At 74.0% G+C, this 115,041-nt stretch carries 103 protein-coding genes (1 of these 103 only partly in view); 72 read left to right on the top strand and 31 right to left on the bottom strand.

The genetic code is table 11. From position 1 onward, the window contains the following. A protein-coding gene (locus ATL31_RS04135) for a 3-hydroxyacyl-CoA dehydrogenase family protein (RefSeq protein ID WP_101394660.1) crosses the window boundary here: on the top strand, positions 1-285 show its final stretch. The gene continues 1,494 nt to the left of window position 1, outside the view; the window shows 285 of its 1,779 coding nt (coding positions 1,495-1,779); its start codon lies beyond the left edge, outside the window; its stop codon occupies positions 283-285. A 137-nt stretch (positions 286-422) separates the two neighbouring features. Here ATL31_RS04135 and ATL31_RS04130 read toward each other — a convergent pair whose 3' ends face one another. Continuing rightward, on the bottom strand, positions 423-1,346 hold the full coding sequence (locus tag ATL31_RS04130; protein ID WP_101394659.1) for a hypothetical protein: 924 nt from the start codon (positions 1,344-1,346) through the stop codon (positions 423-425). A gap of 209 nt (positions 1,347-1,555) precedes the next feature. On the opposite strand from ATL31_RS04130, the gene ATL31_RS04125 reads away from it, so the two are divergent. Both ATL31_RS04125 and ATL31_RS04120 read left to right on the top strand, forming a co-directional pair. Continuing rightward, positions 1,556-4,024: a GcvT family protein gene (locus ATL31_RS04125; protein ID WP_101394658.1), complete on the top strand. Its 2,469-nt coding sequence runs from the start codon at positions 1,556-1,558 to the stop codon at positions 4,022-4,024. A gap of 17 nt (positions 4,025-4,041) precedes the next feature. After that, a complete protein-coding gene (locus ATL31_RS04120; RefSeq protein ID WP_101394657.1) occupies positions 4,042-4,320 on the top strand; it encodes a hypothetical protein in 279 nt (92 codons plus the stop codon). A gap of 19 nt (positions 4,321-4,339) precedes the next feature. Here the strand turns inward: ATL31_RS04120 and ATL31_RS04115 are convergent, their stop codons facing one another. Further along, complete coding sequence (locus tag ATL31_RS04115) at positions 4,340-5,551, bottom strand: AI-2E family transporter (protein ID WP_101394656.1); 1,212 nt, start codon at positions 5,549-5,551, stop codon at positions 4,340-4,342. An 85-nt stretch (positions 5,552-5,636) separates the two neighbouring features. Continuing rightward, positions 5,637-6,977 carry a crotonyl-CoA carboxylase/reductase gene (gene ccrA / locus ATL31_RS04110; protein WP_101394655.1) on the bottom strand — a complete coding sequence of 447 codons (1,341 nt, stop codon included), beginning with the start codon at positions 6,975-6,977 and terminating at the stop codon, positions 5,637-5,639. A gap of 151 nt (positions 6,978-7,128) precedes the next feature. Between ccrA and ATL31_RS04105 the strand changes: the two genes are divergently transcribed. Genes ATL31_RS04105 through ATL31_RS04100 form a run of 3 tightly spaced genes read left to right on the top strand, consistent with a single transcriptional unit; the run spans position 7,129 to position 12,184 of the window. Then, positions 7,129-8,433, top strand: coding sequence for a glycoside hydrolase family 15 protein (locus ATL31_RS04105; protein ID WP_143598313.1), 1,305 nt, complete (start codon positions 7,129-7,131; stop codon positions 8,431-8,433). After that, positions 8,430-10,445, top strand: coding sequence for a hypothetical protein (locus ATL31_RS16390; RefSeq protein WP_158239782.1), 2,016 nt, complete (start codon positions 8,430-8,432; stop codon positions 10,443-10,445). The genes ATL31_RS04105 and ATL31_RS16390 overlap by 4 nt, the downstream gene beginning before the upstream one ends. Continuing rightward, positions 10,442-12,184, top strand: a complete 1,743-nt coding sequence (locus ATL31_RS04100) for an ArnT family glycosyltransferase (protein WP_158239781.1) — start codon at positions 10,442-10,444, stop codon at positions 12,182-12,184. Before ATL31_RS16390 ends, ATL31_RS04100 begins: the two co-directional genes overlap by 4 nt. Here the strand turns inward: ATL31_RS04100 and mce are convergent. Continuing rightward, positions 12,178-12,624, bottom strand: coding sequence for a methylmalonyl-CoA epimerase (gene mce / locus ATL31_RS04095; protein ID WP_101394652.1), 447 nt, complete (start codon positions 12,622-12,624; stop codon positions 12,178-12,180). The two genes, ATL31_RS04100 and mce, sit on opposite strands and share 7 nt — an antisense overlap. A 135-nt stretch (positions 12,625-12,759) precedes the next feature. Between mce and ATL31_RS04090 the strand changes: the two genes are divergently transcribed. Both ATL31_RS04090 and meaB read left to right on the top strand, forming a co-directional pair. After that, positions 12,760-13,959, top strand: coding sequence for an acetyl-CoA C-acetyltransferase (locus ATL31_RS04090; protein ID WP_101394651.1), 1,200 nt, complete (start codon positions 12,760-12,762; stop codon positions 13,957-13,959). A 4-nt stretch (positions 13,960-13,963) separates the two neighbouring features. Further along, positions 13,964-14,959, top strand: a complete 996-nt coding sequence (gene meaB / locus ATL31_RS04085) for a methylmalonyl Co-A mutase-associated GTPase MeaB (protein WP_101397235.1) — start codon at positions 13,964-13,966, stop codon at positions 14,957-14,959. Here meaB and ATL31_RS04080 read toward each other — a convergent pair. Next, entirely contained in the window at positions 14,943-17,459 is a 2,517-nt protein-coding gene (locus ATL31_RS04080) for a glycoside hydrolase family 65 protein (RefSeq protein ID WP_245861892.1), read from the bottom strand. The genes meaB and ATL31_RS04080 overlap by 17 nt on opposite strands. Before the next feature lie 11 nt (positions 17,460-17,470). After that, positions 17,471-18,226 carry an HAD family hydrolase gene (locus ATL31_RS04075; protein WP_245861888.1) on the bottom strand — a complete coding sequence of 252 codons (756 nt, stop codon included), beginning with the start codon at positions 18,224-18,226 and terminating at the stop codon, positions 17,471-17,473. Positions 18,227-18,298: 72 nt separating this feature from the next. Here ATL31_RS04075 and ATL31_RS04070 point away from each other — a divergent pair, with 72 nt between their 5' ends. From ATL31_RS04070 to ATL31_RS04040, 7 genes are all read left to right on the top strand, one after another. Beyond that, the gene (locus tag ATL31_RS04070; RefSeq protein ID WP_101397233.1) at positions 18,299-18,814 is read left to right on the top strand and encodes a MarR family winged helix-turn-helix transcriptional regulator; all 516 of its coding nucleotides are present in this window, start codon (positions 18,299-18,301) and stop codon (positions 18,812-18,814) included. 106 nt (positions 18,815-18,920) lie between these two features. Then, the gene (locus tag ATL31_RS04065) at positions 18,921-19,556 is read left to right on the top strand and encodes a hypothetical protein (RefSeq protein WP_143598311.1); all 636 of its coding nucleotides are present in this window, start codon (positions 18,921-18,923) and stop codon (positions 19,554-19,556) included. Further along, positions 19,553-20,575, top strand: coding sequence for a hypothetical protein (locus ATL31_RS04060; protein WP_101394647.1), 1,023 nt, complete (start codon positions 19,553-19,555; stop codon positions 20,573-20,575). The genes ATL31_RS04065 and ATL31_RS04060 overlap by 4 nt, the downstream gene beginning before the upstream one ends. Positions 20,576-20,630: 55 nt before the next feature. Next, the gene (locus ATL31_RS04055) at positions 20,631-21,617 is read left to right on the top strand and encodes a tetratricopeptide repeat protein (protein WP_245861885.1); all 987 of its coding nucleotides are present in this window, start codon (positions 20,631-20,633) and stop codon (positions 21,615-21,617) included. A 2-nt stretch (positions 21,618-21,619) separates the two neighbouring features. Then, positions 21,620-22,672 (top strand): alpha/beta hydrolase-fold protein, encoded by a 1,053-nt coding sequence (locus ATL31_RS04050; RefSeq protein WP_101394645.1) that lies wholly within the window; start codon positions 21,620-21,622, stop codon positions 22,670-22,672. Positions 22,673-22,693: 21 nt separating this feature from the next. Beyond that, positions 22,694-23,440, top strand: coding sequence for an esterase family protein (locus ATL31_RS04045; RefSeq protein WP_101394644.1), 747 nt, complete (start codon positions 22,694-22,696; stop codon positions 23,438-23,440). Positions 23,441-23,457: 17 nt separating this feature from the next. Continuing rightward, positions 23,458-24,723 (top strand): ATP-grasp domain-containing protein, encoded by a 1,266-nt coding sequence (locus ATL31_RS04040; RefSeq protein ID WP_101394643.1) that lies wholly within the window; start codon positions 23,458-23,460, stop codon positions 24,721-24,723. 48 nt (positions 24,724-24,771) lie between these two features. On the opposite strand, the gene ATL31_RS04035 is transcribed toward ATL31_RS04040, so the two are convergent. Continuing rightward, on the bottom strand, positions 24,772-25,743 hold the full coding sequence (locus ATL31_RS04035) for a Gfo/Idh/MocA family protein (protein ID WP_101394642.1): 972 nt from the start codon (positions 25,741-25,743) through the stop codon (positions 24,772-24,774). A 56-nt stretch (positions 25,744-25,799) separates the two neighbouring features. Beyond that, the gene (gene pgm, locus ATL31_RS04030) at positions 25,800-27,464 is read right to left on the bottom strand and encodes a phosphoglucomutase (alpha-D-glucose-1,6-bisphosphate-dependent) (RefSeq protein WP_101394641.1); all 1,665 of its coding nucleotides are present in this window, start codon (positions 27,462-27,464) and stop codon (positions 25,800-25,802) included. A 116-nt stretch (positions 27,465-27,580) separates the two neighbouring features. On the opposite strand from pgm, the gene sqr reads away from it, so the two are divergent. Genes sqr through ATL31_RS04015 form a run of 3 tightly spaced genes read left to right on the top strand, consistent with a single transcriptional unit; the run spans position 27,581 to position 29,728 of the window. Then, positions 27,581-28,819, top strand: a complete 1,239-nt coding sequence (sqr, locus tag ATL31_RS04025) for a type III sulfide quinone reductase, selenoprotein subtype (protein WP_101394640.1) — start codon at positions 27,581-27,583, stop codon at positions 28,817-28,819. Positions 28,820-28,875: 56 nt separating this feature from the next. Beyond that, positions 28,876-29,190, top strand: coding sequence for a TusE/DsrC/DsvC family sulfur relay protein (locus ATL31_RS04020; RefSeq protein ID WP_101394639.1), 315 nt, complete (start codon positions 28,876-28,878; stop codon positions 29,188-29,190). 1 nt (position 29,191) lies between these two features. Beyond that, positions 29,192-29,728, top strand: a complete 537-nt coding sequence (locus ATL31_RS04015) for a DsrE/DsrF/DrsH-like family protein (RefSeq protein ID WP_101394638.1) — start codon at positions 29,192-29,194, stop codon at positions 29,726-29,728. A gap of 76 nt (positions 29,729-29,804) precedes the next feature. Here the strand turns inward: ATL31_RS04015 and glgB are convergent, their stop codons facing one another. The 6 genes from glgB to ATL31_RS03985 form a co-directional block, all read right to left on the bottom strand. Beyond that, entirely contained in the window at positions 29,805-32,030 is a 2,226-nt protein-coding gene (glgB, locus tag ATL31_RS16785) for a 1,4-alpha-glucan branching protein GlgB (protein ID WP_101394637.1), read from the bottom strand. After that, the gene (locus ATL31_RS16780; protein WP_101394636.1) at positions 32,027-33,481 is read right to left on the bottom strand and encodes a maltokinase N-terminal cap-like domain-containing protein; all 1,455 of its coding nucleotides are present in this window, start codon (positions 33,479-33,481) and stop codon (positions 32,027-32,029) included. The genes glgB and ATL31_RS16780 overlap by 4 nt, the downstream gene beginning before the upstream one ends. Further along, positions 33,474-35,225, bottom strand: coding sequence for a maltose alpha-D-glucosyltransferase (gene treS / locus ATL31_RS04000; protein WP_245861882.1), 1,752 nt, complete (start codon positions 35,223-35,225; stop codon positions 33,474-33,476). The genes ATL31_RS16780 and treS overlap by 8 nt, the downstream gene beginning before the upstream one ends. Next, on the bottom strand, positions 35,222-37,249 hold the full coding sequence (locus ATL31_RS03995) for an alpha-1,4-glucan--maltose-1-phosphate maltosyltransferase (RefSeq protein ID WP_101394635.1): 2,028 nt from the start codon (positions 37,247-37,249) through the stop codon (positions 35,222-35,224). The genes treS and ATL31_RS03995 overlap by 4 nt, the downstream gene beginning before the upstream one ends. Positions 37,250-37,331: 82 nt before the next feature. Then, positions 37,332-39,875: a glycogen/starch/alpha-glucan phosphorylase gene (locus ATL31_RS03990; protein WP_101394634.1), complete on the bottom strand. Its 2,544-nt coding sequence runs from the start codon at positions 39,873-39,875 to the stop codon at positions 37,332-37,334. Between the two features lie 118 nt (positions 39,876-39,993). Then, a complete protein-coding gene (locus ATL31_RS03985) occupies positions 39,994-41,295 on the bottom strand; it encodes an alpha-hydroxy-acid oxidizing protein (RefSeq protein WP_101394633.1) in 1,302 nt (433 codons plus the stop codon). Between the two features lie 79 nt (positions 41,296-41,374). Between ATL31_RS03985 and ATL31_RS03980 the strand changes: the two genes are divergently transcribed. Then, positions 41,375-41,893 (top strand): hypothetical protein, encoded by a 519-nt coding sequence (locus tag ATL31_RS03980; RefSeq protein WP_101394632.1) that lies wholly within the window; start codon positions 41,375-41,377, stop codon positions 41,891-41,893. A gap of 73 nt (positions 41,894-41,966) precedes the next feature. On the opposite strand, the gene ATL31_RS03975 is transcribed toward ATL31_RS03980, so the two are convergent. Both ATL31_RS03975 and glgX read right to left on the bottom strand, forming a co-directional pair. After that, the gene (locus ATL31_RS03975) at positions 41,967-42,857 is read right to left on the bottom strand and encodes a phytanoyl-CoA dioxygenase family protein (protein WP_055816200.1); all 891 of its coding nucleotides are present in this window, start codon (positions 42,855-42,857) and stop codon (positions 41,967-41,969) included. A gap of 254 nt (positions 42,858-43,111) precedes the next feature. Continuing rightward, complete coding sequence (gene glgX / locus ATL31_RS03970; RefSeq protein ID WP_101394631.1) at positions 43,112-45,280, bottom strand: glycogen debranching protein GlgX; 2,169 nt, start codon at positions 45,278-45,280, stop codon at positions 43,112-43,114. A 35-nt stretch (positions 45,281-45,315) separates the two neighbouring features. On the opposite strand from glgX, the gene ATL31_RS03965 reads away from it, so the two are divergent. Both ATL31_RS03965 and ATL31_RS03960 read left to right on the top strand, forming a co-directional pair. After that, entirely contained in the window at positions 45,316-45,786 is a 471-nt protein-coding gene (locus ATL31_RS03965) for a T3SS (YopN, CesT) and YbjN peptide-binding chaperone 1 (protein WP_101394630.1), read from the top strand. Continuing rightward, positions 45,783-46,562 (top strand): enoyl-CoA hydratase/isomerase family protein, encoded by a 780-nt coding sequence (locus ATL31_RS03960; RefSeq protein WP_101394629.1) that lies wholly within the window; start codon positions 45,783-45,785, stop codon positions 46,560-46,562. The genes ATL31_RS03965 and ATL31_RS03960 overlap by 4 nt, the downstream gene beginning before the upstream one ends. 1 nt (position 46,563) lies before the next feature. Here ATL31_RS03960 and ATL31_RS03955 read toward each other — a convergent pair whose 3' ends face one another. Further along, positions 46,564-47,856: a DUF2254 domain-containing protein gene (locus ATL31_RS03955; protein ID WP_158239780.1), complete on the bottom strand. Its 1,293-nt coding sequence runs from the start codon at positions 47,854-47,856 to the stop codon at positions 46,564-46,566. A gap of 89 nt (positions 47,857-47,945) precedes the next feature. Here ATL31_RS03955 and ATL31_RS03950 point away from each other — a divergent pair, with 89 nt between their 5' ends. From ATL31_RS03950 to ATL31_RS03940, 3 genes are all read left to right on the top strand, one after another. Beyond that, complete coding sequence (locus ATL31_RS03950; protein WP_101394627.1) at positions 47,946-48,677, top strand: hypothetical protein; 732 nt, start codon at positions 47,946-47,948, stop codon at positions 48,675-48,677. 136 nt (positions 48,678-48,813) lie between these two features. Next, positions 48,814-49,605, top strand: a complete 792-nt coding sequence (locus tag ATL31_RS03945) for an electron transfer flavoprotein subunit beta/FixA family protein (protein WP_101394626.1) — start codon at positions 48,814-48,816, stop codon at positions 49,603-49,605. A 35-nt stretch (positions 49,606-49,640) separates the two neighbouring features. Then, entirely contained in the window at positions 49,641-50,597 is a 957-nt protein-coding gene (locus ATL31_RS03940) for an electron transfer flavoprotein subunit alpha/FixB family protein (protein ID WP_101394625.1), read from the top strand. A gap of 88 nt (positions 50,598-50,685) precedes the next feature. Here ATL31_RS03940 and ATL31_RS03935 read toward each other — a convergent pair whose 3' ends face one another. From ATL31_RS03935 to ATL31_RS03925, 3 genes are all read right to left on the bottom strand, one after another. After that, positions 50,686-52,062 (bottom strand): NADP-dependent succinic semialdehyde dehydrogenase, encoded by a 1,377-nt coding sequence (locus ATL31_RS03935; protein ID WP_101394624.1) that lies wholly within the window; start codon positions 52,060-52,062, stop codon positions 50,686-50,688. Positions 52,063-52,092: 30 nt separating this feature from the next. Further along, positions 52,093-53,007, bottom strand: coding sequence for a carbohydrate kinase family protein (locus ATL31_RS03930; RefSeq protein ID WP_101394623.1), 915 nt, complete (start codon positions 53,005-53,007; stop codon positions 52,093-52,095). Positions 53,008-53,071: 64 nt separating this feature from the next. Continuing rightward, entirely contained in the window at positions 53,072-53,875 is an 804-nt protein-coding gene (locus ATL31_RS03925) for a GntR family transcriptional regulator (RefSeq protein WP_101394622.1), read from the bottom strand. 143 nt (positions 53,876-54,018) lie between these two features. Here ATL31_RS03925 and ATL31_RS03920 point away from each other — a divergent pair, with 143 nt between their 5' ends. The 15 genes from ATL31_RS03920 (at position 54,019) to ATL31_RS03850 (ending at position 69,565) form a co-directional block, all read left to right on the top strand. Next, on the top strand, positions 54,019-55,005 hold the full coding sequence (locus ATL31_RS03920) for a sugar ABC transporter substrate-binding protein (RefSeq protein ID WP_101394621.1): 987 nt from the start codon (positions 54,019-54,021) through the stop codon (positions 55,003-55,005). Between the two features lie 39 nt (positions 55,006-55,044). After that, a complete protein-coding gene (locus ATL31_RS03915) occupies positions 55,045-56,619 on the top strand; it encodes a sugar ABC transporter ATP-binding protein (protein ID WP_101394620.1) in 1,575 nt (524 codons plus the stop codon). Then, positions 56,616-57,638 (top strand): ABC transporter permease, encoded by a 1,023-nt coding sequence (locus ATL31_RS03910; RefSeq protein WP_101394619.1) that lies wholly within the window; start codon positions 56,616-56,618, stop codon positions 57,636-57,638. Before ATL31_RS03915 ends, ATL31_RS03910 begins: the two co-directional genes overlap by 4 nt. Positions 57,639-57,665: 27 nt before the next feature. Then, positions 57,666-58,634: a cyclase family protein gene (locus ATL31_RS03905; RefSeq protein ID WP_101394618.1), complete on the top strand. Its 969-nt coding sequence runs from the start codon at positions 57,666-57,668 to the stop codon at positions 58,632-58,634. 16 nt (positions 58,635-58,650) lie between these two features. Further along, on the top strand, positions 58,651-59,493 hold the full coding sequence (locus ATL31_RS03900; RefSeq protein WP_101394617.1) for an aldolase: 843 nt from the start codon (positions 58,651-58,653) through the stop codon (positions 59,491-59,493). A 72-nt stretch (positions 59,494-59,565) separates the two neighbouring features. Then, positions 59,566-60,666, top strand: a complete 1,101-nt coding sequence (locus tag ATL31_RS03895; protein ID WP_101397229.1) for an SDR family oxidoreductase — start codon at positions 59,566-59,568, stop codon at positions 60,664-60,666. A 19-nt stretch (positions 60,667-60,685) separates the two neighbouring features. Further along, positions 60,686-61,708: an alcohol dehydrogenase catalytic domain-containing protein gene (locus ATL31_RS17045; protein WP_101394616.1), complete on the top strand. Its 1,023-nt coding sequence runs from the start codon at positions 60,686-60,688 to the stop codon at positions 61,706-61,708. Then, a complete protein-coding gene (locus ATL31_RS03885; protein ID WP_281256251.1) occupies positions 61,705-62,748 on the top strand; it encodes a tartrate dehydrogenase in 1,044 nt (347 codons plus the stop codon). Before ATL31_RS17045 ends, ATL31_RS03885 begins: the two co-directional genes overlap by 4 nt. A 114-nt stretch (positions 62,749-62,862) precedes the next feature. Continuing rightward, positions 62,863-64,047, top strand: coding sequence for a cysteine desulfurase family protein (locus ATL31_RS03880; RefSeq protein ID WP_101394614.1), 1,185 nt, complete (start codon positions 62,863-62,865; stop codon positions 64,045-64,047). After that, positions 64,047-65,129, top strand: a complete 1,083-nt coding sequence (gene mnmA, locus ATL31_RS03875; protein WP_101394613.1) for a tRNA 2-thiouridine(34) synthase MnmA — start codon at positions 64,047-64,049, stop codon at positions 65,127-65,129. Before ATL31_RS03880 ends, mnmA begins: the two co-directional genes overlap by 1 nt. Further along, on the top strand, positions 65,126-65,494 hold the full coding sequence (locus ATL31_RS03870; protein WP_425440321.1) for a TraR/DksA family transcriptional regulator: 369 nt from the start codon (positions 65,126-65,128) through the stop codon (positions 65,492-65,494). Before mnmA ends, ATL31_RS03870 begins: the two co-directional genes overlap by 4 nt. A gap of 111 nt (positions 65,495-65,605) precedes the next feature. Further along, complete coding sequence (locus ATL31_RS03865) at positions 65,606-66,580, top strand: pirin family protein (RefSeq protein WP_101394612.1); 975 nt, start codon at positions 65,606-65,608, stop codon at positions 66,578-66,580. Positions 66,581-66,690: 110 nt separating this feature from the next. Next, positions 66,691-67,596, top strand: a complete 906-nt coding sequence (locus ATL31_RS03860) for a DUF1272 domain-containing protein (protein ID WP_158239779.1) — start codon at positions 66,691-66,693, stop codon at positions 67,594-67,596. Next, positions 67,593-68,603: a uroporphyrinogen decarboxylase/cobalamine-independent methonine synthase family protein gene (locus ATL31_RS03855; protein WP_245861878.1), complete on the top strand. Its 1,011-nt coding sequence runs from the start codon at positions 67,593-67,595 to the stop codon at positions 68,601-68,603. The genes ATL31_RS03860 and ATL31_RS03855 overlap by 4 nt, the downstream gene beginning before the upstream one ends. Then, entirely contained in the window at positions 68,603-69,565 is a 963-nt protein-coding gene (locus ATL31_RS03850) for a DMT family transporter (RefSeq protein ID WP_245861875.1), read from the top strand. The genes ATL31_RS03855 and ATL31_RS03850 overlap by 1 nt, the downstream gene beginning before the upstream one ends. Here the strand turns inward: ATL31_RS03850 and ATL31_RS03845 are convergent. Next, positions 69,524-70,060 carry a hypothetical protein gene (locus tag ATL31_RS03845; RefSeq protein ID WP_101394610.1) on the bottom strand — a complete coding sequence of 179 codons (537 nt, stop codon included), beginning with the start codon at positions 70,058-70,060 and terminating at the stop codon, positions 69,524-69,526. The two genes, ATL31_RS03850 and ATL31_RS03845, sit on opposite strands and share 42 nt — an antisense overlap. Further along, positions 70,057-71,547, bottom strand: coding sequence for a long-chain-fatty-acid--CoA ligase (locus ATL31_RS03840; RefSeq protein ID WP_101394609.1), 1,491 nt, complete (start codon positions 71,545-71,547; stop codon positions 70,057-70,059). Before ATL31_RS03840 ends, ATL31_RS03845 begins: the two co-directional genes overlap by 4 nt. 149 nt (positions 71,548-71,696) lie before the next feature. Here ATL31_RS03840 and ATL31_RS03835 point away from each other — a divergent pair, with 149 nt between their 5' ends. Both ATL31_RS03835 and ligA read left to right on the top strand, forming a co-directional pair. Beyond that, complete coding sequence (locus ATL31_RS03835; protein ID WP_101394608.1) at positions 71,697-71,930, top strand: hypothetical protein; 234 nt, start codon at positions 71,697-71,699, stop codon at positions 71,928-71,930. A 55-nt stretch (positions 71,931-71,985) separates the two neighbouring features. Continuing rightward, positions 71,986-74,139 (top strand): NAD-dependent DNA ligase LigA, encoded by a 2,154-nt coding sequence (gene ligA, locus ATL31_RS03830; protein WP_245861873.1) that lies wholly within the window; start codon positions 71,986-71,988, stop codon positions 74,137-74,139. A 47-nt stretch (positions 74,140-74,186) separates the two neighbouring features. Here ligA and ATL31_RS03825 read toward each other — a convergent pair whose 3' ends face one another. Together ATL31_RS03825 and ATL31_RS03820 are read right to left on the bottom strand one after the other, a co-directional pair. Next, positions 74,187-75,191 carry an F-box protein gene (locus tag ATL31_RS03825; RefSeq protein ID WP_101394607.1) on the bottom strand — a complete coding sequence of 335 codons (1,005 nt, stop codon included), beginning with the start codon at positions 75,189-75,191 and terminating at the stop codon, positions 74,187-74,189. Continuing rightward, complete coding sequence (locus ATL31_RS03820) at positions 75,188-75,475, bottom strand: type VII secretion target (protein ID WP_158239778.1); 288 nt, start codon at positions 75,473-75,475, stop codon at positions 75,188-75,190. The genes ATL31_RS03825 and ATL31_RS03820 overlap by 4 nt, the downstream gene beginning before the upstream one ends. Positions 75,476-75,616: 141 nt before the next feature. Between ATL31_RS03820 and ATL31_RS03815 the strand changes: the two genes are divergently transcribed. Then, on the top strand, positions 75,617-75,967 hold the full coding sequence (locus ATL31_RS03815) for a hypothetical protein (RefSeq protein WP_101394605.1): 351 nt from the start codon (positions 75,617-75,619) through the stop codon (positions 75,965-75,967). A gap of 4 nt (positions 75,968-75,971) precedes the next feature. Here the strand turns inward: ATL31_RS03815 and ATL31_RS03810 are convergent, their stop codons facing one another. Together ATL31_RS03810 and ATL31_RS03805 are read right to left on the bottom strand one after the other, a co-directional pair. Further along, on the bottom strand, positions 75,972-76,427 hold the full coding sequence (locus tag ATL31_RS03810; RefSeq protein ID WP_101394604.1) for a YbaB/EbfC family nucleoid-associated protein: 456 nt from the start codon (positions 76,425-76,427) through the stop codon (positions 75,972-75,974). After that, entirely contained in the window at positions 76,424-76,843 is a 420-nt protein-coding gene (locus ATL31_RS03805; RefSeq protein WP_101394603.1) for a YbaB/EbfC family nucleoid-associated protein, read from the bottom strand. The genes ATL31_RS03810 and ATL31_RS03805 overlap by 4 nt, the downstream gene beginning before the upstream one ends. Positions 76,844-76,903: 60 nt before the next feature. Here ATL31_RS03805 and ATL31_RS03800 point away from each other — a divergent pair, with 60 nt between their 5' ends. Further along, positions 76,904-77,458, top strand: a complete 555-nt coding sequence (locus ATL31_RS03800) for a hypothetical protein (RefSeq protein ID WP_101394602.1) — start codon at positions 76,904-76,906, stop codon at positions 77,456-77,458. Positions 77,459-77,462: 4 nt separating this feature from the next. Here ATL31_RS03800 and ATL31_RS03795 read toward each other — a convergent pair whose 3' ends face one another. Next, the gene (locus tag ATL31_RS03795) at positions 77,463-78,134 is read right to left on the bottom strand and encodes a trimeric intracellular cation channel family protein (protein ID WP_101394601.1); all 672 of its coding nucleotides are present in this window, start codon (positions 78,132-78,134) and stop codon (positions 77,463-77,465) included. A gap of 89 nt (positions 78,135-78,223) precedes the next feature. Between ATL31_RS03795 and gatC the strand changes: the two genes are divergently transcribed. The 3 genes from gatC to gatB are packed head-to-tail and all read left to right on the top strand — an operon-like array spanning position 78,224 to position 81,612. Next, positions 78,224-78,520: an Asp-tRNA(Asn)/Glu-tRNA(Gln) amidotransferase subunit GatC gene (gene gatC / locus ATL31_RS03790; RefSeq protein WP_101394600.1), complete on the top strand. Its 297-nt coding sequence runs from the start codon at positions 78,224-78,226 to the stop codon at positions 78,518-78,520. A 54-nt stretch (positions 78,521-78,574) separates the two neighbouring features. Beyond that, positions 78,575-80,092: an Asp-tRNA(Asn)/Glu-tRNA(Gln) amidotransferase subunit GatA gene (gene gatA, locus ATL31_RS03785; RefSeq protein ID WP_101394599.1), complete on the top strand. Its 1,518-nt coding sequence runs from the start codon at positions 78,575-78,577 to the stop codon at positions 80,090-80,092. Continuing rightward, positions 80,089-81,612 carry an Asp-tRNA(Asn)/Glu-tRNA(Gln) amidotransferase subunit GatB gene (gene gatB, locus ATL31_RS03780; RefSeq protein WP_101394598.1) on the top strand — a complete coding sequence of 508 codons (1,524 nt, stop codon included), beginning with the start codon at positions 80,089-80,091 and terminating at the stop codon, positions 81,610-81,612. Before gatA ends, gatB begins: the two co-directional genes overlap by 4 nt. Positions 81,613-81,635: 23 nt before the next feature. On the opposite strand, the gene ATL31_RS03775 is transcribed toward gatB, so the two are convergent. Together ATL31_RS03775 and ATL31_RS03770 are read right to left on the bottom strand one after the other, a co-directional pair. Further along, positions 81,636-82,142 carry a histidine phosphatase family protein gene (locus ATL31_RS03775; protein ID WP_101394597.1) on the bottom strand — a complete coding sequence of 169 codons (507 nt, stop codon included), beginning with the start codon at positions 82,140-82,142 and terminating at the stop codon, positions 81,636-81,638. A gap of 1 nt (position 82,143) precedes the next feature. Then, a complete protein-coding gene (locus ATL31_RS03770; protein ID WP_101394596.1) occupies positions 82,144-82,743 on the bottom strand; it encodes a DUF937 domain-containing protein in 600 nt (199 codons plus the stop codon). Positions 82,744-82,870: 127 nt separating this feature from the next. On the opposite strand from ATL31_RS03770, the gene ATL31_RS03765 reads away from it, so the two are divergent. Both ATL31_RS03765 and ATL31_RS03760 read left to right on the top strand, forming a co-directional pair. Further along, the gene (locus ATL31_RS03765; protein WP_101394595.1) at positions 82,871-83,404 is read left to right on the top strand and encodes a SixA phosphatase family protein; all 534 of its coding nucleotides are present in this window, start codon (positions 82,871-82,873) and stop codon (positions 83,402-83,404) included. Continuing rightward, complete coding sequence (locus ATL31_RS03760) at positions 83,401-83,655, top strand: hypothetical protein (protein ID WP_101394594.1); 255 nt, start codon at positions 83,401-83,403, stop codon at positions 83,653-83,655. Before ATL31_RS03765 ends, ATL31_RS03760 begins: the two co-directional genes overlap by 4 nt. A gap of 80 nt (positions 83,656-83,735) precedes the next feature. Here the strand turns inward: ATL31_RS03760 and ATL31_RS03755 are convergent, their stop codons facing one another. Both ATL31_RS03755 and ATL31_RS03750 read right to left on the bottom strand, forming a co-directional pair. Beyond that, on the bottom strand, positions 83,736-84,746 hold the full coding sequence (locus tag ATL31_RS03755) for an SDR family NAD(P)-dependent oxidoreductase (RefSeq protein WP_245861871.1): 1,011 nt from the start codon (positions 84,744-84,746) through the stop codon (positions 83,736-83,738). Beyond that, positions 84,743-85,189, bottom strand: coding sequence for a MarR family winged helix-turn-helix transcriptional regulator (locus tag ATL31_RS03750; protein ID WP_245861870.1), 447 nt, complete (start codon positions 85,187-85,189; stop codon positions 84,743-84,745). Before ATL31_RS03750 ends, ATL31_RS03755 begins: the two co-directional genes overlap by 4 nt. Before the next feature lie 133 nt (positions 85,190-85,322). Between ATL31_RS03750 and ATL31_RS03745 the strand changes: the two genes are divergently transcribed. The 24 genes from ATL31_RS03745 (at position 85,323) to ATL31_RS03630 (ending at position 114,809) form a co-directional block, all read left to right on the top strand. Then, a complete protein-coding gene (locus ATL31_RS03745) occupies positions 85,323-87,356 on the top strand; it encodes an MMPL family transporter (RefSeq protein ID WP_101394593.1) in 2,034 nt (677 codons plus the stop codon). After that, entirely contained in the window at positions 87,353-87,829 is a 477-nt protein-coding gene (locus ATL31_RS03740; RefSeq protein ID WP_158239777.1) for a TspO/MBR family protein, read from the top strand. The genes ATL31_RS03745 and ATL31_RS03740 overlap by 4 nt, the downstream gene beginning before the upstream one ends. 74 nt (positions 87,830-87,903) lie before the next feature. After that, entirely contained in the window at positions 87,904-89,604 is a 1,701-nt protein-coding gene (ilvD, locus tag ATL31_RS03735; protein WP_211283960.1) for a dihydroxy-acid dehydratase, read from the top strand. Positions 89,605-89,608: 4 nt separating this feature from the next. Beyond that, positions 89,609-90,388, top strand: a complete 780-nt coding sequence (locus ATL31_RS03730) for an ABC transporter ATP-binding protein (RefSeq protein WP_245861868.1) — start codon at positions 89,609-89,611, stop codon at positions 90,386-90,388. Then, a complete protein-coding gene (locus ATL31_RS03725; protein ID WP_101394589.1) occupies positions 90,385-91,956 on the top strand; it encodes a hypothetical protein in 1,572 nt (523 codons plus the stop codon). Before ATL31_RS03730 ends, ATL31_RS03725 begins: the two co-directional genes overlap by 4 nt. Positions 91,957-92,074: 118 nt before the next feature. After that, complete coding sequence (locus tag ATL31_RS03720) at positions 92,075-92,800, top strand: RraA family protein (protein WP_101394588.1); 726 nt, start codon at positions 92,075-92,077, stop codon at positions 92,798-92,800. Next, complete coding sequence (locus ATL31_RS03715; RefSeq protein WP_211283959.1) at positions 92,797-93,930, top strand: branched-chain amino acid aminotransferase; 1,134 nt, start codon at positions 92,797-92,799, stop codon at positions 93,928-93,930. The genes ATL31_RS03720 and ATL31_RS03715 overlap by 4 nt, the downstream gene beginning before the upstream one ends. A gap of 243 nt (positions 93,931-94,173) precedes the next feature. Beyond that, positions 94,174-96,057 (top strand): acetolactate synthase large subunit, encoded by a 1,884-nt coding sequence (locus ATL31_RS03710; protein WP_101394587.1) that lies wholly within the window; start codon positions 94,174-94,176, stop codon positions 96,055-96,057. Between the two features lie 10 nt (positions 96,058-96,067). Then, complete coding sequence (gene ilvN, locus ATL31_RS03705) at positions 96,068-96,580, top strand: acetolactate synthase small subunit (protein ID WP_101394586.1); 513 nt, start codon at positions 96,068-96,070, stop codon at positions 96,578-96,580. Between the two features lie 112 nt (positions 96,581-96,692). Continuing rightward, positions 96,693-97,724: a ketol-acid reductoisomerase gene (gene ilvC, locus ATL31_RS03700; protein WP_101394585.1), complete on the top strand. Its 1,032-nt coding sequence runs from the start codon at positions 96,693-96,695 to the stop codon at positions 97,722-97,724. A 212-nt stretch (positions 97,725-97,936) separates the two neighbouring features. Next, the gene (gene serA / locus ATL31_RS03695; protein ID WP_101394584.1) at positions 97,937-99,523 is read left to right on the top strand and encodes a phosphoglycerate dehydrogenase; all 1,587 of its coding nucleotides are present in this window, start codon (positions 97,937-97,939) and stop codon (positions 99,521-99,523) included. 394 nt (positions 99,524-99,917) lie between these two features. Beyond that, the gene (locus ATL31_RS03690) at positions 99,918-100,013 is read left to right on the top strand and encodes a 3-isopropylmalate dehydrogenase (RefSeq protein WP_101394583.1); all 96 of its coding nucleotides are present in this window, start codon (positions 99,918-99,920) and stop codon (positions 100,011-100,013) included. A 79-nt stretch (positions 100,014-100,092) separates the two neighbouring features. Continuing rightward, positions 100,093-101,163, top strand: coding sequence for a 3-isopropylmalate dehydrogenase (locus ATL31_RS03685; RefSeq protein ID WP_101394582.1), 1,071 nt, complete (start codon positions 100,093-100,095; stop codon positions 101,161-101,163). A 185-nt stretch (positions 101,164-101,348) separates the two neighbouring features. After that, positions 101,349-102,443, top strand: coding sequence for a branched-chain amino acid aminotransferase (locus tag ATL31_RS03680; protein WP_101394581.1), 1,095 nt, complete (start codon positions 101,349-101,351; stop codon positions 102,441-102,443). 168 nt (positions 102,444-102,611) lie between these two features. Next, a complete protein-coding gene (locus ATL31_RS03675) occupies positions 102,612-103,106 on the top strand; it encodes a hypothetical protein (RefSeq protein ID WP_101394580.1) in 495 nt (164 codons plus the stop codon). A 184-nt stretch (positions 103,107-103,290) separates the two neighbouring features. Continuing rightward, positions 103,291-104,973, top strand: a complete 1,683-nt coding sequence (locus tag ATL31_RS03670) for an amino acid permease (RefSeq protein ID WP_101394579.1) — start codon at positions 103,291-103,293, stop codon at positions 104,971-104,973. 35 nt (positions 104,974-105,008) lie between these two features. Then, complete coding sequence (locus ATL31_RS03665) at positions 105,009-105,917, top strand: phosphotransferase (protein WP_483878486.1); 909 nt, start codon at positions 105,009-105,011, stop codon at positions 105,915-105,917. Beyond that, positions 105,914-108,406 carry a GcvT family protein gene (locus ATL31_RS03660; protein ID WP_101394578.1) on the top strand — a complete coding sequence of 831 codons (2,493 nt, stop codon included), beginning with the start codon at positions 105,914-105,916 and terminating at the stop codon, positions 108,404-108,406. Before ATL31_RS03665 ends, ATL31_RS03660 begins: the two co-directional genes overlap by 4 nt. A 79-nt stretch (positions 108,407-108,485) precedes the next feature. After that, complete coding sequence (locus ATL31_RS03655) at positions 108,486-109,211, top strand: FadR/GntR family transcriptional regulator (protein WP_101394577.1); 726 nt, start codon at positions 108,486-108,488, stop codon at positions 109,209-109,211. Between the two features lie 14 nt (positions 109,212-109,225). After that, entirely contained in the window at positions 109,226-110,611 is a 1,386-nt protein-coding gene (locus ATL31_RS03650; protein ID WP_101394576.1) for a glutamine synthetase family protein, read from the top strand. A gap of 10 nt (positions 110,612-110,621) precedes the next feature. Beyond that, on the top strand, positions 110,622-112,007 hold the full coding sequence (locus ATL31_RS03645) for an aldehyde dehydrogenase family protein (RefSeq protein WP_101394575.1): 1,386 nt from the start codon (positions 110,622-110,624) through the stop codon (positions 112,005-112,007). Positions 112,008-112,088: 81 nt separating this feature from the next. Next, positions 112,089-112,856 (top strand): 3-oxoacyl-ACP reductase, encoded by a 768-nt coding sequence (locus tag ATL31_RS03640; RefSeq protein ID WP_101394574.1) that lies wholly within the window; start codon positions 112,089-112,091, stop codon positions 112,854-112,856. Between the two features lie 20 nt (positions 112,857-112,876). Beyond that, positions 112,877-113,665: a gamma-glutamyl-gamma-aminobutyrate hydrolase family protein gene (locus ATL31_RS03635; RefSeq protein ID WP_101394573.1), complete on the top strand. Its 789-nt coding sequence runs from the start codon at positions 112,877-112,879 to the stop codon at positions 113,663-113,665. A 10-nt stretch (positions 113,666-113,675) separates the two neighbouring features. Next, positions 113,676-114,809 (top strand): MBL fold metallo-hydrolase, encoded by a 1,134-nt coding sequence (locus tag ATL31_RS03630; RefSeq protein ID WP_245861867.1) that lies wholly within the window; start codon positions 113,676-113,678, stop codon positions 114,807-114,809. Positions 114,810-115,041 lie beyond the last annotated feature (232 nt).

Genomic DNA, 115,041 nt, shown 5'->3' with positions numbered 1-115,041 from the left:
AACGCCCTGCTGTTCCCCTACCTCAACGACGCCGTGAAGATGCTCGAGGCGAACTACGCCACCGCCGACGACATCGACACCGCGATGAAGACCGGCTGCGGGCTGCCGATGGGGCCGTTCGAGCTGCTCGACGTCGTCGGGCTCGACGTCTCGCTGGCCATCGAGCGCGAGCTGTACCTCGAGTTCCGCGAGCGCGGCTACGCCCCGGCGCCGCTGCTGGAGCATCTCGTGACCGCGGGGTACCTCGGCCGCAAGAGCGGGCGGGGCTTCCGCACCTACGCCTGAGCGGCCCTCCTCGTCGAGAGGAGGTGACACGCAGAGGTCCGGGGCGATCCGGTGTGCGTGTCACCTCCCCTCGAGCGCGGCGTCGGGCCGGACGACGTCGCTCCCTCCGCCCACGGCCCCGCCGCGCGGACGGTCCGTCAGTGGAGGCGCAGCCGGGCCGGGTCGAGCGCGAGGGCGCGGGCGAACCGCCGCAGGGTGGAGACCCGGCGCGCCCCCGGCACGAGGTCCTGCGCGAACAGCTCCAGGACCGTCCAGCCCTCGTCGCCGAGGAGCCCGTTGCGGTAGGAGTCCTCGCTGCGGCGCCTGATACCGGCGTGCACGGACCCCTGGTACTCGCCGATGACCCGCTGGGCGCGCCACACCAGGTCGCCCTCCGCGAGCCAGCCGCCCCCGGCCGCGTGGACGTGGCCGTTGACCTCGGGCTCGGGGAAGCCGGCGTCGTGGAAGACCAGGCGGGCGCGGGTCTCGGCGGGGGATCGCACCCCGGGCCGCACCAGCCGCAGGGCGTCGGCCAGCGTCCGCGCGTGCCGGGGGCGCACGCGGGCGTCCAGCGCCTCGGCCAGGGGGGATGCGTGACCTTCGCCGCCGAGCCGGGTGGCGACCACGTCGCCGGCGACGACCAGATCGTCGCGACCGAGCCCCCGGGGCACGCACTCGCCGAGGTCGACCCAGGTGTCGGCGAGCGACGTGACGCGCAGCCCCTGGACGCTCGACACCGCTCGATGCTCGAGGCCGCGGTGGCCGATGCATCCACGGCGCTCGATGCGTGCCCGCCCGGTGGCCCGGATGACGTCGAGCTCCTCCTGCTCCTCGAGGGGCGCCGGCAGGGGGAGGCCCCACAGCCGGGCCGCGGTGAGGTGGGAGAACGCGACGTCGGGAGGGAGCGCGAGGGCGAAGGCGGCGGCCCGCTCGTGCACCGCCGTCAGGGGCGTCGTGCTGCGCACCGAGCGGGTCGCCCGCAGCAGCTGCGGCATCCGCCACTGGTGGTCGGCCAGCCCCAGGTCACGGGCGGCGTCCAGCGACAGCGGCCCGGAGGGCAGCGGAGGCAGGACCGGTGACATCCCGCGATCGTGGCCGGTTCCGGGCCGGCGGCCGCGCCGTCATCCACAGGGGCGCGGTGGGCCCCCGTCGAGAGGAGGTGACACGCCGACCGAGCGGGCCTCTCGACTGCGTGTCGCCCCCTCTCGACGAGGAGGGGCCGCGCGGCGGGGGTGGGGGCGTCGCGGCCGGGGGGCGAGCGGGGACGCCCGACGTCGGTATCGTCGCCCGGATGAGCACCCGCGCCGCCCTGCCCTCGCGCGCCCGCGTCGTCGTCATCGGCGGCGGGGTCATCGGCACCTCGATCGCCTACCACCTGGCGCACGCCGGCGAGACCGACGTCGTGCTGCTGGAGCGTGACCGGCTGACCTCGGGGACCACCTGGCACGCCGCCGGGCTGATGACCTGCTTCGGCTCGTTCAGCGAGACGAGCACCCGGCTGCGCCTCTACTCGCGCGACCTCTACGGCCGGCTCGAGGCCGAGACCGGGCAGGCCACCGGCTTCCGCGCGGTGGGCCTGGTCGAGGCCGCCGCCGACGCGGACCGGCTCGAGGAGTACCGGCGGGTCGCGACCTTCCAGCGCCGCCTCGGGCTCGAGGTCGACGAGGTGTCGCCGGCCGAGATGGCCGCGCTGTTCCCGCTGGCGCGCACCGACGACCTGGCCGGCGGCTTCCACGTGCCGGGGGACGGGCGGGTCAACCCGGTCGACCTGACGATGTCGCTCGCGAAGGGCGCCCGGGCGCTCGGGGTGCGGGTCGTCGAAGGGGTGCGGGTCGAGGGCGTCCGCACCCGGCCGCGCGGGCTGGTCGAGGAGGTCACCGGCGTCGACACCGACCGCGGGGCCATCGAGTGCGAGGTCGTGGTCAACGCGGCCGGGATGTGGGCCCGCGAGCTGGCCGGGCGCAACGGGGTCGTGGTGCCCAACCAGGCCGCCGAGCACTACTACCTGGTCACCGAGCCCGTCGACGGCATGAGCCCCGACGCCCCGGTCTTCGAGGACCCGGCCGCCTACGGCTACTACCGCGAGGAGGGCGGCGGGATGATGGTCGGGCTGTTCGAGCCCGAGGCCGCCGCCTGGAAGGTCGACGGCATCCCACCGGACTTCAGCTTCGGGACCATCGCGCCCGACACCGACCGCGTCGGGCCGTTCCTCGAGAAGGCCATGGCCCGCATCCCGGCGCTCGACGGGGTCGGCATCCGCACCTTCTTCTGCGGCCCGGAGTCCTTCACCCCCGACCTCGCCCCGGCCGTCGGGGAGGCGCCGGGGGTGCACGGGTACTTCGTGTGCGCCGGGCTGAACTCGGTCGGCATCCTCTCGGCCGGCGGCCTGGGGCGGATCGTGGCGCACTGGGTCGTCGCGGGTCGCCCGGACGTCGACGTGACCGGCATCGACGTCGCCCGCTTCCGCGACTGGCAGCTCCGGCCCGAGCACCGCCGCGCCCGCACCGCCGAGGTCCTCGGCACCGTGTACGCCGCGCACACCCCGGGGGTGCAGCTGGCCTCCTCGCGCGGCGTGCTGCGCTCGCCGGTGCACGACGCGACCGTGGCGGCCGGCGCGTACCTGCGCGACGTCTCGGGCTGGGACGCGCCCGCCTGGTACGCGGGCCCGGGGGAGCGGCCGAAGGCCGAGCCGACCTGGGGCCGGGCGCCCTGGGCGGCCCACTGGGAGGCCGAGCACCGGGCGGTGCGCGAGGCGGCCGGGCTGTTCGACATGTCGTTCATGACCAAGCTGGCCGTCCGCGGCCCCGACGCCCTGCGCGTGCTCGACCGGCTCTCGGCCGGCGACCTCGGCCGCGACGGGCGCATCACCTACACCCCGTGGCTCGGGGCCGACGGCGGCGTCGACGCCGACCTCACGGTGACCCGGCTCGCGGCCGACGACCTGCTGGTCGTGGCGTCGGACACGGCCCACGGGCGGGTCCTCGGGATGCTGCGCCGCGGGGTGGGCGAGGCGCGGGCGACCGTCACCGACGTCACCGAGGAGGTGGCGCTGCTGAGCCTCCAGGGCCCGGCGTCGCGCGCGGTCCTGAGGGACGTCGCACCGGACACCGACTGGTCGGGGGAGGCCTTCGCCTTCCGCGACGCCCGCCGGGTGCGGGTGGCCGGGGCGGAGGTGCTGGCCGTCCGCATCACCTACGTCGGCGAGCTGGGCTGGGAGCTGTACGTGCCGGCCGGCCAGGCGACAGCCGTCTGGGACGCCCTCCTGGCCGCCGGCGCCGAGCACGGCCTGCGCCCCGCCGGGCTGGCCGCCCTGGGCAGCCTGCGCCTCGAGAAGGGCTACCGCGACCACGGGCACGACCTCGACAACACCGACGACGTGCGCTCGGCCGGGCTCGGGTTCGCCGTCGCGCTCGACAAGCCGGGCGGCTTCGTCGGGCGCGAGGCCACCCTCGCGGCCCGCGAGCAGGGCGCCCCGACCCATCGGATCGTGTCGGTCGTCGTCCGCGACCCCGAGCCGATGCTGTGGCACGGCGAGGTGCTGCTGCGTGACGGCGTCCCCGTCGGCGACGTGCGCAGCGGCTCCTACGGCTGGACCCTCGGTGGGGCGGTGGGCCTGGCCGGGGTCGAGCACCCCGAGGGGGTCACCGCCGCCTGGCTGGCCGAGGGCGGGTGGGAGGTCGACGTCGCCGGGCGCCGGTACCCCGCCGCGGTGTCGCTGCGGCCGCCGTACGACCCCACCTCGGCGCGGGTCCGGGGCTGATCGGCGAGACTGGAGCGGTGCCCCGATCGAACCGCCGCCGCCGCGACCTCGAGGTGCGCCCCCTCGGGGCCTCGACCGCGGTGAGCACCGAGACGTGGCGGGGCCGGCCCTGGAACGTGCGCCGGCTCAGCGGGGCCACCTCGGGCCGCGAGTACGTCTGCCCGGGCTGCCACCAGGGCATCCCCACCGGGACCCCGCACGTGGTGGCGTGGCCGGCCGAGGGCGTGGGCGGTCTCGAGCAGCGCCGGCACTGGCACACCCGCTGCTGGGGCGCCCGCAACGCCGCGCGCCCCTGAGCGCGCCGGCGGCCGGGCCTCAGGCTGCGCGCTGGCGCGGGACCAGCACCTCGTCGTAGATCAGCAGCAGCCCGGCGGCGACCGGGATGGCCAGCAGCGCGCCGAGGATGCCCAGCAGCGCGCCGCCGGTCAGGGCCGCCACCACCGTGACGATGCCGGGCACCGAGACCGTGTGCTGCATGACCCGCGGGGCGATGAGGTAGTTCTCGACCTGCTGGTAGACGACGTAGTAGATGACCACGACCAGCGCCTTGTGCGGCTCGTCGAAGAACGCGACCAGCGTCACCAGCCCGGCCCCCAGGGTGGCGCCGACCATCGGGATGAGCCCCAGCACGCCGACCAGCACGGCCAGCGCCGCGGAGTAGGGCACGCCGACGATGAGCATCATGATCCAGGACATGGTGGCGTTGAGGGTGGCGATGGCGACCTGGCCGCCGGCGTAGGAGCCGACCCGGCGCATGATCTCCTCGGAGAGCGACTCGACGCGCGGGCGCCGGCTGACCGGCACCAGGGCGTAGGTGGCGTGCTTGACGCGCGGGAGGGAGACCAGCAGGTAGAGCGTGAGCACCAGCACGGTGAGGATCTGGAAGGTGCCCGAGAGCACCGCCCGGCCGGCGCCCAGCAGCCCCCCGACCAGGCCCTCGATGAAGCCCTGGTCGCCCAGCTTCTGGAGCAGCTCGGTCTGGAGGCGGCCGATGACGTTGTAGCGCGAGTCGAGCTCGTGGACCCAGCGGGCGTCGAGCAGGTCGACGACGTACTGGGGGGCCGCCTGGGCCAGCGACGAGCCCTGGGTGATGGCCGTCGGCAGGACCAGCCAGCCGATCGCGCCGATGACGACCACCAGGCCGCCGAAGACGGCCGCGACGGCCGCCGACCGGCGCACGCGGTGGCGCATCAGGCGCTCGACCACGGGGTCCAGCGCGAGGGCGAGGAAGAACGCGACGAGCAGGATGCTCAGCGTCGTGGCGAGCCGCCCGAGGGTGGTCCACAGCCCGAACGCGAGCATGGCCCCGGTGGCGCCGAAGAACCCGAGGTAGAAGGGGGAGTGCCGGTTCAGCGGCTGCCCGACCGCGCCGTAGCGCGACAACGGGTGCTCGGCCGGGGCGGCGCCCGGCTCGTCGCCCAGCGGCCCGCGGTCGAGGCGGTTGCTGCGCTCGAGCGCCTGGAGCTGGCGTCGGCGGAACTCGCCCCAGCGGGACACCGGGCCCCACACCGTGGTCAGTCGCACCATCCACCTCCGGCGCTCACCCTAGCCGGGGAGCGTCCCGCGTGAGCGCAGGTCAGGGACCCCGGCCGCCGCGTCGCGGACGCGTGCCTCAGGCGTCGCGGAAGCGGTTGATGGCGGGCTCGAACCGGGCGCGCTTCTCGGGGTCGGTGACGCCGAGCCCGGCCTCCGGGGCCAGGGTCAGGACGCCGACCTTGCCCTGGTGGGCGTTGCGGTGCACGTCGAGCGCGGCCTGCCCGACGTCCTCGAGCCGGTAGGTCTTGCTCAGGGTGGGGTGGACGATCCCGCGGTTCACGAGGTCGTTGGCCTCCCAGGCCTCGCGGTAGTTCGCGAAGTGCGAGCTGAGGATCTTCTTGAGGTTCATCCAGAGGTAGCGGTTGTCGTACTCGTGCAGGTACCCCGAGGTCGAGGCGCAGGTGATGATGGTGCCCCCCTTGCGCGCGACGTAGACGCTGGCACCGAAGGTCTCGCGGCCCGGGTGCTCGAAGACGATGTCGACGTCGTGCCCGCCCGTGAGCTCGCGGATGCGCTTGCCCAGGCGCTGCCACTCCTTGGGGTCCTGGGCGGTGTTCTCCTCGTTCCAGAACCGGTACCCCTCGGCGGAGCGGTCGATGATCAGCTCGGCGCCCATGGCCCGGCAGATCTCGGCCTTCTCGGGCGAGGACACGACGCAGATGGGGGTGGCCCCGCCGGCCAGCGCCATCTGGGTGGCGTAGGAGCCGAGGCCGCCGGACGCGCCCCAGACCAGCACGCGGTCGCCGAGCTTCATGTGGGCGCCGTTCTTGCTGATGAGCTGGCGGTAGGCGGTGGAGTTGACCAGCCCGGGGGAGGCGGCCTCCTCCCAGGTCAGGTGGGCCGGCTTGGGCATCAGCTGGTTGGCCTTGACGATCGCGAGCTCGGCCAGGCCGCCGAAGTTGGTCTCGAAGCCCCAGATGCGCTGCTGCGGGTCCATCATCGTGTCATCGTGGCCCTCGGCGTCCTCCAGCTCGACCGAGAGGCAGTGCGCGACGACCTCGGTGCCGGCCTTCCACTTCGTGACGCCGGGCCCGGTGCGCAGCACGACGCCGGCCAGGTCGGAGCCGACCACGTGGTAGGGCAGGTCGTGCCGCTTCGCGAACTCGGAGGTACGCCCGTAGCGCTCGAGGAACCCGAAGGTGGAGACGGGCTCGAAGATCGAGGTCCACACGGTGTTGTAGTTGATGGCGCTGGCCATGACCGCCACGAGGGCCTCGCCGGGCGCGAGCTCGGGGACCGGGACGTCCTCGACGTGCAGCGACCGGCGCGGGTCCTTCTCCTTGGTGGGCAGGCCCTCGAACATCCCCACCTCGTCCCGGTGCACGGTGGCCGCGCGGTAGGAGTCGGGGATGGCGAGCCCGGCGTAGGTCCGGGCGCTGCGGTCTCCGGAGAGGATGGCCTCGCGGATCTGGTCCATGGGGTCGTGCTCCTTCGGCGGACGGGGATGCGTCGCGGCGAACCTACTGGCCGGTTCGGTCGGGGGGCGGGCGCCTGAGACGCCGGTCACCGCGTGATCCGCCTCACGAGGGCCCCCGACGCCGCACGGACGGTCGGGATACCGTTCGCGGGTGAGTCGTGTCCGGGTGAGCCGCCGCGGCCTGGTCCTCGGTGGCGGCGCGGCCGCCCTGGTGGGCGGCACCGGCGGTGTGGTGGTCGACCGGCTCCGGCACGCCGAGATCCCGCTGTACAGCGAGACGGTGGCGTTCTCGGCCCCCGCCCAGCGCCGGCTGGTGCCGGCCGGGCGTCCCGACGAGGTCGTGCCCCGCACCCGGGTGCTGGAGGCCGGGCCGTGGCGCTCGCGGCTGGTCGAGGACGAGGAGGAGTGGCTGGCCGACTGCGCGCCGTGGGTCCGGCGGGTGGCCGACCGCGACGGGGTGCTGCACTCGGCCCTGCTCGACCTGCGCGCCCTGACCGACGGCCTCCCCGTGGCGGTCGCCGGATGGTCGCCGCGGTGGCGCTACGCCTGGCCGCGGGACGTCGCGTTCGTGGCCAGCGCCCTGGCCCGCCTGGGCCGGCCCGACGAGGCCGCCGCCCAGCTGGCGTTCCTGCAGGGTGTGCAGCGGGCCGACGGCTGGTTCGAGGCCCGCTACGACCTCACCTCGGGCGGCCCGCCGGACGACCGGCACCCCCAGCTCGACGGCGCGGCGTGGGTGCTCTGGGCCGCCGACCAGCTCGGGCGGTTCGCACCGGAGCGCGCGCACGAGCTGGTCGAGCCGCTGCGCCCGATGCTCGTGCGCGCCGCGCGCCTGCTGCTGGTCTCGCGCGACGCCACGACCGGCCTCCCGCCGCCGTCGAGCGACTACTGGGAGCTGGTCGAGGACACCCTGACCCTCGGGACCGCCGCCGCGGTGCTGGCGGGGCTGCGCAGCGGCACCGGGGCGCTCCGGCTGGCCGGCGAGATGGCCATGGCCGACCGCACCGAGGCCGCGGCCGCCGTCCTGGGGCGGCACGTGCACGACGTCTTCGCCCCGCGCGGCTACCCGCGGCTGCTCGGCGGCGACGCCCCCGACGCCGCGGTGACCTTCCTGGTCGCGCCGATCGGCGACCCCCAGCCCGACCTCGCCCTGCTGACGGCCGTCGACCGGGCCCAGACCGCGATGGCCCGCCCTGCCGGGGGCCTGGCTCCCGGCGCCTCGTGGAAGGAGGACGGCATCAGCTGGACCCCCGAGACCGCCCTCTTCGCCGCGGCGTGGGCGGCCACCGGCTACCCCGCCAAGGCCCAGGAGCTGCTGACCTGGCTGGGGCGCCACCGCACCGCCGCCGGCTCCTTCCCCGAGAAGGTCCTGCACGACGGCCGACCGGCCGCCGTGGCCCCCCTGGCGTGGACGGCGGCCTCGGTCGTCATCGCCCGGCACGAGCTGGCGCTGCGATGACCCTTCCCCGCCGGGCCGCCCTGGCCGTGGTCGCCGCCCTGCTGGCGCTGCTCGGCCTCACGGCCGTCGGCGCCACGGCGTCCGCCCCCGCCCGGCCCGCGTCCCCCGGGGCGGGGCCGGTGGTTCTGGTCGGGGCGGCCGGCCTGGCCTGGAGCGACATCGACGCGGCGACGACGCCCACGCTGCGCCGGCTGGCCGACGACGGCGCCGTCGCGTCGATGACGGTGCGCGCCGTCCGGTCGCGCGCGTGCGCGGTCGACGGCTGGCTCACCCTCTCGGCCGGCCGCCGCGCGGCCGACGTGGCCGAGCCGTGTCGCGCCGCCCCACCCGTCACGGACGGCGTGGTGCCGCGCTGGTCGGAGTACCTGGCCCGCGCCCGCGCCGACGGCTACGACGCCCGCCCGGGCACCCTGGCGCAGCGGCTCGAGGCCGCCGGGGCCTGCGTCGCGGCGACCGGCCCGGGCGCCGCCGTGGCCGCCGCCGACCCCTCGGGACACGTCCGGACGGTCGCGGCGGGGGCCGGCTCGCCGTGCCCGGTGCTCCTCGTCGACGGCGGCACCCTCCCGGTGGACCCGTCCGCACGGGCCGAGGCCCTGCGCGCTCTCGACAGCCTGGTGTCCGGCTACGCGTCCCGCCCCGGGACCCGGCTCGTGGTCGCCGGGATCGGTGACGGCGCCTCCCCGGTACGGCCGCGGGCCGTCATCGCGACCGGGCTGGGCGCCGGCGAGCTGACGTCGGCCTCCACCCGCCAGCCCGGGCTGGTCCAGCTGCAGGACCTCACCGCCTCGCTGCTCTCGTGGGCCGGGGCCGACGACAGCGGTCTCACCGGGCGCCCCGTCTCGCGGGTCGCGGGGTCGGGCGACGTCCCCGGAGCCGAGCGCGTGGCCGACCGCACGGGCTTCGAGTCCCGCGCCGCCACGCTGCGCTCCGTGAGCCCGCAGGTGACCGGCTGGCTCGCGGCGGCCTATGCCCTGTGGTGTGCCGTGGCGGCGCTGCTGGTGCTGCGCGGCCGCGCCGCCGAGCGCCTGCCGCCGTCGGTGCGGGTGCTCGGCGAGGCCCTGGCCACCGTGCCGCTCGCCACCTACGTCGCCAACCTCGTGCCCTGGTGGCACGCGGGGCGTCCGGTCCTGGCCTTCACCGCCGCGCTGGCGGTCGCGGCCGTGGCCGTCGCGGCCCTGGCCGTGGCGGTGGGGCGCCGGCGCCCCCTCGGGGCGCTGCTCGTGGTCGCCGTCCTGACGCTGCTCGTCCTGGTCGGCGACGTGCTCACGGGCTCGGGGCTGCAGCTGGCGTCGGTCTTCGGACAGAACCCGGTCGTCGGCGGACGCTTCTACGGCATCGGCAACACCAGCTACGCCCTGTACGGGACGGCCTCCGTCGCCGTCGTGGTCCTCGTCGCGACGGCCGGGCGGCTGCCCCGCCCGTGGGCACTCACGCTCGCGGGCGTCGTCGGGCTGCTGCTGACCGCCGTCGAGGGGCACCCCTCGTACGGCGCCGACTTCGGGGGCCCCCCGGGGCTGCTCCTGGCCGGGCTGGTCGTGCTGGCGCTCGCCGCGGGCGTGCGGTTCACCGCCGTGCGGGTCGGGGCGGCCCTCGCGGCGGTGGTGCTGGTGACAGCGGGCGTGGCGGTGCTCGACTGGCTGCGCCCGGCGGCGTCGCGCACCCACCTCGGCGAGTTCGTCCAGACCGTCCTGGACGGCGGCCTCGGCGACGTGCTGGGGCGCAAGCTCGCCCAGAACCTCACCAACCTGGGGTCCCCGCCCCTGCTGGCCGTGGCCCTGGGCACCCTGGTGCTGGCCGTGGCCCTGTGGCGGGCCCGCTGGCGGCCGACGCGGGCCGGCGCGCTGGTCCTGCGCGGATGCGCCGTCGTGGGGGTCGTGGGGTTCGCCATCAACGACTCGGGCCTGGTGGTCCCGGCCTTCGTCGCCCTGTCGCTGCTGCCCCTGGTGCTGGCCGACCGCAGCGCCGACCGCGTCCCCGACCGCATCCCCGACGTCGCCGAGCCTCCCGGATGACCGGGCGGCGCCGCGGGTGGGCCGCCCTGGGCGCGGTCGGCCTGCTGGCCCTCCTGGCGAGCACCTGGCACCTGTCGCGCAACGGGTGGGGCAACGTCTACTACGCCGGCATCGCCGCCACCGGCGGCCGGCACCTCGGCGCCGCGTTCTTCGGCAGCCTCGAGCCACGATCCGTCGTCTCCACCGACAAGCCGCCTCTGGGGCTCTGGCCGATGATGCTCTCGGTCCGGCTCCTCGGCGTCCGGTCGGTGGCCGTGCTCCTCCCGCAGGCCCTCGTCACGGCGGCCGCGGTCGTGCTGCTCGGGCACACCGTCCGGCGGGTGGCCGGCCTGCGGGCCGGGGTCGTCGCGGCCGTGCTGCTGGCCGTGAGCCCGGTGACCTTCGCCCTGTCGCGCTACGACGACCCCGACACCATGCTGCTCCTGGTGTCGGTGGTCGCCGCGTGGGCCGTGGCGGCGCTGGCCGACCATCCGCGCCGGCGTCTCCTGGTGCTCCTCGGCGGCGCGCTCGGGGCGGCCTTCCTCACCAAGTGGCTGGCGGGCCTCGTCCTGGCCCCGGCCGCCGGGGTCGCGCTCTGGCGACCGCTGGCCACCCAGCGCCTGCGGGCGGTCGTCACCGTGGCCGTGGCGGCCGTGGTGTCGGGGCTGTGGTGGGTCGCGGTCCTCGCCGTCCTGGGCCCGGGGCGGCGGCCGTTCGCCGACGACTCGCAGGGCAGCCTGGTCGAGCTCGTCCTCGGCTCCAACGGCTTCGCGCGGCTCGAGGGGCGCGGCGGAGGGAGCATCTCGGGCCACCCGGGCCTGCTGCGGCTGTTCACCCCGCCGTTCGCCGACCAGGTGACGTGGTTCCTGCCGGGGGCGCTGCTGGCGCTGGTGCTGCTCGCGCTCGACCGCGCCGTGCGCGGCGCCGAACGCGCGCTCGTGGTGCTGCTCGGCGGCTGGCTGGTGGTCGCCGCGATGCTGTTCAGCGCCATGGGCGGGGCGATGCACCCGTACTACACGAGCTACCTCGCCGCGCCGGCCGCCGGGCTGCTCGGCCTGGCCGCCGGGCGGGTGGGACGCGCGTGGGCGCCCTGGCGGGGCGCGGCCCTCGTGGCGGTCCTGGGCGCCACCGGCACCGCCGTCCTGGCCGCGACCGGCCGCGACCTCGCGTGGCTGGCGGCCGTGGCGGGGGTGGCCACCGTCGCCGCGGTGCTGGCGCTGCTGCTGCCCGAGGGCCGCAGGCCCCGGCTCCTGCCGCTGGCGGCCTTCGCCGCCGCCCTGGCCGTCCTCACCGGACCCGTGGTCACCGACGCGGTGACCACGCAGGTGGTCGTCAACGGCGCCGACCCGCGCGCCGGGTGGAGCCAGGCGGGCGCCACCTCCGTGCCGCCCCCGGCGCTGGTCGCGTGGCTGCGGGCGCGCCGCTCGGGCGACTGGGCGGCCGCCGTGCCCCAGGCGTCACCGGCGGCCCAGCTGCAGCTCGCGAGCGGCCTGCCGGTGCTGCCGCTCGGGGGCTTCACCGGGTCCAGCGACGCTCCCACCCAGGGGCAGCTGCGCTCGTTCGTCGCCTCGGGTCGGCTGCGCTACGTGGTGCTGCTCGGCCAGTACCGGCGGTACCCGCTCGGCACGCCACCCGCGCTGGCCGGCCATCCCGTGGCCGCGGCCGTCGACTGGGCCCGCCGCCGGGGCTGCCCGAGCGTCGTGGCCGGCGTGACCGTGCTCGACCTCGCCGACCGGACGTGCCGCGCCACCGCTCAGTGAGCGGCGTCCGCGGCCGGCTCGACCAGCTCGACCAGGACCCCGCGGGCGTCCTTGGGGTGGATGAAGTTCACCCGTGAGCCGCTGGTGCCGCGCCTGGCCTCCGGGTACAGCAGCCGCAGACCGCGCTCGCGAAGGGTCGCGCTGACCGCGTCGAGGTCGTCGACGCGGTAGGCCATCTGCTGGATGCCGGGGCCGCTGCGGTCGAGGAACTTCGCGATCGTCGACTCCGGCGACAGCGGTGCGAGCAGCTGGATGCACGAGCCCGACTCGCCGACCCCCATCATCGCCTCGCGCACGCCCTGCTCCTCGTTGGTCTCCTCGTGCAGCATCCGCATCCCGTAGGTGGCCGAGTAGAACGCCACCGCGTCGTCGAGGTCCGGGACCGCGATACCCACGTGGTCGATCGCGGTGAAGAGGTCGGTGGGGAGCGCGTCGGTCATACGCCCAGCGTAGGAGCCGCCGGGCGGCGGTGGCCCAGCCGGTGGTGAGCGTCACCGCCCGCGGGGGATGGCACCGTCGGGCCGGGTGGCTAGAGTCGGCAGGGTCCGCCCAGACCCGCCACGGAAGGCCCTCGCATGACCACCGACCCGACCGTCATCGTCGCCGGCGCCCGCACCCCCATGGGGCGGATGAGCGGCTCGCTCAAGGGCTTCAGCGGCTCCGACCTCGGCGGGTTCGCCATCAAGGGTGCTCTCGAGAAGGCGGGCGTGGCCCCGGCCGACGTCGACTACGTGATCATGGGCCAGGTGCTCACCGCCGGCGAGGGCCAGATCCCGGCGCGCCAGGCGGCCACCAAGGGCGGCATCCCGATGGACGTGCCCGCGCTGACCATCAACAAGGTCTGCCTCTCCGGGCTCGACGCCATCGCCCTGGCCGACCAGCTCATCCGCGCCGGCGAGTTCGAGGTCGTCGTCGCCGGCGGCCAGGAGTCGATGACCAACGCCCCGCACCTGCTCGAGAAGAGCCGCGACGGGTTCAAGTACGGCGACGTCACGCTCAAGGACCACATGGCCCAGGACGGACTCTGGGACGCGTTCACCGACCAGGCGATGGGCCTGCTCACCGAGGCGGCCAACACCGGCGGCGTGGCGTTCACCCGTGAGCAGCAGGACGCCTTCTCGGCGCGCAGCCACCAGCTCGCCGCGCGCGCCTGGAAGGACGGGTACTTCGACGACGAGGTCGTCACGGTCAGCATCCCGCAGCGCAAGGGCGAGCCCCTCGAGTTCCGCACCGACGAGGGCATCCGGCCCGACACCACCGCCGAGTCGCTCTCGGGGCTGCGGCCGGCGTTCCGCAAGGACGGCACCATCACGGCCGGCTCGGCCTCGCAGATCTCCGACGGCGCCTGCGCGGTCGTCGTCATGAAGAGGTCCCGGGCCGAGGCGCTCGGGCTCTCCTGGCTGGCCGAGATCGGCGCCCACGGCGTGGTGGCCGGCCCGGACTCCACCCTCCAGAGCCAGCCCGCCCGCGCCATCGCCAAGGCCTGTGCCCGCGACGGCATCTCGCCCACCGACCTCGACCTGGTCGAGATCAACGAGGCCTTCGCGGCCGTCGGGCTCGCCTCCACCCAGGAGCTCGGCATCGACCCTGAGAAGGTCAACGTCAACGGCGGTGCGATCGCCCTCGGCCACCCCATCGGGATGTCCGGGGCCCGCATCGCCCTGCACCTGGCCCTCGAGCTGCAGCGCCGCGGTGGCGGCGTCGGCGCGGCCGCCCTCTGCGGTGGCGGCGGCCAGGGCGACGCGCTCGTCCTGCGGGTCCCGGCCCGGGGCTGACCCGCTGGCCGGGCGGCGCGAGGTCGACGTCCCCTCCCTCGTCGCCGCGGCCCGGGAGGCGCACCCGCGCGCCGTCGCGCGGGCACTCTCGCTCGTCGAGGACGCCCACCCGGCCCTGCGCGAGGTGATGGCGGCCCTGGCGCCACACACCGGGCGCGCCCACGTCGTGGGGCTCACCGGGCCGCCGGGCGTGGGCAAGTCGACCACCACCAGCGCGGTCATCTCGGCGTACCGGCGCCAGGGGCTGACCGTGGCGGTGCTGGCGGTCGACCCCACCTCGCCGTTCTCGGGTGGGGCGCTGCTCGGCGACCGGGTCCGGATGGGCGAGCACGCGTCGGACCGTGGGGTGTTCATCCGCTCGATGGCCTCGCGCGGGCACCTCGGCGGGCTGTCGTGGGCCGCCCCCCACGCGGCGCGGGTGCTCGACGCCGCGGGGTTCGACGTCGTCCTGCTCGAGACCGTCGGGGTCGGCCAGAGCGAGGTCGAGGTGGCCGGCACCGCCGACACCACCGTCGTGCTCGTCGCCCCCGGCATGGGCGACGGCGTCCAGGCGGCCAAGGCGGGCATCCTCGAGGTCGCCGACGTGCTGGTCGTCAACCAGGCCGACCGCCCGGGTGCCGACCGCACCGTGCGCGACCTGCGCGGCGCCCTCGCCCTCGGTGCCCGGGCCGAGGGCGAGTGGCGCACCCCGGTCCTGCGCACCGTGGCCACGACCGGCGAGGGCGTCGACGCACTCGTCGCGGCGGTCGCCGCGCACCGTGACGCCCTGGGGCCGGCCGGCCTCCTCGCGCGCCGCCGGCACCGGGCCGCCCGTGAGGTCGAGGCCCTGGCCCTGGACGCCGTCCGCGCCCGGATCGGCGGCGTCGGGGCCGGTGACCGGCTCAACCGGCTCGCGGCCGCAGTGGCGGCCGGGGCGCTCGACCCGCACACCGCCGCCGAGCGGCTGGTCGCCGCGCTCGGTCCCGGCCCGCCCGGCGAGGGGCTCAGCGCGCGTCGGTGACCATGCCGTCGAACGGCTCGACGTCCTCGAAGGGGATCGGGTCGGGGACGCCGGCCGTGATGCGGCTGCCGTCCGCCCGGGTGCCGCCCAGCTGCGGGCGCCGACCCAGGAGGCCGCCGCGCCGCGCGCCGTGCCCGTCGAGCGCGACGACCACCGGGGTGCCGGGAGCGACCTCGTGCCGTTCGCCGCGGACCTCGACCGGCACCGGCGCCGCACCGTCCTCGACGGTGAACGCGACCTCGTGCTCGCTCAGCTGCACCCGCAGCCGCGAGCCCCGCCACGCGAGCCGGAAGGTCAGCGAGCCCCAGCCCTCGGGCAGCCGGGGGTCGAAGCGCAGCAGGCCGCCGTGGTCGCGCATCCCGCCGAAGCCGCCGACGAGGGTGGCCCACACCCCGCCGGCCGAGGCGATGTGCAGCCCGTCGACGGTGTTGTCGTGCAGGTCCGCGAGGTCGACGTAGAGCGCCCGGCAGAAGTACTCGTAAGCAGCCTCGTGGTAGCCGACCTCGGCCGCCACCACCGACTGGACGACGGCCGAGAGCGTGGAGTCGCCGGTGGTGATCGGGTCGTAGTACTCGAAGTCGGCGCGCTTCTGTTCGGCGGTGAACCGGTCGCCCTGCAGGTAGAGCGCCAGGACGACGTCGGCCTGCTTGAGCACCTGGAAGCGGTAGATGACGAGGGGGTGGTAGTGCAGCAGCAGCGGCCGGACGTCGGCCGGGGTGCGGCTGAGGTCCCACACCTCGCGGTCGAGGAAGAAGTCGTCCTGCGGGTGGATGCCCAGGCCCTCGTCGAAGGGGATGTGCATGCCGTCGGCGCAGGCCCGCCACTCGGCCAGCTCCTCGTCGCGCACCTGCAGACGACGGTTCAGCCGCTCCCACTCCCGCGGGTGCTCGGCCCGCACCCGCTCCACGGCCCGCACCGCCTGTTCGAGGTTGGCGCGCGCCATCACGTTGGTGAACAGGTTGTTGTTGACGACCGTCGTGTACTCGTCGGGCCCGGTGACGCCGTGGATGTGGAAGCTCGGGACGCCGTTGCTGCGCCAGAAGCCCAGCGCCGCGTACATCCGGGCGGTCTCGACCAGGATGGCCACCCCGTCGCGCACCAGGAAGCCGACGTCGTCGGTGGCCGCCACGTACTGCGCCAGGGCGTGGGCGACGTCGGCGTCGATGTGCACCTGCGCGGTGCCGGCCGCGTAGTAGGCCGAGGCCTCCTCGCCGTTGATCGTGCGCCACGGGAACAGAGCACCGGGCTGCGACATCTCGCGGGCGCGCTCGCGGGCCGCCGGCAGCATCCGGCTGCGGAAGGTCAGCAGGTTCCGGGCCAGCTCCGGGCGGGTGTAGGTGAGGAACGGGGCGACGTAGACCTCGCTGTCCCAGAAGTAGTGGCCCTCGTACCCCGAGCCGGTGACGCCCTTGGCGGCCACGCCGTGCTGGTCGGCCCGGCCCGCGGCCTGCGCCAGCGAGAAGAGGTTGTAGCGCACCGCCTGCTGGAGGGCCTCGGCCTGCGGGGCGCCGGTGCCGATCTCGATGTCGGCGCACTCCCAGAACCGGTCGAACCACTCGCGCTGCTGGGCGTGGTGGTCGTCGACGCCGTGGGTGCCGCAGCGGTCGAGGGTGCGTTCGCAGCGGTCGGCCAGCTCGCGCACGGGCAGGCTGCGGGAGGTGTGGTACGCCACGAGCTTCTCGACGCGCAGGGTGTGTCCCTCGCGGGCCTCGACCCGGAAGGTGGCCTTGGCCAGGTCGTCCTCGGCACGGGTGACGACCTCGTAGGAGTCGGTGCAGCGCACGGTGTGGTCGGCCATGACCGCGACGGTCATCCCCGAGCCACGGCAGCGGTGGCCGAGCATGAGCCGGTGCTCGGTGGCGCCGTGCAGCCGGGGGAGCAGCACCCGGCCCTCGAACGAGCCCGCCTTGCGCGGGTCGACCATCCCGCGAGCCGGAGCGTGGTACTCGTCCTCGCCGTCGAGCCGGTTCAGCAGCTGGCTGGAGACGACGACGGGGGCGTCGCCCGCGAGCATGGTGACCTCGAGGGTGAGCACCACGAGGTGCCGCTCGGTCATCGACACCATCCGGGTGGAGTCGACCCGCACCCGCTTGCCCGACGGCGTGCGCCACACCAGCGAGCGGCGCAGCACCCCGTCGCGCAGGTCGAGGCTGCGCTCGTACTCCTCCAGGTCGGCCATCCCGAGGACGAGGGGCTCGTCGTCGACGTACAGCTTCATCAGCTTGGCGTCGGGGACGGGGACCACGGTCTGACCGGTCCGGGCGAAGCCGTAGGCCGCCTCGGCGTGCCGGATGGGCCAGGTCTCGTGGAAGCCGTTGACGAAGGTGCCGTGCTCGTGGGCCTCGCGCCCCTCCTCGGGGTTGGCCCGCAGCCCGATGTAGCCGTTGGCCACCGCGAACAGCGTCTCGGTCAGCCCGAGGTCGGCGAGGTCGGGCGCGGTCTCGACCAGGCGCCAAGGGTCGGCGGGGAAACGGGTGCGGTCGAGGGGGTCGGCCCCCACCCGGCCCGTCCTCACGCGAGCTCCCGGAGGTCGGTCACGACCAGATGCGCGCCGGCCGAGCGCAGCGCGTCCTCGCCCGCGCCGCGGTCGACCCCGACGACGAGCCCGAAGCCGCCCGCGGCGCCCGCCCGCACCCCCGAGACGGCGTCCTCGACGACCACGGCGGCCCCAGGGGCGGCGCCACACGTGCGCGCGGCCTCGAGGAAGGTGTCGGGGGCGGGCTTGCCGGGCAACCCGAGCGCTCCGGCGACCCGGCCGTCGACCACGGTGACGAAGCGGTCGGCCAGCCCGGCGGCGGCCAGGACGGCGGGGGCGTTGGCCGAGGAGGAGACGACGGCCAGCGGGACGCCGAGGTCGCGCAGGTGGTCGAGCAGCGCGAGCGAGCCGGGGTACGGGCGCACGCCGTCGCGCTCGAGCACGGCGGTGAAGGCGTCGTTCTTGCGGTTGCCCAGGCCGCACACCGTCTCCGCCTCGGGGGCGTCACCGGGCTCGCCGCGGGGCAGGTCGATGCCGCGGGCGCCGAGCAGGTCGGCGACGCCGTCGTAGCGGGGCTTGCCGTCGACGTGGGCGTAGTAGTCGGCCTCGGTGTACGGCGCGGTGTCGGCGCCATCCGCCGCGGGGTGTCCCGGCGCGAGGCCCCGGAGGAAGGCGTTGAACATCTCGGACCACGCCGCCATGTGCACCTCGGCGGTGGGCGTCAGGACCCCGTCGAGGTCGAAGAGCACGGCGGCGTAGTCGCGCCAGGCCACTGTTCTCGAGCCGTTCACCGGCCCCACGCTAGGGACCGCGGGCCCGGACACACAATCGGTCCCGCTCCCGGGCGCGTTAGCGTGCTGACCGTGAGCGAGCCGGTACGCCTGCCCTTCGACCCCATCGAGCGGGCGCGCGAGCTGTGGGTCCAGCGGTGGGGCACGGACGCACACGCCACCTCGATGGCCACCGCCACCTCGGTGATGCGGGTGCAGCAGCTCCTCCTGGCCCGCTTCGACGCCATCGCCGGGCGGCACGGGCTGACCTTCGCCCGTTACGAGGCGCTGGTCCTGCTGGCGTTCAGCCGTGACCAGCGCCTGTCGATGTCGCGCATCGGCGAGCGGCTCATGGTGCATCCCACGAGCGCCACCAACATCGTGCAGCGCCTCGTGGCGCAGGGGTTCGTCGAGCGGGTCCCGAACCCCACCGACCGCCGGGGGGCGTTCGCGGTCATCACCGCGGCCGGGGTCGCGGCGATGGAGGCCGTGACCGTCGACCTCGAGGAGGCCGACTTCGGCCTGGGGATGCTCGACGCCGACCAGCACGACACGCTGTTCGCGGTGTTGCGCGAGGTACGGGTGGGGGCTCGCGACTTCACGCCCTGACGGGCGGGGATTTGTCGAGCCCGTCCGCCGTTTGTCATGGTGGAGGGCACGAGACGTGTCCGGCGGAGCCGCTCCGGACACGCTGAACCCGAAGGACCCCGACCCCATGGTCACGATCGTCACGCGCGCCGTCGGCGCGCTGCTCGCCCTGGCGGGCCTCGCCCTCACCGTCGTGGGGGTGTGGTTCGCGACCCACCTGGGGGGCTCCGGGACGGCGCAGTTCACCCTGCACCCGCCGGCGGGTCGCCCGGTGCTGGTCAGCCCGGAGGTGCTCAACCGGGTGGACGCCGACGTCACGGTCTCCGCCACCGCGGCGGGCTCGGGCCGGGTCCGGATGGCGCGGGCCAACCCCTCCGACGCCACGGCCGTCATCGGCGGCGCCCAGCACGTGGAGGTCACCGGGGTCGACGTCCGGGACTGGACGCTGCGCAGCGTCTCGCGGGGGACGGGGGAGGCCCGGGGGCTCGGCACCGCCGACCTGTGGCGCCAGCAGGTCGACGGCCCCGGCAGGGTGTCGCTGACCGTCCGGCAGGCGCAGGCCCCGGAGTCGCTCGTCGTGGCGGCCGAGGGCGGCCGGCTGAGCACCCTCACCCTCACCGTCACCGACAAGCGCTGGTTCGTGGAGGCCGTCGTGGCGGCGCTGGTCGGGCTCTTCCTGCTCGTCGCCGGGGTGGTCGCGCTCTGGCCCCGCCGCCGCAGCGCCGCTGCCCCCGTGACCGACCCCCAGGAGGTCAGCCGATGAGCCGCCCCACCCCGCGCCACACCGCCCGTCGCACCGTCGTCGCCGCCGTCGCCGGAGCCCTCGCGCTGGCCACCGCCGGCTGCGGTGCCACCGACGCCCTGGTGGGCCTGCACCCCGCCCCGGCCGAGGCGTCGGCCGCCGCCCCGCTGGACGCCGAGGGCGCCACCGGCATCGCCGCCCGCCTGCTCGCCGCCGAGCGGGCCGTCGCCGGGGTCCCCGGCGCGAAGGGCGACACCGCCCGGGCCGCCGTGCTCCGCGGCGACGCCCTGCTGCTGGCCAACGCCGTCGCCGCCCGCGGGCAGGCGGTCGCCACCACCGCCGAGCTCAGCAAGGCGCCCGAGCCCACCGTGCTGGCGCAGTCGCGGGGCCGGGGCTGGCCGCGCGCCATCCTGGCGACGACGCTCGACCCGACGACCTCGACCCAGGTCCTGCACGTGATGGTCTCGCTCACGCCCACCGACCCCTTCCGCATCGCGTCCTCGGTCGGCATGTTCGGGGGGGCCGAGCTGCCCGCGCTCGGCTCGGAGCAGGCCGGTGCGCCGTTCGTCGAGGCGTCCGACGGCACCGGGCTGGTGCTCTCGCCCGAGAAGGCGCTCGCCGCCTACGCGGCGGCACTGGCCCGGCCCGCCCCGAGCAAGCCCCCCGCCTCCGTCTCGGTCGACGACGCGTTCGGTGCGGCCCTGGCGGCCTCGGCGGCCCGGCAGAGCAAGGCCCTCGGCACGCTGGCCTCGCTGCGCCAGCGGCACGTCGCCATCCCCAAGGGCACCGTGGCCTTCCGGCTCGCCGACGGCGGGGTCGTCGCCTTCGGGCTGCTGCAGCGCACCGACACCATCGCGGTCCGGGCGGGGGCCAAGGAGCTGGTGCTGCCCCGGCGCTACGCCGAGCTCGTCGGCAAGACCAAGGTGACGACGTCGGTCAGCCTCAAGAGCCTCGAGCCGGTCGTGCTCATCGTCCCCACCGAGGGTGATGTCACGGCCATCGGCGCGAGCGAGATCCTCGTCAGCGGCACCGGCCGGTGACCGGGCCGCTGCACCCCGCCCCGAACACCGTGTCCCGATGGGGGAGAATCCGAGCATGACGCAGACGCCTGACCCCCTCGGCACCCGCGGTGCCGTCGACCTGTCGAAGGCGGCCGCCGCGGCCGCCGGTGCCCCGGGTGGCCGGTCCGCCGCCGGCGGGCCCGTCCCCGCCGGTGGCACCGGCTCCGGGGCGCCCGCCATCCCCGAGGGTCTCGTCGTCGAGGTGACCCCCGAGAACCTCCAGCAGGCGCTGACCCGCACCGTGCAGGTGGCCGGGCTCCTCGTCCTCTGGTCGTCGGGGCACCCGCAGACGCGCGACCTGGTCGACACCGTCGCCCGCGTGGCGGCGGCGCAGGACGGCCGGGTCGTCGTGCTGACCGCCGACCTCACCGGCCACCCCGAGCTGCTTCGGATCTTCTCCCCGGTGCTCCAGGAGGCGTTCGGCCAGGCCACCGTCCCGGCCACGTTCGGGCTGCTCCAGGGCCAGCCGGTGCCGCTCTTCCCGGGCCTCGCCGACGACACGCAGGTGGCCCAGGCCGTCGAGCAGCTGCTCCAGGCCGCGGTGCAGAACGGCATCACCGGCCGCGTCGACCTCGGCCCGGTCGCCGGTGCCCCCGACGACGACGCGGTGCCGCCACTGCACCAGGCCGCCTACGACGCCATCGAGCGCGGCGACCTGGCCGCCGCCACCGCCGCCTACGAGCAGGCACTGGCCGAGAACCCCAAGGACGAGGACGCCCGGCTCGGGCTCGCCCAGGTGCGGCTCATGGAGCGCACCACCGGCGTCGACCTCGCCGCCGCGCGGGCCGCCGCGGCCGCCGACCCCACCGACGTCGACGCCGCCCTCGTCGTGGCCGACCTCGACGTCCTGGGCGGCCACGTCGAGGACGCCTTCAGCCGGCTCGTCGACCTCGTGCGCACCACCACCGACGACGACCGTGACCGGGCGCGCACCCACCTCATCGAGCTCTTCTCGGTCGTCGGCAACGACGACGAGCGGGTCCGCCGGGGCCGCACCGCCCTCATGAGCGCCCTGTTCTGAGCGTGCCGCCGACCCTCGTCGAGCGCCGGATGCGCTTCCGGCTCGACCCGCACGACGCGGCCGTCACCGGCGTCTCGCTCGAGTGCGACGGCGCCGTACCCGGCCCCCGGGCCTTCGCGCGCGACGACACCGGCTGGCGGCTCGAGCTGGCCGACCCCGGGCTCGACCGCCTGGAGTACCGGTTCGTCGTCCACCGCGGCGACGCGGCCGACACCGTGCTCGACCCCGCCAACCCGTGCACGGTGCGCACCGCCTTCGGCGAGCGATCGGTGCTCGAGCGTCCCGGTTACGCGGAACCGGCGTGGCTCTCGGCCGCCCCGGCGCCCGGGCGCTACGACCCGTTCACGCTGGCGGGCGAGACCCGCCACGACGTGCCCGTCACGGTCTGGTCGCCCGACGGGCTGGGGGATGCCGACGACGCGCCGCTGCTGCTGGTGCACGACGGCCCCGAGTACGACGACCTGGCGCGCCTGACCCGCTACTGCGCGGCGTCGGTCGCGGCCGGGGTGCTGCCACCGCACCGGGTGGCGCTGGTGCATCCGGTGCTGCGCGACGCCTGGTACTCCGGGTCGCCGGCCTTCCTGCGCACCATGGCCGACGCCGGGCTCGACCGGCTGGGCGAGCGCTACGCGGTGGCCGGGCCGGTGGTGGTGATGGGGGCCAGCCTCGGTGGCCTCACCGCGCTGCTGCTGGGGCTCACGGCGGCGCCGCGCGTGGGCGGGGTCCTGGCGCAGTCGGGCTCGTTCTTCCAGCTGCGCCACGACGGCGCCGAGAGCGGCTTCCGGTACTTCGACCGCATCTCGCGCACGGTGCAGTCCATCCTCGACATGCGCCACACCGACCATCCCCTCGTGGTGGGGATGACCTGCGGGGCCCTCGAGGAGAACGTGGCCAACAACCGCGACATGGCGGCCGCCCTGCGCCGGGCCGGGCACGACGTGAGGTACCGCGAGGTGCGCGACCTGCACAACTACACCGCCTGGCGCGACGCCCTCGACCCGGCGCTCACCGACGTGCTGCGCAGCCTGTGGTGCGCCCCGGGCGCCGACGCCTGACCCGCCGCTAGGGTCGCTCGCATGGAGCGACGCAGCGTCCGGCTGGGTGTCCCCGGGCACGACGGGGACCTCGAGGTCGTCCGGCACGGGCACTGGGGCCGGCCGGTGCTGCTCTTCCCCTCCGAGGCCGGCAGCGCCCACGACGCCGAGGGCAACGGGATGCTCGAGGCCGTGCGACCGCTGGTCGAGGCGGGGCGGATGAGCCTGTTCTGCGTCGACTCCCTCGACGGCCGGTCGTGGTCCGACACCGCGCTGCCCACCGAGGAGCGGGCCCGGCGCGCCGAGGCCTACACGTCCTGGCTCGAGCAGGCCGTGCTGCCGTGGGTACAGGGGCAGAGCGGCGGGTCGACCGAGCTCGTGGCCGTGGGGCCGTCGCTGGGGGCCTACCACGCGGTGCGGCTGGCCCTGACCCGGGCCGATGTCGTGCCGCTGGCCATCGGCCTCTCCGGCACCTACGACCCGACCGCCTGGAACGGGTGGGGTGAGCTCGGTGACGCCACCTACTTCGCCAACCCCACCGCCTTCGTCGCGAACGCGCACGGTGAGCACCTCGAGTGGCTGCGCGCGCGGGTCTCGCTGCTGCTCGTGGTCGGACAGGGCCCCTTCGAGGTCTCGCCCACCCGTGCCCTGCCCGGCACCCGCGCCTTCGCCGGGGTCCTGGCGCGCCAGGGCATCCGCCACGAGCTCGACGTGTGGGGCCACGACAGCGCCCACGACTGGCCCTGGTGGCAGCGCCAGCTGGCCCACCACCTGCCCCGTTTCGTCTGACCGAAAGGACCGCTCCCGTGAGCAACCCCACCGACCACCTCGTCGGCCTCCTCCTCGGTGCCGAGGAGGACTGGCCCACGGCGTTCGAGGCGCTGGCCCGGCGGCTGGGGGTGCTGCGTGCCCCCGACGGCAGCGAGCACACCCTCACGACCGAGCGGATGACCATCGAGCCGTTCAACCTGCGCGACCGGGTCCGCCAGGAGCTGGTCATCGACCGGCTCGCGCACTGGTACTACCACCCGCGCGAGTGGCTGAAGAAGGCCGCGCTCATGGACGACGTGTACCTGCTGAACAGCCCGTTCACGTTCCAGTCGATGGAGAAGCACTCGGCCTACTGCGCCCTGATGCGGCTGGGCTTCTCCGTGCCCGACACGGTGCTGGTGCCGTACAAGAACCCCGTCGACAACGCCCGGTGGGCCTACACCTCGGCCAAGTACAACCGGGGCTTCGACCTCGAGGAGATCGCGGAGCGGCTGGGCTACCCCCTGTACATGAAGCCGTTCGACGGCGGCGGCTGGCGCGGGGTGTCGCAGGTCCGCGACCGCGAGGACCTGCACCACTCCTACGACGACTCCGGCGAGATGCTGATGCACCTGCAGGCGTCGGTGCCGGACTTCGAGCACTTCGCGCGCTCGCTCACCATCGGCCCCGAGACGATGGTCATGAAGTTCGAGCCGGACCGGCCGATGCACGAGCGCTACACGGTCGCCCACGGGTTCCTCTCGGACGCCGTCGGGGCCGAGGTGCTGACGACCAGCCAGACCGTGAACGCGTTCTTCCGGTGGGAGTTCAACTCCTGCGAGATGCTGGTCAAGGACGGGGTGGTGTACCCGATCGACTACGCCAACGCCTGCCCCGACGTCGCCGTCACCTCGCTGCACTACTACTTCCCGTGGGCGATGAGCGCGCTGCTGCGCTGGACCGTGTTCTGCGCCGTCACCGGCCGCACGGCGCGCACCCAGGTCGAGACCGACCCGTGGTTCGCGGTGGCCGACGACCCCGCGCTGGACCACCAGGGGCGGCTGGCGGCGTACCAGCGGCTGGCCGACGAGCACTTCGAGACCGAGCGCTACCGCGAGTTCTGCGCGAGCACCCTGCCGCACCTGGACGAGCTGGTCCTCGAGTGGATCACCGGCGACGACTTCCGGATGCTGCTGACCTCGACCATCCAGCAGACCTACCCGCCGCACGAGTGGGAGCGCTTCGAGGCCCACTTCGGCGGGCTGCTGGGGCTGTGGGTGTCCGACGAGCAGCGGCGCCTGGCCGCGGCGGCGGACGCCTGACCGGCATCCGGTGTCGCAGGCCCGCGCCCGCACGGTGCGGGCGCGGCCTCAGACCTCGCCCGCCCGCACCAGGTCGATCATCGCCTGGGTGCCCCGCGCGTCCTCGAGGGTCCACGGGAAGTCGGCCCCCGCGCGCAGCGTCGCCACGAGGCTCTCGAACTCGAGCACGTACTGGCGCACCGCCGGGAACCGCTCGATGCGCAGCGTGTCGCCCTGGGTCACGTGCACCTGCGCCTCGCCCGCGAGCCCGGCGTTGAACGGGGCGGTCACCCGGATCATCCCGTCCTCGCCCTGGAACGTGACCTCCTGCCGGGGGTACAGGCGGGTCGAGGTGAGCGCGCAGTAGCTGAACTCGCCGCTCGCACCCGCCATCGTCCCGGTGACCTGGGCCCACACGTCGACGCCGTTCTCCCTCCGGATCCGTGAGCTCAGCGCCACCGGCTCCGAGCGGGCCGCCCATCGCGCCGAGCCGTAGGTGTAGACGCCGATGTCGGGGATCGAGCCCCCGCCGGTCTCGGGGCGGTTGCGGATGTTCCCGGGGTCGCGCAGGTCGAAGCTGAACACCGAGTCCACGTGCCGGAGCGTGCCGATGGCGCCCTCGTCCAGCAGGGCGCGGACGCGCTGCCACTGGGGGTGGTGCACGATCATGTACGCCTCGGAGGCGAACAGCCCGGTCCGGTCACGGGCCTCGATCAGCGCGTCGATCTCGGGCGCCGCCATGGCGATCGGCTTCTCGGTGAGGACGTGCTTGCCGGCCTCCAGGGCCTTCAGGGTCCACTCGACGTGCAGGTGGTTCGGCAGCGGGACGTAGACCGCCTCGATCGCGGGGTCGGCCAGCATCGCGTCGTAGTCGAGGTGCACGACGAGGTCCGGTGCGAAGGCCGTGAACGGCTCCGCCTTGGCGGCGGACGAGGTCGCCAGCGCGGCCAGCCTGGCCCCCCTCGCCGCGTGGATCGCGGGGGCGGTCTGTTCCAGGGCGAAGGTCGAGGCGCCCAGCACCCCGATGTTCACGGGTTCCATCTGCCCTCCTGGTGGTGCGGGTGGTCGTGGTGGGGCGCTCGGCGACGAACGGGCCGTCAGCCGCCGAGGGCCGCGCCGACGACGTCCTTGGCCTCGGCCTGCACCTGCGCGAGGTGCTCGGGGCCGCGGAAGGACTCGGCGTAGATCTTGTAGACGTCCTCGGTGCCCGAGGGCCGGGCCGCGAACCAGGCCGACTCGGTGACCACCTTGAGCCCGCCGATGGCCGCGCCGTTGCCGGGGGCCTCGGTGAGCTTGGCGGTGATGGGCTCGCCGGCCAGCGACTCGGCGCTGACGTCGTCGGGGGAGAGCGCCGCGAGCTTGGCCTTCTCCTCGCGGGTGGCGGCGGCGTCGATGCGGGCGTAGGCCGGCTCGCCGTGGCGCTGCACCAGGCTGCGGTAGTGCTCGCTGGGGCTGGTGCCCGTGCGCGCCTGGATCTCGGAGGCCAGCAGGGCCAGCAGGATGCCGTCCTTGTCGGTGGTCCACACCGAGCCGTCCCGCCGCAGGAACGAGGCGCCGGCCGACTCCTCGCCGCCGAACGGACCCGAGCCGTCGAGCAGCCCCGGGACGAACCACTTGAACCCGACCGGCACCTCGACCAGCCGGCGCCCGAGGTCGGCCGCCACCCGGTCGATCATCGAGCTCGACACCAGCGTCTTGCCGACGAAGCCGTCGTCGCGCCACTGCGGCCGCGCCCCGCCGTAGAGGTACTGGATGGCCACGGCCAGGTAGTGGTTGGGGTTCATCAGCCCGGCGTCGGGGGTGACGATGCCGTGCCGGTCGCTGTCGGCGTCGTTGCCGGTGGCGATGTCGTACTCGTCGCGCCGCGCGATCAGCGACGCCATCGCCGACGGCGACGAGCAGTCCATCCGGATCCTGCCGTCCCAGTCCAGGGTCATGAACCGCCAGGTGGCGTCGACCAGGGGGTTGACGACGGTGAGGTCGAGGCGGTGCCGCTCGGCGATGGCGCCCCAGTAGTCGACGGCCGCGCCGCCGAGGGGGTCCGCCCCGATCCGCAGCCCGGCGTCCCGGACGGCGTCGAGGTCGAGCACGCTCGGCAGGTCGTCGACGTAGGTGCCCAGGAAGTCGTACGTGCCGACGGTGGCGCGCGCCCGCGTGAACGGCACCCGCCGGACCCCGTCGAGACCGGCCCGGATGTAGGCGTTGGCCCCGGCCGCGATGACCTTCGTGGCGTCGGAGTCGGCGGGCCCCCCGTGCGGCGGGTTGTACTTGAAGCCGCCGTCGGTGGGCGGGTTGTGCGACGGGGTGACGACGATGCCGTCGGCCAGCCCGATGCCCGGGCGCAGGTCGTCGACGCGCGAGACCTTGCCGCGGTTGGCGACGAGGATGGCGTGCGAGACCGCCGGCGTCGGGGTGTAGCGGTCGGCGGCGTCGACCAGCACGGTGACGTCGTTGGCCACCAGCACCTCGAGCGCCGAGGCCCACGCCGGCTCCGACAGCCCGTGGGTGTCGCGGCCGATGAACAGCGGCCCGTCGAAGCCCTGCTCGCGCCGGTAGTCACAGATGGCCTGGGTGGTCGCGAGGATGTGGGCTTCGTTGAAGGACGTCTTCAGGCTCGAGCCGCGGTGCCCCGAGGTGCCGAAGGCGACCTGCTGGTCGACGTCGTCGGGGTCCGGCTCGCGCACGTAGTACGCGGTGACCAGGGCCGCGACGTCGACGAGGTCGGAGGGCTGGGCGGGCTGGCCGGCGCGCGATGAGCTCATGGTCGCGATCCTCGCAGACCACCCCCGCGCCGGCACAGCATCGGTGTCCGCAGGATCACAGGGTGGAGGGGCTGTCGGCCCTGGTGGCGAACTACTACCAGGTGTAGTACTGAGGTATGGAAACCCCTCGCAACCTCGTGGTCCTCGGCGCCGGCACCGCCGGCACCATGGTCGTCAACAGCCTCCGCCGCCGCCTCCCGGCGCCGTGGCGCATCACCGTGGTCGAGCAGCACGACACGCACGACTACCAGCCGGGCTACCTCTTCCTCCCGTTCGGCGCGATCGCGCCGGAGCAGGTCCGGCGCCGCACCCGTGGGCTGGTGCACGACGGCATCGACCTCGTGCGGGCGGGTGTCGAGCGCGTCGACACCGCCGAGCACGAGGTGCATCTCGCCGACGGGCGCGTGCTGCCCTACGACCAGCTCGTCATCGCCACCGGCACCACCCCGCGACCCGACCAGACCCAGGGCACCCTCGGCCCGCAGTGGCACCGCGAGGTGGGCGAGTTCTACACCTACGAGGGCGCGCTCGCCCTGCGCGACCGGCTCGAGACGTTCACCGGGGGCCGGCTCGTCGTGCACATCACCGAGCTGCCGATCAAGTGCCCGGTGGCACCGCTGGAGTTCACCTTCCTGGCCGACGACTGGCTGCGCCGCCGCGGGCTGCGCGAGCGCACCGAGCTGGTGTTCGTCACGCCCCTGGACGGCGCCTTCACCAAGCCGGTCGCCAGCCGAGCCCTCGGTGGTCTGCTGGCCGAGAAGGGCATCACCGTCGAGGCCGACTTCATGGTCGAGCACATCGACCAGGAACGCCGCGTCCTGGTGTCCTACGACGAGCGTGAGGTCGCCTACGACCAGCTCGTCACCGTGCCGGTGAACATGGGGGCGGACTTCGTCGCGGTCTCCGGGCTCGGCGACGAGCTCAACTACGTGCCCGTCGACCGGCACACCTTCCTCGCGGACGGCCTCGACGACGTCTTCGCCTTGGGGGACGCCAGCAACATCCCGACGAGCAAGGCCGGCTCGGTGGCGCACTTCTCGGTCGAGGTCTTCACCGAGAACTTCCTCGAGCACATCGCCGGCCGGCCCATGACGCACGTCTTCGACGGCCACGCGAACTGCTTCGTGGAGTCCGGCCACGGCAAGGCGCTGCTCCTGGACTTCAACTACGACACCGAGCCGCTCACCGGCACCTTCCCCTTCCCCGTGGTCGGCCCGCTGACCCTGCTGGGGGAGTCGCGCGCCAACCACCTCGGCAAGCTCGCGTTCCGGCACCTGTACTGGAACGCCCTGCTCCCCGGGCGGCCTCTCGGGCTCCGACCGCAGATGTCGATGGCGGGCAAGCATCCCGCCTGAGCCGACCGGCCCATCCGCCGGCCACCCACCACCCACCCCGGAAAGGACGACCCACCATGACCACCACCACGATCGCCGGCCACCCGGTCGACGTGAACGACGAAGGGTTCCTCACCGACCCCCAGCAGTGGAGCGAGGACCTCGCCCCCGAGCTCGCCCGGCTCGCCGGCCTCAGCCTCACCGAGGACCACTGGCGGCTGATCCGCTTCCTGCGCGAGGACCACGCCGCCCGGGGCGAGACCCCGACCCTGCGCCGGGTCGCCACCGCGACCGGCACCCCCGTCAAGGAGCTCTTCGCGCTCTTCCCGGGCAAGCCCGCCAAGAAGATGGCCTACGTCTCCGGGCTGCCCAAGCCGAAAGGATGTGTCTGACATGACCGCCGTCGACACCGCACCGCTCGTCCCGTCGTTCGACGCGCCGGAGGGCAGCGGCCGGAAGCTGGCCATCATCTGCTCCAAGGGCAACCTCGACATGGCCTACCCGGGCCTGATCCTGGCCAACGCCGCCGTCGGGGAGGGCGTCGAGACCCACCTGTTCTTCACCTTCTGGGGCTTCGACATCATCACGAAGGCGACGATGGCCGACCTGAAGTTCAGCTTCGTCGGCAACACGGCCATGCACCCGCCCGGCCACAGCGGCCTCGGCGTGCACCACATGCTCGGGGCCCTGCCCGGGGCGACGACGGCCGCGACGATGCTGATGAAGAAGCAGCTGGCCGACCTCGACGTGCCCGAGGTGCCGGAGTTCCTCGACCTGCTCGTCGGCTCCGGGGCGCACCTGTGGGCCTGCCGGATGTCGGCCGACATGAACCACCTGACCGCGGACGACCTCCACGAGGGTGTCGAGGGCATCATCTCGGCGGGCGACTTCATCGAGCTCACCGAGGGAGCCCAGCTGCTCTTCATCTGAGGCAGCCGACGCGAACGTGTGTGAACACGCCGGGGAAACACCGGCGTGTTCACACACGTTCGGGGGCGAGCGGGGGTCAGATGCCGAGCTCGGGGGCCGGCTTCTCGGTGCCGGGCACCGGCGCCAGGTAGAGCGTCGAGAGCCGTGCCACGCGCACCGTCACCGAGTACGGCTGGTCGTTCCACGGCGAGGTCTCGGCCTCGAGGACGATGCCGGCCTGGCTGGGGCTGCTCGCCTCGTCGTAGCCACTGGTGTCGAGCACCACCTCCCAGCGCCCGGAGCGGGGCACGCCCACCCGCACCCACTCCTTGTCCTGGCCGCTGTAGTTGACCAGCGAGGCCACGACGTCGCCGGTGCCGTCGGCGTTCTCGAAGCGCAGGTACGACAGCAGGTTGCCGGTGTTGTCGTCGGCGTCGAGCCAGCGGAAGCCGGCCGGCTGCGCGTCGAGCGCCCACAGCGCCGGGTGCTCGCGGTAGAGGGTGTTGAGCTCCTTGACCAGCGCGTGCACGCGGTAGTGCGCGGCGTGGTCGAGCAGCCACCAGTCGAGCGAGCGGCCGTCGGCCCACTCGCCGGGCTGGGCGAACTCCGAGCCCATGAAGAGCAGCTGCTTGCCGGGGTGGCTCCACATGTAGGCCAGGAAGGCCCGCACGGTCGCGAGCTGGTCGGGCCGCTCGCCGGGGATCTTGGTGACCAGCGAGCCCTTGCCGTGGACGACCTCGTCGTGGCTGATCGGCAGCACGAAGCTCTCGCTGAAGGCGTACATCAGCGAGAAGGTCAGCAGGTTGTGGTGGTACTGGCGGTGCACCGGCTCCTCGTGGAGGTAGCGCAGGGTGTCGTTCATCCAGCCCATGTTCCACTTCAGCCCGAAGCCCAGGCCGCCGGCCGAGGTGGGCTTGGTGACACCCGGCCACGAGGTCGACTCCTCGGCGATGGTGACGATGCCGGGCACCCGCTTGTAGGCGGTGGCGTTGGCCTCCTGGAGCAGCCCGATCGCCTCGAGGTGCTCCGGGCCGCCGTGGACGTTGGGGATCCACTCGCCGTCGCGGCGCGAGTAGTCGAGGTAGAGCATCGAGGCCACGGCGTCGACCCGCAGGCCGTCGATGTGGAACTCCTCGAGCCAGTACACGGCGTTGGCCACGAGGAAGTTGCGCACCTCGAGCCGGCCGAAGTCGAACACGTGCGTGCCCCAGTCGGGCTGGTCACCGCGACGCGGGTCCGGGTGCTCGTAGAGCGGCAGCCCGTCGAAGCGCGCCAGCGCGAACTCGTCCCGCGGGAAGTGGCCGGGGACCCAGTCGAGGATGACGCCCACGCCCGCGCGGTGCAGGGCGTCGACGAGGTACTTGAAGTCGTCGGGGGTGCCGAAGCGTGCGGTCGGCGCGTAGTAGCCGGTGACCTGGTAGCCCCACGACGGGCCGTAGGGGTGCTCCATCACGGGCAGGAGCTCGACGTGGGTGAAGCCGAGGTCGGTGACGTAGTTGACCAGGTGCTCGGCCAGGTCGCGGTACGTCATGCCCTGGCGCCACGAGCCCAGGTGCACCTCGTAGACGCTCATCGGGCCGGTGTGCGGGTCGGCGGCGGCGCGGCGCTCCATCCACGCGTCGTCCCCCCACGTGTGGTGGCTGTCGTCGACGACGGAGCCCGTGCGTGGCGGGCACTCGGTGCGCCGCGCCATCGGGTCGGCCTTGGTGCGCACGCCGTCGTCGGCGCCCCGGATCTCGTACTTGTAGACCTCGCCCGCGCCCACGCCCGGCACGAAGAGCTCCCAGACCCCGCTGGCGCCGAGGAGGCGCATCGGGTGCATCCGCCCGTCCCAGCCGTTGAAGTCGCCGACCACGCGCACGGCCTTGGCCCGGGGGGCCCACACCGCGAACGAGGTGCCGCGCACGGTGCCCATCGGGCCGCCGTACTCGTGCACCCGCGCCCCCAGGACGGTCCACAGCTCCTCGTGGCGACCCTCGCCGACCAGGTGCAGGTCGACCTCGCCGAGGGTCGGCGCGAAGCGGTATGGGTCGTCCTGCTCGTGCTCGACGCCGTCGCCCCAGGCCACGAGCAGGCGGTAGTCCATGGTCGCGGTGGCGTCGGTGCGCACGCCGGTCCAGACGCCCTCGGCCTCGTGGTCGAGGGTGAGCTCCTCGCCGTCCTCGAACCGGACCCGCACGGCGCTCGCGAGCGGCTTCAGGACGCGGATGCGCAGGCCGCCCGGCTCGAGGTGCTGGCCGAGCAGGTCGTGCGGCTGCTGGTGGCGGCCCTGGACCAGCGCGGTGATCGCGCCGCCGACCTCGGGGCTGGGGGTGGGAGTCACGAACGGTCTCCTTGCGAGGTGGGGGAGGGGGCCTGGGCGGTGAGGCGACGGACGGCGCCCAGTGGGATGCCGACCCACGCGGGGCGGTTGCGCGCCTCGTAGACGACCTCGTACATCGCCTTGTCGATCTCGAAGGCGGCCAGCAGTGCCCCGAGGCGGCGGGGATCGGCACCGGCCTCGGCGGCGTAGCCGTCGAGGAAGGCCTGCTGGGTGGCGGTGACCCAGTCGCGGGCCGAGAGGCCGACGGCCTGCTCCCGGGTGCCACCCACGTAGTCGAAGCTGCGCAGCATCCCGGCGACGTCGCGGGCCCACTGGTCGGGCAGCGAGCGCTCGGCGAGCGGGCGCAGCGGCTCGCCCTCGAAGTCGAGCAGGACCCAGCCCCGCTCGGGCGAGTGCAGCACCTGGCCGAGGTGGTAGTCGCCGTGGATGCGCTGCAGGTCGGGCCACGGCGCGGCGGCCGCGGCCTCGAACACCGCCTCGACGGCCGGGCGGGCCGAGGCGAGGTCGGGCACCTCGACGACGGCGGCGTCGACCCGCCCGCGCATGGCGGCGAGGATGGCGTCGGCCTGCTCGGGCCGGGTGGGCGTGGTGCCGAGGGCGCCGGCCAGCACGCGGTGCACCTCGGCCGTCGCGGCGCCGAGGTCGCGGGCGGGGCCGGTGAAGTCGGTGCCGTCCTCGGCCGCGCGCAGCGCGACCCGCCACGCGTCCTCGACGCCGGGCAGGAACTCCTGCGCGAACGCGAGGTGGCCGGTGGCCTCGTGGTCACCCTCGGGGCCGGGGTGGGGCCAGGCGCCGGTGACGGCCCCGACCAGGGCCGGGACCCGGCGCGAGCCGGCGTCGACCAGCGCGCCCTGGAGGACGACGTCGGGGTTCTCGCCGGGCGAGAGCATCCGGAAGACCTTGACGATGAGGGGGACGTGGCGGCCCGCGTCGTCGCTGGTGTCGAGGATGACCGAGGTGTTGGACTGTTCACCGGTGAGCACGCGCGAGGAGCGCACCCGTACCGCCGAGCCCCAGCTCGGCTGTGGCGCCCCGGCGACCGAGCCCTCGGGCGCGTCGGTGGCCGAGGAGGACACCGCGCTCACCCGGCCCTGGACGAGCTCGAGCAGCTGGGCCGCGTAGACCGGGTCGTGCGGGGCGTCGTAGACCCAGCGCCGCCCGAGGACCGAGTGCTCGAGGACGCCCACGAGGGCGTGGTCGGCCGAGGCCAGCGGCTCGCCGCGGTACGTGAGCGGCACCTGGTAGACGACGGTCTCGTCGCCCGCCTCGTCGGCCACCAGCAACGTCTCGACGCCCACCTCGCCCGCCGGGTCGTCGAGCCGCCACGCGGCCAGCCGGCGCAGCACGGGGCGCCGGCCCTTGGCCGCGTACCAGCGCTGCCCGCCCATCCAGCCCTCGAGGAGCTCGAGCTTGGTCGGCGTGAGGGTGGCGCCGGTGTGGATCTCAGCCATGGGTGCCCCCGGCCGGCGGGTCGAGCGCGAGCCAGAAGAAGTCGCGCGACCCGAGGGTGACCGTGAGCTCGCCGGTGGGCCCGATGTCGGGGAAACCGGTGCCGCCGAACAGGTCCCGGGTCTGGTAGCCGGCGAAGTGCTCGGGCACCTGGATGGTGCTGGCCTGCGGCCGCGACGACAGGTTGTTGACGCAGAGCACGGCTCGGGCCGAGCGGTCCTCGACCTCGCGCTCACGGCGGTCGACGCGCACGAACGACAGGACCCGGTCGTGCGAGGACGCGCACACCTCGAAGTCCCCGAGCCCGAACACGGGGTGCTCGCGCCGGACGGCGAGCATCCCCCGCAGCCAGTGCAGGAAGGAGGAGCCCGAGGCCATCTGGGCCTCGACGTTGACGTGGCTGTAGTTGTGCACCAGCGACTGGATGACCGGCAGGTAGAGCTTGCCGGGGTCGGCGGTGGAGAACCCCGCGTTGCGGTCGGGGGTCCACTGCATCGGGGTGCGCACGGCGTCGCGGTCGTCGAGCCAGATGTTGTCGCCCATCCCGATCTCGTCGCCGTAGTAGAGGCAGGGCGACCCGGGCAGCGAGAGCAGCAGCGCGTGGATGAGCTCGATCTCGGGGCGGCTGTTGTCGAGCAGCGGCGAGAGGCGGCGCCGGATGCCGACGTTGGCCCGCATCCGGGGGTCGGGGGCGTACCAGCCGTACATGGCGGCGCGCTGCTCCGGCGTGACCATCTCGAGGGTCAGCTCGTCGTGGTTGCGCAGGAAGGTGCCCCACTGGGTGCCCGGCGGGATGGCGGGGGTGTCGGCGAGCACGTCGATGATCGGCGCCGCCTTCTCCTCGCGCAGGGCGTAGTAGAGCATCGGCATCACCGGGAAGTGGAAGCACATCTGGCACTCCGGCGCCTCCTCGGTGCCGAAGTAGTCGACGACGTCGCCGGGCGGCTGGTTGGCCTCGGCGAGGAGGATGCGCCCGGGGTACTCGGCGTCGACCATCGCCCGCAGCGACGCCAGGAACTCGTGGGTCTTGGGGTGGTTCTCGCCGTTGTGCCCCTCCTCCTCGTAGAGGTAGGGCACGGCGTCGAGCCGGAAGCCGTCGATGCCCATGTCCATCCAGAACCGCACGGCGTCGAAGATGGCGTCGTGGACCGCCGGGTTCTCGAAGTTCAGGTCGGGCTGGTGGCTGAAGAACCGGTGCCAGAAGAACTGCCGGCGGATGGGGTCGAAGGTCCAGTTCGAGGTCTCGGTGTCGATGAAGATGATGCGGGCGTCGGTGTACTTGTCGTCGGTGTCGGACCACACGTAGAAGTCCCCGTACGGGCCCTCGGGGTCGCTGCGCGAGGCCTGGAACCACGGGTGCTGGTCGCTGGTGTGGTTCATCACGAGGTCGGTGACGATGCGGATGCCGCGGGCGTGCGCCTGGGTGATGAGCTCACGGAACTCCGGGAGGGTGCCGAACTCGGGCAGCACCTGGGTGTAGTCGGAGATGTCGTAGCCACCGTCGCGCAGGGGGCTGGCGTAGAACGGCGGCAGCCAGAGGCAGTCGACGCCCAGCCACTGCAGGTAGTCGAGCCGGTTGATGATGCCGGCGAAGTCGCCCTCGCCGGAGCCGGTGGAGTCGCCGAAGGCGCGCACCAGGACCTCGTAGAAGACGGCGGTGCGGAACCACTCGGGGTCGTGGCGCAGCCCGGGCTGGTTCATGCCGAGACCGGGGTGGCTGTGCCCCATGCCGGGGATCGCGCTCATCGGGCCCTCCTGACGGCGACCACGTGCACGGGCTCGACCTCGGGCCCGAGGCGGACGTAGACCTCCTGCTGCCACTGCCAGGTGTGCCCGGTGAGCAGGTCGGTGGCCTCGAGCGTCTCGCCCGGCTCGGCGCCGAGGGCCGCCAGGTCGAGGCGCAGCGTGGTGGCCCGGGTCGAGTGGGGGTCGAGGTTGGCGACGACGAGCACCACGTCGTCGGTGCCGTCGGGCAGGGCCCGTCGCTTGGAGAACGCCAGGAAGTTCTCGTCGTCGACGTGGTGGAAGCGGATGCCGCGCAGGCGGTGCAGCGCGGGGTGCTCGCGGCGGATCTCGTTGAGCCGGGTGAGGTAGCCCGCCAGCGACCTCCCCTCCCGGGCCCCGCCGGGCTCGTCGTCGGCCCAGCGCCGGTCCTTGAACTCGTACTTCTCGTTGTCGATCTGCTCGTCGGCGCCCGGGCGGGCCACGTGCTCCATCAGCTCGTAGCCGGCGTAGATGCCGTAGGTGGGGACCAGGGTGGCGGCCAGGGCGGCGCGCAGCTTCCAGGCGGCGGGGCCGCCGAACTGCAGGTAGGGCGTCAGGATGTCGTGGGTGGTGGGCCAGAACGAGGGGCGCATGTAGGAGGCCGACTCGCCCGCGAGCTCCTCGACGTACTCGCGCAGCTCGGGGGCGGTGTTGCGCCAGGTGTAGTACGTGTAGCTCTGCTGGAAGCCGATCTTGCCGAGGGTGTGCATCATCGCGGGCTTGGTGAAGGCCTCGGCCAGCCAGATCACGTCGGGATGGTCCTTCGCCACGTCGGCGATGAGCCACTGCCAGAACTCGACCGGCTTGGTGTGCGGGTTGTCGACCCGGAAGATCTCGACGCCGTGGTCGATCCACACCTGCACCACGGCGCGCACGGCGGCGTAGATGCCCGCCGGGTCGTTGTCGAAGTTCAGCGGGTAGATGTCCTGGTACTTCTTCGGCGGGTTCTCGGCGAAGGCGATGGTGCCGTCGGCGCGGGTGGTGAACCACTCGGGGTGCGCGGCGACCCAGGGGTGGTCGGGCGAGCACTGCAGGGCGAGGTCCATGGCGACCTCCATCCCCAGCCGCTTCGCCTCGGCCACGAAGGCGTCGAAGTCGTCGAAGGTGCCGAGGTCGGGGTGGATGGCGTCGTGCCCGCCGTCGGGGGAGCCGATGGCGTAGGGGCTGCCCGGGTCCTCGGGGCGCGCGTCGAGGGTGTTGTTGGGGCCCTTCTTGGCCGCCTGCCCGATCGGGTGGATGGGCGTGAGGTAGACGACGTCGAAGCCCATCGCCGCCACGGCCGGCAGCCGGCCCGCGGCGGTGCGCAGCGTGCCGGTGTGCCACCGGTGCTCGTCCTCGTCGTAGTGCGCCCCCTCGCTGCGCGGGAAGAGCTCGTACCACGCGCCGTAGAGGGCTCGCTCGCGCTCGACGAGGAGCGGCAGCTCGCGCGAGGGCGAGACCAGGTCACGCAGCGGGCGCTCGCCCAGCTCGGTCTCGACGTCGGCCGCGGTGCCGGCCCGCAGCCGTAGCGCCGGAGGCCGGGCGGTGTCGCGCAGGCCCGTGATGGCGTCGATCAGCAGCTGCTCCTGTTCGGCGGTGCGGTCGACCTCGTCGACGGCCCGCTCGAGGACGCGGGCGCCCTCCTCGAGCATCAGCTCGGTGTCGACGTCGGCGGCCACCTTGATGGTGGCGTCGTGCTCCCAGGTGCCGTAGGGGTCTGACCAGCCCTCGACCCGGTAGGACCACCAGCCGGTGCGGTCGGGGGTGACCCGTGCGACCCAGGTGTCGAGCCCGGGGTTGGTGCACGTCATCGGGTGGAAGGTCTCGACGCCGTCGGGGTCGGTGAGGACGACGGTGGCGTTGACGGCGTCGTGGCCCTCGCGGAACACGGTGGCCCGGACCTCGAGCTCCTCGCCGACGACCGCCTTGGCGGGCCGGTCGCCGTGGTCGACCACCGGTCTGACGTCGAGGACCGGGATCCGTCCGAGGGGGGTCTGCGGAGGGGCGGTACGGAGGGCGTCACTCACCCCACCGAACCTACACGGGCCGACGCTCCCGACGCAGTCGCGCCACCCGGCGGCCCCGGCCGGTCCGGGCCGGTCAGGCCGGTCAGGCGTGCCAGATGCGCTCGAGGTAGTCGCGCATCGAGCGGTCCGAGGAGAAGTAGCCCGAGCGCGCCACGTTGAGGATGGCCGAGCGCGACCAGGCGTCGGGGTCGGCGTACGCGGCGTCGACCCGGGCCTGGGCGTCGAGGTAGGCGCGGAAGTCCGCCAGCACCATGAACGAGTCCTGGTGCAGCAGGTTGTCGACCACCGGCGCCACCGCCTGGCGGTCGCCGCCGGTGAAGTGCCCACTGGCCAGCAGGTCGATGGTGCTGCGCAGCTGCGGGTCGGACTCGTAGACCGCCGACGGGGTGTAGCCGCGCGCCGTGAGCTCCTCGACCTCGGGCTCGGTCATCCCGAACAGGAAGAAGTGCTCGTCGCCCACCAGCCGGCGGATCTCGACGTTGGCGCCGTCGTCGGTGCCGATCGTGAGCGCGCCGTTGAGCGCGAACTTCATGTTGCCGGTGCCCGAGGCCTCCTTGCCCGCGAGCGAGATCTGCTCGGACAGGTCGGCGGCCGGGATGAGCTTCTCGGCCAGGGTCACGTTGTAGTTGGCGGGGAACGCCACCGAGAGCCGCCCGGCCACCGCCGGGTCGGCGTTGACGACGTCGGCCACCGCGTTGATGAGGAAGATGATCTCCTTCGCCAGGTGGTAGCCGGGGGCCGCCTTGGCGCCGAAGACGAAGGTGCGCGGGGTGACCTGCTCGGCCGGGACGCGGCCGGAGACGACGTCGTCGTAGAGCGAGACGATGTGCAGCAGCTTCAGGGTCTGGCGCTTGTACTCGTGCAGGCGCTTGACCATGACGTCGAGCATCGCCTCGGGGGGCAGCTCGAGGCCGTCGCGCACCCGCAGCAGGGTGGTGAGCCGCTCCTTGTTGGCCTGCTTGACGGCGCGGAACTGCTCGCGGAAGCCGGCGTCGTCGGCGTAGGGCTCGAGCTCGCGCAGCCGGTCGAGGTCGGTGACCCAGCCGTCGCCGATGGTCTCGGTGAGGAGGTCCGACAGCCGCCGGTTCGCCAGCCGCACGAAGCGCCGCGGGGTGACGCCGTTGGTGACGTTGGTGAACTTCTCGGGCCACAGCCGCGAGAAGTCCGGCAGCACCTTGTCACGCAGCAGCTGGCTGTGCAGCTCGGCGACGCCGTTGACCTTGGAGGCGGCCACGGTGGCGAGGTAGGCCATCCGGACCGCCCGCTCGGGGTGCTCGGCGATGATCGACATCCGCCGCACCAGCATCTCGTCGCCGGGGTGCGCCTCGCGGACCTCCTCGAGGAACTCCTCGTTGATCCGGTAGATGATCTCGAGGTGGCGGGGGAGCAGGCGCCCGAGCAGCTCGGCGGACCAGACCTCGAGGGCCTCGGGCAGCAGCGTGTGACAGGTGTAGGCGAAGCACTTCTGGGTGATCTCCCAGGCCTCGTCCCACGCGAAGCCCTTGCGGTCGACGAGGATCCGCATCAGCTCGGGGATGGCGATGACGGGGTGGGTGTCGTTGAGCTGGAAGATGATCCGCTGGTGGAGCCGGCGCAGGTCGAAGTCCGCGGGCAGGGTGTTGTCGATGAAGTCGTGCAGCGAGCACGCCACGAAGAAGTACTGCTGCTGCAGGCGCAGCTCCTTGCCCTGGGGCGTGGAGTCCTCGGGGTAGAGCACCTTGCTGATGTTCTCGGCGGTGGTCTGGGCCCGCACGGCCTGCGCGTAGTCACCGGAGTTGAAGATCTGGAGGTCGAAGGCCTGGGTGGCGCGGGCGCTCCACAGCCGCAGGGTGTTGACGACGCCGTTGCGATGGCCCGGGACCATGTAGTGGTACGGCATCCCGATGACCTGCCAGTCGGGGGTCCAGGTGCAGCGCTCGCGACCGTCGGCGTCGGTGGTGGTCTCGGTGCTGCCCCCGAAGCTCACCAGCACCTGGCGCTCGGGGTGCGGGAACTCCCACGGGTTGCCCAGCGAGAGCCACGAGTCGGGCACCTCGACCTGGCGGTCGGCCTCGAAGGTCTGGCGGAAGATGCCGTACTCGTAGCGGATGCCGTAGCCGATGCAGGGCACGTCCATCGTGGCGAGCGAGTCGACGAAGCAGGCGGCGAGCCGGCCCAGGCCCCCGTTGCCGAGCCCGGGCTCGACCTCCTGGGCGCGCAGGGTGGCGATGTCGATGCCGCAGCGCTCCATCGCGACCTGCGCGATGTCCTGGAGGTTGGTGGCGAGCAGGTTGTTGCCCAGCTGGCGTCCGAGGAGGTACTCGGCCGAGAGGTAGCCGACCGTCTTCTGTTGGGTCTGCCGGCGCCGCGTCCCGGTCTCGAGCCAGTCGGCCATGAGGTAGCGGCGGACCGTGCGGGCCAGCGCCAGGTACTGGTCGTTGACCGTCGACTGCGACAGCAGGGTGCCCTGCCCGTAGTTCAGCTCGCCGAGGAAGGTCTCGACGAAGCCGTCGACCGTCGGCGCCGGCTGGACGACGGGGCCCGACGCCAGGGGGTGGCTGGTGCGGAACGCGGGGCCGATCCGGCGGACGTCGGTCGTCGGCGACTCGTCGGACATGACGGCGGGGCGGGGCGCGGTGTCGGTCATTCGAGGTCGTCCTTCGGGGCCGGGAGGTGGGTCAGGTGCAACGGCGGGGGTGCGCTGGACAGGGTAGCCATCTCGTGCGGAAACGCTTGCACACTTCGGGGCGGCCGGCCGGGAGGACTCAGGATGCGGGCGCGGCCACGAGCCGGTCGGGGGTGAGGTCGGCCAGGGTCCGGCAGCCGGTGAGGGCCATGGTCAGGTCCAGCTCGGCCAGCAGGTGGCGCAGGACCTGGGCGGCCCCCTCCTGGCCGGCCAGGGCCAAGCCGTAGACGTAGGGCCGCCCGATGCCGACCGCGGTGGCGCCGAGGGCCATGGCGACGAAGACGTCGGCGCCGGTGCGCACGCCGGAGTCGAACAGGACCGGCATCGCCGAACCCCGGCCCCGCACGGCGTCGACGACCCCGGGCAGCGCGTCGAGGGCGCCCACGCTGCGGTCGACCTGCCGGCCGCCGTGGTTCGAGACCCAGACGCCGTCGACCCCGGCGTCGACCGCCCGCTGCGCGTCCTGGGGGTGCAGCACGCCCTTGAGGACGATCGGCAGCGAGGTCATGGCGCGCAGCCGGGGCAGGTCGTCCCAGGTGAGGCCGGGGCGCGAGAACACGTCGAGGAAGGTCTCGACCGCGGCTCGCGGCACCGGCGAGGTCACGTTCTCGCGCGTGGGCCCGGGGTGGTTGCGGCTCATCGAGAGCAGTGTCCGCACCGCCGTCGGGGTGGGGCGGGGCGACGGCTCGGACGGCCGCCCGGCGGCGGCGTCGACCCGCTCCCGCACCAGGCGCCGGAAGACCGGGTCGGAGGTGTACTGCGCGATGCCCTCGCCCCGGGCGAACGGCAGGTGTCCGAGGTCGAGGTCACGCGGCCGCCAGCCCAGGTAGGCGGTGTCGAGCGTGACCACGAGCGCGTCGCTGCCGCACGCCTGGGCGCGGTGCACCAGCGAGGCCGCCAGGTCGTCGTCGTTGCTCCAGTACAGCTGGTACCAGTGCCCGGCGCCGCGCACGGCGGCCGCGACGTCCTCCATCGGCACGCTGGCCTGGGTGCTGAGGACGGGGGTCACGCCCTCGCCGGCCGCGGCCCGCGCCGCGGCCAGGTCGGCGTCGGGGTGCGCACTCGAGAGCACCCCCACCGGCGAGAGCAGCAGCGGCGACCCGTGGCGCCGGCCCAGCAGCTCGACCGACAGGTCGCGCTCGCGGGTGTCGACGAGCATCCGGGGGAGCACCCGCCGGCGGTCGAAGGCGGCACGGTTGGCGCGGGCGCTCGCCTCGCCGCCGGCCGACCCCGCCACGTACGCGAAGGCGCGGCGCGACATCACCTTCTCGGCGGCCGCCTCGAGGTGGCGACCGTCGGTCGGGACCGCCGGGCGGTGCCCGAAGGAGCCGGCGCGGTAGATCGCGCCCTGCACGAGACGTCCGATGTCGGTGGCGGCCACGAGCGCCTGTCTACCGGACCGGGCCGCCGGAAGCCACTGTCGGCGCGCGGTGCCCGGGTGGGGCCCCTAGGGTTCTCGGGTGCACCGTTTCCCCTGGGCCGCATGGGGCCTGCTCGTCGTCGTCATCGACCTCCCCCTGCGCGGGTGGGACGTGGCGCCCGACGTCGTCGGCTACGCCTGGGTCCTCTACGGGCTGTGGGGCGCCGCCGCCCGGCCGTTCCTGGTGGCGCGGGTGGCCGCGGTCGTGGGCCTGGCGGTGTGGGTCGTCACCGGCACGCCGCTGTTCGCCGCCGACCGCTACGTGATCCTCCAGTACACGGCGCTCACCGTCGAGGCGGTCGTGTGGGCCGTGCTCGTGCACCAGCTGTGCACCGGGGTGATGGCCGTCGGCATCCCCGAGGACCTCGAGCGGTGGGCCCATCGGCTGGCCCTCGCGGCGGTGGCCCTCGGTGTGCTGCTCGTCGGGTCGCTGGTGCTGTACGCCACCTCGGGTCTGGCCCTCTACGGGCTGGCCGTGGTCGCCGCCGTGGTGGTGGGGCTGCTGGCGGTCGTCCTGCTCCAGCGGGTGTCCCGGTCGGGCGCGCTCACCGCCGCCTGACCGGCGCCGGCCCGCCCACGACGAGGGCCCGCCGCTCCCGGACATCGGGAGGGCGGGCCCTGGGCGTGCGGGGTCAGCGCAGGAAGGGGATGGCCCGGTCGAGCAGGCCGCGCTCCTTGAGCTCGGCGCGCAGCGGGATCTCGTCGTCGATCCAGCCGCTCTGCTTGATGCCCCAGAACGAGGCGTGGTCGGGGCCGTAGCCGAGGAGCTGCTGGTGCAGCGGCGAGAGGTTCTTGAACCACTCGGAGTCCTGGTCGGCGACGTCCTCGTCGAGGGGGCGGATCCAGCGGTAGGTGTAGCCGATGAACATCAGCTTGCGGATGCGCTCGCTCTTGTTCATCGAGCGGCTGTGCCAGATGCGGCGGTCGAAGATGAACGCGTCACCCGGCTCGAGGCACACCTCGACGGCACCCTCCGGCTCGATGATGGGGTCGCCCGGCTTCTCGGGGCGGCCGGCGAGGGTGTTGCTCTTGTGGCTGCCCGGGATGACCTTGGTGTTGCCGTAGCCCGGCTCGGAGAGGTCGGTCAGGGCGTAGCAGATCTTCGTCATGAACATCGGACGCACGTCCATGTCGATGTCGGAGTTCTGGCGGTAGCCGTCCTGGTGCCAGTTCCAGAAGGGCGGCTCGTCCTTCGGGGGGTTGACGTCGATGTGGTTGTGGTGGGTGTAGATGTTCCAGCCCATGGTCCCCCAGATGTAGGGGAAGGTCGTGGGCCAGGTGAGCAGCTCGGGGAAGCGCGGGTCCTTGTGCAGCCAGCCCATGACGTGGATCGACTTGTCGGGGCGGCGGCGGTCGGCCGCCTCCTCCTCGGCGTAGATCCGGTCGACGGCGTTCTCGAAGTACGCCCGGTCCTCCTCGGGCAGGGCGCCCTTGATGACCACGAAGCCGTCGCGGTCGTACTGCTCGCGGATGGCGGGGTCGAGCGGCTCGAAGCCGGTGGGGGCCTGGGTGGTCGCGGTCATGCTCGGATGCTCCTCACGTGGTGCCGACGACGGCGGGGGCACCGCTCCCGCTGCCGCGCACGCAGGCACGGCTCGTTTCCCCCAGTGTAGGACCGGGGGCCGCGCGAGCCGGGAGGCGAGGCGGTGCCGGGTGCGGCGCCCGTGCCCGTGCACCTGCCCGTCGAGAGGAGGCGACACGCACACCGCGAGGCTCCGACGACGTGCGTGTCGCCTCATCTCGACCAGGGCCGGGCGGGGGCGCGGTCACCGACGGGTCAGGCCGTGGCGTAGAGGCGCAGGGTGCCGGGCGCGACCGTCACCCGGGCGGGGGCCGCGACGTCCTCGGTGCTCCCCGCGTCGACCTGCGGGCGGTCGTGGGCGCTGTCCCAGCGCAGCCGGTGGCGCGCGCCGGCGGGGGGCGCCGGCAGGGTCACCTCGGCCGCGTCGGAGGAGCCGTTGAGCACCAGCAGCGCCCCGGGCTCGCAGGGCGCCGGCGCGGCCAGCGCCATCTGCAGGACCCGCGAGCGGGCGTCGTGCCATCGCTCGCCCATCGGCGTGCCGTCGGCGCCGAACCAGCCGATGTCGGGGGTGCCGTCGCCGTCGACGTCGCGGCCCAGCAGCCAGGTGCGCTGCCGCAGCACCGGCAGCTCCCGGCGCAGGGCGAGCAGACGGCGGGTCGTGGCGAGCAGGTCCTCCTGCCACGGCGCGAGGTCCCAGTCGACCCACGAGATCTCGTTGTCCTGGCAGTAGGGGTTGTTGTTGCCCCCCTGGGTGCGCCCGAGCTCGTCGCCGGCGTTGATCATCGGGACCCCCGACGACAGCAGCAGGGTGCCGAGCAGTGCGCGCAGGGCCCGGGTCCGCGCGGCCAGGACCGCCGGGTCGTCGGTGGGCCCCTCGGCCCCGTGGTTCCACGAGCCGTTGCCGTCGGAGCCGTCGCGGTTGTCCTCGCCGTTGGCCTCGTTGTGCTTGTGGTCGTACGACACCAGGTCGGCGAGGGTGAAGCCGTCGTGGGCGGTGACGAAGTTGACCGACGCCGTGGGCCCGCGGTCACGCGCCCCGAAGAGGTCGTGCGAGCCCGTGAGGCGGGTCGCCAGGTCGCGGGCGTCGTGCCCCGGGTGCCCCTGTGACTGCGCCCGGGCCTCGCCGACCCAGAACCGCCGCGTGCCGTCGCGGAAGCGGTCGTTCCACTCCTGGAAGGGCGGCGGGAACTGCCCGGTCCGCCAGCCGTGGATGCCGAGGTCCCACGGCTCGGCGACGAGGGTGACCCGCGAGAGCACGGGGTCGGTGCGCAGGGCCACGAGGAACGGGTGGTCGGGGTCGAAGTCGTCGCTGCGTCCGCGCCCCAGGGCCACCGCGAGGTCGAAGCGGAACCCGTCGACGTGGTACTCCTGCACCCAGTGGCGCAGGCTGTCGAGCACCATCCGGCAGACCACCGGATGGCGCAGGTCGAGGGTGTTGCCGCAGCCGGTGACGTCGATGTCCCGGCCGCGGTCGTCGAGGCGGTAGTAGGCCCGCTGGTCCAGGCCGCGCCACGACAGCGTCGCGCCGGTGCGGCCCTGCTCGCAGGTGTGGTTGTAGACGACGTCGAGGATGACCTCGAGGCCCGCCTCGTGCAGGAGCTTGACCATGCCCTTGACCTCGTCGACCACGCCCTGCGGGTCCGTGGCGGCCGCGTAGGGGGCGTGCGGCGCGAGGAAGCCCAGGGTGTTGTAGCCCCAGTGGTTGCTCAGCCCCCGCCGGACCAGGTGCGGCTCGTGGGTGAAGGCCTGGACGGGCAGCAGCTCCACGGCGGTGACGCCCAGCGAGAGCAGGTGCTCGACCGAGGCCGGGTGGGCCAGGCCGGCGTAGGTGCCGCGCAGCGACTCCGGGACGCCGGGGTGGCGCATCGTCTGGTTGCGCACGTGCGCCTCGTAGACCACGCTCTCGCTGCGCGAGCGACCGGGCGGGGCGTCGGCCCCCCAGTCGAAGGCGTGGTCGACGACGACCCCGCGCGGCACGTGGCCGCGGCTGTCGAGCGGCGAGCGGACCTCGAGGTCGCCGGACCACGCGTCGTCGACCACGTGGCCGTAGATCTCGCGCCCCCAGGCGACCGAGCCCTCGACGGCCCCCGCGTAGGGGTCCAGCAGCAGCTTCGCGGGGTTGTGCAGGTGGCCGCGCTCGGGGTCCCACGGGCCGTCGACCCGCAGGTTGTAACGCTGGCCCGGCCCCATCCCGGGCACCTCGCCGAACCACCAGCCGTGCGCGCGCTCGCGCAGCGGCACCACGCGCTCGCTCTCGCCGGCGGTGTCGCCGGGCTCGAACAGGCTCACCGCCACGGCGTCGGCGTGGCCGGCGTAGACCGCCACGTCGGCGCCGCCGGGGGTCGGGGTGACGCCGGGGGGAGGAGGCAGGTCGCGGGTCAGCCGCCCGGGTGACGGCGTGCGCGGGTCCGGCCAGGGCGACATGGTGGCGAAGCCTAGTCAGTCGTTACGGTGGGACCATGACCGATCCCACGTCGCTGCCCAACTTCCCGCCTCCCGCGGACGAGCACCCCCTGCGTGGTCGCGTCCTCGACGTCCTGGTCGACCTCGGCCTCGCCCCCAACCTCGACGGCGACGGCGACGTGGCGTTCACCGTCAACGACCAGCAGCTCTTCGTCCGGTGCACCGAGGGCGACGTCGAGATCATGCGGCTGTTCGGCCAGTGGCAGATCCAGGAGGAGCTGCTCGGTGACCGGCTCGCGCTGCACGAGGCGTGCAACGAGATCAACCTGCACATGAACCACGTCAAGCTCGGGGTCGCCGGCACCACGCTGGTGGTCACCGGCGAGCACGTGGTCACCGCCGGCGCCGACCTGGGCATGCTCACCCAGGTCTCGATCCAGGTGGTGCTCTCGGCCGTGCACCTCTGGCACCAGCGCATCCTCGGGATCGACCCCGAGACCGGCGGGCCCGTGGGGGAGGGGCAGTGAGCGCCCTGGTCCGCCTCGAGGTCGAGGCCGGCATCGGCACCATCCGCATCGACCGGCCGCCGATGAACGCGCTGAACGCCGAGATCCAGCACGCGTTCGTCGAGGTGTGCCGCGAGGCGGCCGAGCGGGCCGACATCGCCGCGGTGGTCGTCTACGGCGGCGAGAAGGTCTTCGCCGCGGGCGCCGACGTCAAGGAGATGGCCACGATGTCGTACACCGACATGGTCGAGCACTCCTCGCTCCTGCAGGACTTCACCCGGGCCCTGGCGCGCATCCCCAAGCCCACCGTGGCGGCCGTCACCGGCTACGCCCTGGGCGGGGGCTGCGAGGTCGCGCTCGCGTGCGACTGGCGGGTCTGCGCCGACGACGCGCGCCTCGGCCAGCCCGAGATCCTGCTCGGCATCATCCCCGGCGCCGGGGGCACCCAGCGTCTCGCGCGCCTCGTGGGCCCGGCCAAGGCCAAGGACATCGTGTTCTCGGGTCGCTTCGTCGACGCGCAGGAGGCGCTGGCCATCGGGCTGGTCGACCGCGTGGTCCCCGCAGCCGACGTCTACAGCGCCGCGCGCGAGCTGGTGGCCCGCTACGTGGGGGGCCCGCGCTTCGCCGTCCGAGCCGCCAAGGAGGCCATCGACCGCGGTCTCGAGGTCGACCTCGAGACCGGGCTCGAGATCGAGCGTCAGCTGTTCGCCGGGCTCTTCGCCACGAAGGACCAGGAGACCGGGATGCGCAGCTTCGTCGAGCAGGGGCCCGGGAAGGCCACCTTCGAGGGCGCCTGAGTCAGCCGGCGTCCGCGTGCCGGCCACCGTGGCGCGCCCGGAGCGCCGCGCGCTTCTGCTCGACGGTGGCGGCGTGCTCCGGGCGCGCCATCCCCGCCAGGTCGGCCAGCACGCCCTCGATGCGGGCCGGCACCTGGAGGTCGTCGGCTCCGTAGTGCGCGATCTCGTCGACGGCCAGGTCGAGCAGCCGCGCGAAGCCGGTGGGCCGGTCGAGGACGCGCACGACGCCGTGACCGTCGACGAGATGGGGCGACCGGTCGGGTCGCGCCGCGGCCACCCGGAGGAGCCGGTGCAGCTCGTCGAGGACCTGGACCGCGGTCGTCGGGTCGTTGACGGCCGGGGAGAGGGCGCGCTCGGCGATGTCGACGAGCTGGCGGACGCCGAACTCGGGGTCCTGGGGCAGGCTGCGCTCCCGCCCGAGCCCGATCGCGGCGCGCACCGCGTCGACCACCCGGTCGTCGGCTCCCGCCCCGTGCACCAGCGCCAGCTCCTGCCCCTGGTGGCGCACCTCGCCCACCCGGGTCATCAGCTCCACGAGCACCCCGGAGCGTTCGGCGCACTCGACGAGGTGGGAGTAGTGGATGCGCTGGACACAGCCGTGCCCGGACCCGGTCGTCACGACGACCGTGGGGCCGGCGATCGGCGACCAGACGGGCGCGCCGGCCGTCCCCTCGCGCCACTCCTCGTCGGAGCCGGCGCCCAGCACCCGCGCCGTCCCGGCCGCCACCCGGTCGATCACCTCCACCACCTGGATGGACTGGGTGATGTGGTGGATGAACGCGAAGAACAGCGCCACGCTCGTGAGCACCAGCAGGAAGGCCACCGTCACCGAGACCTGGGGGACGACGACGGTGTCACCCCCGCGGATGGTGCGCAGCACCATCAGCGAGAAGACGAAGGAGGACGTGAAGACCCCGAGGGTCACCTGCACGGTCCGGCTCGCCAGGAACGAGCCGAGCAGCCGGGGGGTGAACTGGCTGCTGGCCAGCTGCATCACGACCAGGGTGATGGAGAACACCAGCCCCGTCACCGAGATCATCGCACTCGCGATCGTGCTCAGCAGGCTGCGCGCCGAGTCGACGTTGCCGTCGAACACGAACGGCACGTCGCCGAGGACCCGGTCGTCGAGGACGGGCAGCACCGTGGCGGCGACCACCGCCAGGAGGGTGATGGTCGACGGCAGGACCCAGAAGGGTCTCCACGTCGCCTCCCACCAGCCCACGGAGTCGGGGTCGCCGACGGGTCCGACCGTGCGGCGGACGGTCCCTCGCGTTCCCTCACCCTGACTGCTCACGGTCACGATCCTGTCAGAGCCGTGCCCCCGCCCGGCCGGTGAGCAGCGGTGCTCAGGCGGGCGCGCGGCGGCGGCGGCAGGATCGCGGCATGCCCGAGACGCCCCGCCGCCGCAGCCGCCTCCCGATCGTCCTGACCGTGGTGGGGGCGATCGTGCTGGGGCTCGGGGCGGTCGGGGCCCTCGCGTGGTGCTCCACGTTCGGCTGCACGGTCCTCAGCGAGGACTTCGAGCCGCACGGCGAGGAGGCCGTGCGGGCGAGGGCCGAGGCCACGGCGGCGCTGGCGGAGGCGGGCGCCTCGCTGGCGAAGGGCCACCCGGTGCTGGCCGCCACCACTCTCGACGACTGCCTGGCCGGGCAGCACAACTGGAAGGTCCGAGACACCTACTCGCACGAGTGCTTCGTGCGCGACAGCCGCGTCCTGGAGCTGGCCGCCACCGACGCCGAGGTCGGCCCGGCGTTGACCGACTTCGACGCGACGGTGCGCGGCCGCGGCTGCGAGGCCTCGCCCGGTGGCGGTCTCGACGCGGTGCGCACCCAGTACTGGTCGCCCACCAACCCCAACGTCGTGCGCGAGGGCGCGGCCGGCCTGCCCCGCGCCGCCTACGACTGCCCCGACGGCTCCCGGGTGGAGGCCCGCCCCACGGGGGCCGACACCCGGGACACCGACCCCGCCGCCGCGCTGGGGCCCGACCTCGCGGGCAACGACGTGCTGAGCGGCGACCGCTACGACGCGGCCGACCTGGCGTCGGTCCGAGCCTCCCGGGCGTCGCTGGCCCTCGTGGTGACCGTGTCGCGGCCGTACTACCGCACGCGCTTCTGAGCGCGAGGCTCGACGGTGGCGACCGTCACGCCCTGGGGGTGGTCGACGAGCGCCCACCGGCTGAGAGGATGGAGGGCGATACCGGCCCGGTCACTCCGGGCGAGACCACGAGCGACAGGAAGAGGACGAGGCACGCATGAACATCGTCGTCTGCGTCAAGTACGTCCCGGACGCCCAGTCCGAGCGCACGTTCCAGGAGTCCGACAGCACCGTCGACCGCGACGCCGTCGACGGTCTGCTGTCCGAGCTCGACGAGTACGCCGTCGAGGAGGCCCTGAAGATCGTCGAGGCCCGGGGCGAGGGCGAGGTCGTCGTCGTCACGGTGGGCCCCCCGGCGGCCGCCGACGCCATCAAGAAGGCCCTCCAGATGGGCGCGCACCGCGGGGTCCACGTCCAGGACGACGCCATCCACGGCTCCGACGCGGTCGCCACCTCGCTGGTGCTCACCGAGGCCGTCAAGAAGGCCACCGACGGCAGCCCCGAGCTCGTGCTCACCGGGATGGCCTCGACCGACGGCACCATGGGCGTCGTCCCGGCGATGATGGCCGAGCGCCTGGGCCTGCCCCAGGTCACCTACGCCTCCGAGCTCACCGTCGGCGACGGCACCGTCACCATCCGGCGCGACGGCGACACCGCGTCCGAGACCGTCGAGGCCTCGCTGCCGGCGCTGGTGTCGGTCACCGACCAGATCAACGAGCCGCGCTACCCCTCGTTCAAGGGGATCATGGCCGCCAAGAAGAAGCAGGTCGACACCTGGTCGCTCGCCGACCTGGGGCTCGAGGCCTCGCAGGTCGGCCTCGACGCCGCGTGGACCACCGTCGTCACCTTCGCCAAGCGCCCGCCGCGCGAGCAGGGGCAGATCGTCACCGACGAGGGCGAGGGCGGGGCTCGCCTCGCCGAGTTCCTCAGCGCCCAGAAGTTCCTCTGACCCCCAGCGCCCGCACCCCTCAGGAGCATCCACCCATGGCCGAAGTCCTCGTCCTCACCGACCACAACGGCGGGCGTCTGCGTAAGTCGACCGCCGAGCTGCTGACCATCGCCCGCCGTCTCGGCGAGCCCTCCGCGGTGCACGTCGGCCCCGGTGCCGACGCCGCGCAGAAGACCCTCGCCAAGTACGGCGCCCACAAGGTGTACGTCGTCGACGACCCCGACGCCGCGAGCTTCCTCGTCGCGCCGCAGGCCGAGATCCTGGCCGCGCTGGTCGAGAAGGTGTCGCCCGCCGCCGTGCTCGTCCCGAGCAACGCCGCCGGCAAGGAGATCGCCGCCCGGCTCGCCATCAAGACCGGTTCGGGCCTGATCACCGACGCCGTCGACGTGCGCGCCGGCGACGACGGCATCGAGACCACCCAGTCGGTCTTCGCCGGGTCCTACACCGTGACCGCCAAGGTCACCACGGGCACCCCGATCATCTGCCTCAAGCCCAACTCGGTGGGCATCGAGGCGGCCCCCGAGGCCGGCACCGTCGAGGCCGTCGACATCACGGTCAGTGACGCCGCCAAGGCTGCGAAGGTCACCGACAGCCAGCCCAAGAAGGCCACCGGCCGCCCCGAGCTCACCGAGGCCGCGATCGTGGTCTCCGGGGGTCGCGGTACCGGCGGCGACTTCGGCCCCGTCGAGGAGTTCGCCGACAGCCTCGGAGCCGCCGTCGGGGCCAGCCGCGCCGCCGTCGACGCCGGGTGGTACCCGCACAGCAACCAGGTCGGCCAGACCGGCAAGCAGGTCTCGCCGCAGCTGTACGTGGCCGCCGGCATCTCCGGCGCCATCCAGCACCGGGCCGGCATGCAGACCTCCAAGACGATCGTGGCCGTCAACAAGGACGAGGAGGCGCCGATCTTCGAGCTGGTCGACTTCGGCGTCGTCGGCGACCTGTTCCAGGTGCTGCCGCAGGCCACCGGCGAGGTCAGGAAGCGCAAGGGCTGAGCAAGGACCGCCGCCCTCCCCGAACGTGTGTGAAGAACGTCGGCCGATCGACGTTCTTCACACACGTTCGGGGTAGGGGGTGGTGTGCTCAGGCCCGCCAGACCGTCTTGAGGTTGCAGAACTCGCGGATGCCCTCGGCCGCCAGCTCGCGGCCGTAGCCCGAGGCCTTCACCCCGCCGAACGGGAGCTCGGGGAAGCTGGCCGTCATCCCGTTGACGAAGACCGCCCCCGCCTCCAGCCGCGCGGTGAACCAGTCCTGCTCGTCGGCGTCGGTGGTCCAGACCGAGCTCGAGAGGCCGAAGCTGGTCTGGTTGGCCACCCGCAGGGCCTCGTCACGGTCGCCCACGCGGTAGAGCGTGGCCACCGGGCCGAAGGCCTCCTCCATGACCAGGCGGGTGCCCTCGGGGAGGTCGGCCAGGACCGTCGGCTCGTAGAACCAGCCGTCGCGCTCGGGGACGGTGCCGCCGGTGAGCACCGTGGCGCCCCGGTCGACCGCGTCCTGCACCAGCTCGGCCAGCTCGTCGCGCCCGGCGCGGGTCGCGAGCGGGCCGATGTCGGTGGCGGGGTCGAGCGGGTCGCCGACGACGAGCGCGGCCATCCGCGCGGTGAACCGGGCGGCGAAGTCGTCGTAGACGTCGGTGTGCACGACGAACCGCTTGGCGCAGACGCAGGACTGGCCGTTGTTGAGGGTGCGGCTGGTCACGGCGGTGGCCACCGCGGCATCGAGGTCGGCCGACGGCATCACGACGAACGGGTCGGAGCCGCCGAGCTCGAGGACGGCCTTCTTGAGGCCGGCGCCGGCGCGCGCGGCCACCGAGCGGCCGGCCGGCTCGGAGCCGGTGAGGGTCACGGCCACCACGCGCTCGTCGTCGAGGACGGCCGCGACCGCGTCGGAACCGATGAGCAGGGTCTGGAAGCAGCCCTCGGGGAAGCCGGCCCGGGACAGCACGTCCTCGAGGTAGACGGCCGAGCGCGGGACGTTGGAGGCGTGCTTGAGCAGGCCCGTGTTGCCGGCCATGAGCGCGGGGGCGGCGAAGCGCACCACCTGCCACAGCGGGAAGTTCCAGGGCATCACCGCGAGGACGACACCCAGCGGCTCCCACCGGGTCCAGGCGGCGCCGGCGCCGACGGCCGAGGCGTCCGCCAGCGGGGTGTCGGCGAGCATGGCCTCGGCGTGGTCGGCGTAGAACCGCATGCCCTTGGCGCACTTGCGCACCTCGGCCTCGGACTGGGCGATGGGCTTGCCCATCTCGACCGTCATCATCGCGGCCGCGGTGTCGACCTCGGCCTCGAGCAGCTCGGCGGCGCGCCGCAGCCAGCCGGCGCGCTCGGCGAAGGTGCGCTCGCGCAGGTCGCGCTGGGCCCGCACGGCGCGGGCTAGGGCCTCCTGCACCTCCTCGGGGGTGTGCGCGGTGAAGGTCTCCTCGGTGACGCCGGTGAACGGGTTGACGGTGGCGATGGGCATGGGGTCTCTCTTCCGTGGGGGTGGGGGCGGTCAGGCGTGGAGGGCACGGATGGCGGCGACGGGGTCGGCCGGGCCCGGGGGGAGGGCCGCGAGGTGGTCCTCGACGGTGGTGCGGTCGGGGACCCCGGAGTGGCCGTCGAGGGCCAGGCACGACAGGGCGGCGGTGACGTTGGCGAAGCGCACGGCGCCGGCGTGGTCATGCCCCAGGACCAGGGCGGCCAGCAGCGCGCCGTGGAAGACGTCGCCGGCACCCAGGGTGCTCACCGGGACGACGGCGGCGGCCGGGGCGAAGGCGGTACCGGTGTCGGACAGGGCGAACGAGCCCTGCGCGCCGGCCGTCGCGACGACCGTGCCGGCCCCGTCGGCGCGGGCCCGGGCGGCGGCATCCAGCGCGTCCAGACCCGGGTAGCGGACGGCGAGGGTGGCCACGGTGGGGACGTACAGGTCGACCAGCCGCAGGTCGAGCCCGGGCACGGGGTTGCCGTCGTCGAGCGAGACCAGCGAGGCCGAGCCGCCGGCCCGCTGCAGGGCCAGGTACCCGCAGGCGTCGACGTGCAGCCACGGGTGGCCCGTGGGCAGCCGCGGGGGAGGGGGTGCGGGGCGGGTGACGATGGTGCGGGTGCCGGTGTCCGTGCAGACGAGAACGAGGCTGGTGGAGGTCTGCACCCCCGGGTCGACGTGCACGCCAGAGGTCCCGACGCCCTCGGCCTCCAGCTCCGCCAGCGCCGTCCGGCCCAGGAGGTCGTCGCCGACCACGCCCACGAACTCGACGTCGACCCCGAGCCGGGCGATGGTGACGGCCGAGTTCGCGGCGTTGCCGCCCGCCACCAGGGCGGTGGCCGTGCTCTGGACCCGCTGGTCCTCACCCGGCAGCCGGTCGACCACCGCGAGGCTGTCGAGCAGGAGCGTGCCGGCGCAGACGACCGGCGCCGTGGCCGGGCTCATGCGGGGGGAGGCGTCGGGGGACAGGAGGTCTGGGTCGGCACGGGCTGCTCCTCGCGGGGTGGTGTCACGGGCGTGGGTCGACGGCCGGTCGCACCGAGGTCCCGCGCAGGTCGGAGATGAGCTCGGTGCCCTGGGGGTAGATGATGTGCACGTACTCGACGCCGCGGCCGATGGCGTCGAAGGCCACGCGGTGGGCGACCATGACCGCCGAGCCCGGCTCGATCTCGAGCAGCTCGGACTCCTCGGCGGTGGCGATCCGCGCACTGACGCTCTGCGAGCCGCCCACGAGCTCGATGCCGGCGACCCGGTGCAGGAGGTTGTAGAGCCCGTCGCTCTCGAGCTGGGCCGGGGTGAGGGTGACACCGTCGGGCAGCGCGAGCAGCGAGCGGGTCAGCACCACGGGCACCCCGTCGGCCGCGCGTACCCGCTCGACGTGCAGCAGCGGGGTGCCCACCGGGATGCGCAGCTCCTCGGCGACGCGGGGGGTGGCCACGGTGTCCTCGACCACGAGGACCCGGGTCGTGGGGCTGCGCTGCGCGCTCTGCAGGTCGCGGTAGAGGCTGCTCAGACCCATCGGGCGCACCAGCCCGGGCCGCAGGGCGAAGGCGCCGACCCCCCGCTGGGAGTGGATGACGCCTTCGGAGGCGAGCCGCGCCATGGCCTGGCGCAGGGTGGGCCGGCTGATGCCGAGGGCGCGGGCCATGTCGTTCTCGGGGGGGAGCGGCACGGCCGGCGGGTAGTGGAGCTCGTCGATGAGCGTCTTGAGCAGCTCACCGCACTGCCAGTGCAGGGCGGTCCCCCCGGTGCGCGCGAGCGGCCGGGCCTCCAGCTGCTGGAGCAGCCCGGCCTGCGCGGACGATGCGTTCATGAGCCCAGAGGTTAGCAGCCTGTCCGCCTGTAAATATAGGTTGACATCCTGTAAGTGTCGGCCCTAGCCTCAGCCCTACCCCGGAGGTCAGGGGCACAGCGTCGAAGAACGTTCGCGCTTTCTACAATGAAGTGGAGTAGTACATGTCCCGATTCATGTGGGGCCGGGCGAACGCCGCCGGTCTCCTCGCGCTCGGTCTGGCCCTCTCCGTCTCGGCGTGCGGCGCCGGTGACGGCGCTACGTCCGGGGCCTCGGGCTCCGGTGGGGCCGCGGCCGGCACCGCCGGCATCGTCGAGTTCGACACCACCTCCGCCATCGACGCCCAGTTCGTCGTGGGCGCCCGCAGCGCCCTCGAGAAGGCGGGCTGGGAGGTCCTGAGCCAGGACCCGAAGGGCGACCCCGGCCAGGCGAACACCATCTGCACCCAGTACGTGACCCGCCAGGTCAAGGCCATCGTGGTCACCACCTTCGCCCTGGACCAGATGTCGCAGTGCATGTCGCAGGCCAAGGCGGCCAACATCCCGGTCTTCTACATCGGCAGCCCGCTGCTCGACGGGATGGCCGGCGCGGTCGACGTCACCTCGCCCAAGCCCATCAACGACCTCTTCGTCACCTACGTCAAGGACCAGCAGGTCACCGACGTGCTCACCCTCGACTACACGCCGGGGACGCCGTGCCGGATCCGCAAGGAGTACCGCGACGAGCAGCTCAAGGGCACCTCGGTGAAGGTCTCCAAGCACGAGTTCCCGATCCCGGGCCAGGTCGTCGACGCCCAGAACGCCACCGCCGCCTGGCTCGCCGCCCACCCCGCGGGCTCGGGCAAGCTGGCCATCTGGTCGTGCTTCACCGACCCCTCGGCGGGCGCCGTGGCGGCCATCAAGCAGGCCGGTCGCAGTGACATCCCGATCTACACCTGGGACTTCAACAAGACCATCCTCGAGCCGCTCAAGAGTGGCGAGATCGCGGCGACGCTGAGCCTGGACGGCACCAAGGTCGGCGCGCAGGTGGCCGGTCTGGTCAAGGACTACCTCTCGACCAAGCAGGCCAAGGGCGTGCCCGCCGAGAACACCATCCTGACCAAGGACAACATCGACCAGTTCCTGAAGGACCACCCCAACTTCCTGAACTGACCGACTCCCGACCGACCGAGCCCCCCCGGAGCTGTACCCATGACCGATGTGACCGTGCCCGAGCCGCCCTCCCGCCCCGAGGTTCCCCTCATCGAGGCACGGTCCGTCAGCAAGTCGTTCGGAGCCGTCCAGGCTCTGCGCGAGGTCTCGGTGCAGTTCCGGGGGGGTGAGGTCCACGGGCTCGTCGGTGCCAACGGCGCCGGCAAGTCCACCCTGCTCAACGTCCTCGCCGGGGCGCTCAGCCCCTCCGGCGGGGTGGTCCTGGTCGACGGGCAGGAGGCCGAGATCGGCGGCCCCCGTGAGGCCGACGCCCTCGGCTTCGCGTTCATCCACCAGGAGCTGGCCCTGGTCCCCGACTTCTCGGCCGTCGACAACATGACGCTCGGCCTGCGGGGCACCTCCCGCTTCGGCGTCGGCAGCCGGCGCGAGCGGGCCCGGGTCAGCCGCGAGATCGCCGAGCGCCTCGGGATGGGCTTCAACCTGCGGCGCCCGGTGCGCCAGCTGAGCCCGGCCGAGCGCGGTCTCGTCGCCATCGGGCGGGCGCTGGCGCGCGACGCCCGCTTCATCGCGATGGACGAGCCGACGGCCGCGCTCTCGGACGTCGAGTGCCAGCGGCTGTTCCGCATCGTGCGCGACCTCGCCCGCGACGGGGTGAGCGTGGCCTACGTGAGCCACCGCCTCAACGAGATCGAGGAGCTCAGCGACCGGGTCACCGTGTTCAAGGACGGCCAGGTCACCGGCCGCTTCGAGCGCGGCGGCTACGGGCGCGCCGAGCTCATCCGCGGCATCACCGGGCAGGAGCAGGGGCTGGAGCTGCGGCGCTCGCTGGCCCCGGTCGCCGCCGACGCCGGCGTCCTGCTACGGGCCGAGCACCTGGCCGACGGCTCCCTGGTGCGCGACGTGTCCTTCGAGGTCCGCGAGGGTGAGATCGTCGGCCTCGCCGGCGTCGTCGGGGCGGGCCGCAGCGAGACTTTGTCGCTGGTGTTCGGCGACCGCCGCCCCGTCGCCGGCCGCATGGAGCTCGGCGGCGAGCCGTACCAGCCGCACGGGGTGCGCGCGGCCATCCGCCAGGGCGTGGCCCTGGTCCCCGAGGAGCGGCGCTCCCAGGCGCTGGTCATGGAGGACTCCATCCGCTCGAACATCACCCTCGGCAACTGGCGGTCGATGCGCGCGGTGAAGGCGCTGCCGTTCGTCAGCGACCGCCGGGCCCAGGCCGTGGCCGTGGGGATGAAGGACTCCCTCGCCATCAAGGCCGGCGACACCCGCACCGAGGTCCGCAAGCTCTCGGGCGGCAACCAGCAGAAGGTCGTCTTCGCGCGCTGGCTCGCGCGCGACTCCCGGCTCCTGCTGCTCGACGAGCCCACCCGTGGCGTCGACATCGGTGCCCGACAACAGATCTGGCAGACGGCCGAGGACTTCGCGGCCGCGGGCAACGGCGTGGTCGTCGTGAGCTCGGAGCTCGAGGAGCTCTCGGTCTGCCACCGCGTCGCGGTCATGGTCGAGGGCCGCACCGTCGCCGAGCTCGTCGGCCCCGGCGTGACCGAGGAGCAGATGCTCTCCGTCATCTACGAGCACACCCACGCCAGCACCGGATCCCAGGAGGACCCCCGATGACCGCCCCCGCTCCCGCCCCCGCGAACACCCCGACCGACACCGTCGTGACCCCGTCGCGCACGCTGGGCCAGTCGGTGACGCTCTTCATCGGGAAGTTCGGCGCCCTCATCGTGCTCGGGCTGCTGGTGGTGGTGTTCACCGTCATCTCGCCCCAGTACTTCCTCACCTACGGCAACATCGTCCAGATCTTCAACCAGTCGGCGCTCGCCGCGATCATCGCGTGCGGGCTGACGATGGTGCTGGCCGCCAACCAGTTCGACCTCAGCATCGGCAACGTCGCGAGCCTGTCGGGGGTGCTGGTCGCCTACCTGATGATCAACGGGTTCTCGATCCCGCTGGCGATCCTGGTCGCGCTGGTCACCAGCGTGGTCATCGGCGTCGTCAACTCGCTGCTGGTCACTCGCCTCGGCGTCAACGCGCTGGTCGCGACGCTGGGGGTCGGGAGCGTGGCCGTCGGCGCCAACTACTTCATCAGCGGCGGTGCGGCCCAACCCTTCGGTTCGGTGATGCCGGGCTTCTCGGAGATCTCGGTCGGCACCTGGTTCGGCATCCCGCGCAACGTCTACTACATGGTGGTCGTCGTCGTGCTGCTCTGGCTCGTCCTGAACCGCACCGACCTCGGGCGCAACATCCAGGCGGTGGGCGGCAACGCCGAGGCGGCCCGGCTGGCCGGCGTCGGCGTCGGCGGGGTCACCGGCGCAGCCTTCGTCATCTGCTCGGTCTGCGCGTCCGTCACCGGCATCCTGCTCGCCTCGGTGGTCGGCAGTGGGCAGCCCACCGGCGGCGACGGCTACACCCTCAGCGCCTTCGCCGCGGCCTTCCTCGGGACGGCCGTCCTGCGTGAGGGGCAGTTCCACATCGTCGGCACGCTCGTCGGCGTGGTCACCGTCTCGACGGGGTTCAACGGGCTGGCCCTGGCCGGTGTCCCGTCGTACGTGCAGTTCCTCTTCCAGGGCCTGGTCCTGATCGCCGCCGTGTCGTTCAGCACCGTGGCCCGCAAGCTCAGCCGCTCCGCCTGAGCCCACCCACCGACCGGAAGGACGACCATGGACCAGCCACGCACGATCTCCGACCTCCTCGGCCCCACCCCGCCCAGCAACTGGGGCAAGTGGGGGCCCGACGACGAGGTCGGCAGCCTCAACTACCTGACCGCCGACGAGGTGCTGCGCGGCGTCGGGAGCGTCGTCACCGGCGAGGTGTTCACCCTCCAGGTGCCGATCGGGTCCCCGGACGTCGAAGGCGACCCGGTGTGGCCCAACCGCACCTCCGCGGTCCGCACGCCCGTGATGGACGAGGGGTTCTTCCAGCGCGGAGAGGCCCCGGAGGTGCCGGCCGACGGCCACCGCTGGGCCGACGACCGGATCGACATGTTCCTGCAGGGCTCGACGCAGTACGACGCGCTCGGGCACCTCTGGTACGACGGTCTGATCTGGAACGGCTACGACGCCAGCACCACCATCGGCAGCCTCTCGCGTGCCTCGGTGATGCCCATCGCCCAGCGGGGTGTCGTCGGCCGCGGCGTGCTCATCGACATGGCGCGCCACCGTGGCAAGGAGGTCCTGGAACGGGCCGAGTCCTTCACCCACCTCGACCTCCTCGAGGCGGCCGAGCGGCAGGGCGTCGAGATCCGCCCGCGCGACGTCATCCTGGTGCGCACCGGCTGGATCGGGTCGTACTACCGGATGCCGCGGGCCGAGTTCTACACCGACTTCAACGAGCCCGGCCTCATCTACAGCCCCGAGCTCGTCGAGTGGTTCCAGGCCATGGAGATCCCGAACCTGGTGACCGACACCATCGCCAACGAACGCAGCGTCGACCCCGAGACCGGGATCGAGATGGCCCTGCACTGCGCCCTGATGCGCAACCTCGGGGTCGCGTTCACCGAGATCTGCTGGCTCGACGACCTCGCCGCGGCCTGTGCCGCCGACGGTCGCTGGTCCTTCCTGTACACCGCAGCACCGCTGAAGGTCGAGGGCGCCAGTGGCGCCCCCGTCAACCCCGTCGTCATCCGCTGACCCCGAAGGGACCCCCATGCCCAGCACGTCGATCGACGACCTCCGCGACCCCCGCGGACGGTTCTCGATGCTCGCCATCGACCAGCGTGGCTCGCTGCGGACCATGCTCGCCCAGGGTGAGGATCCCGGGCGGGTGAGCGACGAGCAGCTCGTGGCGTTCAAGGTCGAGGTGGCCCGCAGCCTCTCCGGCCACGCCAGCGCCATGCTGGTCGACCGCGACTACGGCCACGAGGCCGCCCTGGCCGCCGGCTGCCCGGTCATCCTGGCCGCCGACGTGCTGAGCTCCTCGGTGCCCGGGGGGCCGGTCGACAGCGCCGAGCTGGACCTCGAGGTGACGGCGGACGTCGCGCGGGAGTACCGCGCGGCGGCCCTGAAGCAGCTGGTGCCCTGGACGCCCGAGACGCGGGACGCGGCGGTCGACCTGTCCGCGCGGTTCATGGAGCTCTGCCGGGCGGCGGGGCTGCCTGGCATCGTCGAGGGCGTCGTGCGCCCGGCGGACATCGCCGACTGGTCCGACGCCGACCGCGACGAGGCCATCGTCACCGCCGCTCGCGACCTCGGCGGGGTCGCCCCCGACCTCTACAAGGGTGAGGTCCCGTCCTACGGGCGCGGCGACCTCGCGGGCATCACCGCCGTGGCCGCCCGGGTCACCGCCGTGCTCGACTGCCCGTGGGTGGTCCTGTCGTCGGGCGTCACCGCCGACGACTTCCCGGCCGCGGTGCAGGCGTGCGAGGCCGGAGGGGCCGACGGCTTCCTGGCCGGGCGCGCCATCTGGGCCGACGCCGTGACCGCCGCCGACCCGGCGGACTTCCTGCGGACGGTGTCCGCCGCGCGGCTGCGGAGGATGGCCGCCGGATGACCGACGGCCCGGAGGTCGTCGGCACGGGCCCGGTCCGCGCCGACCGGCGGTCCGCCGCGAGCGGTGGCCGTCGTGCGTGACCGCGTGCTCGTGCTGGGTGCCACCGGGGTCGCCGGCAACGCCGCCGCCCGTCGGTTCGTGGCGGACGAGCGCTACGACGTGGTGACCGTGTCGCGGCGCGACCCGCGGCTGCCCGAGACCGAGCGCCACCACCACGTGGCGGTCGACCTGCGCGACTCCGGCGCGGTGGCCGAGGCCCTGGCGGAGGCGGGTCCGGTCACCCACGTCGTCTACGCGGCCCTGTACGAGCAGCCCGACCTCGTCGCGGGGTGGCAGGACGCCGAGCAGATCGCCACCAACCGGGCGATGCTGGCGAACGTCCTGGCGGGGCTCCGCGCGGCGGGGGCGCCGCTGCGGCACGTGTCGCTGATGCAGGGCACGAAGGCCTACGCGTACCACGTGGGCCCGATGCGGGTGCCGGCCAAGGAGTCCCGGCCCCGCGTCGAGCACGACAACTTCTACTGGGCGCAGGAGGACCTCCTGCGCGAGGCCGCGGCCGAGCAGGGCTTCGGCCACACCGTGTGGCGCCCCCAGTTCATCCTGGGCGGGGTGCTCGGGGCGGCGATGAACCTGGTGCCGGTGATCGCGTGCTACGCCGCGGTGCGCCACGAGCGCGGGGAGCCGTTCTCGTTCCCGGGCGGCCCGTCGTACGTCGCCGAGGGCGTCGATGCGCGGCTGCTGGCGTCGGCCCTGCACTGGGCCGCGGAGGCACCCGCCGCCCGGGACGAGACCTTCAACATCACCAACGGCGACGTCTTCGAGTGGCGCGACCTCTGGCCGGCGCTCGCGGACGCCCTGGGGGTCGATCCCGGGCCCGACGAGCCGCTGTCCCTGGCCGCCTGGCTGCCCGAGCAGGAGGAGGTCTGGCAGCGGGTCGTGCAGCGCCACCACCTGCGCGCGCACACGGTGGAGCAGCTGGTCGGGTACTCGCACCGGTTCGCCGACGACGCCTTCGCCTGGGCCCCGCCGGGGTCCGAGCTCGCCAGCCGCGCCCGGCCGGTGCTGCTCAGCACGGTGAAGCTGCGTCAGGCGGGCTTCGTCGACTGCGTCGACACCGAGATCACCTTCCGCCACTGGTTCGCGAACCTGCGGTCCGAGCGCATCATCCCCTGAGAGAACACGAGGAACCCCCATGAAGGCCGTCCAGTACGTCGGTGACCACACCGTCGAGGTCGTCGAGCTGCCCATCCCCGAGCCCGGCCCGGCGGACGTGCTGCTGGAGCCCCTCGCGGTCGGGGTCTGCGGCACCGACCAGCACATCATCGAGGGCGACTACACGAGCCGGCCGCCGATCACCCTGGGCCACGAGGTGTGCGCCCGCGTCCTGGAGGTGGGAGCCGCCACGCGCTCCGTGCGCCCGGGCGACCTCGTCACGGTCGAGCCGCACATCTACTGCGGCGTGTGCGTCCACTGCCAGTCCGGGCGTCCGCACCTCTGCCCGGAGCGCCAGGCGCCCGGGGTGCACCTGCCCGGCGGGATGGCCGAGCGGATGGTGGTGCCCGAGACCCTGGCCTACCGCCTCGACCCGGCCACCCCGCCCCTCCTCGGCGCGCTCGTCGAGCCCCTCGCCTGTGCCGTCCACGGCATCGACCGGCTGGCCCCGGTCTCGGGCTCGAGCGCCGCCGTCTTCGGGGTGGGGCCGGCCGGGGCGCTGCTGATCTCGCTCCTGCGCCGGGCCGGGATGTCGACCGTGGTGGCCGTCGAGATGCGCGAGCAGCGTCGCGACCTGGCGCTGCGGATGGGCGCCGACGTGGCCCTGGACCCGACCGACGCCGGCTTCGCCGACACCATGGCCGAGCTGACCCGAGGTGACGGCTTCCGGTACGTGGTCGACGCGGTGGGCTCCTCGAAGGTGCTGGCCCAGGCGACCGCCGTGGCGGCCCGCGGCGCCACCATCCTGGTGTTCGGGGTGGCCCGCCCCGGTGACCGCTGGGAGGTGAGCCCCAACGAGATCTACGCCAAGGAGCTCTCCGTCCTCGGGACGGCGCTCAACCCGTTCACGCACCGGCGCGCCGCCGACCTCGTGAACACCCTCGGGCTCGACCAGCTCCACCTCGGCACCTTCGGCCTCGACGAGGTCCACGACGCGCTCGCGGCCCAGGCCGACGGTCGCGTCGACAAGGTGCTCGTGCTGCCGAACGGCTCGTCGTGGTGAGCGTCGCCGTCATCGCGGGCGACGGCATCGGGCAGGAGGTCGTCCCGGTCGGGATCGCCTGCGTGGACGCCGCCCTGGCCCGCGAGGGCGAGCGCATCGAGTGGGTCGACCTGCCCTGGGGGTCAGACCACTACCACCGCACGGGCCGGATGATGCCGCTCGACGGCCTCGAGACCCTGGCCCGCCACGACGCCGTGTTCCTGGGGGCGGTCGGGATGCCCGACATCCCCGACACCGAGACGCTGTGGGGCCTGCTGATCCCGATCCGCCGCGAGTTCGACCAGTACGTGAACCTGCGCCCGGTCAAGGCGCTCGCGGGCGTGCCGAGCCCGGTGCGCGGGGGCGACGCCATCGACGTCGTCATCGTGCGCGAGAACACCGAGGGCGAGTACTCCGAGATCGGCGGCCGGGCCTTCCGCCACCGCGACCGCGAGTCGGCCATCCAGGTCGACCTGTTCACCCGGTACGGCATCCAGCGGGTCGCCCGCTACGCGGCCCGGCTCGCGGCCTCCCGCGGGGGGACGCTGACGTCGGCGACCAAGTCCAACGGCATCATCCACACGATGCCGTTCTGGGACGAGGTCGTCGGTGAGGTCGTCGCCGAGCACGAGGAGCTGCGCCTCGACAGCGTGCTCATCGACGCCCTGGCCGCCCGCCTGGTGCTCCGGCCCGCCTCGCTCGACGTCGTGGTGGCCTCGAACCTGTTCGGCGACATCCTCTCCGACCTCGCCGGGGCGGTGGCCGGCTCGATCGGGCTGGCGCCGAGTGCGAACCTCAACCCCGAGCGCGCCCACCCCTCGCTCTTCGAGCCGGTGCACGGCTCGGCGCCCGACATCGCCGGGCAGGGCGTCGCCAACCCGGTCGGTCAGATCTGGACCGGGGCGATGATGCTGGAGCACCTGGGGTTCGCCGCCGCGGCCACGGCCCTCCAGGAGGCCTTCGAGGCCGTCACCGCCGACGGGGTGCGGACCCGCGACCTCGGCGGCACGGCGTCCACCGAGGAGGTCGGGGCGGCCGTGGTCGCCCGCCTGGAGCGGTAGGCCCGCCCCCGAGGGACCCCGGAACGTGTGTGAAGAGTGTCGGCATCCCGACGTTCTTCACACACGTTCGCGGTGGCGGCCGGAGGGTGGCCCCGAAACGTAGAGTGGGACCCCGTGACCCACTACCTCGACCACGCGGCGACGACGCCGATGCTGCCGGCCGCGGTCGAGGCCTACGTCGGGACCGCGGGGCGGGTGGGCAACGCCTCGTCGCTGCACACCGCGGGCCGCGCGGCACGCAAGACGGTCGAGGAGTCCCGCGAGCGCATCGCGGCGGCGCTGGGCTGCCGGCCGTCCGAGGTCGTGTTCACGTCGGGCGGCACCGAGGCCGACAACCTCGCCGTCAAGGGCGCGGTCGAGGCCCGTCGCAGCGCCGACCCGGCCCGCGCGCGCATCCTCGCCAGCGCCATCGAGCACCACGCCGTCCTCGACCCGGTCGACTTCCTCGTCGAGCACCGGGGGGCGTCGGTGACCTGGCTCGCCTCCGACCGCTGCGGGCACATCGCCCCCGAGGTGCTGGCCGCCGCGCTCGCGGAGCATCCGGGCGAGGCCGCCCTGGTGTCGGTCATGTGGGCCAACAACGAGGTCGGCACCGTGCAGCCGGTGGCCGAGCTGGCCGCCCTGGCGCGCGAGCACGGGGTGCCGTTCCACACCGACGCCGTGCAGGCGGTCGCGCACCTGCCGGTGCACTTCGAGGCGTCCGGGGCCGACCTGATGTCGGTGTCGGCGCACAAGGTCGGCGGCCCGGTGGGGGTCGGGGCGCTGGTGGCGCGGCGTGACGCCGCGCTGGTGCCGCAGCTGCACGGCGGGGGCCAGGAGCGGCAGGTGCGCAGCGGCACCCTCGACGTCGCCGGCGTCCACGCCTTCGCGGTCGCCCTCGACGAGACCGTGGGGATGCGCGACGTCGAGGCCAAGCGCGTGCTGGCGCTGCGTGACCGGCTGCTCGAGGGCGCGCTGGCCCTGGGGCTCGGCATCACGGTGAGCGGCTGCTGGACCCCGGGCGACGCCACCCGTCGCCTGCCGGCCAACGCCCACCTGCTGGTGCCGGGCTGCGAGGGCGACTCGCTGCTCTACCTGCTGGACGCCGCGGGGGTCGAGTGCAGCACCGGCTCGGCGTGCCAGGCCGGGGTGCCGCAGCCCAGCCACGTGCTGCTCGCCATGGGGCATCCCGAGGCCGAGGCCCGCGGGGCACTGCGGCTCTCGCTGGGCCACACCTCGACCGACGCCGACGTCGACGCCGCCCTGGCGGCACTGCCCGGTGTCGTCGAGCGCGCCCGGAGGGCCGGGGGGAGCAGCTGATGCGCGTCGTCGCCGCCATGTCCGGCGGGGTCGACTCGGCCGTGGCCGCGGCCCGGATGCTCGACGCCGGGCACGAGGTCGTCGGGGTGCACCTCGCGCTGTCGCGGTCGGCGGCCACGCTGCGCGAGTCGGCCCGCGGCTGCTGCACCCTCGAGGACGCCGGGGACGCGCGGCGGGTGGCCGACCGGCTCGGCATCCCGTTCTACGTCTGGGACCTCGCGGCGCGCTTCGAGCGCGACGTGGTCGAGGACTTCGTCGCCGAGTACGAGGCCGGGCGCACCCCCAACCCCTGCCTGCGCTGCAACGAGAAGATCAAGTTCGCCGGGCTGCTCGACAAGGCGGTGGCGCTGGGCTTCGACGCCGTGGCCACCGGGCACTACGCCCAGGTCGTCGAGGGGGCGGGGGGTCGCGAGCTGCACCGGGCGGTCGACACCGCCAAGGACCAGAGCTACGTCCTGGGGGTGCTCGACGCCGACCAGCTGGCGCGCTCGTTCTTCCCGCTGGGTGACACGACCAAGCACCGCATCCGCGAGGAGGCGGCGGCGCGGGGCTTCGCGGTGGCGCGCAAGCCCGACAGCCACGACATCTGCTTCATCCCCGACGGCGACACCCGCGGCTTCCTGGCTCGGCGGCTGGGGGAGCGCGAGGGCGAGCTGGTGGACGCCGTCTCGGGCGAGGTGGTCGGCACCCACGCGGGGACCCACGGCTTCACCGTCGGGCAGCGGCGCGGGCTGGGCATCGACCGCTCGCGCCTCGACGGGGAGCCGCGGTTCGTCGTCGGGGTCGACGCGCCCCGCAACCGGGTGCTCATCGGCACCGGTGACCTGCTGGGGGTCGACGTCGTCGAGGGCGAGCACCTGCGCTGGTGCGGCCCGGCCCCGGCGGGGGAGGTGCGGGTCGGCGCCCAGGTGCGGGCCCACGGCGAGGAGGTCCCGGCCAGCGCGGTGGTGCGCGACGGGCGCGTCAGCGTGCGGCTCGACACCCGGGTGCGCGGGGTGGCCCCGGGGCAGTCGGTGGTGCTCTACGAGGGCACCCGGGTGGTGGGGTCGGCCACCATCAGCGGCACCGGCCGCGCGGCGTGAGCGGGCCGGACCGCGACCGGGCGGGAGCCGTGGCGGAGGCGGCCGCCCTCGTCGCGCGCCAGCGGGCCGACCTGCGCGAGCGGCTGGCCGGGATGGACCGCGACATGGAGCGGATGGTGGCGGCGTCGGTCGACTCCAACGCCGACGACGAGCACGACCCCGAGGGGCAGACCATCGCCTACGAGCGGGCGCAGCTGGCGTCGCTCACGGCCGGGCTGCGCGAGCACCTGGCCGAGCTCGACGCCGCGGCGTCCCGCATCGCCGACGGCACCTACGGACGCTGCGAGGTGTGCGGCGAGCCCATCGCGGCCGGGCGGCTCGAGGCGCGCCCGGCGGCCCGGACCTGCGTGGCCCACGCGCGCTGAGCGACGCCCCGCCCGGCAGTTCAGCGGGGGTGAGGGAATGTTGAAACATCAACTACTGTTGGACGAGGCAGCCTCCACCGCGGAGGATGACCAGCGAGGAGCGTGAGCCACATGCCAGCCGTGACCGTCGAGAACATCCTGACCCTGCCCCGGGTCGCCGAGCCCGTCACGACGGCGGTCTCGCGGCCGGTGCGGTCGGTCACCACCGCCCCGCAGGGCTTCGAAGGGGAGGGCTTCCCCGTCCGCCGCGCGTTCGCCGGCGTCGACCTGACCGCCCTGGACCCCTTCATCCACATGGACCAGATGGGCGAGGTCGAGTACGCCCCGGGCGAGCCCAAGGGCACCGCCTGGCACCCGCACCGCGGCTTCGAGACCGTCACCTACATCATCGACGGCGCCTTCGTGCACCAGGACAGCCACGGTGGCGGCGGCGTCATCACCAACGGCGACACCCAGTGGATGACGGCCGGCTCGGGCCTGCTGCACATCGAGGTCCCGCCGGAGTCGCTGGTGCAGTCGGGCGGGCTCTTCCACGGCCTCCAGCTGTGGGTCAACCTGCCGCGCGCCCAGAAGATGGCGGACCCCCGCTACCAGGACATCCGGGGCGGCGACGTCGCGCTGCTCTCGAGCCCCGACGGCGGCGCGCTGGTGCGCGTCATCGCCGGTGAGCTCGACGGCCACCAGGGTCCCGGCATCACGCACACCCCCATCACGGTGCTCCACCTGACCGTGGCGCCCGGCGCGCGGGTGCGCCTCCCCTGGAACCCCGGCTACAACGCCCTCGTGTACGCCCTCAACGGCAACGGCTCGGTCGGCCCCGACCGCCGGCCGCTGCGCATGGGCCAGCTCGCGGTGCTGGGCGGCGGCGACGTCGTCGAGGTCGGTGCCGACGAGAGCCAGGAGTCGCGCAGCCCGAGCCTGGACCTCTACGTCCTCGGCGGGCAGCCCATCCGCGAGCCCGTGGCCGCGTACGGGCCGTTCGTGATGAACACCCGCGCCGAGCTCGTGCAGGCGTTCGAGGACTTCCAGGCCGGCCGCCTCGGCACCGTCCCCAGCGAGCCGCACCCGGGGCACGACGTCCTCTGACCCACGGGTCGGGCGACGCCGCCGACCGCCCGCGCTCCGCAGGGGGGCGCGGGCGGTCCGCGTACCGGCGGGTGGCGGCGCCGGGGCGCGCGGCGCGAGAGGATGGCCGCGTGAGCCTGGCGATGCGACCCAACTGCGAGTGCTGTGACACCGACCTGCCCGCCGACTCGGTGGGAGCCGTCGTGTGCTCGTTCGAGTGCACGTTCTGCGCCGGATGCGCCGAGCACCTCGACCGCACCTGCCCGACCTGCGGAGGCGCGCTGATGCCGCGCCCCACCCGCGTGGGGGAGGCCCTCGAGCGCACGCCGGCCTCGACCGAGCGGGTCCACGGCACCACGCCCTGCCCGGGGCGCGGCTACACCGGCGGCACCGCTCCGACCCAGCGCCTCACCCGCAAGCCCGAGCGCGGAGCGGCCGGCCGGGCCGAGCTCGACGCGCTGCTCGACGAGGTCCTGGTGGGCACCCTCTCGACCGTCGTCGACGCACGCCCCTGGGTCGTCCCGATGCTCTTCGCTCGCGACGGCGACCGGATCCTGCTGCACGGCTCCACCGGTGCCGGCGCGCTGCGGCAGGTGGCCGCGGGGGCGCCGGCCGCTCTCACCGTGGTCTCGCTCGACGGCATCGTGGTGGCGCACACCACCTTCGACTCCTCGGCCAACTACCGCTCGGCCGTCGTCCACGGTGTGCTGACCCCGCTGGGGCCCGACGAGGCGGCCGCCGCCCTCGACCTCCTCTCGGACCGGCTCATCCCCGGCCGCACCTGCGAGGTCCGCCCCAGCACCCGCCGCGAGCAGGCCGCGACCCTGACGATGGCGCTGCCCGTGACCGAGGGGCAGTGGCTCTACAAGGCTCGCAGCGGCGGCCCGGGGGAGCCCGACGAGCCCACCGACGTCTGGACCGGCGTCCTGCCCCTCCGCGTGGTGGCCGAGCCGCCGGAGCCGGCGCCCGCCAGCGTCGCGGCCGCCCGCGAGGTCCCCGCGTCGGTGCTCACCCTGCTCGACCGGTGGTCCCGGTGAGCCCGGTCCCCGCGGCCCGCATCCGCGCCACCGGCGTCGGCTCCTGGCCCGGACGCTCGACCCGCGAGGCCGTCCGCACCGTCCGCGACCTGCTGGTCGACGGCGAGGGCGTCGGCATCCCGTACCTGCCCGAGACCCCCGGCCGCGGGCCGGGCGCCGACATGGTGGGGCGTGCCGCCGGCCTGCTCGTCGACCTCCACGTCGACCTGCAGCCCAGCGGCTGGCGCGTCGTCGACCGCCCCGGCCACGACGCCGGGCGCACTGCCGCCCTGCTGCGCGAGGATCTCGACGAGCTGGCCGAGGCCTACGACGGCTACGTGGGACCCCTGGCCGTCCAGGTCTGCGGGCCGTGGACGCTGGCCGCCACCCTCGAGCTGACCCGTGGGGAGCGCGTGCTCACCGACCCCGGAGCCGTCGCCGACCTCACCGCCTCCCTCGCCGAGGGCGTCGCCGTCCACGTCCGCGACGTCCGCCGGCTCGTGCCCGGGGCCGAGGTGACGGTCCGGCTCGACGAGCCCGGGCTCCCCGCGGTCCTCGAGGGCTCGCTGCCCACCGCCTCGGGGTACGGGCGGGTCCGCGCCGTCGACCCCCAGCGGGCCCTCGGCGGCCTGCGCGAGGTGCTGGCGGCCCACGACGGGCCCACCGTCGTGCACTGCTGCCACCCGCAGGCGCCCGTCCCGCTGCTGCGCGCCACGGGGGCCGGGGCCCTCTCGCTCGACCTCACCGCCGCCGGGCCCGCCCGCTGGGAGTCGGTCGCCGCGACGCTCGACGGGGGCACCGGCATCCACGCGGGGGTCCTGGCCTCCGACGGCTCGACCACCGACACCGCCGCGGTCGCCCTGCTCGTCGACGGGCTGTCGCGTGCCGGCCTGGCCCTCGACACCGTGCCCGGGCTGGTCGTCACGCCCACCTGCGGCCTGGCCGGGCTCACACCGGAGGGGGCCCGCGGCGTTCACCGGGCGGCGCTCGACACCGCGCGCCGTCTGCTGGAGGAGGTCGGTCCCTGATGGTGCAGCCCCGTGTCCCGTGGCAGCTGAAGTTCGTGGCGCTCGTGCTGGTGTGGGGGTCGAGCTTCCTGCTGATGAAGGTCGGTCTCGACGCCCTGGCACCGGTGCAGATCTCGGCCCTGCGCATCCTGGCCGGCGCGGTGGTCGTCACCGGCCTGCTCCTGGCCGGTGGCGGCCGACTGCCGACCGGGCGCCGCGTGTGGGGTCACCTGGTCGTCTGCGGGGTGTTCCTCGCGGCCCTCCCCTTCACGCTCTTCGCGCTCTCGGAGACCCGGATCGCGTCCGCGCTGGCCGGCATCGGCAACGCCGCCACCCCCATCGCCACCGTGCTCGCGAGCCTCGCCATCCTGCCGGGCTCGGGGCTCACCGGGCGGCGGGTGGGCGCCGTCCTGCTCGGGTTCGCGGGCGTCGTGACCATCATGGAGCCGTGGTCCGCGACCTCCGGTCCCGACCTGGTCGGCTTCGCCATGGCGCTGGCCGGCGGCGCGAGCTACGGCATCGGCTGGACGTACAACCGCCGCTTCCTCGCCGGCGCCGACCTCGGCGGGTTCGCCATGCCGGCCGCCACCCTGCTCACCGGGGTCGCGCTCATGGTGCCCGTGACGCTCGTCTGGGCGGCCGGGCAGCCGGCCGGCCTCGACGCCCTGACCGCCTACGGGGCGCCCGGGACCTCGCCCGGCTGGCTGCCCCTGGGATGTGTCCTGGCCCTGGGCGTGGTGGGCACCGGCTTCGCCTACGTGCTCCAGTTCGACGTCGTGCGCGGCGCCGGGGCGCTGGTCGGCTCGACCGTCACCTACCTGATCCCGGTGGTCTCGGTGCTGCTGGGCGTGCTGGTGCTGCGCGAGCACCTCGGGGTCTGGCAGGTGGGAGGCTTCGTGGTGGTCCTGGTGTCGGCCTGGGCGGTCAACCGGCGGCCGCGCTCAGTACAGCGGGTCGTCGTCGCCGAGGAACCCGTCGTCTGAGGGCTCGGGGCCCACGGCCGCCCGGACGAACGCTCGCTGCGCCAGCCGGCCGGTGACGACCGACGACACCCCGAGCAGCACCACCGCGGCGAGCAGTGGCCGCGGCGCGCGCTCGGCGCCGTCGAGCAGCCGCCCCGGCGCCCACACGAAGACGGCCACCGCGAGGGCGAAGGCGCCGACCACCACGATCGCGTCGGACCCGCTGGCCCGGCGCCGCCACAGCCGCCACGCGCACGCCACGACCCAGCCGACGAGGCCCGCGCACAACAGCGCCACCGGCGCCATGACGATCTCGAGCGCCCCGGGCAGGTCGTCGCCGGGCCGCGGGAAGAAGGTGACCCGCACCCAGAACAGGACCACCAGGGTGAGCACCACGACCCAGACCAGCGAGAAGCCGAGCCCGGTGGCGCGCCACAGCTCCGCCCGCCGCCGCGCGAGGAGCGGCTCCGCGGCCGGGGCCGGGCTCACGGAACGGCGCGCCGGGGACTCGCTCACTCGGCCGGCGCGTGGACCTCGCGGCGGAGGATCTTGCCGGTGGGGCCCTTGGGGAGCGTCTCGACCACCCAGACCTTGCGCGGGTACTTGTAGGCGGCGATGCGCTCCTTGGTGAAGGCGACGATGTCCTCCGGCGTCGCGGTCGAGCCCTCGCGCAGGGCCACGGCCGCCCCGACCTGCTCGCCGAGCAGGTCGTCGGGCATCCCCACCACGGCCACCTCGAGCACGTCGGGGTGCTGGTAGACGACCTCCTCGACCTCGCGCGGGTACACGTTCATCCCACCGCGCAGGATCATGTCCTTCTTGCGGTCGACGATCGTGAAGTAGCCCTCGTCGTCCATCGTCGCGAGGTCACCGGTGCGGAACCAGCCGTCGGGGATGGCCTCGGCGGTCGCCTCCGGGTTCTGCCAGTAGCCCTTCATCACGTTGTCGCCGCGGATGGCGATCTCGCCGACCTCGCCGGTGGGCACCTCGTTGCCGTCGAGGTCGACGCAGCGCATCTCGCAGCCGGGGATCGCGACCCCGATGGTGCCGGGCTTGCGCTCCCGGTCGGGCATGTTGAAGGAGGCGACGGGCGAGGTCTCCGAGAGGCCGTAGCCCTCGAGGATGACGCAGCCGAACTTCTCCTCGAAGGCCTTCATGACCTCGAGCGGCATCGCGGACCCGCCACTGGCGCAGGTGCGCAGCGAGCTGGCGTCCATCCCGTCCGAGCTGGGGTGGTTGAGGATGGCGGCGTACATCGTGGGCACGCCCTGCATGATCGTGACCCGCTCCTTCTCGATGACCTCGACGGCCGCCGCCGGGTCGAAGCGCGGGATCAGGGCCAGCGAGGCCCCCGAGATGGTGGCGGCGTTGAGGCCGACGACCAGGCCGAACACGTGGAAGAGCGGCAGGCAGCCCATGACGATGTCGTCGGAGGTCATGGTCTGGATCACCTGGGCCGAGCGGAGGGCGTTGAGGTGGATGTTGCTGTGGGTGAGCTCGGCGCCCTTGGGCCGCCCGGTGGTGCCCGAGGTGTAGAGGATGATCGCGGTGTCGTCGTCGTCGCGGGGCGTGGGCTCGGAGATCGGCTCGCCGCCCTCGAAGTCGTTCGGGCCCATCGGCCCGGTCTCGACGACCACGGTGCCGCTGTTCTGCGCGCCCTTGGTCGCCTCGCCCACGAAGTCGGGCCACACGAAGGCGAACTTGGCGCCGGAGTTGGTGAAGAAGAAGTCGATCTCGCCCGACTTCAGCAGCGGGTTCATCGGCACCACGACGCCGCCCGCCAGCAGGATGCCCCAGTACACGACGGGGAACGCCGGCACGTTGGGGAGGATGACGGCCACCCGGTCACCGGGCTCGACCCCGCGCTCACGCAGCGTGCCCGCGACCTTCGCGGCCATCGCGTGCAGCTGGCGGTACGTGACGCCCTGGCCGTTCACGCGCAGCGCGTCCTTGTCGGCGTGCTCGGCTGCGGTGGTGGTGAGGTTCGTCGCGAGGTTGGTCATCAAGGCTCCTGGTGGTCCGGCGGCGGTGACGGGACCCCATCCTCACCCGGATCCCCCTCCCACCGCCAGAGTGCGTCGAGACTTCGGCGCAGGCCCGCTCCGGCACACTCGGCCCCCACCGGGGGAGGCCCCGGCGGACGGAGGCCCAGGTGTCGGTGCTGGTGACGTTCGGGTTCGTCCACGGCTACCGGTCGGGGATCGGGCTGGTGTCGTCGTCCCTGGTCCTCCTCAACCCCCTGCTGACCCTGCTGTCGCTCAGCGCGGCCGGGCTCGGGGTGGCGGCGGTCGTGGCCGACCGCCCCGACCGTGCCCCGGCGTCCCCGTCCGCAGCGCCGCCCGCACCGCCTCCCGCGCCGGCGCGCGACCCCTACCCACCGGCCTGAGGCCGGCCGTCGGCCCGGCCCCGGGCCGTCGGTGGTCTGCGGCAGGATTGGCGCCGTGAGCGACACCCCGAGCGACCCCGCGGCCGGCCGTCCCGCCGACGCCGTGCCCGACGACGTGCGCCACGAGTGGGAGACCCTCGCCGACGAGGCGCGCGGCCACCAGTTCGCCTACCACGTCAAGGACACGCCCACCGTCAGCGACGGCGACTACGACGCGCTGATGAAACGCCTCAACGCCCTCGAGGAGGCCCACCCGGGCCTGCGCACGCCGGACAGCCCCACCCAGCAGGTCGGGGGAGCGGTCTTCTCCACCGACTTCCGGGCCGTCGACCACCTCGAGCGGATGCTCAGCCTCGACAACGCCTTCACCCCGGAGGAGCTCGCGACCTGGGCGGCCCGGGTCGAGCGCGACGCCGGCGGCGCGCCGTTCCACTACCTGTGCGAGCTCAAGATCGACGGCCTGGCCGTCAACCTGCTCTACGAGAACGGCACCCTGACCCGCGCGCTGACCCGCGGCGACGGGCGCACCGGGGAGGACGTCACGCTCAACGTGCGCACCGTCGAGGGCGTCCCCACCCAGCTGGCCGGCGACGACGTCCCCGAGCTGGTCGAGGTCCGCGGCGAGGTGTTCTTCCCGATCGAGGCCTTCGGCGACCTCAACGCGAGCCTGGTCGAGGCCGGGAAGGCGCCGTTCGCCAACCCGCGCAACGCGGCGGCCGGCTCGCTGCGCCAGAAGGACCCCCGCGTCACGGCCACCCGCCCGCTGCGGATGCTGGTGCACGGCATCGGAGCCCGGCGCGGCTTCGACATCACCCGGCAGAGCCGGGCCTACGAGCTGCTGCACGCCTGGGGCCTGCCCACCAGCACGCACTACCGGGTGCTCGACTCCGTCGAGGCCGTCCAGGCGTTCGTCGTGCGCTACGGCGAGCAGCGGCACAGCGTCGAGCACGAGATCGACGGTGTGGTCGTCAAGGTCGACGAGATCGCGGTGCAGCGCCAGCTCGGCGCCACCAGCCGCGCTCCCCGCTGGGCGATGGCCTTCAAGTACCCGCCCGAGGAGGTCAACACCCGGCTCCTCGACATCCAGGTCAACGTCGGGCGCACCGGCCGGGTCACGCCGTTCGGGGTCATGGAGCCGGTCACGGTGGCCGGGTCCACGGTCTCGATGGCGACGCTGCACAACGCCCACGAGGTGGTGCGCAAGGGCGTGCTCATCGGCGACACCGTGGTGCTGCGCAAGGCCGGCGACGTCATCCCCGAGATCCTCGGCCCGGTCGTGGCCCTGCGCGACGGCTCCGAGCGCGCCTTCGAGATGCCCACGCACTGCCCGGCGTGCGGCGTCGAGCTGGCCTACGAGAAGGACGGTGACAAGGACATCCGCTGCCCCAACGCCCGCTCGTGCCCGAGCCAGCTGCGCGAGCGGCTGTTCGCGCTGGCCGGCCGCGGCGCGTTCGACATCGAGGCCCTCGGGTGGGAGGGGTCCATCGCGCTGCTCGAGTCCGGCGTGCTCGACGACCCCGAGCTCGGCGGCCCCAGCGAGGCGATGCTGTTCGGGCTCACCGCCGCCGACGTCGCGCGGGTCCCGCTCTACACCCGCACCGCCAAGAAGGGCGACCCCGACGACGCGGTGGTCGACGGGCGGGTGCTCTCGGCCAACGGGCAGCGCCTGGTCGACAACCTGGCCGGGGCCAAGGACCAGCCGCTGTGGCGGGTGCTGGTGGCCCTCTCGATCCGGCACGTGGGCCCCACCGCCGCCCGGGCGCTGGCCCAGCACCTGGCCACCATGGACGCCGTGCGGGCCGCCAGCCGCGAGGAGCTCGCGGGCGTCGAGGGGGTCGGGTCCGTCATCGCCGACGCGGTCCGCGAGTGGTTCGACGGCGAGAACGCCGACTGGCACGGGCGCATCGTCGAGCAGTGGGCCGCCGCCGGCGTGCGCATGGAGGACGAGCGCGACGAGTCGGTCGGGCAGACCCTGGCCGGGCTCACCGTCGTGGTCACCGGCTCCCTCGAGGGGTACTCGCGGGACTCGGCCAAGGAGGCGATCCTGGCCCGCGGCGGCAAGGCGTCCGGGTCGGTGTCGAAGAAGACCGACTACGTCGTGGTCGGGGCGAACGCCGGCTCCAAGGAGGACAAGGCCCGCGAGCTCGGGCTCACCATCCTCGACGAGGCGCAGTTCACCCGGCTGCTGGAGACCGGGTCGCCGGACTGAGGGGGCGCGCGGGTCGCCGGGGCCCCTCGCCCGGCGACCCGCCGCCGTCAGTGGTGGCCGTCCAGCTGGCTGCGGATGGCCTCGTTGATGTTCTTGCCGGCGTCGCTGGCGTTGCCGGGGATGCCTTCCTTGAACGCGTCGCGCACCACCTGCTCCCACAGGGCGGGGTTGTTGGCGAGGATGTGCCGGTACTCCGGCTTGACGTGCACGAGGTTCATGGCGTCGCGGACCGACATCCCCTGCAGCAGGTGGTTCGGGTCGTCCATCACCGAGCTCCACCGCAGGTTCGGGTGGTTGGGGACCGAGTAGCGGTTGCCGAGGAAGCGCGGGATGTCATTGAGGATGTCGCGCAGCTCGCGCATCAGGCTGTCGAGGTCGGTGACCGAGTTCTTCAGCCCGGTGATCTTCGGCCCGATCTCGGCGGCGAGGGCCGAGATGCGGGTGGAGGCCTGGTGGATGATCAGCGGCGTGGCCGTGCCGAGGGTGATGACCAGCTCCGTGACGTAGCTGCAGAGGGCGCCGACGACCTGGGAGAGCGCGTCGCGCAGCAGCCCGTGGACGAAGCCGACGATGACGGCCGCACCCTCGGTGCCGATCGACATGGCCCGCGCCGCACCGGAGTAGAAGGTGAGCTTGTCGGACATCTCGTCGACGTGGCCGCGGTAGCGCTCCATGTTGGGCCCGCTCATCCGCTCGAGCTTCTGGTTGGCCCCCACGACGAAGGTCGTGTTGCAGGCCGAGATCGAGTTCGACACGTTGAGCCAGGTGCCCGCGAAGGCGCTGACGGCCTCGGGGTTGCCCGCCAGGTCGTCGAACCAGCCCTTGATCGGGTCGAGGTGGTCGATGACCCAGCCGATGCCGGCGGCGAACAGGCTGCCCAGGGGGTCGCTGTAGGTGGCCACGGCGTCGAAGCCGACGGCGACTCCCGAGAGGGCGCCGTCGACCCAGTCCTTGCCCGCGATGGCCTGGCACAGCGAGGAGCCCGAGTCGATCAGCCCGGCGCCGCTGGTCGCCGACCGCTCGCCCGGCTGGACGACCAGGCCGCCGGTCATCGCCCGGCCCCGTTCACGCGGCTGCCGGCGTCGTGGTCGGTGGTCTCGTAGCTGGTGGCCTGCGTCCGCAGCGTGGCGACGGTCTCGCCCATGTCCTCGGCGACGTTCGCGATGCCCAGGTTCACGGCCGCCCCGAAGATGCCGACGGTGGTGCTCAGGAACGCGTTGACGATGCCGAACGCGGAGGAGTCCAGCGTGGTCTCGGCGGCCGTCGAGCACGAGCGCAGGTCGCCCTCGATGCCGGCCAGGCTCACCGCATGCTCGCGGATCCCGGTGGGGCTCACTTCATACTGCACGGTGCTCCGTCCCTCCCGAGGTCACTCGACCCCTCGGCTCGTAGGATATGTGGGCCTCCCCGGGACGCACGATGGGGAGCGGTCCCCGTCGTCCGATGGGGCCTCGTGCTCGACCGAAGGGACGACCGAATGGTCTGGGGGCTGCGCGTCATGCTCGTCGTGGTGGGGCTGGGGGTGCTGGGGATCGTGCTGCTCGTGCTGGGCCTCATCGTCCGGCCCGTGGTCACCGAGGCGATGCGCGCCAACGCCGCCGGCAACTGGTGGCTGCCGTTCCTGCCGCAGGAGTCCGGCCGGTACGGCCCGCTGGCGCAGAACCACTGGTGGTCGGCGATGCGAGCCCGGACCCCGGGGTCCGCAGCGGGTCTGGCCGTGCGTTGGGGTTTCTGGTCGCTCATGAGCGTGCTGCTGGTCGTCGCGATGGGGTCCATCGTGGTCAACCTCGTGCGGCTGCTGGCGAAGGGCTGGACGGGGCTCGGCTAGGGCTTCACCAGGTCCCCGACGGCGGTGCCGCCGGGGGCGGGCCGCTCGGCGGTCGGGGGTCGTCACGCCGGTCGCCCGTGGCGGCCACGACCTGCGGTCGGCGCCGGGCACCGTCCTCCCACGACGAGCGGATGGTCGCGGTCTCGTGCGAGTCCTCGCCGAAGGTCTCCGCGCCGGAGAGGGCCGCGAGCCGCGCGGCCTCGGCGCGCGCCCGGGTGATCGCCTCGCTCACCCGCTCGGCCAGCGCGTCCCCGCCGTCGGCGCACGCGGGGGTGGGGATGCGCAGGTCGACCAGCGACCCGGTGCCGTTCACGGTGGCGCGGACGCCGTCGACCTCGCCCTCGGCGCGCATCGCCTCGACCGCCCGACGCCACGCGAGGGCGGCGCGGGCGCGGGCCGCGAGACGGTCGAGCTCGGCCTGGGTCAGGCCGTCGATGCGGCTCAGGTCGTCGAAGCTCACCAGGCACCGCCGCGGGCCGAAGGGGTCGACGGGGGTGGCTCGCGGTCGGCCGCGGGGGTCTGTCGCTCGACCTCCTCGACGACGGCGGTGGTCGTCGGCGAGGCGGCGCCGAACATGGCGCTGGTCGACTCCTCGACGCGGCGGCGGAGCTCCTCCTGCGCCTGGGTGTTCGCCTGGAGGACCGCCTGGGCCACCATCTGGCCGCCGTAGCCGGCGGCGGCGTCCGAGATGCCGAGGCGCACGACGGTGCCGCTCTGGTCCACCTCCACGGTGACGCCCCCGCGCAGCGCCGTGCCGTACCCCGTGAGCTCCTGGACCTGCGCGGCCCACGCTCCCGAGTGCTCGGCGCGCTCCTGCGCGTCGCGGATCTGGGCGTCGATGTCGCCGTACGCGTCGCCGGCCGGGCTCCCCACCATGGCCGTCACCCTAGACGAGGACGGGGCGCCGACGGGGGCGCTCGCGGGTAGCGTGGCGGCGTGGACACAACGGGGCCCGAGGTGGTGGTGCGCGTCGCCCGCGGGGTGCGGGTCCTGGCGGCGGTGCTCATGGTCCCGCTCGGCGCAGGCATCCTCGTGGCGGTCGTCGACGCCCTGCGCGCGGGCGACCCCGGCGTGTCCTTCGACCGCACCGGCTGGAGCGCGTTCGTCGTCCTCGGTTGGGTCGTGGCGCTCCTGGTGCTGGCCGGGGTGGGCCTGTCGCTCTGGGCACTGTGGGGGACCTCGGTGCGGCTGACGCCCTTCGGCGTGGCCCGGCAGACGTTCGGCCGCCGGCACGAGACCGGGCTGGCGGACCTCCGGCGGGTGCAGGCCCGCGGCGCGAGCACCCACGGCCCCACCGGTCCCCGCCCGGCGGCCGTGCTCCTCCTCGACCGCGACGGCCGGGTGGCTGCGGCTCTGCGGCCCACCGAGACCGGCTTCGACGAGGGTCTGGCCGTGGTGCGCGGCTGGGTCGCGCGTCGCCCGGACCTGCTGCAGGACACCGACACCGCCGCGGTCCTCGGGACGGTCGACCCGGCGCGGCCGCCGGCCTGAGCGCTCAGTCGACCGGCGTGCTGCGCAGCGCGCGCGGGGCGTTGAGGTCGAGGGCGACAGCGACCACGCGGATGACGAACACCAGCACGACCGCGCCCCATGCCGTCAGGGGCGAGAGCAGCCCGAGGTGCTGGAGGAGCACGACGAGCGCGGCCCCGGCCAGCGCGGGCACCGCGTAGAGCTCGCGCTGCAGCACCTCGGGCACCTGCCGGGCCAGCACGTCGCGCAGCATCCCCCCGCCGACCGCGGTGATGCCCCCGATGAGGGTCGCGGCCAGTGGCCCGGCGCCACGGTCGAGGGCCACCAGGGCCCCGCTGACGGCGAACACCGCCAGCCCGGCGGCGTCGAGCAGGCGCACCACCGACGAGACCCGGCGCCAGCGGGCGTGGGGACGGGCGAGCAGGGCCTGCTCCCACGTGCCGTGCAGCAGGAAGACCCCGAGCCCGGCGGTGACGGCCGCCGCCAGCAGGCGCCAGTCGCTGACGGCCACCGGTGGGGTGATGCCGAGGAACAGGTCGCGGATGATGCCGCCGCCGAGCCCGGCCACCCACGCGAGGACGAGGATCCCGAACAGGTCCAGGCCGCGGCGCACCGCCACGATGGCGCCCGAGAGCGCGAAGACCAGGACGCCGACGACGTCGAGCACGGTCTGGAGCGAGGCGGTGTCGGTGAGCACCGCTCGATTCTCGCAGCGCCGGGGGACGGCCCGCGGGCGGTGGACGGGCCCGCACGGGGCCGCGCCGTCCCACCCATAGACTGGCCGCCATGGCCGACCTCACCCGCGCCGACGTCGCGCATCTCGCCGGGCTCGCCCGCATCGACCTCTCCGACGCCGAGCTCGACCGGATGGTCGGCGAGCTCGGGGTCATCCTCGAGGCGGTGGCCACCGTGCAGCAGGCCCCCATCGCCGACGTCGAGCCGATGAGCCACCCGATGCCCATCGTCAACGTCACCCGCCCCGACGTCGTACGCCCGAGCCTCGCCCCGCAGGACGCCCTGGCCGCCGCGCCCGAGACCGAGCAGCAGCGCTTCAGCGTCCCCCGCATCCTCGATGAGGAGTGAGGCGGCCCCCGCGCCCGCCCGCACCTCCCACCCGCACCCGCTGAGGACCTCCCTGTGACCACCGACCTGACCCGCGCCACCGCCGCCGAGCTCGCCGACCTCCTCGGCGCCGGCACCGTCTCCTCCCGTGAGGTGACCCAGGCCCTGCTCGACCGCACCGCGGCCGTCGACGGCGCCGTGCACTCCTACCTCCACGTCGACGGCGAGGGCGCGCTGGGGCAGGCCACCGAGGTCGACCGGCGCCGCGCGGCCGGCGAGTCGCTGCACCACCTGGCCGGCGTGCCGGTCGCCGTCAAGGACGTCCTGGCCACCCGCGGCCTGCCGACCACCTGCGGGTCGCGGATCCTCGAGGGCTGGGTGCCGCCGTACGACGCCACGCTCGTCACGCGCCTGCGCGAGGCCGGGATGCCGATCCTGGGCAAGACCAACATGGACGAGTTCGCGATGGGTTCCTCCACCGAGCACAGCGCCTTCGGCCCCAGCCACAACCCGTGGGACCTCGACCGCATCCCCGGTGGCTCGGGTGGCGGCTCGAGCTCGGTGGTCGCCTCGTTCCAGGCGCCCCTGGCCATCGGCACCGACACCGGCGGCTCCATCCGCCAGCCCGCCGCGGTCACCGGCACCGTGGGGGCCAAGCCCACCTACGGCGGCGTCTCGCGCTACGGCCTCGTGGCGCTGGCCTCCTCGCTCGACCAGGCCGGCCCGTGCAGCCGCACCGTGCTCGACTCCGCCCTGCTGCACGCGGTCATCGCCGGGCACGACCCGATGGACTCGACCTCCATCGACGCCCCCGTACCCGCCGTGGTCGAGGCCGCCCGTCGGGCCGACGTCTCGGGGATGCGCATCGGCATCGTCAAGGAGCTCACCGGCGAGGGGTTCCAGCCCGGGGTGCAGGCGCGCTTCGAGGAGGCCGTCCAGCACCTGGTCGACGGCGGCGCCGAGGTCGTCGAGGTCTCCTGCCCGAGCTTCACCTACGCCCTGGCCGCCTACTACCTCATCCTCCCCAGCGAGGCCTCGAGCAACCTGGCGAAGTTCGACGCCATGCGCTACGGCCTGCGGGTGAGCCCTGAGGGCGTCGACGCCCCCAGCGCCGAGCAGGTCATGGCGGCCACCCGCGACGCCGGCTTCGGCGACGAGGTCAAGCGCCGCATCATCCTCGGCACCTACGCCCTCTCCTCGGGCTACTACGACGCCTACTACGGCTCGGCCCAGAAGGTGCGCCGCCTCATCGCGAACGACTTCGCCGCCGCGTTCGAGCGGGCCGACGTCCTCGTCAGCCCCACGGCGCCGACGACGGCCTTCCGCCTCGGCGACAAGCTCGACGACCCGATGGCCATGTACCTCAACGACATCGCCACCATCCCGGCCAACCTCGCGGGCATCCCGGGGCTCTCGGTGCCGAGCGGGCTCGCCGACGAGGACGGTCTCCCGGCCGGCTTCCAGGTCCTCGCCCCGGCGATGGCCGACGACCGCCTGTACGCCGTCGGCGCCGCCCTCGAGGCGCGCCTGACCGCTGCCTGGGGAGGCCCCCTCCTGGACCGTGCGCCCGACCTGACGGAGGTGGCCCGATGAGCACCGCGACCGAGCCCGTGCTGGGCTTCGACGAGGCCCTCGCGACCTACGACCCGGTGATGGGCCTCGAGGTCCACGTCGAGCTGGGCACCGAGACCAAGATGTTCTGCGGCTGCCCCACCGCCTTCGGGGCCGAGCCCAACACCCAGACCTGCCCGGTGTGCCTCGGGCTGCCCGGCGCCCTGCCGGTGGTCAACGAGAAGGCGGTCGAGTCGGCCATCCGGATCGGGCTGGCGCTCAACTGCTCCATCGCGCCGTGGTGCCGCTTCGCCCGGAAGAACTACTTCTACCCGGACATGCCGAAGAACTTCCAGACCTCGCAGTACGACGAGCCCATCGCGTTCGAGGGCTACCTCGACGTCGAGCTCGACGACGGCTCGACCTACCGCGTCGAGATCGAGCGGGCCCACATGGAGGAGGACACCGGCAAGTCGCTGCACGTCGGCGGCTCCACCGGCCGCATCCACGGCGCCACCCACAGCCTGGTCGACTACAACCGCGCCGGCATCCCGCTCGTCGAGATCGTCACCAAGCCGATGCTCGGCGCGGGGGAGCGCGCGCCCGAGGTCGCCAAGGCCTACGTGGCGACGCTGCGCGACCTGCTCAAGGCGCTCGAGGTGTCGGACGTGAAGATGGAGCAGGGCTCGATGCGCTGCGACGTCAACCTGTCGCTGATGCCGAAGGGCAGCGCGGTGCTCGGCACCCGCACCGAGACCAAGAACGTCAACTCGCTGCGCTCGGTCGAGCGGGCGGTCCGCTACGAGATCGGCCGGCACGCCGCGGTGCTCTCCGGCGGGGGCTCGATCACGCAGGAGACCCGTCACTGGCACGAGGACACCGGCATCACGACCTCCGGCCGGCCCAAGTCCGACGCCGACGACTACCGCTACTTCCCCGAGCCCGACCTGGTGCCGGTGGCCCCCGCCGCCGAGACCGTCGAGGCGCTGCGCGCGACGCTGCCCGAACCGCCCGCCGAACGCCGCCGCCGCCTGCAGACCACCTGGGGCTACAGCGACCTCGAGATGCGTGACGTGATGAACGCCGGGCTCCTCGAGCTGGTCGAGGAGACCGTGGCCGCCGGGGCCTCGCCGGCCGCGGCCCGCAAGTGGTGGTCGGGCGAGATCGCCCGGCGCGCGAACACCGAGGGCGAGGACGTGGTCACCTACGCCGAGCGCCTGGGGGTCACCCCTGCGCACGTGGTCGAGCTCGAGGGGCTCGTCACGGCCGGCCGGCTCAACGACTCGATGGCCCGCCAGGCCTGGGAGGGCGTCCTCGACGGTGAGGGCACGCCCACCGCGGTCGCCGACGCCCGCGGGCTCGAGCTGGTGCAGGACACCGGCGCGCTCGAGGCCGCGGTCGACGCCGTGATCGCGGCCAACCCCGACGTCGCCGACAAGATCCGCGACGGCAAGGTGCAGGCCGTGGGCGCGCTCATCGGCCAGGTCATGCGCGAGATGAAGGGCCAGGCCGACGCCGGGGCGGCGCGCACGATCATCCTCGAACGGCTCGGCCAGGCCTGACCGGGCCTCGGGGCCCCCGGGGTTCAGGGGAGGCGGCGCCAGCCGTCCTCGTCGGCCTCGAGGGCGAGCGTGCCTCCGGGCGGTGGGGTCAGGTCGTGACCACTCGTCCGGGGTGCGCCGACCAGGTCGGGCAGGCCGGCCGCGAACGCCCCGCCGTGCGAGACGACGAGGACCGCCTCGCCCCGGTGCGTGTCGGCGACCTCCTCGAGCACGCCCCGCACCCGCGCCGCGACGTCGGCGATGCGCTCGCCGGCGGGGATGCCGGCGTCGCACTCGCGCAGGCCGTCGCGCACGACCACGGGGACGCCGAGGACCGCGGCCGCGATCTCGGCCGTCTGCACCGCGCGCGGGAGCGGGCTGGACCAGACACGCGCCACGTTCTCGTCCCGCACCCGCTCGGCGAGGGCTCGCGCCTGGTCGCGCCCGGTCGCCGTCAGGCCGCCGCCGGCTGCCGTGGGCGGCCCGGTCTCGTCCTCGGCCTCGCCGGGGCGGGCCAGGAACACGCGGGCGGGGCAGTGCAGGTCCGACACGTCAGCGGCGGCCGCCGCCGAGGAGGCCGCCGAGCACGTCGCCGATGATGCTGCCGGCGTCGACCCCGCCGGAGGTGGGCGCCGGGGACGCCGAGCCCGCCGGCCCCGAGCGGCCGGTGGCGCCGCCGAGGACCTGGCCCAGGACGTCCTGGAGCCCGCCCCCGCCGCCGGTGGCCGCACCACCCCGGGCGCCGCCCAGCACCTGCCGGGCCAGCCAGGACATGACGATGGGCGCCAGGATGGGGATGATGCGCTGCACCAGCTGGCCGCCCACGCCGGCCCCGCTGAGCGGCGACTCGCCCAGGCGGGCGGCGACGGCCTCCTGCTGGGCACCGAAGACGTGCCCGGCGATGCGCTGGCCGTCGGCCTCGTCGACCTGGTCGAGAGAGACCCCGCCGTCGAGCAGGCTCGGGTCGTGGCGGCCGAGGGCGTCGACCAGCGAGCTCGCCCCCGACGGCTCCTGGGCGTTGGCGCTCATCCCGCCGAGCAGCGCCGGCAGCGCGGCGGACGCGGCCTGGCGGACCTGCTCGGGCGAGGCGCCGACCCGGCCGGCGATGTCGTCGACGGGGAGGGCGGAGAGGATCTCGTCGTACGCGCTCATGGGGGCCTTCTTCGCTGGGGGCGGCGCGGCGCACGCCCGGTCACCGCGACCCTAGCGCCGCGGACGGCGGCGTGGCGTGGGTCGCGCCGGGGCTGACGTGGTGCCCCGGCAGGAGGATGATCGAGGCATGACCCGTGCCGCGAGAGACCGAACGCTCGTCCTCCTCCGCCACGCGAAGACGGAGGAGAGCAACCCGGGCGGCGACCACGACCGCGAGCTCACCGGCCGCGGACGCCGCGACGCCGCCGAAGCCGGGCGCTGGCTGTGCCGCGAGGGCATCGGCATCGATGAGGTGCTGTGCTCCACGGCCGAGCGCACGCGCCAGACCTGCGAGGTGATGTGGGAGGCGGGCTGCTCCGAGGGCGAGGTCCGCTACGATCGGCGCATCTACGGCGTGACGCCCGAGGTCCTGCTCGACGTCGTGCGCGAGGCCGACGACGACGCCGACGTCGTGATGGTCGTCGGCCACGCCCCCGGCATCCCCGTCCTGGCCGAGCTGCTCGCCGACGGCGAGGGCAGCGCCGACGGGCACCGGGCCATGGCCGAGGGCTTCCCCACCTGCGCGCTGGCCGTCCTGCACTACGCCGGCCGGTGGGCCGACCTGACCTTCGGCGACGCGCGGCTCGACCGGTTCCACGTGGCCCGGGGTGGGGAGCGATGAACCGGGCCGGGCAGCGCTGGCAGGACCTCCCGGCGCAGGGGAGGGCGGCACTGGTCGGGGTCGCCGCGCTCGATGTGGGGTTGCGGGCCTGGGCGCTGGCCGACCTGCGCACCCGCCCGGCCGGGGAGGTCGCGGGTCCCAAGGCGGCGTGGGCGGCGGCGCTGGGGGTGGTGAGCTCGGCGGGAGTGCTGCCGGCGGTCTACCTGCTGTGGGGCCGGCGGAGCGGCCGGCACCTCCTGCCGCTCGACTGACGCCTCATACGTCGGAGCATCCGGACCTCCCGGGGTGACCACTCCTGGGAGCCTCGGGGAGGGGAGACCGGACGGCCGGCTCAGCGCGGGTCGAGCCCGGTGGCGTCGGCGACCCACCGCCAGTAGCGCCCGACCTCGTCGCCGGTGGGCCGGGTGCGGGACAGCACGTGCGAGGGCCGTGGCCGGCGGTCGTGCCACAGGCGACCGGGCGCGAGCGGCGCGTCGGTGGCCAGCAGCCACACGGTGGTGTCGGCACCGGCGGTGTCGCTGCGCAGGACCGGGCGCAGGGCGGTGGCGAACCGGGGGAGCGAGGAGTCGAGGCCGGGGGTGGCGGCCCAGCCCGGATGGGTGGCGTGGACCGAGACGCCGGCGGATCCCCAGCGCCGCGCCAGCACGGGCAGCAGCTCGACCTGCCCGCGCTTGCTGCGGGCGTACGCGACGCTGCCGCTGTAGGGGCCGCTCAGGTACTCGGGGTCGTCGGCCGGCAGGGGCTGGGTGTACATCCCGCCCGAGGTGACGAACACGACCCGCCCGGCGTCGGCGGCGAGCGACGGGAGCAGCAGCTCGGTCATCAGCACCGGCCCGAGCACGTGCAGGGCCTGGGTGAGCTCGTGCCCCTGGGCCGACGTGGTGCGCACGGCCGGCAGGGCACCGGCGTTGTGCACGAGCCCGCGCAGGGGACCGGCATCGGCGACGAAGGCCTCGGCGAACGCCCGCACCGAGGTCAGGTCGGAGACGTCGCAGCGCCACACCCGGGCCGCCTCGGGGTCGCCGGCGGCGGCCCGGACCTCGTCGGCCACGACCTCCCCGCGCCCGACATCGCGCACGACGAGGTGCACCCGTGCGCCCAGCGCGGCGAGGTCCAGCGCGGTGCGCCGGCCGAGCCCGGACGACGCACCGGTGACGGCCACGGCGTGCCCGCGCAGCGCGTCGGGCCCGGCGTCGGCGGGCCACCCGGGGAGCCGGCGCCGCACCCCGAGCCCGAAGGCGGTGAACCCCGGCGCCACCGTGCGGTCGAGGAGGGTGTCGATGCCGCGGGCCGCGATGCGCGCCGCGCCGGTGAGGCCCCCGGGCTGCGAGGAGCCGCTCACATCAGCGCCCGCATGGCGGCGGTGGCCCCGCGCAGGTAGCGCTCGACGACCGCGCGCTCGTCGTCGGTGAGGGCGGCGTCGGTCGCGGCCAGCCCGGCGAACATCGGGGCCAGGCGGGTGAGGATCTCGACGCGGCCGGAGTCGGTGATGACCACCTCGGTGCGGCGGCCGTCGTCGGCGTGCGGGCGTCGCTCGGCGTGGCCGCGCGCCACGAGCCGGTCGACCACGCCGGAGGAGGCGGCCGACGTGACACCGAGCTCGCGGGCTAGCTCGACCGGACCCATCGGCGCAGCCATGAGGTGGCGCAGCGAGTGCAGCTCGCTGACCGACAGCCCGGCCCGGCGGGCGACCTCGTGCGGCACCTGCCCGGCGACGTCGACCAGCTCCTGGAGGGCCTCGAGCGAACCGGACGACCGGTAGGCGGGGACGACCGACTGCACCATCGCGGCGTCGGAACGGGGCTCGGCCGTCGAGGGCCGGCTTGCGTCGGAGGGGAGGGGCTCCGTAATATCACTCACCTACTTAGTAACTTGGTGAATCATCACCTGAACGACATTCTAGCAAGGGAGTGCATCGATGGGCAGGATCGCGCAGCTCGTGACACGGCGATGGGTGGCCGGGCTGCTGGCCCTGTTCGCGCTGCTGGGGGCGGGAGCCGCGATCGGCGTCGTCGGCCAGGCCGAGCAGCCCCCGACCACCAACGCCGCCCTGCCCACGGGCTCGGACAGCCGCGCCGCCGCCGAGCTGCGCGCCGAGCTGCCGGAGGCCGAGGGCTCGGCCGCGGTGGTCCTCTTCGCGTCCGAGCGCGCGCTCACCCCGGAGCAGGTGGCCGTCGTGCAGGAGCGCGCCCGCAGCCTGCCCGGCGCCACCGGGGCACCCGCGTCCGTGGCCGAGGACGGCACCGCCGCCACGGTCGTCGTCCCGGTCACGACCAACGACGCCACCGAGACCGCCGACGTCGTCACCGCCCTCCGGCGCGCCGCCAAGGCCGACCTCCCGCCGGGCCTGACCGCCCAGGTCACCGGGCCCGCCGCCATCCAGGCCGACCTGGCCGCGGTCTTCGACGGCGCGGACTTCCGCCTGCTCGCCGCCACCGCGTCGGTCGTCGCGCTGCTGCTCGTCATCACCTACCGCAGCCCGGTCCTCTGGCTGGTGCCGCTGACCGTCGTGGGCGTCGCCGACCAGCTGGCCGCCGTGCTGGCCACCCGCACCCTCGCCGCCTTCGACGTGCAGTGGGACGAGTCGACCATCGGCATCCTCTCGGTCCTCGTGTTCGGCGCGGGCACCGACTACGCCCTGCTGCTCATCTCGCGCTACCGCGACGAGCTGCGCGTCATCGAGGACCGCCGCGACGCCATGGCGCACGCCCTGCGCCGCACCGCCGAGGCCGTGCTCTCGAGCGCCGCGACCGTGGTGCTCGGCCTGCTCACCCTGCTGCTCTCGCTCTTCCCGTCGACGCGGGGGCTCGGGCTGGCCTGTGCCGTCGGTGTGCTCGTGGCCGCGGCGTTCGCCCTCGTGGTCCTGCCGGCCGCCCTGGTGGTCTTCGGGCGGTGGGTGTTCTGGCCCAAGGCGCCGCACGTGGGGCAGACCAGCCTGGCCGACTCCCGCTCGCTGTGGCGCCGGGTCGGGGATGCCGTCGCGAAGCGCCCCGCCGTCTTCGTCACCGTCACCGTCGCCCTCCTCGCCATCGCCGCCGGCGGTCTCACCCAGGTCCGCGCCGGTCTCGACGCGGCCGACCAGTTCCTCCAGAAGCCCGAGGCCATCGCGGCGGGCGAGCGCCTGGCGCAGTCGTTCCCGGCCGGCTCGGCCGACCCCGCCGTGGTCGTCTCGCGCACCGACGACGGCACGGCCCTGGCGGCGGCGGTCGCGCAGGTCGACGGCGTCGCCAGCGCCCGGCCGGTCGTCAGCGGCAACGGCGTCAGCGAGGTGGCGGCGGTCATCGCCGCCCAGCCCGGCTCCGAGGCCGCCGAGCGCACCGTCACCGCCCTGCGCGACGCCGTGGCCTCGATGCCCGACACCCACGTCGGCGGTACCGAGGCCGAGGCCCTCGACACCGCCCAGGCCTCGACCCGTGACCGGACGGTCGTCTTCCCGCTGATCCTCGGGCTGGTGCTGGTGGCCCTGGGGCTGCTGCTGCGCTCCGTCGTGGCCCCGGTCGTGCTGGTGGCGACCGTCGTCGGCACCTACCTGGCGAGCCTCGGCATCTCGTGGGTGATCTTCACCCAGGTGCTCGGTTTCGAGCGCCTCGACGACGGCGTGCCGCTGCTGGCCTTCGTGTTCCTGGTGGCGCTCGGCGTCGACTACAACATCTTCCTCGTGACGCGCGCCGCCGAGGAGGCCCGGGAGCACGGTGCCCGCCAGGGGATGCTGCGAGCGCTGGCGGCCACCGGCGGCGTCATCACCAGTGCCGGCATCCTGCTCGCCGCGGTCTTCGCGGTGCTGGGGGTGCTGCCGCTGGTCGTGCTCGCGCAGCTCGGTGTCGTCATCTGTGTCGGCGTCCTGCTCGACACCCTGGTCGTGCGCACCGTCCTGGTGCCGGCCGTCGCGCTCATCCTCGGTGACCGGTTCTGGTGGCCGAGGCGGGTGGGCCCCGCCCGGGGGGAGGCGTGACCCGCGCCCTGGGGGTCGCGGCCGTGCTGCTGGTCGTGACGCTCTACGCCGTCCTCTCCGGGCGCTGGGTCTCCACCGACACCGGCTGGTACGACGACCTCCCGAAGCCGTCGTGGCAGCCGCCGCCCTGGGTCTTCGGGGTGGTCTGGCCCCTGAACTTCCTCGCGCTCGCGGTGAGCGGCGGGGCCATCGCGTGGACCCGCCCGGCGGGTGAGGTGCTGGCGTTCCTGGCCCTGCTCGTCGCCTCGGTCGCGGCCGCCCTCACCTGGGCCCACGCCTTCTACGTCCCCCATGCGCTCGGACGGGCGGCGCTCGCCCTGGTGGTGGCCCTGCTGCTGACCGTGGGCCTGGTGGTCGTGGCGGCCGGGTCGCTGCCGTGGGCCGGCTGGATCCTCGTGCCGTACGCGCTGTGGATGGCGGTCGCGACCTCGCTGGCACTGGCCTACTGGCGCCTGGTGCCCGAGGCGGCGTGACCCCCGCGCCACCGCGACGGCCAGTCGTCGGGACACCCTCACGAGCCGGCGGGGACGAACCTAGGATGACCGACATGACGCCCACGCCCGACATCAAGCCCCGTAGCCGCGACGTCACCGACGGTCTCGAGAAGACCGCCTCGCGAGGGATGCTGCGGGCCGTCGGCATGGGTGACGACGACTGGGTCAAGCCGCAGATCGGCGTGGCCAGCTCGTGGAACGAGATCACGCCGTGCAACCTCAGCCTCGACCGGCTGGCCAAGGCGGTCAAGGACGGCGTCCACGCCGCCGGCGGCTACCCCCTCGAGTTCGGCACCATCTCGGTCTCCGACGGCATCTCGATGGGGCACGAGGGCATGCACTTCTCCCTCGTCTCGCGCGAGATCATCGCCGACTCGGTCGAGACCGTCATGAGCGCCGAGCGCCTCGACGGCTCGGTGCTGCTCGCCGGCTGCGACAAGTCCCTGCCCGGGATGCTGATGGCCGCGGCCCGCCTCGACCTGTCGTCGGTGTTCCTCTACGCGGGCTCGATCCTGCCGGGTATCGCCAAGATGTCCGACGGCAGCGAACGCACCGTCACCATCATCGACGCCTTCGAGGCCGTGGGGGCCTGCGCGCGGGGCCTGATGAGCCGCGAGGACGTCGACGCCATCGAGCGGGCGATCTGCCCCGGTGAGGGCGCGTGCGGCGGCATGTACACCGCCAACACGATGGCCTCGGTGGCCGAGGCCATCGGGATGTCGCTGCCCGGCTCGGCCGCGCCGCCGGCCACCGACCGCCGCCGCGACGGCTTCGCCCGCAAGTCCGGGGAGGCCGTCGTCGAGCTCCTGCGGCGCGGCATCACCGCGCGCGACATCATGACCAAGGAGGCGTTCGAGAACGCCATCGCCGTGGTCATGGCCTTCGGCGGCTCGACCAACGCCGTGCTGCACCTGCTGGCCATCGCGCACGAGGCCGACGTCGACCTCTCGCTCGACGACTTCGTGCGGGTGGGCGCCAAGGTGCCGCACCTGGCCGACGTCAAGCCCTTCGGCCAGTACGTGATGACCGACGTCGACCGCGTGGGCGGGGTGCCGGTCGTGATGCGCGCCCTGCTCGACGCCGGTCTGCTGCACGGCGACTGCCTCACCGTCACCGGCCGCACGATGGCCGAGAACCTCGCCTCCATCGCCCCGCCCGACGTCGACGGCAAGGTCGTGCGGGCCATGCAGGAGCCCATCCACAAGACCGGCGGCATCACCATCCTCAAGGGCTCGCTGGCCCCCGAGGGCGCGGTGGTCAAGTCGGCCGGGTTCGACTCCGACGTGTTCGAGGGCACCGCACGCGTCTTCGACGGCGAGCGCGCCGCGATGGACGCCGTCGAGGACGGCAGCCTCGGCGCCGGCGACGTCGTCGTCATCCGGTACGAAGGCCCCAAGGGCGGGCCCGGGATGCGCGAGATGCTCGCGGTCACCGGGGCCATCAAGGGCGCCGGGCTCGGCAAGGACGTGCTGCTGCTCACCGACGGCCGCTTCTCCGGCGGGACCACCGGCCTGTGCGTGGGCCACGTCGCCCCCGAGGCCGTCGACGAGGGCCCCATCGCGTTCGTGCGCGACGGCGACGGCATCCGGCTCGACGTCGCGGGCGGCACCCTCGACCTGCTCGTCGACGACGCCGAGCTCGACCGCCGCCGGGCCGAGGGCGTCACCCACCCCGAGCCCAAGTACACCCGCGGCGTGCTCGCCAAGTACCGCAGGCTCGTCCAGAGCGCGAGCACCGGCGCCGTGTGTGACTGATCCGGTGGGGGAGGAGCCGGCCCTCGAGCTGGTCGGCCTCGTCAAGGAGTTCCGGGGGCGGCGGGTCGTCCACGAGCTCTGCCTGTCGGTGCCCCGGGGCTCGCTGTACGGCCTCGTGGGGCCCAACGGCGCCGGCAAGACCACCACCTTGTCGATGGCCACCGGCCTGCTGCGGCCCACCGCCGGGACCGCCCGGGTCCTGGGCCTCGACGTCTGGGCCGACCCCGCCGCGGCCAAGGCCGTCATGGGGATCGCCCCCGACGGCATGCGGCTCTTCGAGCAGCTCTCGGGGCGCGAGCTGCTGCAGTACGTCGGGGCCCTGCGCCGGATGCCGCACGACGTGGTGGTCGAGCGCACCACCGAGCTGCTCACCGTGCTCGACCTCGCCGGCGACGCCCGCACCGTGGTCGCCGACTACAGCGCCGGCATGGTCAAGAAGATCAGCCTGGCCGCGGCCCTCATCCACGCCCCCCGGCTGCTGGTGCTCGACGAGCCGTTCGAGGCCGTCGACCCGGTGTCGGGCCAGGTCATCCGCACCATCCTGCGCCGCTACGTGGCCTCCGGCGGCACGGTGGTGATGTCGAGCCACGTGATGGAGCTCGTCGAGGGCCTGTGCGACCGGGTCGCGGTGATCGCGGGCGGCCGGGTGCTGGCCGAGGACACCGTCGCCGGCCTCACCCGCGGCGGCTCGCTGCACGACCGGTTCCTCGAGCTCGTCGGCGCCGGCGAGGTCGTGGGCGACGGGCTCGGCTGGCTGGGCGCGGGGCCACAGGGCAACGCGTGACCGGGCTCGTCGTCCGCCTCCGGCTGCGGATGTGGTGGACGGCGATGTCGCGCAGCTCGCTGCACCTCACCTCGTCGGTCCTCGGCGCGCTGGCGGCCATCGGCATCGTCGTGGTCTTCGGCCCGCTCATCGGCCTGCTGGCGCTGCGCCCGCCCGAGCTCACCGCGATCACCGTGCCGCTCTTCACCGGCATCACCCTGATGTGGGTGGTCCTCGGCGTCATCGCCGCCGGGGTCGACAACGTGCTCGACCCGGCGCGCTTCGCCGTGCTGCCGGTGCCCGCCCGCGCCCTGGCCCGGGGCCTCCTCGCCGCGACGCTGACCGGCATCCCCGCGCTGATGCTCATCGGGCTCGCGTTCTTCCAGGTGCTCGCGTGGCTCAGCGCCCCGGTGGCGGTGCCGGCCGCCGCGCTGGCGGCCGTGCTCGGCACCGTCACCGCCGTCGTCGCCTCGCGCGCCGTCACCACCCTGCTGGCGCGGGTCATGACGACGCGCACCGGGCGGCTCGTCGGCGCCGCCATCGTGTCGCTCACCACGCTGCTGCCGCTCTCGCTCAACCTCGCCGTCGCGCGCGGCCAGCGCATCGACGCCCTCTTCGCCTTCGACGCCGGGCCGGTGGCGCGGGCCGCGTCGTGGTTCCCCACCGGCTGGGCCTGGGCGCTGCCCTTCGACGTCGCGGGCGGGCGATGGCTGCTCGCCGCCGTGCACCTGGTGCTCGCCCTGGTCCTGCTGGCGGTGCTGTGGCGGGTGTGGGTACGCCAGCTCGAGCGGGTGCTCACCTCACCCCTGACCAGCAGCGGCGGGCAGAGCATCGGCGCCGGGCGGCTGTTGCCGGCGGTGCTCGGGCGCTCGCCGGTGGCCACCGTCGCCGCGCGCCGCATCCGGGCGTGGTACCGCGACAGCCGGCTGGTGGCGATCGCGCTGCGCACCGCCGTGCTGCCGGTGTTCTTCGTGGTGCAGAGCGTGGTCACCGGCACCCCGGGCCTCGCCGGTGCCGGGGTCGTCACGCTGGCCGTCTTCGCGGGCCTGACCCTGATGAACGACCTCGCCTTCGACGGTGAGGCGTGGTGGCTGCACCTGACCACCGGGCTACGAGGATGGGAGGACCGGCTCGGGCGCGCGCTGGCCTCGGTGGTCGTCTTCGCCCCGGCCGTGCTCCTCACCTACGTCGTCTCGGTGGCGCTCGGCGTGATCCAGCACGCGGTGGCCTGGGGCAGCGTGGTGCTCGCAGCCTTCCTCGGGGCGCTGGCCCTGGCGCTCGCGGTCGGCGCCTACCTGCCCGGCACCGCGCCGCGCACCGGCGGCAACCCGTTCGCGGCGACCTCGGGCGGTGCGGCCCAGGGCTGCCTGACCGCCCTGGTGTCGTTCGTCGGGCCGCTCCTGCTCGTCGTGCCCGTGGTCCTCGGCGCGGTGCTCACCCTCGAGCGGCCGGTCGGGCGCTGGGTGGTGCTGCTCCTCAGTGCCCTCTACGGGCTGGGGCTGCTCGGCCTCGGCGTGCTGGTGGGTGGTCGGCGGCTCGACCGCCGCGGGCCCGAGATGCTCGGGCAGCTGGCGCACGCCCAGATGTGACCGGGCGCCCTGCGCGCACCGGCGACCACCCGTCGGTCGCTCCTTGGCCCGCGGCGCGCCGACCGCCAGGATGGGGACGCCCCCGGCACCGCGCCGGCCGGCGAGACGAGGAGGCACGGTGAGCCGCTGGCACCCGCAGGCGTGGACGGTCGAGACCCAGGTCGAGCGCCCCGACCCGGCCCTGGTGGCGGCGCTCGCGCAGCTCCCCACGACCCAGATCGCCGACGGCGGCGGCCCCATCGCCGTCGTCGGCCCCGGCATCGCCCCGATGGTGGCCGCCACCGAGATCTGCGGGCCGGCCGTGACGCTGTGGACCGCCCCCGGGGACATCCTGTTCATCCTCAAGTCGCCCGACGTCGTGCAGGACGGCGACGTGCTGGTGGTCGACGCCGGCGGCCGCCTCGACGCCGCCGTCATCGGTGACGTCATCGGCGGCCGGCTGCAGGCACGCGGCTGCGTGGGGATGGTCGTCGACGGTGCCGTGCGCGACGTCGAGGGGCTCGAGGAGCTGGGGCTGCCGGTGCACGCGCGGGGGGCCCACCCGGCCACCGGCTCGAACACCGGCCCCGGGGCCCTCAACGTGCCGGTGCAGCTCGGCGGGGTGGCGGTGCACCCGGGCGACGTGGTGCGCGCCGACCGCAGCGGGGTCGTGGTGGTGCGGCGGGGCGGGCTGGCCGAGGTGCTCGAGCGGGCCGGGGTCGTGGCCCGCCGCGAGGAGCAGTGGCAGGCGGCCTTCGCCGCCGGAGCGGGGATGGACGAGGTGCTCGGCATCGACGCCCTCATCGCCGAGAAGGCCTCGGCGGCCGGTGCCACCGGGGGCGCCGAGGTCGAGGAGCGCGCGTGAGCGCGGCCGCCGCCCCGGCGACGACCATCGGAGGGCTGCCGGTCACGGTCGAGCCGACGACCAGCCCGCTCACCGACGCGGCGCGGGCCGAACGGATGCGCGACCCGGGCTTCGGCCGGGTCTTCTCCGAGCACATGCTGACCATCCGCTGGACCCGCGAGGGCGGCTGGCAGGAGGCACGGCTCACGCCCTACGGGCCGCTGGCGCTCGACCCCGCGACCTCGGCGCTGCACTACGGGCAGTCGGTCTTCGAGGGCTTCAAGGTCTACCGCGGCGCCGACGGCTCGGTGGCCGCGTTCCGCCCGGAGGCCAACGCCGAGCGCTTCCGGGCCTCGGCGCGCCGGCTGTGCCTGCCCGAGCTGCCGGTCGAGGTCTTCACCGAGGCCGTCGACCTCCTGGTCGGGCACGACCACGCCTGGGTGCCCAGCGCCCCGGGGCAGACGCTCTACGTCCGCCCCCTGCTGTTCGCGAGCGAGCCCGAGCTGGTCGTGCGCCCCTCCGAGGAGTGCCTCTTCGTCCTCACCGCCTTCGTGGCGGCCGACTACTTCCCGCGCGGGCTCACGCCGGTCACCGTCTGGGTCGCCGACCACTTCGTACGGGCCGCGCCCGGGGGTACCGGGGCCGCGAAGTGCGCCGCCAACTACGCCGCGGGGCTGGCCGCGCAGGCCGAGGCGGCCGAGCAGGGCTGCGACCAGGTGGTCTTCCTCGACGCCGTCGAGCGCCGCTGGGTCGAGGAGCTCGGCGGGATGAACCTGCTGTTCGTGTACGGCGGCGACGTGCCCCGGCTGGTCACGCCCGCCCTCACCGGCACCCTGCTGCCCGGCATCACCCGTGACTCGCTGCTCACGTTGGCGCGCGACCTCGGCATGGAGGTGGAGGAGGGGCGGGTCTCGGTGGAGGACTGGGAGGCCGACGCCCGCTCGGGGGCGCTCACCGAGGTGTTCGCCTGCGGGACGGCGGCCGTGCTGACCCCGGTCGGGCGCGTGCGCCGCGAGGGCGCCGAGTGGGTCGTCGGCGACGGCGACACCGGCCCGGTCACGGCCGCCCTGCGGGAGCGGCTGCTGGCGGTGCAGACCGGTGCGGTCCCGGACGAGCACGGCTGGCGGCGCGTGGTCGCACCGCTCGGGTGAGACCGTCCGGTCCCGATGGGGGTGGGCCACCTCGCGGTCCGGATCGTGGGACCGGGTGTCTCGCCGGTTGACACGGCTGCAGCCGCGGTCCACAGTGGTCCTGTGGCTCGAGTCCTCGTACTTGCACAGCGCGCCTGACTGCACGACCAGGCGCGCTCCCTCCGTCGTCCCGCCCGGGACAGGAGGGTTTTTTTGTGCGTCGACCCCGTCCGACACCCACGACAAGGAAGCGGTGAACCCCTCGTGAGCGACACCACGCAGGCTCCCCCCACGGCCCTCGCCCCGGCGCCGCCGTCCCCCGCGCGGCTGGCGCAGCAGGCGCGCTCCAAGGCCCCGCTCGAGGTCACCGGCGCGCAGAGCCTGGTCATGTCCCTCGAGGCGATGGACGTCGACACCGTCTTCGGCATCCCCGGCGGGGCGATCCTGCCCGCCTACGACCCGCTGCTGGACTCGGTCACCGTCCGCCACATCCTGGTGCGCCACGAGCAGGGTGCCGGCCACGCCGCCGAGGGCTACGCGGCCGCCACGGGGCGGGTGGGCGTCTGCATGGCGACCTCCGGCCCGGGCGCCACCAACCTCGTGACCCCGATCGCCGACGCCTACATGGACTCGGTGCCGATCGTCGCCATCACCGGCCAGGTCAGCTCGGCCGCCATCGGCACCGATGCCTTCCAGGAGGCCGACATCCGCGGCATCACGATGCCGATCACGAAGCACAACTACCTCGTCACCGACGCCGCCGACATCCCGCGCGTCATCGCCGAGGCCTTCCACATCGCCTCCACCGGGCGCCCCGGCCCGGTGCTCGTCGACATCTCCAAGGACGCCCTCCAGGCGCGCACCACGTTCTCGTGGCCGCCGAAGATCGCGCTGCCCGGCTACCACCCGGTCACCCGCCCGCACGGCAAGCAGATCCGCGAGGCGGCCCGGCTCATCGCCGCCGCCGAGCGCCCGGTGCTGTACGTGGGCGGCGGGGTCATCCGGGCCCGGGCGAGCGAGGAGCTGGCGCGCTTCGTCGAGCTGACCGGCATCCCGGTGGTCACCACCCTGATGGCGCGCGGCGCCCTGCCCGACAGCCACGAGCTGCACCTGGGGATGCCCGGCATGCACGGGTCGGTCGCGGCCGTCACCGGGCTGCAGAAGTCCGACCTGCTCATCGCCCTCGGCGCCCGCTTCGACGACCGGGTCACCGGCCAGCTGTCGACCTTCGCGCCCGAGGCCAAGGTCATCCACGCCGACATCGACCCGGCCGAGATCAGCAAGAACCGCCAGGCCGACGTGCCGATCGTGGGCGACTGCAAGGCCGTCATCGCCGACCTGGCCGACGCCGTCGACGCCGACCACGAGGCCGGCATCCGCGGCGACTACACCGAGTGGCGCGAGCGCGTCGCCGGGTGGAAGCGCGACTTCCCCGTGGGCTACACCTCGCCCGGCGACGGCTCCCTCTCGCCGCAGCTGGTCATCGAGCGGCTCGGCGCCATCGCGGGTCCCGACGCGGTCTACGTGGCCGGCGTGGGCCAGCACCAGATGTGGGCGGCGCAGTTCGTGCAGTACGAGCGGCCCAACGCGTGGCTCAACTCGGGCGGTCTCGGCACCATGGGCTACTCGGTGCCGGCCGCGATGGGCGCCCAGGTCGGCGAGCCCGACCGCACGGTGTGGGCCATCGACGGCGACGGCTGCTTCCAGATGACCAACCAGGAGCTCGCCACCTGCGTCATCAACAACATCCCGATCAAGGTCGCGATCATCAACAACAGCAGTCTCGGCATGGTCCGCCAGTGGCAGACGCTCTTCTACAACGAGCGCTACTCCAACACCGACCTGCACACCTCGGTGGGCTCGCGGGTGCCCGACTTCGTCAAGCTCGCCGACGCCTACGGCTGCGCCGGCTTCCGCTGCGAGCGCCCCGAGGACCTCGACGACACCATCCGGGCCGCCATGGCCGTGAACGACCGCCCCGTGGTCGTCGACTTCGTGGTCCACCGCGACGCCATGGTGTGGCCGATGGTCCCCGCGGGCGTCAGCAACGACGCCATCCAGGTGGCCCGCGACACCGCGCCCCAATGGGACCGCGAGGAGTCCGAGGCGATCGAGCAGAGCACCGACGCCGACCACGACGGTCAGTGAGGAGATGACGATGTCCAAGCACACCCTGTCCGTCCTCGTCGAGAACAAGCCGGGCGTCCTCGCCCGGATCGCCGCCCTGTTCTCACGCCGGGGCTTCAACATCGACAGCCTCGCGGTCGGTGAGACCGAGCACGCGGAGGTCTCGCGGATGACCGTGGTCGTCGACGTCGAGGACCTGCCGCTGGAGCAGGTGACCAAGCAGCTGAACAAGCTGGTGGAGGTCCTCAAGGTCGTCGAGCTCGAGCCGGGCTCGGCCGTGCAGCGCCAGGTCATGCTCATCAAGGTCCGCGCCGACGCCGCCACCCGCAGCCAGGTGCTCGAGATGGTGCAGATGTTCCGGGCCAAGGTCGTCGACGTGGCCACCGAGTCGCTGACCATCGAGGCGACCGGCACCTCCGAGAAGCTCTCGGCCCTGCTCGAGGTCCTCGAGCCGTTCGGGGTCCGCGAGCTCGTCCAGAGCGGGATGGTCGCCATCGGCCGAGGCCCCCGCTCGATCACGGACCGGGCACTGCGCAGCGCCTGAGCGCCCAGCCCCTACAGTCCCGACCCAGGGCGTCCCCGCGGGCGCCCGCCCCCGACCAGCACGACGCAGCACCCGTCCGCAGCACCCCCGCACACGAAGGAGAGGCCTCCTGATGGCCGAGATGTTCTACGACGACGACGCCGACCTGTCGGTGATCCAGGGCCGCAAGGTCGCGGTCATCGGCTACGGCAGCCAGGGGCACGCCCACGCCCTGAACCTGCGCGACTCGGGCGTCGACGTCCGCATCGGCCTGGCCGAAGGCTCGAAGTCCCGCGCCAAGGCCGAGGCCGAGGGCCTGACGGTGCTCGCCGTGGCCGACGCGGTGCGCGACGCCGACCTGGTCGTGATCCTCACCCCCGACCAGGTGCAGCGCGGCCTGTACGCGGCCGAGATCGCCCCGAACCTGCGCGAGGGCGCGGCCCTGCTCTTCGGCCACGGCTTCAACATCCGCTTCGGCTACATCCAGCCGCCGGCCGGCTCCGACGTGCTGATGGTCGCCCCCAAGGGGCCCGGCCACATCGTGCGCCGCGAGTTCGTCGACGGTCGTGGGGTGCCGGTGCTCCTCGCCGTCGAGCAGGACGCCTCGGGCTCGGCCTGGGACCTCGCCAAGAGCTACGCCAAGGCGATCGGCGGCCTGCGCGCCGGCGGCATCCGCACCACCTTCACCGAGGAGACCGAGACCGACCTGTTCGGCGAGCAGGCCGTGCTGTGCGGCGGCGCCTCGCAGCTGGTCATGTACGGCTTCGAGACCCTCGTCGAGGCCGGGTACCAGCCCGAGGTCGCCTACTTCGAGTGCCTCCACGAGCTCAAGCTCATCGTCGACCTGATGATCGAGGGCGGCATCGCCAAGCAGCGTTGGTCGATCTCGGACACCGCCGAGTACGGCGACTACGTGTCGGGCCCGCGGGTCATCGACCCCCACGTGAAGGAGAACATGAAGGCCGTCCTCGAGGACATCAAGAACGGCTCCTTCGCCCAGCGCTTCATCGACGACCAGGACGCCGGTGCCCCGGAGTTCAACGAGCTGCGGGCCAAGGGCGCCGCGCACCCGATCGAGGCCACCGGCCGCGAGCTGCGCGGGCTGATGGCCTGGGTCGACACCGACCGCGACAGCGACTACGTCGAGGGCTCCGCCGCCCGCTGACACCGGGCTCGGGCCACCGACGAGGAGGCGACGCGTACCGCCGGGAAGCATCCCGGCGCCGTGCGCGTCGCCTCCTCGCGTGGCTCACATGGTGGGCGCGGGCGTCCACATGCTGGCAGGCCCCTACCATGGGAACCCCGGCACAGCGGCGTGCCACCCGGCTCGCGGCCGCCTGCGCGGCCCTCCCTTTCGCACGGAAGTAGGGACGATTCGTGACCAAGCCCGTCGTACTCATCGCCGAGGAGCTCTCACCCGCGACCGTCGACGCCCTCGGGCCCGACTTCGAGGTCCGTCACACCGACGGCGCCGACCGCTCCCAGCTCCTGCCGGCCCTCGACGGCGTGGACGCCGTCCTGATCCGCTCCGCCACGCAGATGGACGCCGAGGCGATCGCCGCCGCCAAGAGCCTGAAGGTCATCGCCCGCGCCGGGGTGGGGCTCGACAACGTCGACGTCGACGCCGCCACCAAGGCCGGCGTCATGGTCGTGAACGCCCCGACCTCCAACATCACCTCCGCCGCCGAGCTCGCCATCGGCCTGCTGCTGGCCTGCGCCCGCAACATCGCGCCCGCCAACGAGGTGCTCAAGGGCGGCAAGTGGGCCCGCAGCAAGTACGGCGGCGTCGAGCTGCTCGAGAAGAAGGTCGGCATCGTCGGCTTCGGCCGCATCGGCCAGCTCGTGGCCGAGCGGCTCAAGGGCTTCGGCGTCGAGATCCTCGCGTACGACCCCTACGTCTCGGTCCAGCGCGCCGGCCAGCTCGGTGCCCGCCTCGTCACCCTCGACGAGCTGCTGGCCGAGAGCGACTTCATCACCATCCACCTGCCGAAGACGCCCGAGACGATGGGCCTCATCGGCAAGGAGGCCCTGACCAAGGTCAAGCCCACCGTGCGCATCATCAACGCCGCCCGCGGGGGCGTCCTCGACGAGGAGGCCCTGGCCGCCGCCATCGCCGAGGGGCGCGTCGCCGGCGCCGGCCTCGACGTGTACGCCAAGGAGCCGTGCACCGACAGCCCGCTCTTCGCGTTCGAGTCGGTCGTCGTGACCCCGCACCTGGGCGCGTCCACCGAGGAGGCCCAGGAGAAGGCCGGGGTCGCGGTCGCCAGGTCGGTGCGCCTGGCGCTCGGCGGCGACCTCGTCCCCGACGCCGTCAACGTCTCCGGCGGCGCGGTGGCCGAGGAGGTGCGCCCCGGCATCGACCTGGTCGAGAAGCTGGGTCGCGTCTTCACCGCCATCGCCGGCTCGGTGCCGGTCCAGCTCGACATCGAGGTACGGGGCGAGATCACTGCGCACGACGTCTCGGTGTGGGAGCTCGCGGCCCTCAAGGGCGTCTTCACCGACGTCACCGAGGACCCGGTGACCTACGTCAACGCGCCGCTGCTGGCCAAGGAGCGCGGCTGCGAGTCGCGTCTGGTCACCGACGCCACGAGCGACGAGTACCGCAACGTCACCACGCTGCGCGGCACCCTGGCCGACGGCACCGTGGTGTCGGTCGCCGGCACCCTCACGGGGCCGAAGATGGTCCAGAAGGTCATCGGGGTCAACGGCTTCGACCTCGAGGTCCCGATGAGTCGGCACATGGCGTTCTTCTCCTACGTCGACCGCCCGGGCGTCATCGGCGCGCTCGGCCGCCTCCTCGGCGACGCCGACGTCAACATCGCCTCGATGCAGGTGTCGCGCCAGGACGAGGGGGGCACCGCGCTCGTCGCGCTCACCGTCGACAGCGCCATCCCGGACGACGTCGTCAGCGCCATCGGCGCCGAGATCGGCGCCGACACGGTCAAGGTCGTCGCGCTCGGCTGAGCACCGCCACCGTCCCGCACGGCGGGCCGCCCCTCGCGGGTGGCCCGCCGTCGGCGTGTCCGGCGTTCGAGCGGGGAGGCTCGCGTGCGGATCGGGTGGCCTACGGCCTCCGCGGCGACGGATCCAGTCGTGTAGACCCCTCTGTGACGCCCATCACGACGTCCACGGGGTCCATATGATGGATGCCGTTCGTCGGTACGAGAACGTCCTACTACCGTCGAAGGATGACGCGGCGGGTACTCCTCATTCCCGGCCGCGGCGGGGTCAGGTAGCCGGCATCCCCGTCGCGGAGAGCCCCGCGACCCCGCCGGCTCCTCGCGGGTGCCACCCACCGGCTCGAGGAACGAACCCCACCACCGACAGACGCGGCCCGGCCGCGGGATGCGAGACCACCATGAACGAGAACACCACCTACGACGAGGCCGCCCGCGCGCGTCAGGCGCTGCAGGAGTCACTGGACCTGCGCGACCAGGGCCACTCCGACGACTGAGCCGCCCGGCGACACGGGTGAGGGTCCGGACTCCGGACGGTCGGTCCCGGGGAGCGAGACGCGACCTACCCTGGTCCGCATGCCCAGCGCCGCCCCGACGCCCGTGACCTCCCTCGACATCGCCGTCATCGGCGGCGACGGCATCGGCCCGGAGGTCGTGGCGGAGGGGCTGAAGATCCTCGAGGCCGTCACCGGCCCCGCGGGGCCGAAGGTCACCACCACCGAGTACGACCTCGGCGCCCGCCGCTGGCACGCCACCGGTGAGACGCTGCCGGCGTCGGTGCTCGACGAGGTCAAGGCCCACGACGCCATCCTGCTCGGCGCGATCGGCGACCCCACCGTGCCGAGCGGCGTCCTGGAGCGCGGCGTCCTGCTGCCGCTGCGCTTCGCGCTCGAGCACTACGTGAACCTGCGGCCGGCCAAGCTCTACCCGGGCGTCGAGAGCCCGCTGGCCGTCGAGCGGGTGGCGCCGGACGGCATCGACTTCGTGGTCGTGCGCGAGGGGACCGAGGGGCCGTACGTCGGCAACGGCGGGTCGCTGCGCACGGGCACCCCGCACGAGATCGCCACCGAGGTCAGCGTCAACACCCGCTTCGGGGTCGAGCGGGTGGTCCGTGACGCCTTCGCCCGCGCCCAGGCGCGCCCCCGCCGGCACCTCACGCTGGTGCACAAGCACAACGTCCTGACCCACGCCGGCCACCTCTGGCGGCGCACGGTCGAGGAGGTCGGCGCCGAGTTCCTGGACGTCGAGACCGCCTACCAGCACGTCGACGCCGCGACCATCTTCCTGGCCACCGACCCGGGTCGCTTCGACGTCGTCGTGACCGACAACCTGTTCGGCGACATCATCACCGACATCGCCGCGGCCATCGCCGGGGGCATCGGGCTCGCGGCCAGCGGCAACATCAACCCCGAGCGCCGCTTCCCGAGCATGTTCGAGCCGGTGCACGGCTCAGCGCCGGACATCGCGGGGCAGGGCGTGGCCGACCCCACGGCGACCGTCCTGTCGGTCTCGATGCTGCTCGCCCACCTCGGGCTCGTCGACGAGGCCGAGCGGGTCGAGCGGGCGGTGGCCGCCGACCTCGCCGAGCGGGGGAGCGCGCCGCGCAGCACGACCGCCGTCGGCGACGCCATCGCCGCGCGCCTCTGACCCACCCGCGCCCCACCCCCGCCCCCACCCCCGCCTGAACTTTTTCGCCCGATGGGGGAACCTTCGCCCTCGCCACGGAACCGTTGCGGTGCGAGCCTGAACCTTCCCGCAGGGGGCGAGAACGTGAAGGACCGGTAGCCTGCGGGGGAGCGCCGCCGCTCCCCGAGGAAAGGACCGTCATCCCCATGAGCCTCAGCTTCACCCTCGAGCGTCGACCCGACCCGGCCGGCGAGCAGCGGCGCGCCGAGATCCTCGCCGACCCCGGCTTCGGGGTGCACTTCACCGACCACATGGCCTCCGCCACCTGGACCCGCGGCGAGGACTGGCACGACGGCCGCATCCACCCCTACGGCCCGATCACGATCATGCCGAGCGCCGCGGTGCTGCACTACGCGCAGGAGATCTTCGAGGGCCTGAAGGCCTACCGGCACGAGGACGGCAGCGTCTGGTCCTTCCGCCCCGAGGCCAACGCCGAGCGGATGCAGCGCAGCGCGCGCCGCCTGGCCCTGCCCGAGCTGCCCACCGACGACTTCCTCGCCTCGCTCAAGGCCCTCGTGGAGGTCGACCAGGCCTGGGTCCCGGCCTACGGCACCGGCGAGACCAGCCTCTACCTGCGCCCCTTCATGTACGCCTCCGAGGCCTTCCTCGGCGTGCGCCCCGCCGCGGAGGTCACCTACTCGGTCATCGCCTCACCCGCGGGCGCGTACTTCTCGGGCGGCCTCAAGCCGGTCACGCTGTGGATCTCGCAGCACTTCGCCCGCGCCGGCGCCGGGGGCACCGGCGCCGCCAAGACCGGCGGCAACTACGCGTCGTCACTCGCGGGCCAGCTCGAGGGCATCGAGCACGGCTGCGACCAGGCGGTCTTCCTCGACTCGGCCACCCAGACCTACATCGAGGAGCTGGGCGGGATGAACCTGTTCCTCGTCACCGACGACCACCGGCTCGTCACGCCGGAGCTCACCGGCACCATCCTCGAAGGCGTCACCCGTAGCTCCATCCTCGAGCTCGCCAAGGACCTCGGCCTCGAACCGGAGGAGCGCCGCGTCCCCATCGAGGAGTGGCAGGAGGGCGTGCGCGACGGCAGCATCCGCGAGATCTTCGCGTGCGGCACCGCGGCCGTGGTCACCCCCGTCGGCGAGCTGCGCTGGGAGGGCGGGTCGGCCCCGTCCACCGCCGGCGACGAAGGCGGCGAGGTCACCCGCGCCATCCGCACCGCGCTGCTGGACGTGCAGTACGGGCGCGCCGAGGACACCCACGGCTGGCTCACCCGCCTGGCCTGACCCCCTCGGCCAGGGGGCGCTCGGACGCCTCGGCCGGATGCCGTCGCGGGGCCACCGCGGCGGCCGCACCCGCCGTGACCTCGGGTTTCGGTCCGTCACGCGGGCCCTGTGGGCGGATGCCGGGGACTAGGTTGCTCGGCACCGCCGTCCCCTGCGTCAGGAGCCCTCATGACCGGCATGACCCTCGCCATCATCATCGTCGTCGTCCTCGTCCTCGTGGCCGTCGCCGCCGTCCTCATGCGCCGAGGGGGCGCTCGCAAGGTCGAGGCCGAGCGCGCCCACGCCCAGGAGATCCGTGAGGACGCCGCCCAGCACGACCGCGAGCTGCGCCAGCGCGAGGCCGACGCCGCCCGCGCCCGGGCCGAGTCCGACCTGGCCCAGGCCGACGCCCGCCAGCGCCAGCTCGACGCCGAGCGCCTCGAGCAGGAGGCCGACGAGCGGGCGGCGTCCGCCGACGAGATCCGCAGCGAGCGCGAGGCGCGGCTGCGCGAGGCCGACCGGCACGACCCGGACGTGCCCACCGACGACGACGGCCACCGGCTCGACCCCGAGACCGGCGAGCGGCTGGACCGCGCCGACGGCCCCGACCGCGCCGACCGCACCGACGTCCCCGACGAGGCCCGCACCGACCTCGGTGACGAGCGGCGCGACCCCACCGTCTGACCGACCTCCCCGACGAGGCCCCGACCACCCCCGGGCGGTCGGGGCCTCGTCGGCGTGCGACCGAGGATGCCGCCCCAATGGTGCGCGGACGAACCATTGACAGCCGGTCGGCGGCGGGTGTTGTCTGTGCACCACGTCAGCCGCCCTGGGCCTTCGGTCCACTTCCGCACATCAAGAGGTGCATGTGAGCGCGTCCCCATCGACCAGCCCCAAGTCCGACGAGGAGCTCCTCGCCGAGCTGGGCTACAAGCAGGAGCTCAGCCGCACGTGGTCGAGCTTCTCCAACTTCGCGATCTCGTTCTCGATCATCTCGATCCTCGCCGGCTGCTTCACCACCTTCGGCCAGGCCTGGAACAACGGCGGCCCGATCGCCATCTCCATCGGCTGGCCCATCGTGTCGGTCTTCATCCTCATCATCGGCCTGTGCATGAGCGAGCTGGTGTCGGCCTACCCGACCTCCGGTGGCATCTACTGGTGGGCCAGCAAGCTCGGCGGCGTCAAGGCCGGCTACTACACCGGCTGGCTCAACCTCATCGGGCTGCTCGCGATCGACGCGTCCGTGGCCTACGGCGCCGCGACGTTCTTCGACCTGTCCTTCAGCACGATGAGCGAGTCGTGGGCCGCGGGCTACAGCCTCAGCCGCGTCTTCGTGATGTTCCTCGTCGTGCTGGTCGTCACGGCGCTGATCAACATCTTCGGCGGCCACCTGCTCGCCCTGCTCAACAACATCTCGGTGTGGTGGCACGTCATCGGAGCGGCCGTCATCATCCTGATCCTGGTCTTCCTGCCCGACAAGCACATGAGCGTCGCCGACGTCTTCACCATGCGGGTCAACAACAGTGGCGGCCTGGCCGGCGGCGAGGACAGCGGCATCGGCTTCTGGTTCTACGTGCTGCCGCTCGGCTTCCTGCTCACCCAGTACACGATCACCGGCTTCGACGCCTCGGCCCACCTCTCCGAGGAGACCCACGGTGCCGCCGACGGTGCGGCCAAGGGCATCTGGCGCTCGATCCTGTACTCCGCGATCGGCGGCTGGTTCCTCCTGCTGGCCTTCCTGTTCGCGGTCCAGGACCCGAAGGCCGTCACGGCCGGCGGCGGCGGGGTGGCGGTCATCTTCAACCAGGCGCTGTCGTCGGGCTGGGCGGGCACCGTGCTGCTCATCGCGAGCATCGCCCAGGTGTTCTGCACCGCCGCGTGCATGACGTCGACGAGCCGGATGCTGTTCGCCTTCAGCCGTGACGGGGCCGTCCCCGGCTCGTCGCGCTGGGCCCGCCTGAACGCGCGCAAGGTCCCGGCCAACGCCGTCATCGTCTCGTCGGTCATCGCCGCGATCATCACCCTCCCGGCCCTGGTCGAGGTCAACCTCGGCACCGCGGACGCCCCGCTCATCGTGCCGGTCGCCTTCTACGCGGTGGTGTCGGTGGGTGTCATCGGCCTCTACACGGCCTTCGCCATCCCCATCTACCTGCGCTGGCGCCAGGGCGACGCCTTCCCGCAGGGGCGGTGGAACCTCGGGCGCAAGTGGCGGTGGATGGCCCCGGTGGCGGTCGCGGAGATCGCGACCATCTCGGTCTACTTCATCCTGCCCTTCACCCCGGCGGCCAACCCCTTCCACGAGACCTTCGAGTGGAAGTTCGTCAACTACGCGCCGATCCTCATGGGTGGCACCCTGCTCGCGCTGTGGATCGGGTGGCACCTGTCCGCGAAGAAGTGGTTCACCGGGCCCAAGGTCACCCTCGACCTCCCGGACGGGGTGTCCAGCGCCGACGAGATCGCGCTGGAGCACCACGGCGGCAGCGCGCACGGCGGGACGGCCCACGACGGGGTGGCCCACGACGGGTCGGCCGAACCGGGGCCGAAGCACTGACCCCGCCCCGCGAGCCCGCGGGTGAGGGCCCGACCATCGAGCTGGCCCTCACCCGCGTCCCCGCGCTCGCGGCCCATGCCCACCGGCCGCGCCGGGTCACCGAGCTCGAGGGTGGGCTGACCAACCGCATCCTGCGGGTCTGCTTCGACGGCGGCCCCGACGTCGTGGTGCGCCTCTCCGACCCGGCGACCGCGCTGCTCGCGGTCGACCGGGAGTGCGAGGTCGCCAACTCGCGCCGGGCCGCGGCCGTCGGGGTCGCCCCGGAGGTGCTCGGACACCTGCCCGGAGAGGGAGTGCTGGTGGTGGAGTACATCCCCTCGCGCACCCTCACCGACGCCGCCGTCGCGGCCGAGCTCGACCGCGTGGCCGACGCGGTGCGGGCCCTGCACGGTGCCGCGCCGTTCGAGGGGGCCTTCGACGTGTTCGACCTCCAGCGCCGCTACCTGGCGCTGGCCCGCGAGCACGGACTCGCGCCGCCCGCCGGGTACGACGACCTGGCCGCCACCGCGGGCCGCGTCGAGGCCGCCCTGGCCGCCCACCGGTCGGCCCCGGTGCCCTGCCACAACGACCTGCTCGCGGCCAACCTCCTCGACGACGGCGAACGCGTCCGCATCATCGACTTCGAGTACTCCGGGATGGGGGAGGCCGCCTTCGAGCTCGGCAACCTGGCCCAGGAGGCGGGCCTCGGCGACGACGCCCTGGCCGCCCTGGTCCACGCCTACGAGCCCGACGGCGCCCGGGCCGAGGTGCTCCTGGACCGGGCGCGCCTCTTCGTCGGCGCGGCCGCCCACACGTGGACGCTGTGGGGCGTCATCCAGGCCGGCACCAGCACGCTCGGCTTCGACTTCGCGGGCTGGGCCGCCGACAAGCTCGACCGCGCCGCCGAGCGCTTCGCCGACCCCGGCCTGGAGCACCTCCTGGACCGCGTGGGGGCGACGCGATGACCGCGCTGCCCAGCCGGGCCCGCGTCGTCGTGGTCGGCGGCGGCGTCATCGGTGCTTCCATCGCCTACCACCTGGCCCACCTCGGGGTCACCGACGTTCTGGTGCTCGAGCAGGGCACCCTCTCGTGCGGCACGACGTGGCACGCCGCGGGGCTGGTGGGCCAGCTGCGGGCCAGCGAGGCCGGGACCCGGCTCGTGCGGTACTCGACCGAGCTGTACGCCCGGCTCGAGGCCGAGACCGGGCTCGCCACCGGCTACCGGGTCTGCGGCGGCCTCACCCTGGCGCGCACCCCCGAGCGGATGGTGCAGCTGCGGCGCACCGCCGCCAGCGCCTCGGCCTACGACCTCGAATGCGAGCTGCTCACGCCCGAGCAGGCGGGCGAGCGCTACCCGCTCATCCGCACCGACGACCTCGTCGGAGCGATCTGGCTGCCGGGCGACGGGCGGGCCGACCCGGCCGACCTGACCCAGGCCCTGGCCAAGGGGGCCCGCACGCTCGGGGTGCGTATCGAGGAGCGGGTGCGGGTCACGGGGGTCACCACGGTCGAGGGCCGCTACCGTCCGCGCGTCACCGGCGTGCGCACCGACCACGGCGACGTGGAGTGCGAGTTGCTGGTCGACGCCGCCGGGCAGTGGGCGCCCCTGGTGGGAGCGATGGCCGGGGTGAACGTGCCGCTGCACTCGGCCGAGCACTTCTACGTCGTGACCGACCAGGTGCCGGGGGTGCACCGCGACCTGCCGGTGCTGCGCGACCCCGACGGCTGGACCTACGTCAAGGAGGAGGTCGGTGGCCTGCTGGTGGGCGGGTTCGAACCCGAGGCCAAGCCGTGGGTCGCGCCCGAGGACATCCCGCGCCCCTTCGAGTTCCAGCTGCTCGACGAGGACTGGGAGCACTTCGAGATCCTGATGGACAGCGCCGTGCACCGGCTGCCGGTGCTGGCCGAGACCGGTATCCGCAAGTTCTACAACGGCCCCGAGTCCTTCACCCCCGACAACCAGTTCCTGCTCGGCCCGGCGCCCGAGTGCGAGGGGTTCTACGTCGCGGCCGGGTTCAACTCCGTGGGCATCGCCTCGGCCGGCGGCGCGGGGCGCGCCCTGGCCGAGTGGGTCGTCGAGGGCGAGCCGACCATGGACCTGGTGGCGGTCGACGTCCGCCGCTTCCCGGCCAGCGCCGGGAACCGCGCGTGGCTGCGATCGCGGGTGGCCGAGGTGCTGGGGCTGCACTACGCGGTGCCGTGGCCGGGGCGCGAACCCGTCTCGGGGCGGCCGCAGCGGTGCTCGCCGGTCTACGAGCGCACCCTGGCGCAGGGGGCCGTGATGGGTACCCGCAACGGCTGGGAGCGGCCGCTGGTCTTCGCGCCGTCCGGGGTCGAGCCACGCCTGGACCACCGGTGGGAGCGGCCCGCGTGGGTCGACTGGTGCGACGCCGAGCAGCGCGCCACCCGCTCGGCGGTCGGCGTCTTCGACCAGACCTCGTTCAGCAAGTACCTCGTCACCGGCCCGGACGCGCTCGCGACCCTGCGGTGGGTGTGCGCCGGCGATGTCGACGTCCCCGTCGGGCGGGCGGTCTACACCCCGATGCTCGACGCCGCGGGCGGCTACCAGGCCGACGTCACGGTGACCCGGACCGGGCCGCGCGAGTTCCTGGTGGTCTCGAGCGCCGCCACCACCGAGCGCGACCTCGACTGGATCCGGCGGCACGCGGTCGGCGACCCGGCCGTCGTCGACGTGACCAGCGCGTACGCCGTCCTGGGCGTGATGGGCCCGCGCTCGCGCGAGCTCCTCGGCCGGCTGACGGCGGCACCCCTGGACGACGCCGCCCAGCCGTTCGGCACCTCGCGCCTGCTCGATATCGGGCGGGCGCGGGTGCGCGCCACCCGGATCACCTACGTGGGCGAGCTGGGCTACGAGCTGTACGTGCCCACCGATCAGGCGGCTCTGCTCTACGACGACCTGTTCGCGGCCGGCGCCGACCTGGGGGTGGCCCCGGCCGGCTACTCGGCCATCGAGGGGATGCGCCTCGAGAAGGGCTATAGGGCCTTCGCGCGGGAGCTGACCCCCGAGACCACCCCGGTCGAGGCGGGCCTGACCTTCGCGTGCGCCCTGCGCGAGCCGGGCGACTTCCTCGGGCGGGCCGCGGTCGAGGCCCGGCGGGCGGCCGGTCCGGCGCGACGGGTCGTCTCGTTCGTGGCGGACGACCCGCAGGCCCACCTCTGGGGCGGCGAGGTGGTCCTGCGCGACGGCGCCCCGGTGGGGCAGGTGACCAGCGCCGCGTTCGGCGCGACCGTGGGCGCCTCGGTCGGGCTCGCCCTGGTCGGCCCCCGCGGCACCGATGCCGGCGCCGCGGGGGCCGCCGGAGCCGGGGGAGCGAGCGCCGACTGGTGCCGTGCCGGCCGGTGGCAGGTCGACCTCGCGGGGACCCTCGTGCCGGTCCGGGTGTCGCTGCGGCCGCCCTTCGACCCCGACGGTGTCAGGATCGGGCGGACGTGACAGACTGCGACGTAATGGTCCAAGTCCGGACCAAAGAGCCACGGGCCACCGACCCGTCCGCGCCGGGAGGAGGACGCCGATGACCACCGCCGAGGGCGCCACCGACCTCCCGCACGCCATCCTGCGACACACCGTGGGCAACCCCTTCGAGACGACGGTCGAGCAGCTCGCCACCGCCATCCGGCTCGGGGTGTTCGTCGACGGCGACCAGCTGCCGCCCGAGCGCGAGCTGGCCGAGCGGATGGGCGTCGCGCGCAACACCCTGCGCGACGCCATCGCGGCCCTGCGCGACGCCGGGCTGGTCACCACCCGCCGCGGCCGCGGCGGGGGAACCGTCGTCACCTACGCGGCGCCCACCCCCGGCAGCGGCGCCCCGGCGGTGCGCCGGGGCGCCACCCTCCTCGACGCGCTCGACTTCCGCCGGGTCGTCGAGCCCGGCGCCGCCTGGCTCGCCGCCTCCCGCGGCCTGTCGGGCGACCAGCGGGCCTGGCTGGTCGCGTCGCTGCGCGAGACCACCGAGGCCGACGACCCCGGCGGCCACCGCCTGGCCGACTCGCGCCTGCACCTGGCGATCGCCACCCTGTCGGGCTCGCCGATGCTCATCGAGGCCGTGACCCGCGCGCAGGCGGCGCTCGGTGAGCTGCTGTCGGCCATCCCCGTGCTGCGCACCAACATCCAGCACTCCCACGACCAGCACCGGGCGGTCGTGGATGCCATCCTGGCGGGGGCCGCCGACGAGGCCCGTACCGCCATGGAAGAGCACTGCGACGCCACGTCCGCGCTCCTGCGCGGTCTCATCGGATGACCAGGAGGAGCACCATGCCGAGCTCGATACACCGCGGTGGACCGCCCCAGCTGACCCTCGAGCAGCTGCGCGCCGACATCGCCGACGGCACCGTCGACACCGTCGTCGTGGGCTTCACGGACATGCAGGGGCGGCTCCAGGGCAAGCGCCTGCACGGGGCCTTCTTCCTCGAGCACGTCCTGGAGGGCGGCACCGAAGGGTGCAACTACCTGCTGGCCGTCGACGTCGACATGAACACCGTCGACGGCTACGCCATCTCGTCGTGGGAGCGCGGCTACGGCGACATGTTCTTCGCCATGGACCTCGACACGCTGCGCCGCACCCCGGGCCACCCCACCTCGGTCACCGTCCAGAGCGACCTCACCTGGCTCGACGGCTCGGGCGAAGTGCTGCAGTCCCCGCGCACCGTGCTCAAGCGCCAGATCGCCGCGGCCGCGGACCAGGGCTGGAACGCCTTCGCCGGCACCGAGCTGGAGTTCATCCTGTTCGAGGACTCCTACGACCAGGCCTGGGACCGCCGCTACCACGGGCTCACCGGCGCCAACCGCTACAACGTCGACTACTCGATCCTCGGCGGTGGAAAGGTCGAGCCGGTGCTGCGCGACATCCGCAACGAGATGTACCGGGCCGGGATGACGGTCGAGTCGGCCAAGGGCGAGTGCAACTTCGGCCAGCACGAGGTCGGGTTCCTCTTCGACGACGTCCTGCGCACCTGCGACAACCACGTCATCTACAAGACCGGCGCCAAGGAGATCGCGGCCCGGCACGGGCAGTCGCTGACCTTCATGGCGAAGTTCGATGCCCGCGAGGGCAACTCGTGCCACATCCACCTGTCGCTGCGGGGGGCCGACGGCGAGGTCGTCTTCGCCGATGACGAGCGCGACGGTGGGCGTTCGGAGCTGTTCGACCACTTCCTGGCCGGGCTGCTCGCCACGATGCGCGAGCTCACCTACTTCTACGCGCCGAACATCAACTCCTACAAGCGGTTCGCCGACGGCTCGTTCGCCCCGACCGCCGTCGCGTGGGGCACCGACAACCGCACCTGCGCGCTGCGGGTCGTCGGCCACGGCGCCGGGCTGCGGGTCGAGAACCGCGTTCCCGGCGGCGACGTGAACCCCTACCTCGCGGTCGCGGCCATGCTGGCCGGCGGGCTGCACGGCATCCGCGAGAAGCTGGCGCTGCCCCCGATCTGTGAGGGCAACGCCTACCAGGGTGACTACGAGCACGTCCCCTCCACCCTGGCCCAGGCCCGCGAGCTCCTCGCCACCAGCGAGGTCGCGCGGGCCGCGTTCGGCGACGAGGTCGTCGACCACTACGTCAACGCCGCCGATGTCGAGATCAGGGCCTTCAACGCCGCGGTCACCGACTGGGAGCGCGTCCGAGGCTTCGAGAGGCTGTGAGCACGAACCGATGAGCACCACCACGCACGACGTCATCGACCCCTCCACCGAGGAGGTCGTCACCACCGTCGACCTCGCGGGGCTCGACGAGACCGACGCGGCCGTCGCCCGTGCGGTCGAGGTCGGCCCCGCCTGGCGAGCCGTCAGCCCCGCCGACCGCGGGATGCTGCTGCGCCGGTTCGCCGACGTCCTGGAGGAGCACGCCGAGGAGCTCGCGGCCCTCGAGGTGCGCAACTCCGGGCACACCATCGGCAACGCCCGGTGGGAGGCCTCGAACATCGTCGCGGTGCTGCGGTACTACTCCGCGGCGCCCGAGCGGCTGTTCGGCCGGCAGATCCCGGTGGCGGGCGGCATCGACGTCACCTTCAAGGAGCCGCTGGGCGTCGTCGGCGTCATCGTGCCCTGGAACTTCCCGATGCCGATCATGGGCTGGGGGATGGCGCCGGCGCTGGCCGCGGGCAACACCGTGGTGCTCAAGCCCGCCGAGCTGACCCCGCTCACGGCACTGCGCATCGGGCAGCTCGCGCTCGAGGCCGGTGTGCCCGAGGGCGTCCTCACCGTGCTGCCCGGCGCGGGCCGGGTCGTCGGCGAGCGGTTCGTCACCCATCCCGACGTGCGCAAGATCTGCTTCACCGGCTCCACGGCCGTGGGGCAGGGCATCATGCGCGGCGCCGCCGAGGACCTGAAGCGGGTCACCCTCGAGCTCGGCGGGAAGTCGGCCAACATCGTCTTCGCCGACGCCGACCTCGACAAGGCGGCGGCCGCGGCTCCGATGAGCTTCCTCGACAACGCCGGGCAGGACTGCTGCGCCCGCACCCGCATCCTGGTGCAGCGCAGTGTCTACGACGCGTTCATGGAGCGCTTCGAGGTGGCCCTGCGCGGGGTCGTCGTCGGGGACCCGCGCGACGAGGCCACCGACATGGGCCCCCTCGTCAGCAGCCGCCAGCGCGAGACGGTGCGCGGCTACGTCGACGGCACCGACGGCCACGACCCGGTCGACGTCGCGTTCCGCGGCACCGCGCCCGAGGGCGCCGGCTGGTGGTACCCGCCCACGGTGGTGCTCCCCGCGAGCACCGACGACCGGGTGTGGCGCGAGGAGGTCTTCGGGCCCGTCGTGGCCGTGCTGCCGTTCGACGACGAGGCCGACGCCGTGGCCAAGGCCAACGACACCGCCTACGGTCTCTCGGGCTCGATCTGGACCCGCGACGTCGGGCGCGCGCTGCGGGTGGCCCGCGCGGTGGAGGCCGGCAACCTCTCGGTCAACAGCCACAGCTCGGTGCGCTACTCGACCCCGTTCGGCGGCTTCAAGGCCAGTGGCCTCGGTCGCGAGCTCGGCCCCGACGCGCTCGACTCGTTCACCGAGGTCAAGAACGTCTTCATCTCCACCGAGGACTGAGCCGGCCGGCGCCCCGGCGCGACCCGGGCGGTCCCACCCCCATCCCCACAGCAGGACCCACCAACACCCCAAGGAGACACAGTGGCAGGCAGACTCGCGGAGAAGGTCGCCGTCGTCACCGGCGGATGCTCGGGCATCGGGCTGGCGACCGTCCGGCGGTTCGCCGAGGAGGGCGCGACCGTCGTCGTCGCCGACCTGGCCGACGAGGCCGGCGAGGCGCTGGCGGCCGAGATCGGTGGCACCTACGTGCACTGCGACGTCTCGTCCAAGGACGACGTCGACGCCCTCTTCGCCACCGCGCTCGAACGGCACGGTCGCGTCGACATCGCGTTCAACAACGCCGGCATCAGCCCGCCCGAGGACGACTCCATCCTCGACACCGACCTCGACGCGTGGCGCCGGGTGCAGGAGATCAACCTGACCTCGGTCTACCTGTGCTGCAAGGCCGTCATCCCGATCATGCTGGAGCAGGGCGGCGGCTCGATCATCAACACCGCCAGCTTCGTGGCCGTGATGGGCGCCGCGACCTCGCAGATCAGCTACTCGGCCTCCAAGGGCGGGGTGCTCTCGATGACCCGCGAGCTCGGCGTGCAGTTCGCCCGGCAGGGCATCCGCGTCAACGCACTCTGCCCGGGCCCGGTCAACACCCCGCTGCTCAAGGAGCTGTTCGCCAGCGACCCCGAGCGCGCCGCCCGCCGGCTCGTGCACGTGCCGATGGGCCGCTTCGCCGAGCCCGAGGAGATGGCCAGCGCGGTGCTGTTCCTCGCGTCCGACGACTCGAGCTTCATGACCGCCTCGACCTTCCTGGTCGACGGCGGCATCTCGGGTGCCTACGTCACCCCGCTGTGACGGTAGGGGGTGAGCGCGTCGTGAGCGGCTCCCGCCCGGTGGTGGGCATCTCGTGCTACGTCGAGGACGTCGACCGCACGCCCTGGGTGGCCCAGCGCAGCGCGGTGCTGCCGTACCGGTACGTCCAGCAGGTCGAGGCGGCGGGCGGCATCGCGGTCGTGCTGCCGCCGCGACCCGACGTCGACGACGCGATGGCGGCCGAGGTGCTGTCGCGGGTCGACGCCCTCGTGGTGGCCGGCGGCGCCGACGTGCAGGCGGGCCTGTACGGCGAGCCGGCGCATCCCAGCTCGCAGCAGGCCCGGCCGGACCGCGACGCCTGGGAGAGCGCCCTGGTGCGCGCGGCCGAGGCCGCCGACCTGCCGGTGCTCGGGATCTGCCGCGGGATGCAGGTGATGGCCGTGGCCGCCGGCGGGCGCCTCGAGCAGCACCTGCCCGACCGGGTGGGTCACGAGGCGCACAGCCCCCGGCCGGGGGTCTACACCTCGCACCACGTGGCACCTGTCGCGGGCACCCTTCTGGCGTCGGTGGTCGGGGACGACGTCCTCGACGTGCCGACCTACCACCACCAGGCGGTGCTGCCGGCCACGGTCGAGGGCACCGGCTGGGTGCCCGCGGCCTGGCACGAGGACGGCACGCTCGAGGCGATGGAGTGCCCCGAGGCCCGCTTCCGGGTGGCCGTCCAGTGGCACGCCGAGGAGGCGGAGGGGGCGGCGTTGTTCGAGGCCCTGGTGGCCGCCGCACGCGACGGGGCCCCGGCCGGGGTCCTCCGACACGCGGTCGCCGGGGACGGGTCGACGGCCCGGGGGTGACAATGGGTCGGTGAGCAGGATCAGCGCGATCAGCAGGGTGGCCGTGGCCGCCGGGGCCGCGAGCGCCCTCGGGGCCCTCGCCGCAGCGGGCCGCGGGGTGGGGGCCTCGATGGGAGCCCGTCCCGACGGGGTGCGGCTCGAGCGGATGCGGCGCTCGCCGCAGTACCGGGCCGGGGCCTTCCACAACCGCCGCCGCGGCACGACGTCGATGCCCGCGAGCCAGCGCGACGTGCTCGAGCGCTACCGGCAGAACGCCGAGACCCGCAAGCCCGCCGGCCCCATCCCCGTGGTCAGCGCGCACCGCGAGCCGGCGACCAGCGGGCTGCACGTCACCTGGTTCGGCCACGCCAGCGCGCTGGTCGAGCTCGACGGCATCCGGCTGCTGCTCGACCCGGTGTGGAGCGAGCGCTGCTCACCCAGCCAGCACGTCGGCCCACGGCGGCTGCACGCCACGCCGGTGCCGCTCGAGCGGCTGGGCCGGGTGGATGCCGTGGTCATCAGCCACGACCACTACGACCACCTCGACATGGCCACCATCCAGTGGCTCGCCGCGCACACGGACGCCGTGTTCGTGGTGCCGCTCGGGGTCGGGGCCCACCTCGACGTGTGGGGCGTCCCCGGAGCGCGCGTGGTCGAGTGCGACTGGGGCGAGGGCCACGACGTCGGCCCGGTGCGGGTCACCGCGGTCGAGTCGCAGCACTTCTCGGGGCGAGGGCTACGGCGCGACGGCACGCTCTGGTCGTCGTGGGTGTTCGCCGCGCCGGGCGGGAAGGTCTTCTTCAGCGGTGACACCGGCTACTTCGACGGCTACGCGGGCATCGGGGCCGAGCACGGGCCGTTCGACGTGTCGCTGATGGCCGTCGGTGCCTACGACCCGACCTGGCGCGACATCCACCTCGACCCCGAGGAGGCGGTGCGCGCCACCGCCGAGCTCGGCGGCGGCCTGCTGCTCCCCATCCACTGGTGCACCTTCGTGCTCGCCCCGCACCCGTGGGCCGAGCCCGTCGAGCGGCTGCTGGTGGCCGCGGCGTCGGCCGGGGTGCCCGTCGTGGTGCCGCGCGTCGGCGACCGCGTCGACGTCGCCGACCCGCCCGGGCTCGACCCGTGGTGGGAGAGTGCCGCCGCCCCGGTCGCTCGAGCCTGAGCGTCCGTCCCGAGCGCCGCCGCGTCGGCCCCTCCCGGGTCCACGGCCGCCACCATGTGGACGCCCGGTGGCTCCCGCCCGGCGACCGTGGGACGCTCCCCGCGTGACGTTCCGTGACGCGGCCACCGCCGCGATCATCATCGTGTAGCGCGACGAGACCTCCTCGTCGCGCAGACCTCCCGCACCCGGGGGGTCTTTTTGTTGGGACGGGCGTCACCCGGGAGGGCGGCGA

It is taken from the genome of Phycicoccus duodecadis, from assembly GCF_002846495.1.
Classification (GTDB): domain Bacteria; phylum Actinomycetota; class Actinomycetes; order Actinomycetales; family Dermatophilaceae; genus Phycicoccus; species Phycicoccus duodecadis.
This window is presented reverse-complemented; position numbering and strand designations above follow the sequence as displayed.

Coding starts and splice junctions, on each gene's coding strand:
- ATL31_RS04130 (WP_101394659.1), bottom strand. CDS start 1,346: ATGTCACCGGTCCTGCCTCCGCTGCCCTCCGGGCCGCTGTCGCTGGAC.
- ATL31_RS04125 (WP_101394658.1), top strand. CDS start 1,556: ATGAGCACCCGCGCCGCCCTGCCCTCGCGCGCCCGCGTCGTCGTCATC.
- ATL31_RS04115 (WP_101394656.1), bottom strand. CDS start 5,551: ATGGTGCGACTGACCACGGTGTGGGGCCCGGTGTCCCGCTGGGGCGAG.
- ccrA (WP_101394655.1), bottom strand. CDS start 6,977: ATGGACCAGATCCGCGAGGCCATCCTCTCCGGAGACCGCAGCGCCCGG.
- ATL31_RS16390 (WP_158239782.1), top strand. CDS start 8,430: ATGACCCTTCCCCGCCGGGCCGCCCTGGCCGTGGTCGCCGCCCTGCTG.
- ATL31_RS04100 (WP_158239781.1), top strand. CDS start 10,442: ATGACCGGGCGGCGCCGCGGGTGGGCCGCCCTGGGCGCGGTCGGCCTG.
- mce (WP_101394652.1), bottom strand. CDS start 12,624: ATGACCGACGCGCTCCCCACCGACCTCTTCACCGCGATCGACCACGTG.
- ATL31_RS04090 (WP_101394651.1), top strand. CDS start 12,760: ATGACCACCGACCCGACCGTCATCGTCGCCGGCGCCCGCACCCCCATG.
- ATL31_RS04065 (WP_143598311.1), top strand. CDS start 18,921: ATGGTCACGATCGTCACGCGCGCCGTCGGCGCGCTGCTCGCCCTGGCG.
- ATL31_RS04060 (WP_101394647.1), top strand. CDS start 19,553: ATGAGCCGCCCCACCCCGCGCCACACCGCCCGTCGCACCGTCGTCGCC.
- ATL31_RS04055 (WP_245861885.1), top strand. CDS start 20,631: ATGACGCAGACGCCTGACCCCCTCGGCACCCGCGGTGCCGTCGACCTG.
- ATL31_RS04045 (WP_101394644.1), top strand. CDS start 22,694: ATGGAGCGACGCAGCGTCCGGCTGGGTGTCCCCGGGCACGACGGGGAC.
- ATL31_RS04035 (WP_101394642.1), bottom strand. CDS start 25,743: ATGGAACCCGTGAACATCGGGGTGCTGGGCGCCTCGACCTTCGCCCTG.
- pgm (WP_101394641.1), bottom strand. CDS start 27,464: ATGAGCTCATCGCGCGCCGGCCAGCCCGCCCAGCCCTCCGACCTCGTC.
- sqr (WP_101394640.1), top strand. CDS start 27,581: ATGGAAACCCCTCGCAACCTCGTGGTCCTCGGCGCCGGCACCGCCGGC.
- ATL31_RS04020 (WP_101394639.1), top strand. CDS start 28,876: ATGACCACCACCACGATCGCCGGCCACCCGGTCGACGTGAACGACGAA.
- ATL31_RS04015 (WP_101394638.1), top strand. CDS start 29,192: ATGACCGCCGTCGACACCGCACCGCTCGTCCCGTCGTTCGACGCGCCG.
- ATL31_RS16780 (WP_101394636.1), bottom strand. CDS start 33,481: ATGGCTGAGATCCACACCGGCGCCACCCTCACGCCGACCAAGCTCGAG.
- treS (WP_245861882.1), bottom strand. CDS start 35,225: ATGAGCGCGATCCCCGGCATGGGGCACAGCCACCCCGGTCTCGGCATG.
- ATL31_RS03990 (WP_101394634.1), bottom strand. CDS start 39,875: ATGACCGACACCGCGCCCCGCCCCGCCGTCATGTCCGACGAGTCGCCG.
- ATL31_RS03975 (WP_055816200.1), bottom strand. CDS start 42,857: ATGACCGCGACCACCCAGGCCCCCACCGGCTTCGAGCCGCTCGACCCC.
- glgX (WP_101394631.1), bottom strand. CDS start 45,280: ATGTCGCCCTGGCCGGACCCGCGCACGCCGTCACCCGGGCGGCTGACC.
- ATL31_RS03965 (WP_101394630.1), top strand. CDS start 45,316: ATGACCGATCCCACGTCGCTGCCCAACTTCCCGCCTCCCGCGGACGAG.
- ATL31_RS03950 (WP_101394627.1), top strand. CDS start 47,946: ATGCCCGAGACGCCCCGCCGCCGCAGCCGCCTCCCGATCGTCCTGACC.
- ATL31_RS03945 (WP_101394626.1), top strand. CDS start 48,814: ATGAACATCGTCGTCTGCGTCAAGTACGTCCCGGACGCCCAGTCCGAG.
- ATL31_RS03940 (WP_101394625.1), top strand. CDS start 49,641: ATGGCCGAAGTCCTCGTCCTCACCGACCACAACGGCGGGCGTCTGCGT.
- ATL31_RS03935 (WP_101394624.1), bottom strand. CDS start 52,062: ATGCCCATCGCCACCGTCAACCCGTTCACCGGCGTCACCGAGGAGACC.
- ATL31_RS03930 (WP_101394623.1), bottom strand. CDS start 53,007: ATGAGCCCGGCCACGGCGCCGGTCGTCTGCGCCGGCACGCTCCTGCTC.
- ATL31_RS03925 (WP_101394622.1), bottom strand. CDS start 53,875: ATGAACGCATCGTCCGCGCAGGCCGGGCTGCTCCAGCAGCTGGAGGCC.
- ATL31_RS03920 (WP_101394621.1), top strand. CDS start 54,019: ATGTCCCGATTCATGTGGGGCCGGGCGAACGCCGCCGGTCTCCTCGCG.
- ATL31_RS03915 (WP_101394620.1), top strand. CDS start 55,045: ATGACCGATGTGACCGTGCCCGAGCCGCCCTCCCGCCCCGAGGTTCCC.
- ATL31_RS03910 (WP_101394619.1), top strand. CDS start 56,616: ATGACCGCCCCCGCTCCCGCCCCCGCGAACACCCCGACCGACACCGTC.
- ATL31_RS03905 (WP_101394618.1), top strand. CDS start 57,666: ATGGACCAGCCACGCACGATCTCCGACCTCCTCGGCCCCACCCCGCCC.
- ATL31_RS03900 (WP_101394617.1), top strand. CDS start 58,651: ATGCCCAGCACGTCGATCGACGACCTCCGCGACCCCCGCGGACGGTTC.
- ATL31_RS17045 (WP_101394616.1), top strand. CDS start 60,686: ATGAAGGCCGTCCAGTACGTCGGTGACCACACCGTCGAGGTCGTCGAG.
- mnmA (WP_101394613.1), top strand. CDS start 64,047: ATGCGCGTCGTCGCCGCCATGTCCGGCGGGGTCGACTCGGCCGTGGCC.
- ATL31_RS03865 (WP_101394612.1), top strand. CDS start 65,606: ATGCCAGCCGTGACCGTCGAGAACATCCTGACCCTGCCCCGGGTCGCC.
- ATL31_RS03850 (WP_245861875.1), top strand. CDS start 68,603: ATGGTGCAGCCCCGTGTCCCGTGGCAGCTGAAGTTCGTGGCGCTCGTG.
- ATL31_RS03840 (WP_101394609.1), bottom strand. CDS start 71,547: ATGACCAACCTCGCGACGAACCTCACCACCACCGCAGCCGAGCACGCC.
- ATL31_RS03825 (WP_101394607.1), bottom strand. CDS start 75,191: ATGACCGGCGGCCTGGTCGTCCAGCCGGGCGAGCGGTCGGCGACCAGC.
- ATL31_RS03815 (WP_101394605.1), top strand. CDS start 75,617: ATGGTCTGGGGGCTGCGCGTCATGCTCGTCGTGGTGGGGCTGGGGGTG.
- ATL31_RS03805 (WP_101394603.1), bottom strand. CDS start 76,843: ATGGTGGGGAGCCCGGCCGGCGACGCGTACGGCGACATCGACGCCCAG.
- gatC (WP_101394600.1), top strand. CDS start 78,224: ATGGCCGACCTCACCCGCGCCGACGTCGCGCATCTCGCCGGGCTCGCC.
- gatB (WP_101394598.1), top strand. CDS start 80,089: ATGAGCACCGCGACCGAGCCCGTGCTGGGCTTCGACGAGGCCCTCGCG.
- ATL31_RS03770 (WP_101394596.1), bottom strand. CDS start 82,743: ATGAGCGCGTACGACGAGATCCTCTCCGCCCTCCCCGTCGACGACATC.
- ATL31_RS03765 (WP_101394595.1), top strand. CDS start 82,871: ATGACCCGTGCCGCGAGAGACCGAACGCTCGTCCTCCTCCGCCACGCG.
- ATL31_RS03760 (WP_101394594.1), top strand. CDS start 83,401: ATGAACCGGGCCGGGCAGCGCTGGCAGGACCTCCCGGCGCAGGGGAGG.
- ATL31_RS03750 (WP_245861870.1), bottom strand. CDS start 85,189: ATGGTGCAGTCGGTCGTCCCCGCCTACCGGTCGTCCGGTTCGCTCGAG.
- ATL31_RS03745 (WP_101394593.1), top strand. CDS start 85,323: ATGGGCAGGATCGCGCAGCTCGTGACACGGCGATGGGTGGCCGGGCTG.
- ilvD (WP_211283960.1), top strand. CDS start 87,904: ATGACGCCCACGCCCGACATCAAGCCCCGTAGCCGCGACGTCACCGAC.
- ilvN (WP_101394586.1), top strand. CDS start 96,068: ATGTCCAAGCACACCCTGTCCGTCCTCGTCGAGAACAAGCCGGGCGTC.
- ilvC (WP_101394585.1), top strand. CDS start 96,693: ATGGCCGAGATGTTCTACGACGACGACGCCGACCTGTCGGTGATCCAG.
- ATL31_RS03690 (WP_101394583.1), top strand. CDS start 99,918: ATGAACGAGAACACCACCTACGACGAGGCCGCCCGCGCGCGTCAGGCG.
- ATL31_RS03685 (WP_101394582.1), top strand. CDS start 100,093: ATGCCCAGCGCCGCCCCGACGCCCGTGACCTCCCTCGACATCGCCGTC.
- ATL31_RS03680 (WP_101394581.1), top strand. CDS start 101,349: ATGAGCCTCAGCTTCACCCTCGAGCGTCGACCCGACCCGGCCGGCGAG.
- ATL31_RS03675 (WP_101394580.1), top strand. CDS start 102,612: ATGACCGGCATGACCCTCGCCATCATCATCGTCGTCGTCCTCGTCCTC.
- ATL31_RS03660 (WP_101394578.1), top strand. CDS start 105,914: ATGACCGCGCTGCCCAGCCGGGCCCGCGTCGTCGTGGTCGGCGGCGGC.
- ATL31_RS03655 (WP_101394577.1), top strand. CDS start 108,486: ATGACCACCGCCGAGGGCGCCACCGACCTCCCGCACGCCATCCTGCGA.
- ATL31_RS03650 (WP_101394576.1), top strand. CDS start 109,226: ATGCCGAGCTCGATACACCGCGGTGGACCGCCCCAGCTGACCCTCGAG.
- ATL31_RS03645 (WP_101394575.1), top strand. CDS start 110,622: ATGAGCACCACCACGCACGACGTCATCGACCCCTCCACCGAGGAGGTC.